Annotated in this window: 97 protein-coding genes (1 of these 97 cut by a window edge); 36 read left to right on the top strand and 61 right to left on the bottom strand. The window is 44.9% G+C overall.

What is annotated here, in order from left to right:
• Positions 1–114: 114 nt before the first annotated feature.
• The 4 genes from IHV80_RS17715 to IHV80_RS17700 all read right to left on the bottom strand — a co-directional run bounded on the left by IHV80_RS17715 (position 115) and on the right by IHV80_RS17700 (position 4357).
• A complete protein-coding gene (locus IHV80_RS17715) occupies positions 115–1227 on the bottom strand; it encodes an HDOD domain-containing protein (RefSeq protein ID WP_192891666.1) in 1113 nt (370 codons plus the stop codon).
• 234 nt (positions 1228–1461) lie between these two features.
• Entirely contained in the window at positions 1462–2517 is a 1056-nt protein-coding gene (locus IHV80_RS17710; RefSeq protein WP_192891665.1) for an alcohol dehydrogenase family protein, read from the bottom strand.
• Complete coding sequence (locus IHV80_RS17705) at positions 2514–3032, bottom strand: TetR/AcrR family transcriptional regulator (protein ID WP_192891664.1); 519 nt, start codon at positions 3030–3032, stop codon at positions 2514–2516. The genes IHV80_RS17710 and IHV80_RS17705 overlap by 4 nt, the downstream gene beginning before the upstream one ends.
• Before the next feature lie 203 nt (positions 3033–3235).
• Positions 3236–4357, bottom strand: coding sequence for a multidrug effflux MFS transporter (locus IHV80_RS17700; RefSeq protein WP_192892163.1), 1122 nt, complete (start codon positions 4355–4357; stop codon positions 3236–3238).
• A gap of 97 nt (positions 4358–4454) precedes the next feature.
• Here IHV80_RS17700 and IHV80_RS17695 point away from each other — a divergent pair, with 97 nt between their 5' ends.
• Positions 4455–5228 (top strand): AraC family transcriptional regulator, encoded by a 774-nt coding sequence (locus IHV80_RS17695; protein ID WP_192891663.1) that lies wholly within the window; start codon positions 4455–4457, stop codon positions 5226–5228.
• 98 nt (positions 5229–5326) lie between these two features.
• On the opposite strand, the gene uxuA is transcribed toward IHV80_RS17695, so the two are convergent.
• The 3 genes from uxuA to IHV80_RS17680 all read right to left on the bottom strand — a co-directional run bounded on the left by uxuA (position 5327) and on the right by IHV80_RS17680 (position 8596).
• Complete coding sequence (gene uxuA, locus IHV80_RS17690) at positions 5327–6514, bottom strand: mannonate dehydratase (protein ID WP_192891662.1); 1188 nt, start codon at positions 6512–6514, stop codon at positions 5327–5329.
• 208 nt (positions 6515–6722) lie between these two features.
• On the bottom strand, positions 6723–7505 hold the full coding sequence (locus tag IHV80_RS17685) for an FCD domain-containing protein (protein ID WP_192891661.1): 783 nt from the start codon (positions 7503–7505) through the stop codon (positions 6723–6725).
• 107 nt (positions 7506–7612) lie between these two features.
• Positions 7613–8596 (bottom strand): TRAP transporter substrate-binding protein, encoded by a 984-nt coding sequence (locus IHV80_RS17680; protein WP_192892162.1) that lies wholly within the window; start codon positions 8594–8596, stop codon positions 7613–7615.
• Between the two features lie 299 nt (positions 8597–8895).
• Here IHV80_RS17680 and IHV80_RS17675 point away from each other — a divergent pair, with 299 nt between their 5' ends.
• The 7 genes from IHV80_RS17675 to IHV80_RS17645 all read left to right on the top strand — a co-directional run bounded on the left by IHV80_RS17675 (position 8896) and on the right by IHV80_RS17645 (position 15983).
• Complete coding sequence (locus IHV80_RS17675; protein WP_192891660.1) at positions 8896–9408, top strand: TRAP transporter small permease; 513 nt, start codon at positions 8896–8898, stop codon at positions 9406–9408.
• Between the two features lie 15 nt (positions 9409–9423).
• Entirely contained in the window at positions 9424–10731 is a 1308-nt protein-coding gene (locus tag IHV80_RS17670) for a TRAP transporter large permease (RefSeq protein WP_192891659.1), read from the top strand.
• Between the two features lie 96 nt (positions 10732–10827).
• A complete protein-coding gene (locus IHV80_RS17665; protein WP_192891658.1) occupies positions 10828–12291 on the top strand; it encodes a fructuronate reductase in 1464 nt (487 codons plus the stop codon).
• Positions 12292–12303: 12 nt separating this feature from the next.
• Positions 12304–13716, top strand: coding sequence for a glucuronate isomerase (gene uxaC, locus IHV80_RS17660; RefSeq protein ID WP_192891657.1), 1413 nt, complete (start codon positions 12304–12306; stop codon positions 13714–13716).
• Between the two features lie 3 nt (positions 13717–13719).
• A complete protein-coding gene (locus tag IHV80_RS17655) occupies positions 13720–14712 on the top strand; it encodes a sugar kinase (RefSeq protein WP_192891656.1) in 993 nt (330 codons plus the stop codon).
• A gap of 9 nt (positions 14713–14721) precedes the next feature.
• Positions 14722–15354 carry a bifunctional 4-hydroxy-2-oxoglutarate aldolase/2-dehydro-3-deoxy-phosphogluconate aldolase gene (locus tag IHV80_RS17650; RefSeq protein WP_192891655.1) on the top strand — a complete coding sequence of 211 codons (633 nt, stop codon included), beginning with the start codon at positions 14722–14724 and terminating at the stop codon, positions 15352–15354.
• 125 nt (positions 15355–15479) lie between these two features.
• The gene (locus IHV80_RS17645) at positions 15480–15983 is read left to right on the top strand and encodes a YgjV family protein (protein ID WP_192891654.1); all 504 of its coding nucleotides are present in this window, start codon (positions 15480–15482) and stop codon (positions 15981–15983) included.
• Between the two features lie 91 nt (positions 15984–16074).
• On the opposite strand, the gene IHV80_RS17640 is transcribed toward IHV80_RS17645, so the two are convergent.
• Positions 16075–17526, bottom strand: coding sequence for a glutathione synthase (locus IHV80_RS17640; RefSeq protein WP_192891653.1), 1452 nt, complete (start codon positions 17524–17526; stop codon positions 16075–16077).
• A gap of 136 nt (positions 17527–17662) precedes the next feature.
• Entirely contained in the window at positions 17663–18598 is a 936-nt protein-coding gene (locus IHV80_RS17635; RefSeq protein ID WP_192891652.1) for a LysR family transcriptional regulator, read from the bottom strand.
• A 120-nt stretch (positions 18599–18718) separates the two neighbouring features.
• Between IHV80_RS17635 and add the strand changes: the two genes are divergently transcribed.
• Together add and IHV80_RS17625 are read left to right on the top strand one after the other, a co-directional pair.
• Positions 18719–19717 (top strand): adenosine deaminase, encoded by a 999-nt coding sequence (add, locus tag IHV80_RS17630; protein ID WP_192891651.1) that lies wholly within the window; start codon positions 18719–18721, stop codon positions 19715–19717.
• A 124-nt stretch (positions 19718–19841) separates the two neighbouring features.
• The gene (locus IHV80_RS17625; RefSeq protein WP_192891650.1) at positions 19842–20420 is read left to right on the top strand and encodes a sugar O-acetyltransferase; all 579 of its coding nucleotides are present in this window, start codon (positions 19842–19844) and stop codon (positions 20418–20420) included.
• Between the two features lie 81 nt (positions 20421–20501).
• Here IHV80_RS17625 and IHV80_RS17620 read toward each other — a convergent pair whose 3' ends face one another.
• The 4 genes from IHV80_RS17620 to IHV80_RS17605 form a co-directional block, all read right to left on the bottom strand.
• Positions 20502–21341: a hypothetical protein gene (locus IHV80_RS17620; RefSeq protein ID WP_192891649.1), complete on the bottom strand. Its 840-nt coding sequence runs from the start codon at positions 21339–21341 to the stop codon at positions 20502–20504.
• 39 nt (positions 21342–21380) lie between these two features.
• A complete protein-coding gene (locus IHV80_RS17615) occupies positions 21381–22004 on the bottom strand; it encodes an HAD family hydrolase (protein ID WP_192891648.1) in 624 nt (207 codons plus the stop codon).
• A gap of 177 nt (positions 22005–22181) precedes the next feature.
• Positions 22182–22664 (bottom strand): type II secretion system protein, encoded by a 483-nt coding sequence (locus IHV80_RS17610; protein WP_192891647.1) that lies wholly within the window; start codon positions 22662–22664, stop codon positions 22182–22184.
• A 47-nt stretch (positions 22665–22711) separates the two neighbouring features.
• The gene (locus IHV80_RS17605) at positions 22712–23668 is read right to left on the bottom strand and encodes a helix-turn-helix domain-containing protein (RefSeq protein WP_192891646.1); all 957 of its coding nucleotides are present in this window, start codon (positions 23666–23668) and stop codon (positions 22712–22714) included.
• Between the two features lie 328 nt (positions 23669–23996).
• Between IHV80_RS17605 and IHV80_RS17600 the strand changes: the two genes are divergently transcribed.
• The 3 genes from IHV80_RS17600 (at position 23997) to ygjK (ending at position 29603) form a co-directional block, all read left to right on the top strand.
• On the top strand, positions 23997–25241 hold the full coding sequence (locus IHV80_RS17600; protein WP_192891645.1) for a dipeptidase: 1245 nt from the start codon (positions 23997–23999) through the stop codon (positions 25239–25241).
• A gap of 643 nt (positions 25242–25884) precedes the next feature.
• Entirely contained in the window at positions 25885–26649 is a 765-nt protein-coding gene (locus IHV80_RS17595) for a transcriptional regulator (protein ID WP_086714731.1), read from the top strand.
• Between the two features lie 263 nt (positions 26650–26912).
• The gene (gene ygjK / locus IHV80_RS17590; protein ID WP_192891644.1) at positions 26913–29603 is read left to right on the top strand and encodes an alpha-glucosidase; all 2691 of its coding nucleotides are present in this window, start codon (positions 26913–26915) and stop codon (positions 29601–29603) included.
• A gap of 169 nt (positions 29604–29772) precedes the next feature.
• On the opposite strand, the gene melR is transcribed toward ygjK, so the two are convergent.
• Positions 29773–30777, bottom strand: a complete 1005-nt coding sequence (melR, locus tag IHV80_RS17585) for a transcriptional regulator MelR (protein ID WP_192891643.1) — start codon at positions 30775–30777, stop codon at positions 29773–29775.
• 327 nt (positions 30778–31104) lie between these two features.
• Here melR and melA point away from each other — a divergent pair, with 327 nt between their 5' ends.
• Both melA and melB read left to right on the top strand, forming a co-directional pair.
• Positions 31105–32457, top strand: coding sequence for an alpha-glucosidase/alpha-galactosidase (gene melA / locus IHV80_RS17580; RefSeq protein WP_192891642.1), 1353 nt, complete (start codon positions 31105–31107; stop codon positions 32455–32457).
• Between the two features lie 70 nt (positions 32458–32527).
• Positions 32528–33955, top strand: a complete 1428-nt coding sequence (gene melB / locus IHV80_RS17575) for a melibiose:sodium transporter MelB (RefSeq protein ID WP_192891641.1) — start codon at positions 32528–32530, stop codon at positions 33953–33955.
• Between the two features lie 135 nt (positions 33956–34090).
• Here melB and IHV80_RS17570 read toward each other — a convergent pair whose 3' ends face one another.
• From IHV80_RS17570 to IHV80_RS17560, 3 genes are all read right to left on the bottom strand, one after another.
• Positions 34091–34642: a disulfide bond formation protein B gene (locus tag IHV80_RS17570; protein ID WP_192891640.1), complete on the bottom strand. Its 552-nt coding sequence runs from the start codon at positions 34640–34642 to the stop codon at positions 34091–34093.
• Between the two features lie 9 nt (positions 34643–34651).
• Complete coding sequence (locus IHV80_RS17565) at positions 34652–34807, bottom strand: DUF5993 family protein (RefSeq protein WP_017061085.1); 156 nt, start codon at positions 34805–34807, stop codon at positions 34652–34654.
• 364 nt (positions 34808–35171) lie between these two features.
• On the bottom strand, positions 35172–35432 hold the full coding sequence (locus IHV80_RS17560; protein WP_054542576.1) for a DUF5062 family protein: 261 nt from the start codon (positions 35430–35432) through the stop codon (positions 35172–35174).
• Positions 35433–35880: 448 nt separating this feature from the next.
• On the opposite strand from IHV80_RS17560, the gene IHV80_RS17555 reads away from it, so the two are divergent.
• Positions 35881–36096, top strand: a complete 216-nt coding sequence (locus tag IHV80_RS17555) for a hypothetical protein (RefSeq protein WP_086714724.1) — start codon at positions 35881–35883, stop codon at positions 36094–36096.
• A 148-nt stretch (positions 36097–36244) separates the two neighbouring features.
• Here the strand turns inward: IHV80_RS17555 and IHV80_RS17550 are convergent, their stop codons facing one another.
• A complete protein-coding gene (locus tag IHV80_RS17550) occupies positions 36245–36676 on the bottom strand; it encodes a GNAT family N-acetyltransferase (protein ID WP_192891639.1) in 432 nt (143 codons plus the stop codon).
• A 119-nt stretch (positions 36677–36795) separates the two neighbouring features.
• A complete protein-coding gene (locus IHV80_RS17545; protein ID WP_192891638.1) occupies positions 36796–37452 on the bottom strand; it encodes a Qnr family pentapeptide repeat protein in 657 nt (218 codons plus the stop codon).
• A gap of 319 nt (positions 37453–37771) precedes the next feature.
• On the opposite strand from IHV80_RS17545, the gene IHV80_RS17540 reads away from it, so the two are divergent.
• Positions 37772–38350, top strand: coding sequence for a TetR/AcrR family transcriptional regulator (locus tag IHV80_RS17540; RefSeq protein WP_192891637.1), 579 nt, complete (start codon positions 37772–37774; stop codon positions 38348–38350).
• Positions 38351–38454: 104 nt separating this feature from the next.
• On the opposite strand, the gene IHV80_RS17535 is transcribed toward IHV80_RS17540, so the two are convergent.
• The 19 genes from IHV80_RS17535 to IHV80_RS17445 all read right to left on the bottom strand — a co-directional run bounded on the left by IHV80_RS17535 (position 38455) and on the right by IHV80_RS17445 (position 60879).
• Positions 38455–39702, bottom strand: coding sequence for an anaerobic sulfatase maturase (locus IHV80_RS17535; protein WP_192891636.1), 1248 nt, complete (start codon positions 39700–39702; stop codon positions 38455–38457).
• 119 nt (positions 39703–39821) lie between these two features.
• Complete coding sequence (locus tag IHV80_RS17530; RefSeq protein WP_192891635.1) at positions 39822–41531, bottom strand: arylsulfatase; 1710 nt, start codon at positions 41529–41531, stop codon at positions 39822–39824.
• A gap of 111 nt (positions 41532–41642) precedes the next feature.
• Complete coding sequence (locus IHV80_RS17525; protein WP_192891634.1) at positions 41643–42059, bottom strand: tetratricopeptide repeat protein; 417 nt, start codon at positions 42057–42059, stop codon at positions 41643–41645.
• Positions 42060–42219: 160 nt separating this feature from the next.
• Positions 42220–43413 (bottom strand): iron-containing alcohol dehydrogenase, encoded by a 1194-nt coding sequence (locus IHV80_RS17520; RefSeq protein WP_192891633.1) that lies wholly within the window; start codon positions 43411–43413, stop codon positions 42220–42222.
• A 176-nt stretch (positions 43414–43589) separates the two neighbouring features.
• Positions 43590–44033 carry a hypothetical protein gene (locus tag IHV80_RS17515; RefSeq protein ID WP_192891632.1) on the bottom strand — a complete coding sequence of 148 codons (444 nt, stop codon included), beginning with the start codon at positions 44031–44033 and terminating at the stop codon, positions 43590–43592.
• Between the two features lie 52 nt (positions 44034–44085).
• Positions 44086–45501: a coniferyl aldehyde dehydrogenase gene (locus tag IHV80_RS17510; protein ID WP_192891631.1), complete on the bottom strand. Its 1416-nt coding sequence runs from the start codon at positions 45499–45501 to the stop codon at positions 44086–44088.
• Between the two features lie 287 nt (positions 45502–45788).
• Entirely contained in the window at positions 45789–46271 is a 483-nt protein-coding gene (locus IHV80_RS17505; RefSeq protein WP_017111207.1) for a MarR family winged helix-turn-helix transcriptional regulator, read from the bottom strand.
• A 362-nt stretch (positions 46272–46633) separates the two neighbouring features.
• Entirely contained in the window at positions 46634–47848 is a 1215-nt protein-coding gene (gene choV, locus IHV80_RS17500) for a choline ABC transporter ATP-binding protein (RefSeq protein ID WP_192891630.1), read from the bottom strand.
• A gap of 2 nt (positions 47849–47850) precedes the next feature.
• A complete protein-coding gene (gene choW, locus IHV80_RS17495; RefSeq protein ID WP_012600072.1) occupies positions 47851–48693 on the bottom strand; it encodes a choline ABC transporter permease subunit in 843 nt (280 codons plus the stop codon).
• A 108-nt stretch (positions 48694–48801) separates the two neighbouring features.
• Positions 48802–49773 carry a choline ABC transporter substrate-binding protein gene (locus tag IHV80_RS17490; protein ID WP_192891629.1) on the bottom strand — a complete coding sequence of 324 codons (972 nt, stop codon included), beginning with the start codon at positions 49771–49773 and terminating at the stop codon, positions 48802–48804.
• A 145-nt stretch (positions 49774–49918) separates the two neighbouring features.
• Positions 49919–51631, bottom strand: coding sequence for a choline dehydrogenase (gene betA / locus IHV80_RS17485; RefSeq protein ID WP_192891628.1), 1713 nt, complete (start codon positions 51629–51631; stop codon positions 49919–49921).
• A 72-nt stretch (positions 51632–51703) separates the two neighbouring features.
• Positions 51704–53164, bottom strand: coding sequence for a betaine-aldehyde dehydrogenase (gene betB, locus IHV80_RS17480; protein WP_192891627.1), 1461 nt, complete (start codon positions 53162–53164; stop codon positions 51704–51706).
• 116 nt (positions 53165–53280) lie between these two features.
• Complete coding sequence (betI, locus tag IHV80_RS17475) at positions 53281–53883, bottom strand: transcriptional regulator BetI (protein ID WP_192891626.1); 603 nt, start codon at positions 53881–53883, stop codon at positions 53281–53283.
• A 435-nt stretch (positions 53884–54318) separates the two neighbouring features.
• Positions 54319–55500, bottom strand: coding sequence for a M24 family metallopeptidase (locus tag IHV80_RS17470; RefSeq protein ID WP_192891625.1), 1182 nt, complete (start codon positions 55498–55500; stop codon positions 54319–54321).
• A gap of 37 nt (positions 55501–55537) precedes the next feature.
• Positions 55538–56881 carry a TRAP transporter large permease gene (locus IHV80_RS17465; protein WP_017111212.1) on the bottom strand — a complete coding sequence of 448 codons (1344 nt, stop codon included), beginning with the start codon at positions 56879–56881 and terminating at the stop codon, positions 55538–55540.
• On the bottom strand, positions 56878–57420 hold the full coding sequence (locus tag IHV80_RS17460) for a TRAP transporter small permease (protein ID WP_017111213.1): 543 nt from the start codon (positions 57418–57420) through the stop codon (positions 56878–56880). Before IHV80_RS17460 ends, IHV80_RS17465 begins: the two co-directional genes overlap by 4 nt.
• Before the next feature lie 121 nt (positions 57421–57541).
• Complete coding sequence (locus tag IHV80_RS17455) at positions 57542–58585, bottom strand: TRAP transporter substrate-binding protein (RefSeq protein ID WP_192891624.1); 1044 nt, start codon at positions 58583–58585, stop codon at positions 57542–57544.
• 186 nt (positions 58586–58771) lie between these two features.
• Entirely contained in the window at positions 58772–59983 is a 1212-nt protein-coding gene (locus IHV80_RS17450) for a M20 aminoacylase family protein (protein ID WP_192891623.1), read from the bottom strand.
• A gap of 110 nt (positions 59984–60093) precedes the next feature.
• Entirely contained in the window at positions 60094–60879 is a 786-nt protein-coding gene (locus IHV80_RS17445) for a maleate cis-trans isomerase family protein (protein ID WP_192891622.1), read from the bottom strand.
• A 295-nt stretch (positions 60880–61174) separates the two neighbouring features.
• On the opposite strand from IHV80_RS17445, the gene IHV80_RS17440 reads away from it, so the two are divergent.
• Positions 61175–61666 (top strand): Lrp/AsnC family transcriptional regulator, encoded by a 492-nt coding sequence (locus IHV80_RS17440; protein ID WP_192891621.1) that lies wholly within the window; start codon positions 61175–61177, stop codon positions 61664–61666.
• A gap of 147 nt (positions 61667–61813) precedes the next feature.
• Here the strand turns inward: IHV80_RS17440 and IHV80_RS17435 are convergent, their stop codons facing one another.
• Together IHV80_RS17435 and IHV80_RS17430 are read right to left on the bottom strand one after the other, a co-directional pair.
• Positions 61814–63013 (bottom strand): diaminopropionate ammonia-lyase, encoded by a 1200-nt coding sequence (locus tag IHV80_RS17435; protein WP_192891620.1) that lies wholly within the window; start codon positions 63011–63013, stop codon positions 61814–61816.
• A 315-nt stretch (positions 63014–63328) separates the two neighbouring features.
• Positions 63329–64426, bottom strand: a complete 1098-nt coding sequence (locus IHV80_RS17430) for an alpha/beta hydrolase (protein WP_192891619.1) — start codon at positions 64424–64426, stop codon at positions 63329–63331.
• Between the two features lie 288 nt (positions 64427–64714).
• Between IHV80_RS17430 and IHV80_RS17425 the strand changes: the two genes are divergently transcribed.
• The 5 genes from IHV80_RS17425 to IHV80_RS17405 all read left to right on the top strand — a co-directional run bounded on the left by IHV80_RS17425 (position 64715) and on the right by IHV80_RS17405 (position 71868).
• Positions 64715–65419 carry a response regulator gene (locus IHV80_RS17425; protein WP_192891618.1) on the top strand — a complete coding sequence of 235 codons (705 nt, stop codon included), beginning with the start codon at positions 64715–64717 and terminating at the stop codon, positions 65417–65419.
• Between the two features lie 36 nt (positions 65420–65455).
• Positions 65456–66775, top strand: coding sequence for a sensor histidine kinase (locus IHV80_RS17420; RefSeq protein WP_192891617.1), 1320 nt, complete (start codon positions 65456–65458; stop codon positions 66773–66775).
• Between the two features lie 135 nt (positions 66776–66910).
• Positions 66911–67186, top strand: a complete 276-nt coding sequence (locus IHV80_RS17415) for a hypothetical protein (RefSeq protein WP_017632032.1) — start codon at positions 66911–66913, stop codon at positions 67184–67186.
• A gap of 597 nt (positions 67187–67783) precedes the next feature.
• Positions 67784–70168, top strand: coding sequence for a M4 family metallopeptidase (locus IHV80_RS17410; protein ID WP_192891616.1), 2385 nt, complete (start codon positions 67784–67786; stop codon positions 70166–70168).
• A 143-nt stretch (positions 70169–70311) separates the two neighbouring features.
• On the top strand, positions 70312–71868 hold the full coding sequence (locus IHV80_RS17405; RefSeq protein ID WP_192891615.1) for a M28 family metallopeptidase: 1557 nt from the start codon (positions 70312–70314) through the stop codon (positions 71866–71868).
• 138 nt (positions 71869–72006) lie between these two features.
• Here IHV80_RS17405 and lhgO read toward each other — a convergent pair whose 3' ends face one another.
• From lhgO to IHV80_RS17385, 4 genes are all read right to left on the bottom strand, one after another.
• Complete coding sequence (gene lhgO / locus IHV80_RS17400; RefSeq protein WP_192891614.1) at positions 72007–73221, bottom strand: L-2-hydroxyglutarate oxidase; 1215 nt, start codon at positions 73219–73221, stop codon at positions 72007–72009.
• Between the two features lie 26 nt (positions 73222–73247).
• Complete coding sequence (locus IHV80_RS17395; protein WP_192891613.1) at positions 73248–75425, bottom strand: TRAP transporter permease; 2178 nt, start codon at positions 75423–75425, stop codon at positions 73248–73250.
• Between the two features lie 150 nt (positions 75426–75575).
• Entirely contained in the window at positions 75576–76589 is a 1014-nt protein-coding gene (locus tag IHV80_RS17390; RefSeq protein ID WP_048610053.1) for a TAXI family TRAP transporter solute-binding subunit, read from the bottom strand.
• A 321-nt stretch (positions 76590–76910) separates the two neighbouring features.
• Positions 76911–78251 carry a sigma-54-dependent transcriptional regulator gene (locus IHV80_RS17385; RefSeq protein ID WP_192891612.1) on the bottom strand — a complete coding sequence of 447 codons (1341 nt, stop codon included), beginning with the start codon at positions 78249–78251 and terminating at the stop codon, positions 76911–76913.
• Positions 78252–78480: 229 nt separating this feature from the next.
• On the opposite strand from IHV80_RS17385, the gene IHV80_RS17380 reads away from it, so the two are divergent.
• Positions 78481–80544: an ATP-binding protein gene (locus IHV80_RS17380; RefSeq protein ID WP_192891611.1), complete on the top strand. Its 2064-nt coding sequence runs from the start codon at positions 78481–78483 to the stop codon at positions 80542–80544.
• A 120-nt stretch (positions 80545–80664) separates the two neighbouring features.
• Here the strand turns inward: IHV80_RS17380 and IHV80_RS17375 are convergent, their stop codons facing one another.
• The 7 genes from IHV80_RS17375 to IHV80_RS17345 all read right to left on the bottom strand — a co-directional run bounded on the left by IHV80_RS17375 (position 80665) and on the right by IHV80_RS17345 (position 89451).
• Complete coding sequence (locus IHV80_RS17375) at positions 80665–83115, bottom strand: family 20 glycosylhydrolase (protein WP_192891610.1); 2451 nt, start codon at positions 83113–83115, stop codon at positions 80665–80667.
• Positions 83116–83192: 77 nt separating this feature from the next.
• Positions 83193–83888, bottom strand: coding sequence for an oligogalacturonate-specific porin KdgM family protein (locus IHV80_RS17370; RefSeq protein ID WP_017111229.1), 696 nt, complete (start codon positions 83886–83888; stop codon positions 83193–83195).
• Between the two features lie 174 nt (positions 83889–84062).
• Positions 84063–84692 (bottom strand): bifunctional 4-hydroxy-2-oxoglutarate aldolase/2-dehydro-3-deoxy-phosphogluconate aldolase, encoded by a 630-nt coding sequence (locus tag IHV80_RS17365; protein ID WP_017111230.1) that lies wholly within the window; start codon positions 84690–84692, stop codon positions 84063–84065.
• Positions 84693–84710: 18 nt separating this feature from the next.
• Positions 84711–85658 carry a sugar kinase gene (locus IHV80_RS17360; RefSeq protein WP_192891609.1) on the bottom strand — a complete coding sequence of 316 codons (948 nt, stop codon included), beginning with the start codon at positions 85656–85658 and terminating at the stop codon, positions 84711–84713.
• Positions 85659–85783: 125 nt separating this feature from the next.
• Positions 85784–87298, bottom strand: coding sequence for a sodium:solute symporter family protein (locus IHV80_RS17355; protein ID WP_102566989.1), 1515 nt, complete (start codon positions 87296–87298; stop codon positions 85784–85786).
• Positions 87299–87503: 205 nt separating this feature from the next.
• Positions 87504–87896, bottom strand: a complete 393-nt coding sequence (locus IHV80_RS17350) for a RidA family protein (protein WP_017065166.1) — start codon at positions 87894–87896, stop codon at positions 87504–87506.
• A gap of 121 nt (positions 87897–88017) precedes the next feature.
• Positions 88018–89451 carry an N-acyl-D-amino-acid deacylase family protein gene (locus tag IHV80_RS17345; RefSeq protein ID WP_192891608.1) on the bottom strand — a complete coding sequence of 478 codons (1434 nt, stop codon included), beginning with the start codon at positions 89449–89451 and terminating at the stop codon, positions 88018–88020.
• Between the two features lie 176 nt (positions 89452–89627).
• On the opposite strand from IHV80_RS17345, the gene IHV80_RS17340 reads away from it, so the two are divergent.
• Together IHV80_RS17340 and IHV80_RS17335 are read left to right on the top strand one after the other, a co-directional pair.
• Complete coding sequence (locus tag IHV80_RS17340) at positions 89628–90902, top strand: amino acid deaminase (RefSeq protein ID WP_192891607.1); 1275 nt, start codon at positions 89628–89630, stop codon at positions 90900–90902.
• A gap of 177 nt (positions 90903–91079) precedes the next feature.
• Positions 91080–91943, top strand: coding sequence for a MurR/RpiR family transcriptional regulator (locus tag IHV80_RS17335; protein WP_017062019.1), 864 nt, complete (start codon positions 91080–91082; stop codon positions 91941–91943).
• A 126-nt stretch (positions 91944–92069) separates the two neighbouring features.
• On the opposite strand, the gene IHV80_RS17330 is transcribed toward IHV80_RS17335, so the two are convergent.
• Together IHV80_RS17330 and IHV80_RS17325 are read right to left on the bottom strand one after the other, a co-directional pair.
• Positions 92070–92612 (bottom strand): AAA family ATPase, encoded by a 543-nt coding sequence (locus IHV80_RS17330; protein WP_192891606.1) that lies wholly within the window; start codon positions 92610–92612, stop codon positions 92070–92072.
• Positions 92613–92649: 37 nt separating this feature from the next.
• A complete protein-coding gene (locus IHV80_RS17325; protein WP_192891605.1) occupies positions 92650–93189 on the bottom strand; it encodes a hydrolase in 540 nt (179 codons plus the stop codon).
• A 192-nt stretch (positions 93190–93381) separates the two neighbouring features.
• Between IHV80_RS17325 and IHV80_RS17320 the strand changes: the two genes are divergently transcribed.
• From IHV80_RS17320 to IHV80_RS17300, 5 genes are all read left to right on the top strand, one after another.
• Positions 93382–93966: a porin family protein gene (locus tag IHV80_RS17320; protein WP_192891604.1), complete on the top strand. Its 585-nt coding sequence runs from the start codon at positions 93382–93384 to the stop codon at positions 93964–93966.
• A gap of 233 nt (positions 93967–94199) precedes the next feature.
• A complete protein-coding gene (locus tag IHV80_RS17315) occupies positions 94200–95822 on the top strand; it encodes a phosphoethanolamine transferase (RefSeq protein WP_192891603.1) in 1623 nt (540 codons plus the stop codon).
• A gap of 139 nt (positions 95823–95961) precedes the next feature.
• Entirely contained in the window at positions 95962–96789 is an 828-nt protein-coding gene (locus tag IHV80_RS17310; RefSeq protein ID WP_192891602.1) for a GNAT family N-acetyltransferase, read from the top strand.
• A 197-nt stretch (positions 96790–96986) separates the two neighbouring features.
• On the top strand, positions 96987–97826 hold the full coding sequence (locus IHV80_RS17305; RefSeq protein WP_192891601.1) for a helix-turn-helix domain-containing protein: 840 nt from the start codon (positions 96987–96989) through the stop codon (positions 97824–97826).
• A gap of 115 nt (positions 97827–97941) precedes the next feature.
• Positions 97942–98574: an esterase/lipase family protein gene (locus IHV80_RS17300; protein WP_192891600.1), complete on the top strand. Its 633-nt coding sequence runs from the start codon at positions 97942–97944 to the stop codon at positions 98572–98574.
• A gap of 149 nt (positions 98575–98723) precedes the next feature.
• Here IHV80_RS17300 and IHV80_RS17295 read toward each other — a convergent pair whose 3' ends face one another.
• A complete protein-coding gene (locus tag IHV80_RS17295; RefSeq protein WP_017106242.1) occupies positions 98724–99698 on the bottom strand; it encodes an arginine deiminase-related protein in 975 nt (324 codons plus the stop codon).
• 613 nt (positions 99699–100311) lie between these two features.
• Here IHV80_RS17295 and IHV80_RS17290 point away from each other — a divergent pair.
• Together IHV80_RS17290 and IHV80_RS17285 are read left to right on the top strand one after the other, a co-directional pair.
• Positions 100312–102162 (top strand): ABC transporter ATP-binding protein, encoded by a 1851-nt coding sequence (locus IHV80_RS17290; RefSeq protein ID WP_192891599.1) that lies wholly within the window; start codon positions 100312–100314, stop codon positions 102160–102162.
• Positions 102163–102461: 299 nt separating this feature from the next.
• Entirely contained in the window at positions 102462–103166 is a 705-nt protein-coding gene (locus tag IHV80_RS17285) for a DUF445 family protein (protein ID WP_017100472.1), read from the top strand.
• Positions 103167–103261: 95 nt separating this feature from the next.
• Here the strand turns inward: IHV80_RS17285 and IHV80_RS17280 are convergent, their stop codons facing one another.
• Positions 103262–103750 carry an Lrp/AsnC family transcriptional regulator gene (locus tag IHV80_RS17280; RefSeq protein ID WP_017106073.1) on the bottom strand — a complete coding sequence of 163 codons (489 nt, stop codon included), beginning with the start codon at positions 103748–103750 and terminating at the stop codon, positions 103262–103264.
• A 279-nt stretch (positions 103751–104029) separates the two neighbouring features.
• Here IHV80_RS17280 and IHV80_RS17275 point away from each other — a divergent pair, with 279 nt between their 5' ends.
• Positions 104030–104200: a hypothetical protein gene (locus IHV80_RS17275; protein WP_192891598.1), complete on the top strand. Its 171-nt coding sequence runs from the start codon at positions 104030–104032 to the stop codon at positions 104198–104200.
• A gap of 614 nt (positions 104201–104814) precedes the next feature.
• Here IHV80_RS17275 and IHV80_RS17270 read toward each other — a convergent pair.
• Together IHV80_RS17270 and IHV80_RS17265 are read right to left on the bottom strand one after the other, a co-directional pair.
• Positions 104815–105669, bottom strand: a complete 855-nt coding sequence (locus IHV80_RS17270) for a nuclear transport factor 2 family protein (RefSeq protein ID WP_192891597.1) — start codon at positions 105667–105669, stop codon at positions 104815–104817.
• Between the two features lie 114 nt (positions 105670–105783).
• Positions 105784–106677, bottom strand: coding sequence for a helix-turn-helix domain-containing protein (locus IHV80_RS17265; RefSeq protein WP_192891596.1), 894 nt, complete (start codon positions 106675–106677; stop codon positions 105784–105786).
• Positions 106678–106902: 225 nt separating this feature from the next.
• On the opposite strand from IHV80_RS17265, the gene IHV80_RS17260 reads away from it, so the two are divergent.
• Entirely contained in the window at positions 106903–107424 is a 522-nt protein-coding gene (locus IHV80_RS17260; RefSeq protein WP_192891595.1) for a MerR family transcriptional regulator, read from the top strand.
• Between the two features lie 119 nt (positions 107425–107543).
• Here the strand turns inward: IHV80_RS17260 and putP are convergent, their stop codons facing one another.
• The 4 genes from putP to IHV80_RS17240 form a co-directional block, all read right to left on the bottom strand.
• The gene (gene putP, locus IHV80_RS17255) at positions 107544–109034 is read right to left on the bottom strand and encodes a sodium/proline symporter PutP (RefSeq protein WP_192892161.1); all 1491 of its coding nucleotides are present in this window, start codon (positions 109032–109034) and stop codon (positions 107544–107546) included.
• A gap of 169 nt (positions 109035–109203) precedes the next feature.
• The gene (locus tag IHV80_RS17250; RefSeq protein ID WP_192891594.1) at positions 109204–109908 is read right to left on the bottom strand and encodes a 1-pyrroline-5-carboxylate dehydrogenase; all 705 of its coding nucleotides are present in this window, start codon (positions 109906–109908) and stop codon (positions 109204–109206) included.
• A gap of 11 nt (positions 109909–109919) precedes the next feature.
• On the bottom strand, positions 109920–113057 hold the full coding sequence (gene putA, locus IHV80_RS17245; protein WP_192891593.1) for a bifunctional proline dehydrogenase/L-glutamate gamma-semialdehyde dehydrogenase PutA: 3138 nt from the start codon (positions 113055–113057) through the stop codon (positions 109920–109922).
• A gap of 181 nt (positions 113058–113238) precedes the next feature.
• Positions 113239–114063 carry a helix-turn-helix domain-containing protein gene (locus IHV80_RS17240; protein WP_192891592.1) on the bottom strand — a complete coding sequence of 275 codons (825 nt, stop codon included), beginning with the start codon at positions 114061–114063 and terminating at the stop codon, positions 113239–113241.
• Between the two features lie 493 nt (positions 114064–114556).
• Between IHV80_RS17240 and IHV80_RS17235 the strand changes: the two genes are divergently transcribed.
• On the top strand, positions 114557–115343 hold the 5' portion of the coding sequence (locus IHV80_RS17235) for a PEGA domain-containing protein (protein ID WP_102434498.1). It continues 317 nt past the right edge of the window; the window shows 787 of its 1104 coding nt (coding positions 1–787); its start codon is at positions 114557–114559; the stop codon falls past the right edge of the window.

Raw genomic sequence — 115343 nt, 5'->3', positions numbered from 1 at the left:
AGCTACCAATGATGTATCAAAACTAGAAACAAAAATGGCCTTACATATTAATAAGGCCATTTAAAGCATGCTGATTTAAACAACATCCACAATTAACAAAGCAAATTCGACAGCTTATCCCACCAACGCCAATTCAGACTCTTTATAGATGCGATTAGCTACCTTGTACGCTGTCGGTGACGTCAGCCTCTCTTTGCATCGACTCTTAAACTGCTCGATGTCGATCGCCTGTTCTTCCAATAAGTACGTCAGCTCACTCAAAGAGTTAGCCTCAAACACCGCTTGGCCAAGTGGAGTGCATGCGTATCTGCTCGACTCTTGATAGCCAATCACAGTCAATACCGATTCAGGCAGATCCCAGAACTTTGCAATCGTGTAAGTCAGGCGAATAGAATAACTATGAATCAAGCGCTTCAACGCCAATGAGTTAGGCGGGACAGAAGGGTCAACATGCTTGAAAGCTTCCACCATCATTTGGAAAATGATCATCTTGCCTAGATTACGGATCAACCCAACAAAATATGCGGTAGCTTGGTCTTCTTGAGATGGTGACTCTTTCATTAACTCCTTAGAAAAAGAAGCCGTCTGGATGCTGTGATTCCAAATTTTCTCACCGAAATGACGCCAGTAAATATTATTACCCGGCGTAAAGTTCTTCATATAAGAATTCACCACCCCCTCAACAAGACCTTGAGAGCCCATATTTAAGAATGCGGTTTTTAGATCCGTCACCTGCTTTTCATTACGTTTGTAGAACGCACTATTAGCCAGTTTAATCACATCGGCCGCCATGCTTGGCTCTCGCTCAATCACCTTTAGCAGGGCATCGACATCAAACTCATCACTTTGTAGTTCACCCATTAATGTCGTGACAGAAGCAGGCATCACGGGCAATTCATTCAGCAGCGCTTTAGGAGAACGAATCAAGCGTTCAACTTGGCACGCCACAAAGTCGCTAAATGGGTCCGATTCTGTTCGTAGACGTGACTCTCCAAACAGATAATCAAGAAACTCTTCATCGTGAAGGCTCATCGCTTTATCGACGATTAATGATGACGGTTGATTTGACGAAGGCGGCACAAAGATTGAAGGCTTAACAGCCGTTTGCCCTTGAGAGCAGACCTCATCTGAGGCGGTTTTCTGAGAGGCACTTTGTAAGGAATTTAGTTGCTTACCTTGCTTGGAAGCGAAAGGGGAAAATAGTGCCTGCAATACCCTTTTAAACATCAATACGGCTCCTAGATGAATACAAAACAGAACGGGATATATAACGGCGGCGATTATTACACAGCAGACTCATAAACCATACAATGATAAATGAATCATTAATTTTTCAGCTGTATAGGATCTGTTACTCAACAGACGGCGAGACCAAGATCGCTTGTATTCACCGAAACAAAAAAAGCGAGCTAATCACGCTTGCTCGCTCTTTCATACATTGGAACTGTGATGCTAACGAAACTAGCGCTCAGCAACTTTCAATACGATCTTACCGACGTGCTTTTTCTTTAAAAACTCATCTTGTGCGGTATGGATATCTACAAGCGGATAAGACTCTGCGACAATGGCGCCGATCTGCTGCTTCTCAATACGATTAATCAAGTTTTGGAACACTTGTGGTTCTAAAACCGTGCAACCAAAAAAGCTCAGGTCTTTTAGATACAGAGTACGAACATCAAGCTCGACCATCGCACCACCAATCGCCCCGGACACGGCATAACGACCGTGCGGCTTTAGGACGTCAAGAAACTCTGGCCACTTGTCACCCGCCACTAAATCAATCACAACGTTAACGCTGCTTTCGCCCAACGTTTCGACTAAATCAGCATCGCGAGCAATCACCTCATCGGCGCCGAGCTCAAGCAACTGTTCATTTTTGCTTGGGCTAGTAATCGCAATAACATAAGCGCCACGAGCTTTTGCCAGTTGAATCGCCGCCGAGCCCACACCACCCGACGCACCAGAGATAAGTACGCGGTCGGCCTCTGTCGCATTAGATCGCGTCAGCATGTTTTCCGCAGTCGAGTACGAACACGGGAAAGACGCCAGCTCAACATCCGACATCGCACTGTCCACTGCATACGCGTGTTTTGCCGCTACCTTAGTGTATTCAGCAAAGCCACCATCGCACTCAGAACCGAAATACCATGGTTGTGGCAGTTCTCGATCGTAAACTTCTGTCAAACATGGCTCGATAAGAACACGCTCACCAATACGATCCGCAGAGACTTCATTGCCGACCGCCACGATAAAACCACACACATCAGCACCTTGGATACGAGGGAACTTTAACGCTTCACCCGACCAACTGGCGTCGTCTGAGTCATCACTTTTTGAGTACCACCCGATTCGTGTGTTGATGTCCGTGTTGTTGACGCCTGCTGCCATCACTTTGATAAGCACTTCATTAGGTTCAATTTCAGGAACAGCGATATCTTCACGGTAACCAAGCATTTCCGCTCCGCCGTGACCTAACATCTCTGCGCCTTTCATTGTTTTGGGGATCTCGAAATTCATCGTGTTTCCTTAAGTAATTTTGTCACCATATTCTGTGCTGATGCCACCGCTTCTTCGCCTAATATCGGCCATGCACTAGAAACACCTTCATGAAGTAAAAACAGTGGTGTTGCGAGATCGTCTCGGAGGCTCTGCTTGCCAATAAGCACACGAACTTGTTCTTTGTGTTGCGTAACCGCTTGGTTAATAAGCTCGTTATCTGGGAACGCAGCAATGGCATTCATCGACATACAACCATGCGGCGCATACTCTTCTAACCACTGTTGAAGCTTGTTGAAAATATGAACGACAGCTTCCAAGCTAGCCTCCGGAGATGCTTCTAACAGGAAGTTAAGGTAGCGCTGATGTCGGTATTCCAATGCACCAACGATCATCGCTTCTTTTGAAGGGAAGTGTTTATACAAGGTTCTTAAGCTGACATTACACGCCGTTTTCAGTTGTGCAACGCTCGGTTCCGCAAAGCCCTGTTGGCTAAATGCCACTTCAAGGCTTGCTGCAATCTGCTCTCTCAACATAATTCTCTCTTAATACTGAATACCGATCCTAGTTAATAACCGTGACAGGCATAACAACAGGTAGAATGATTGTTCTACTTACAGGGTAGAACGATCACTCTACCCATGTCAATATCCAAATATTACGAACGAAGAAGTGAAAAATTCCGCTCCAAAATAGAGTGCGGAATTTATCGATATAGATGAGAGACTTACCGTTTAGGCTAGAGTCGACTGCGTATCGTCACCAACACAGATAACGCACCACAAAGTACCAACACCACACCTAGATCTTGAATCATTCCCGCTAGAGCGAGCCCAGACCCGATCAAGATGTAATACATCAAACCAAACAATGCCCCTGCACTTCCGGCTTGAGATTGGTAACGCACCAATGCTCGGCTCAATACATTAGGAATCGCAATACCAAACGCCATCACCACTAGCATCATCGGAAGCAAGAACCAGATTGAATGTTGTGAAAAATACACACCCACCGCACCAACCGTTTGAAGCCCTGCGGCTAGACCAATCAAAGAGATAGAGGAAACTTGTCGCTTCAATAGCGCCTTGTTAACCAAGCTTCCTAGCAAGGTTCCGAACCCAAGAACGACACCACTATAACCAAACTGCTCGATACTAAATCCAAGCTGTAAGAAGGTGAATGAACCTAGTTGGTAATACGAAAACAGCGCAATATTGAACGATGCGACAAGCAGTGCTGAAATCCAAATGCTGCCGTCTTTGACCATGCGAATACCGAGCGATTTTAGCTGCAACGGCTGCTTAGATTGCTGTGTTTCCGGCAAAGACCACAAACTGTGTGCTATTAGTGCCAACACCATAATAAGTAAGGCAGTAAATACGTATTGGTGTCCACCAGCCTCACTCAATTGGCCACCAAGCAGCAGCCCGATAATTGGGCTAATCGACAGCCCCATCCCCATGTAACCAAACACCTTGGCCAACTCTGGGCCACTAAAAGCATCTCGCAACATGGTTTGAGTAACAACCGAGCCAACCGCAAGCCCAAAAGCGCCCATCGCTCTTGCTATCATCAACCAAGTAAAGCTATTGGTTTGTATGGCAATGACTGCCGAACAGGCAAATAACCCCAACCCCAATAACATGGTTGGTCGACGTCCCCATTTATCAGCGAGTACACCCCAGACCACCACACCCAACGCAAATGCCGAGAAATAGATAGAGAGGGTTTGTGCCGCTTGTGTATAACTAACATCGAAGGATTTCGATATTGAATCCAGAGTCGGGCTATAGATGGTTTCTGCGATTTGAGGGAACATCAACAACAGCACCATTTGCCATAAAGAAGGTTTTGTTTTCATCATTTTTCCAAGACCAGTGAACTTGACGCGAAGTCTAGAGGAAACTAATCTTGACCCGTTAACAACATTAAGACCAAAAACAACAAGATTAGGACAAATGGCATTAATTAGTGAGACGAGTGAGTTTGATGCCGACGGCTTACCCGCACCTGTAATCGGCATTGCTGCAGAACTAGGTCAGCACGACTCAGGCATCCACCACCACGTGAAAGGTCAGCTATTGTATGCTCCACAAGGCTGCATCACCTTGACCTTGGAAAACGCCCTTTGCATTTTACCGCCGACCAAAGCCGTGTGGATCCCACCCTATACTAAGCACCGAGCACAGATGACCAATGTGGTTGCCTATCGCTCGCTCTATTTCGATAGTGGTATTTACACATGCCCAGAAAACATAGAAATTGTAGAAGTAAATGAGCTACTAAAGGCTCTGATCAACAAAATGGCTTTTTGGGATTGGGACATTGCGTCCGAGCAAACCACCAATACTGCCAACCTGTTTTGGGAAGAATTCTATAGCGCCAATCAGCACTCATTCATCTTACCACTCCCGACAGATCGCCGATTCAAACGCTTTTGTGAACAAGTTAGAAGCGATTCATTCTTAGCCCCCGGGTTATCGACATTAGCTGATTCAGTTGGGGCAAGCACTAAAACTATCACTCGATTGTTCAAGGCAGAAACAGGCATGACTTATCAAGATTGGCGGCAACAGTGGCGCTTATTTAAAGCGATTGAACTGCTCTCAGAGAACCGACAAGTCGGCGATGTAGCACACCAATTGGAGTTCTCTTCCAACAGTGCTTTTATTTCCTTTTTCAAACAGCAAACCGGACAAACGCCACTGGCCTTTACTAAGGTAGGAACGTGACCTTTTTACCCAATGCATCAATTTTACTTAGCTCAGAAACGAAAAAACCAGAGCATAAGCTCTGGTTTTTAAGAGTATTTTAAAGCTAGGTGCAATCGTTACTTGGTGTAGAAAGCGCGTTTCAATGCCATCTCTAAACCGCGCACTTCAGCCAAGCCTTTCAATCGACCAATTGCAGAGTAACCTGGATTGGTCGTTTTCTTCAGATCATCCAGCATTTGATGACCGTGATCCGGACGCATTGGAATTAGGCGGTGATCGCCCACTTCTGCACGACGATTCTCTTCATCCAAGATAGCCATTACAACGTTGTACATGTCCACGTCGCCATCAAGGTGAGCCGCTTCGTGGAATGTCATTGGGTTGCTCTCTTCCCGCTTGGTAGAACGTAAGTGCGTAAAGTAAATTCGGTCACCGTGCTTTTTGATCATGTTAACCAGATCATTGTCGCCACGCACACCGTATGAACCTGTACACATCGTCAAACCGTTCATTTTGCTCGGAACATGCTCGGTCAGCCAGTCAATATCTTCAATCGTTGAGACGATACGAGGCAAACCTAGAATTGGACGCGGTGGATCGTCTGGGTGAACCGCCATCTTCAAACCACTCGCATCACAAATGGGCATCAGCTCAGCGAGGAAGTAAGACATGTGCTCACGTAGTTTATCTTTATCGATGCCCGCATAACGGTCTAGCTGTGCTTGAAAGGCTTCAAGCGTATAGCCTTCTTCAGCGCCCGGCAGACCCGCGATGATGTTGTTGGTCAGCTGTTGGATTTGGTCTGGCGTCATGTTGTTGAAGTAATCCAACGCCTGTACTTGCTCTGACTCTGAATAATCCGACTCTGCACCCGGACGCTTCAAAATATGCAGTTCAAATGCCGCAAACGCAATTTGGTCAAAACGCAGTGCGCGAGAACCATCAGGCATTTCAAATTCTAAATCGGTACGCGTCCAGTCCAACACTGGCATGAAGTTATAACAAACCGTATCGATGCCACACTCAGCAAGGTTAGCCAGAGTTTGCTTATAGTTATCAATCCACTGCTGGTAGTTGCCAGTTTGAGTTTTGATCTCTTCGTGCACCGGCACACTTTCTACGACCGACCACGTTAAACCTTTATCTTCGATAATGGCTTTACGCTTAAGGATTTCTTCTTTTGTCCAAACTTCACCATTTGGAATATGGTGCAGTGCATTCACAATACCAGTTGCGCCCGCTTGACGAATGTCATCTAGCGAAACTTGATCATTAGGGCCGTACCAACGCCACGTTTGTTCCATGAGACTTACCTTTCTTTAAGACGCACTTAGCCGGCTCGAATTAATCAAGCTAAATGCAATAACGACTTCTTAATGGCAGTAATGATAATTACTGCCCGAGATAGCACCGGTCTACGCCGGTCTAAAGATGATTGCCTATTAATAACCTAGTGAATGAATCAGCCTTCAAGTGAAATCTCGTGGCTGAATTCAACGCTAGCTTTCAGAACTAACTTTCTGTGCTAAGCAGCACCACTGGGTTGGAACTAAATAAGTAGCCATCAAAGTTTGGGTCATCAATGTCTGACAGCGCTAACAAACGCTGTTTAACATTCTCAAGGTGTTGCCACATTGCGTTCTTAGCAGCGACAGGGTCTTTACGCTGTAAGGCGGCGAGGATACGGGCATGATCATCTAACCATTCTTCACGGTAATCTTGACCACTGATGTGAGAGTGGAGTTTATTCCACATTGGACTCTTTTCGCGTCGATCCCAGGATTGTTTCAACATATCGACTAACACAGAGTTTTGCGTAGCCTCTGCAATGCACATGTGAAACTTTTCATCTCCGCTGCAATCGGTAGTGCCGCTTGCAAGCTCTTCGCGCTCAAGCTCGAGTGCAGAGCGCATCTTAATGATGTCGCCCGGAGTGACCTGAGTTGCCGCAAACTCCGCGATATTACTTTCCAGTAATTGACGGGCCTGCAGCATCTCGAATGGACCAGCATCATCGCTGATCACATTCTCGCGAGAATGAGTAGGAATGTTCAGGACATAAACACCTGACCCTTTTTTTACCTCGACTAAGTTTTCAAGCTCCAGCATGATGATCGCTTCACGCACCACAGTGCGGCTTACATCTAAACGGTCAGCAATATCGCGTTCTGGAGGTAACCTATCTCCGACCTTGTATAGGCCTTCAATCAGTTCTCTTCTTAGTACTAACCCTATCTCCTGATAAGGTCTTTTCGGCTCGAAAGGCATCATGATGATATTGTCACTTTTTTCCATTATATATCTCTCGCCATCATAATGACCAAATATAATTGGTCAACCTCTATATCCTAAAATGCAGTAACACCTTGTTTTTGTATTACAATTTTTTCTATATTTGTTAGTTATTCAACAGCCTGGATACGATCAATAAGAGCACTCAACTCGGGATTTGTTTTCTCTAGATCGTCATACATTGGTTGAACCGCTAGTGCGAACGCAGCTTTGTCTGGCTCAACGAACGTTACGCCCATTTTCTCAGCTTTAGCACGCTCTTTTGCTTCCGATTCAGCCCATAGTGTTTTCATCAACTCAGATGAATCACTCGCCGCTTTCATTAATGCATCTTGTTGTTCTTTAGTCAGTTTATCGTAGGCTCTGGTTGAGATAACCAACACATCAGGAACCATTGTGTGCTCATCTAGGCTGAAGTATTTAGACACTTCGCTGTGACGGCTCAAACTGAAAGAAGGGATGTTATTTTCCGCTGCATCCACCACACCTTGTTGCAACGCTGTGTACAACTCTCCATAAGCCAATGGCGTTGGGTTGCCCCCTAGCGCTTTCACCATTGCAATTGCTGATGGGCTTGGCTGAACTCGAACTTTCAAACCTTTTAGATCTTCTGGCGTATTAATTGGCTTATTGGTGTAGAAACTGCGCGCACCAGCGTCGTAATACGTCACACCAATAAAGCCGCTATCACGAGAAGAGTTCAGAATGTCACGGCCTACTTCACCATCAGTCACACTGTAGTAGTGCGCCTGATCGCGGAATAAGTAAGGCATGTTGAATGATGAATAAGCAGGAGAAAAAGCTTCTAATTCAGCGGCATTACTTTTCACCATATCTAAAGCGCCGTTCTGCATTAGCTCCATAGATTCGCGTTGTGTACCCAATTGAGCATCAGGGTAAATACGAATACGCACTTCGCCATCAGTCAATTCACGTACTTCTTTCGCCATAAACGTCATCGCTTCATGCACCGCATGGTCACGAGGGTGGTTATGACTCAGTTTCAATGTTGTCGCTGCATAAGCAGAGGCTGTTGCACCAAAAGTGAAAGCAGCACCGACAACAGCACTAATCAGAGTTTTACGCGTCATCATCATTCTTGTTCTCCGTGGATTGGTTATCCAATGTGTAGGGTGTTTTTTGTTATGGGCTCATATTGGCGCTCAAAAAAGGAACCGTCAAAGCCGAATTGGAAATTGATTGACCAATATCACAATAAAAACCCACAAATTGGTCAACCAAAATCATTTGTGAAGTCGCTCACGCTACATTTAAATTGGATCGCTTATGATTCAACCAGAATTTTGAGCGTACCTACCCTACAAAGAAACAGTTTTTTACATTGGTAAACCAATTGTTATGAGATACGCAATTTTGTTGAAAGGAAATAAAAATGAATAAATTGGTCAGTTATATAAATAAAGGGTTGGCCGCCTTTACCGTGTCTCTTTCGTCCTTCTTAGTGCTGTGCGTGATATGGCAGGTTTTGTCTCGATACGTCTTAGGTAAGCCAAGTACCGTTACCGACGAACTGGCTCGTTATCTCTTTATGTGGGTAGCCCTTATCGGTGCTGCTTATACAACCGGCCTAAAACGCCACCTAGCCATAGACCTTCTGACGATGAAATTGACGGGTAAACGTAAACTCATCAACGAAATCGTTATTCAAATCGCCATTGCAACCTTCTCTTATATTGTTCTGGTTCACGGTGGAAGTCAGTTAGCAGCTAAAACACTCGCTATGGGACAACTGACACCCGCACTAGGTTTAGAAATGGGTTACATCTACTTCTGCTTGCCGATTAGTGGTGCGCTGATGATTTTTTACTCCGTCGTATTTACCTACGAACGCGTTCAAAAACTAATATCTGGCGACGACCTAGTCACCGAATCTCAACTTGATTGATAGAAGGATTTCACAATGGAATGGCAAGTAATACTGACCTTATTCGGTAGTTTCGCTGTACTGCTTACAATCGGCGTACCGGTCTCTTTTGCTATCGGTTTATCATCATTAGCAACAATTTTAATGAGCTTACCGCTTGAGCCTGCAATAGCCGTTGTCGCTCAACGTATGGCTGCAGGCCTTGATAACTTTGCTCTATTAGCAATCCCGTTCTTCATTTTGGCGGGTAACATCATGAACCAAGGCGGCATCGCGCTGCGTTTGATCAACTTCGCGAAAGTGTTGGGTGGTCGTCTACCGGGTTCATTGGCACACGTAAACGTGATGGCAAATATGATGTTTGGTTCTATCTCAGGCTCAGCGGTAGCATCAGCAGCTGCGGTTGGCGGCACCATGTCTCCTCTGCAAAAGAAAGACGGCTATGACGAAAACTTCTCTGCTGCGGTAAACATTACTTCGTGCCCTACCGGCCTATTGATTCCGCCAAGTAATACCTTGATCGTTTTCTCTTTGGTTTCAGGTGGTACTTCAATCGCGGCATTGTTCTTAGCGGGTTACATCCCAGGTCTCATCATGGGGCTAAGTATCATGATTGTGGCGGGTATCATTGCGAAACGTCGCGGCTACCCAATAGCAGCGCGTCCTTCATTATCAATGGTTTGGGATACCTTCTTAAAAGCAGCGCCTTCTTTGGCTCTGATCGGCATCATCATGGGTGGCATCATTGGCGGTATCTTTACTGCGACTGAGGCTTCCGCAATTGCTGTGGTATACACCTTTGTTCTCGCGGTACTGATCTACGGTGAAGTGAAATGGCGTGATATTCCAAAGATCATCCTTGAGTCTGCAGTAACAACATCTATCGTTCTATTGCTTGTTGGCGCATCTATGGGTATGTCTTGGGCAATGGCAAACGCCGATGTGCCTTACATGATCGCTGATGCATTACTGGCGGTTTCTGATAACCCACTGATGATTCTACTGATTATCAACGTGATTCTGCTGATTGTGGGTATCTTCATGGATATGACGCCAGCGGTACTGATCTTCACTCCAATCTTCTTACCAATCGCATTGGATCTAGGCATCGACCCTGTTCACTTCGGCATCATGATGACCTTCAACCTTGCTATCGGTATCTGTACACCGCCGGTAGGTAGCGCTCTATTCATCGGTTGTTCGGTTGCCAACATCGCCATCGACAAAGTCATCAAGCCTTTGTTGCCATTCTATGCAGCACTGATTGCAGCCCTAATGGCCGTTACTTTTATCCCTGAGCTGAGCTTGTTCCTACCTGAATTGGTACTGGGTTACGGTTCGTAATTTCGTCACAGATACATTTTAAGACCGCTAAACATTCAAACGTATTATCAAATAATAAAATCCCGCTGGCTCGCTAGCGGGAGAAGGAAATAAATAATGAAGACTGTTGCTAACTCGACGCTGCCAAACACTGTATTACGACCTGACTACGACCGTTCAGCACTCAAAAGCCGTATTGTGCACCTTGGTTTCGGAGCCTTCCATCGCGCGCACCAAGCTCTATTCACCAATGAGATGCTCAGCAAGACCAACACTGATTGGGGTATTTGCGAAATTAACCTATTCGGCGGAGAAGATTTGATTGAATCACTTCGTACGCAAGACCACCTTTACACCGTTGCTGAAAAAGGTGCGGAATCTACCGATATAAAATTAATCGGTTCAGTGACTGAATCACTGCATCCAAAGCTAGACGGCATCGAAACTGTTTTAGAAGAAATGGCTGAGCCTCAAGTGGCGATCGTGTCTATGACGATCACAGAGAAAGGTTACTGCGCCGATCCTGCAACTGGCAAGCTTGATAGAAATAATGCCCTAGTCATCGCTGATTTAGCGAACCCAACCCAGCCAAAATCGGCACTTGGTTACATTGTCCAAGCCCTAAAAATTCGACGTGAACGTGGCTTACCACCATTCACGGTCATGTCTTGCGATAACGTGCAAGAGAACGGTCATGTAGCAAAAGCAGCGATCATTGAATTCGCTCAACTGCTCGACCCAGAATTGCGTGATTGGATTGAAACCCATGTCACCTTCCCTTGCACCATGGTTGACCGCATCGTACCCGCAGCAACAGAAGAAACACTGACAGAAATTGCAGAGCTACTTGGTTGTGAAGACCCGTGTGGCATCGCCTGTGAACCCTTCCGTCAATGGGTGATTGAAGATAACTTTGTGGCAGGTCGTCCAGACTGGAATGTTGCCGGTGCAGAGTTCGTAGAAGATGTGGTGCCTTACGAAGAAATGAAACTGCGCATGCTCAATGGCAGTCACTCTTTCCTTGCTTATCTTGGATACCTTGGTGGCTACGCCCATATTTCCGACACCATGACAGACGCTGGTTACCGCAAAGCCGCTTTTGACATGATGATGAAATCCCAAGCACCTTCGTTAACGATGCCTGAAGGGACTGATTTGGAAGGTTACGCAACCTTGCTGATCAACCGCTTCACAAACCCAAGCTTGAAACATAAGACATGGCAGATTGCGATGGATGGCAGCCAGAAGATCCCTCAACGTATGGGTGGCAGCTTACGATTCCATTTAGACCAAGGCTCAGATTTCTCGTGGCTTGCAACCGCCATCGCTGGATGGATGCGTTATGTATCTGGCGTTGATGAGCAAGGCAACGAAATTGATGTTCGCGATCCAATGGCAGATACACTGCGCCAGATCTGCGACGAGCATGGGTTCAATGTTTCTGTCGTTCCTGCGTTACTTGCTGTTGAAGCGATTTTCCCTGCCGAGCTAGGCCAAAACCCACTGGTCACTGATGCGGTGAGCTCAGCGTACCAATCATTAATTGAACATGGTGCCGTGGCTACCGTCGCTGCGTTATAAGGAGTATAAGCAATGAAAAATTTCTTATGTGAAGACTTTTTACTGTCCAATGAAACAGCGCGCCGCTTGTACCACGAACACGCAAGCCACCAGCCGATTTATGATTATCATTGCCACCTAAATCCAGCAGAGGTCGCTCAAGATCGTCAATTCGAAAATATGTCGAAGATCTGGCTTGAAGGTGACCACTACAAATGGCGAGGCATGCGTTCAGCAGGCATCGACGAGCGCCTGATTACCGGAGGTGCAAGTGATTATCACAAGTTCATGGCGTGGGCTAAAACCGTCCCTCAAACCTTAGGTAATCCTCTTTACCACTGGACGCACTTAGAGCTACGCCGCCCATTTGGTGTTACTGGCACTCTATTTGGCCCAGAAACCGCTGACCAAATTTGGCATGAATGTAATGAACTATTAGCGACACCGGAATTTAGTGCTCGCGGAATAATGCAACAAATGAATGTTGTGATGGCCGGCACGACGGATGACCCTATTGATTCTCTTGAACACCATAAAGCGATCGCCGAAGACAACACATTCGATGTGAAAGTTCTACCAAGTTGGCGCCCTGATAAAGCGTTCAAAATTGAACTTGATGGCTTTGCTGATTATATGCAAAAACTCAGCATGGTATCTAATGTGGAAATCACTCGTTTCCACCATCTACTAAGTGCATTAGATAATCGCTTAGAACATTTCAACGACCATGGTTGCCGTGCAGCGGACCACGGTATTGAAATAGTTCGCTACGCGCCTATTCCTGCAGAATCCGATCTGGATGCATTGTTGAATCGACGCCTCAATGGCGAAACGCTCACTGATTTAGAATGTGCACAGTTCTCAACAGCCGTTCAAGTATGGTTAGGAAAACGCTACGCAGCAATGGGTTGGGTAATGCAACTTCACATTGGTGCTCAGCGCAATAACAACACGCGTATGTTCCAACTGTTAGGGGCAGATGCCGGGGTTGATTCAATTGGCGATAAGACGTTTGCCTTCGAATTGGCTCATCTGTTGGACGAGATGGATAAGAGTAATGAGTTACCTCGCACCATCCTCTACTGCTTGAACCCTCGCGATAACGAGATGATGGCCACCATGATTGGTAACTTCCAAGGTGGCGGTATCGCGGGCAAAGTCCAGTTTGGTTCTGGTTGGTGGTTCAACGATCAGAAAGACGGCATGCAACGTCAAATGGAGCAGTTATCTCAACTTGGTCTACTCAGCCAGTTTGTCGGAATGCTGACTGACTCTCGCAGCTTCTTATCGTACACACGCCACGAATACTTCCGTCGAATTTTGTGCGACATGCTTGGTCGCTGGGCTGAAAACGGTGAAGTGCCAAACGACATGTCGCTGCTTGGCCCTATGGTCGAAGACATCTGTTTTGGTAACGCAAAGCGCTACTTCGAAGAGAGGGCGTAACCCATGAAACATATCGCCATTATTGGTGAGTGCATGATCGAGCTGAACGGAAAACCGTTCGGCTCAATGCATCAAACGTTTGGCGGAGACACACTCAATGCTGCGGTATACCTAAGCCGCGGCTGCGAGGCGAACCTCAAGCAAGATGACATCAAAGTGTCTTACATCACAGCTTTAGGCGCAGACCCGATTAGCAAGGGAATGTTAGAACGCTGGCAACAAGAGGGTGTGTCGACTGAACTCGTTTTACAAGACAGTCAACGGACTCCAGGCCTATACCTGATTCAGCTTGATGACGCAGGTGAGCGTACCTTTCTGTATTGGAGAAATCAGTCGGCTGCGCGCTACCTACTGCAAAACCCAGATTTCAATCAGATAAAGCAGGCACTGCGCAATGTCGATATGGTCTTTCTCAGTGGCATCACATTAGCGATTCTGCCCGAGCAAGATCGTATCGAACTATTAAATATCTTGGTTGAATTGAAGACGCAAGGCGTTGAGATCGCCTTCGACAGTAACTTCCGCCCTGCACTTTGGCCACAGGACGAAAACCAAACCGTTAAGAACAGCTACCAAGCCATGTATACGCTGACAGATTTAGCTTTAGTAACGTTCGATGATGAACAGTTGATCTGGGGAGATACTTCACCAGAACAAACCATCGAACGTCTAACGGCGCTAGGTGTTAAGCGATGCGTCGTTAAACTGGGTGCTGATGGCTGTCTTATTCAAGGTGACACAAGTCAAGGTAACAGAGAGCAAGACTCAGGTACGGGTTCGGCTCCACGAGCGGTACCTACTCACCCCGTTGAAAACGTTGTTGATACAACCTCAGCGGGAGACTCATTCAATGGCGGATTTTTATCTGCTTACCTTGCCGGCGAAAACTTAATAACGTCATGTCAACGCGGCAACACCATGGCAGGCGTCGTTATCCAACATCGCGGTGCCATTATTGCAAAAGAACTAACTCAAGCGGCCATCACAGCCATTTAAGGAATACCAATGTCTAACATCAAACAACAACTGAAAACACTGAAAGTTATCCCTGTGATCGCTATCGACAACGCTGAAGACATCATCCCTCTGGGTAAAGTCTTAGCCGAAAACGGCCTACCTGCAGCAGAGATTACGTTCCGTTCTGACGCTGCTGTCGAAGCTATTCGTCTACTTCGTGAATCACAACCAGATATGTTAATCGGCGCTGGCACTGTACTCAATCGTGAGCAAGCTATCGCGGCTAAAGAGGCGGGCGCAACGTTCGTAGTTTCCCCTGGCTTTAACCCAAACACGGTAAGAGCCTGTCAAGAGATTGGTATTGATATCATTCCTGGGGTCAACAACCCGAGCACAGTAGAAGCAGCGCTTGAAATGGGCTTAACCACATTGAAATTCTTCCCAGCTGAAGCATCGGGTGGCATCAACATGGTGAAGTCATTGCTTGCGCCATACACCGACGTAGAGCTGATGCCTACAGGTGGTATTAACCCAGCTAACATCAAAGACTACCTTGCGATACCACGAGTACTGGCGTGTGGCGGTACATGGATGGTCGACAAAAAGCTCATTGAAGCAGGAGATTGGGAAGAGCTTGCTAAGCTCACTCGCGAAGCCGTTACTTTAGTTAATAAAGATTAGTTAATAAAGATTAGTTTTAGTTAATCAATAGCAGCTTGAGTAAGACAAATATAATAAGTAACAGCCCTCTCTTCAGAGGGCTGAATTTTTGATAGAAAACCTCAATCAGTACTGATGGAACAAATATGGAAAACTGGCTAGCGCAGGGGATTGGCGGAATTGCATTTTTCGTTGGCGTAATGGCTTTTTGGCAAAAAGATGACACACGTTTCCGCTATCAGATGATGACATTCTGTTTCATCATGAGTGCTCATTTCGCACTTATGGGGGCAACCGTGGCTGCTATTGGTGTAATCATCAACGCCATCCGAAGTTTTGCTTCAATAAAAACTCAGTCCCGCAAAGTGATGTGGTTCTTTATTAGCCTAATGTGGCTGATGACACTCCCCAATATTACCCACTTCTTCGAACTGCTCACCGTAATCGGCTCATCTGTCGCCACATGGGCGCTGTTTTCAAAACAAGGCATTCCTCTTCGCAGTCTAATTTTGTTCAATTCCTTCTGTTGGGCTAGCCACAATATTTGGATTGGTTCGATTGGCGGGTCATTGGTCGAGAGTACTTTTATCATCACTAATTTGATAACCATATATCAGTTGTATCAAACAAAGAAAAGTTGTCGACGTTAGCTAACTCCGTTGGAGCAAGTACCAAAACAATTACTTGTCTCCGAAACGAAAACCAGAACATATGTTCTGGTTTTCGTTTAGATATATTGAATTAATCAATCAACACCAAAGAATCTAGAATCCCTTTGCCACTGTGGATCCCACCTTCGTTTTCACTGGCAGGTTTACTGCGAATCAAGTATCCCGCATAACCATCAAGCTGAGTTACTGGCTCACCTTGGTAATAGGCGGTGAACAGCCCAACCTCACTCACAAGATCATCAACCAACGTTTGTTGAGTATCTCGCACCGCAATAGTTGGTACATCACGTTCATGTGGATACAAACGTTGCATCAGAGCCCAAGCGTCGTACTCTTCCGGTTTAAGCTGGTTCAGTTGTTCACTGATGTCATCGCCAAATACGCAGTGACCGCCACCTTCACCTTGGTTTTTTAACACCCACTCTTGTTTAATCGCTACGCTATTGAACCACTCGATAGTATCGGTAGTAATTGGCTTCATATCAGCCAGTACACTCTTAACTAGCTCTGCTTCTTCTAGCGTTAAACCCCAGCGCGCGTATTCCGATGCAGGCATCATGGTCAGCAGCATTTGCATGGTTTTACTAGTGGCGAGCTGTTGGCTAATCGTGGCATTCATCGCCACATAGTGCTGCTCCATAAATAGACGAGTTTGACTCAGTGTTTGGCAACAAACAGACTCATTCAGCTCCGGTGCCCAGTAATCAGAATACTGATAGCCAGCACGCAAATACACGACATCAATGGCGCCAATGCCCTCAAGGAGTAAGCGCTGGTTCTCTCCGCTTGAAAGCTGCTTACTCAGCTGTTCAAAGGTACGGCGAACCGTACGTACTCCCTGCTTTTGCAATTCAACTTCAAGTAGATGTTGGTCGTATACGTTATCTTCGTTCTTCTGCACCACCATCAAAAATGTAGGTTTAGCGGAATCATCAAAGTGCTCTCTTACCTTTCTTGCCGAGGTAGCAATACCGAAAGCCAATTGTTCAAGACCTTGGTTTTCTGCCGGAGTCGCTGACTTATCTTCTAACCAGTTTTGATAAGTCTCTGGCCATTGGTTGTGCATAAAAGCATGAAACTCTGTCGCTTTTTGTCCAAACGGTGCCATACCTGCGGCAATACCATTGAACTCGATGACTTTGGCTCCGTGTTTACGATCATCCATAGAATCAGTTCGCATCAACAATAACGGTTGTCGAGCAGGACGTAATCTTTGAGATTCACTGCCATGAGCCTGTTGATGCAATTCCATCAAACGGCCAAAAAACGGGTCCGCTTTCGCCATATCACTCAGCGACGATTGCAAGAAGTCGTGATCTTCTGAAACGTTGCTCACCAGCTTGGTCGCCAAAGGCGTGACTTTAAGAAGATGCTCATAAACTCTACGTTCCATCGTCATCGGCGCGATACTAAAAGGACAATGTCTTGCCGTGTTATCAGATTGACGGAACGCGACGCCATGCATAATTGCCCACTCAGCAGCATCTTCGATGGTTTGTTGTGGTAACAGTGGAATTGTCATATCTCATCTTCCAAATAAAAATAGCACCCTGAATAAGACGAAGCTTAATTACAAAAGACGAAATAAAGCTGGTTTTTTTATCAAATATTTACGTTTGTCTTATCTTTCAATGATTTGTATAGCTTACATATCCAGCTTAACGAGTCTGTTCTATGATCAGATCGCGCAACCATTTGTGGCTCGGCTCTGAATCGAAGTATTTATGCCAAAGCAAGAACAAGCCTCCTGGCACCAAATCGACCGGGACGGGCTTCATCACTAACTCTCCACTATCAATGTAATCACGTACCGAGTTGTACGGATAACACATCAACAAATCACTCTGCTTACACAGCTTAATTGCACTGGTGATGTCTGAAACATTAGCGGCTTTGTTGATTTCAAGCTGCTTGGAATTTAGCACTTCCATCAATAGCCAATCACCCGCCCCCCCTGTAACCAACTGGATATGGCGATATTTCAGGAACGTTTGTAGGTCCCACTCCTCTTCAAGTGCAGGGTGATCATTACGCATCAAACAAACCGAATAATCTTGCAGTAATTCAACGTAATTTAATTCCGAAGGGATATTTTGAATATGCGTACTAGCACGCTCATCAAGCTCAAAAATGCCGATACCAAAATCAACCTCTCGCTTTAACAAACGCTTGAAGGTTTCGCTGCTCCAAGTTTTGCTATTTACCGTAATGTTCGGCGCATCTGACAGCGCGTTAGGCATAAATTTAGGATAAATTGCGGTATAAGCGGTTTCAACAAGATCAATATTAAACGTTCTCTCACTGCCCTTGGCATCGAAAACATCAGGGACAGTTAACTGCTCGACTTGTAGAAGAATTTGGTGAATTTTAGGTGCTAACGAAGAGGCCTTAGGTGTAGGAAAAAGCCCTTTCGATTCGCGCTCAAATAGAGGGTCATCAAACAAAGCTCGTAGTTTAGTTAACTGCTTACTGACCGCAGATTGGCTAAGGAACAACCTCTCGGCAGTTTTGCTCACACTGCGCTCTTCCAATAAAACGTGTAAACAAAGCAGTAAGTTCATGTCGCACTTGAGTAAGCTCTTAACATCTACCATGATATTCCTAAGATTCAGATTAATGATGATTATTAGTCACTTTTAATCATATCATGTTCTTGATAAATTGAGACCATGTGAGTTAACACACTCAAATAATAATAGAACTAAGGAATACTCATGGATTTTCTAGCACTGCCAAAGATTGATTTACACTGCCACTTAGACGGAAGCGTTCGTCCAGACACGATCATTGAATTAGCAAAACAATACGATATCGAGCTACCAGAAGACCGCGATGCGGTTGTTAAATCTCTTACTGTGCCTGAAGATTGTAAAGACCTAGACGAGTACCTAGCTTGTTTCGCGCTACCATTAAAAGTAATGCAAACTGAAGAAGCGATTGAACGTATCTCTTTTGAGCTTTACGAAGATGCGGCACTAGAAAACGTTAAGTACCTAGAAGTTCGCTTTGCCCCAATCCTGCACGTAAACAAGGGCTTGTCTCTTGATGCGATCATTGCAAGTGCTGTGAAAGGCATGAAGCGTGCTGAAGAGAAATACGACATCAAGGGCAACTACATCATGTCTGTGCTGCGTATGTTCCCTAAAGACTCTATCAAAGACGTGATTGACGCAGGCAAACCATACCTAGGTAAAGGCGTGGTAGCATTTGATATTGCAGGCGGTGAAAAGCCAGGTTTCTGTGCTGAATTCCCTGAGTACACGCAGTACGCTATCGAACAAGGCTACCGTGTAACAGTACACGCTGGCGAACAATGGCACGGCCAAAACGTTTATGATGCCGTAACACTGCTTGATGCTGAACGTATCGGCCACGGTGTTCACATCCAAGGCAACGAAGACGCATACAACATCGTGAAAGAGAAGCAAGTCGCGCTTGAAACTTGCCCAACAAGTAACGTGCAAACAAAGTGTATCCATAAGTTTGGTGACCACCCAATTGCTAAATTCCAAAAAGATGGCATCGTTGTAACCATCAACACAGACAACCGTACTGTGTCGAACACAACCATGACTAACGAAGTTAAGCGTGTATGTGAAACTTTCGGCCTAACTAAAGAAGATTACGTAGAAATCTACAAGTACTCTGTCGACAGCGCTTTTGCTTCAGATGAAGTGAAACAGCACCTAATGGGTTTCGTAGAGCAAATCTAATTAGTTCTGTAAGCTGAGCTCACTTGAAGTTACAAAACAGGAAGAGAAAGGCTGAGGCTTTTCTCTTTTTTTATGTCCGTTTATCCGTATTCTAATATCAATGTTGACGAGTAAGATGCAAACAATGAAAACGAAAACAGAACTCGAGAAAATGCTATCCGGCGAGGTTTTTGATGGCGCAGACCATGAAATAGACCAAATGCGCACTCATGCTAGCAAGGCACTGTCAGATTTCAATCACTGTACAGATGCGTCTCAGCAGCCAAGCCTGCAAGCCAACCTGTTTGGTAAGGTAGGAAGCAGCATTGTCCGCCCTCCCTTTCACTGTGAGTTTGGTAAAACCATCGAGATTGGTGACGACACCTTCATCAACATGAATGTGGTGATGCTTGACGGCTCCAACATCAAAATTGGCAACAATGTATTGGTTGGGCCAAGTGTCCAGTTTTACACGGCCTCTCACTCGCTGAACCACCTCAGTCGTCGTAAGTGGGAAACGTTTTGTCTGCCTATCACAATCGAAGATGATGTCTGGATTGGTGGAAACTCGGTGATTAACCAAGGCGTGACGATTGGCGCTCGCTCTGTTATCGCAGCGAGCTCTGTGGTCAACAGTGATGTGCCTCCAGACTGCTTATACGGCGGCACACCAGCAAAGCTGATTCGACACTTGAATACTGAACAGACAAACGACAACAGCTAGCGTCAGACTCGTGGCAACAAGCGAAATAATAGACAATAGATAGTAAAAAAGGCGATGTTTATGATTAAACATCGCCTTTTTTTAATCGCTCTCTTCCCGGCTTTCAAATAGACTTTGATCCATGGCTTTTTCATACTCACTTTGCGGGGCATTCAAATACGTCGTTTTAACGAACTTCTCCCAATCAGAAAACAGGGACTCTAGCGGCTGGTCAGTAAGTTTTGAAACATCACCGTTGCTCTTAATAAGGTCTACAAACGCCCTGTTCCCCCATGAATGCTCAATAAACTCCCCTATCGTATAACCAACCTCATAAATCGCCGAACTGGTGTTAGGGTTAATGTATAGCTCCTGAATCAGCCCATCGAAACGGCGATTGATGGCATTTCTGTTACTCAGGTGAAACCAATAGTCTTCAGACTTGTAGATAGCGATAGCCTCCCACAGCCAGCGCGGATTATTCGCAAAGTTGGGATTTACTTGCAACGTCAGCAAATGTACAAACTCATGCAAAGCGGTTTTATGAATTTCACCGCCAAAATAGAGCAGCCTGATTTCATTACTTTTAGGCTCGATATACCCGGTAGAAAACGCATATCGGTATCCAATACTTCGTTCTTGCTCGTCTAAATAAGCCTTTTGATCACGCCACACTCTAATGGTCACTGTCGGCATAGAATCAAGTTCGAACGTTTTCATCAAAGGAACTCGATTGAGCAACAGGGTGTTATGAATGCTTGGAATAACAGAGGGCGACGTTCCATTGTAAAGGACGTATTTAAACTGCCCTTTGTCTGATTCGTAGCAATCATCACACGTCTGCTCACCACGAATTTGAAGTACGGCAGCAACCACTAAAACCAACACCGACAATGTTAAAAACAAGAATGTAACGATGGATTTAGATGGGTATCTTTTCATTTTCTACATCCTCAAATTAAGAGATATTTCACCCAGTAGTCAGAGGTTCAAATTGACGCCAAGCGCTCGTAAACTATTTTCACACTGAACGGCATCTACAAACTGAATACCAGCCATACCCACGGCTTTCGCCCCTTCTACGTTATAAGGCATATCATCAATGAAGACCGTTTCTGAAGCCTCAAGATCATTGTTAGACAACAGCGCACGGTAGATTTCGGGTTGTGGCTTGAGCATGCCAAGTTCAGCAGAAACCGCCGCACCATCAAATAGCGGCCAAAATTCGTAGGTATTTTTTAGGAACTCAACAATCTCGACCACATTGTCGGTCAGAGCGTAAACACCATAACCTGCAGACTTTACTCGTTTGATGAGGTCGACAGAGCCATGCAGTAAGATCTGCGTTTTCTTAACGTAATAAAACAAGCGGTCACACTCTAATGGAGATAAGTCGAGTTCTTGTTGATAACGAAGCTTAGCCTCATTTTCGGTCAAAAACCCTTTATTCAAATCCAACCAAATAGCGCTTTGAAAGATTGAACGCGCGCGAGTTTCCAGGTCGGCGATGCCTCCAAACGTAAGGTGAGTAATTTCTAAAGGCGACCAATGCACAATGACATTACCCACATCAAACACGACGTTTTTGATTTGATTCGAACTCATACCTTACTCCTGAAATAGCCACACAAAATAGCAACAACACAAACATTAAGTGCCGCACGTTAAAGTTCATAATATTGATTTACAAAATGAGGAGTGAAATCACAATATGTCACCGAGTAAACACAAAAAAGGCCATCATACAGATGGCCTTTCTCAGTATTTTGTAAGCTTAAGTCATTAACACAAGTCAGCTTCAGACGACAAAATGGTGGGGGCGCCCGCAGAAGCATTCGAACGATAGATCACAACGCAAGTTTCGTTTTCTTGCGCATTTTCAAACGAATAGACAATGACTTCATTTGGAACAGCCTCAGTATGAGCACCTAGCTGCTTCCAATCGCTATTATCACCACTAAGCCCTTGAACCGCAGTTCCAATACCGCTTTCTGAAGCAGTTGGATAACCAAAATCGATTTCAACGCCATCCACTGTTGTGACTTGTCCACTTGAAGCGGGTAAATTTTCAACACCGGCTACAGCAGCTTTACCGTAAACAATTGCTGCAGCGCCTTCCATCGAACCTCTAAGCCCTTTTAACGCTGCCGCTCTGGCATCGGATTGAAGCCCTAAAAATTTTGGTGCTGCTACCACAGATAAAATACCAAGGATCACAATAGCTACGACTAGCTCAATCAGAGTAAATCCACTTATTCTTTTCATAGTCAACATCTGAAGTTATAGAATGAGAGACAGTATATATTGAAGGATTATGAATTTATACCATCAACCATACCTTTATTGCTCTTTCTCCACCGATGCGGAGTTATTCCATTCACTCGCTTAAACGCTCTTATAAATTGTGAGGCATCTGCGTATCCCAAGTGAAGCGCAATATCTGAGATCGAATAATCTTGCTCAGTCATAACGCGCTTGGCGAATTCAAAAGACAGAGTCTCTTTGATGGTTCGGAAGGTCGTCCCCTCTTCACTAAGCGCCCTTTGGATTGTTCGCTTACCAATTCGGTTTATCTGACCAAACATCACCAAATCTACATCTACTCGCCCGATATAAGGAAGTAATGCTTGTGTCACCTTGAAGGCAGAAGTCGTAGCCGTTGACAGCGCTTTGATAGAGCAATCTAGAGCAATTGGGTTATACGAAATGCACGTCTCAGTTTGACCTAAGTACTGTGGCGTTTCCGTTTGTATTCTCAACTCACTTAACGTGCTCGCCGACACTGAAACTAAGTCGTAACGAATCGGCTTATCAATATCCGCCTGCTGGGCTTTAAAATAAGCGTGGCTATAAACGATCAAAAACAGTTCGGCTTCAATACTATTAAGCGAGCTATTAGATACTAGAAATGAAAGCTTTAATGACTGTGAAGACGATTCGACTGACCATTGTTCACACGGAAAAAGGGAGAGAAAACCTTGATTTGATAGGTTGGAAAAATCGAGTTCAAGAGCAGTTCGTTGAGCGCTCTCCAATAACGAAGAAACAAACACATCAGATGGCAATACCTTCCTCAAACCCTCTAAAAACTGAGTAAACACATTGAACGAGACATATTGAGCAGGTGAGGTATCCATTGAGAATGGCATGCTCACTTGAACAGCGAGTGCTTCAATTGCGGCATGATATGGTTCTAATGCCTTACGTTCTCGCACGCACTGCAGAAAATGACTCACTACACTCTTCGCAATCAACGGTAACTCAAGCATCAGTTCAAAATTCCTTTGTCTTGTTCAAACAGGTTAAATCCACAACTCAACCCCATATCGACATCAATTTCTTCATCAATACTAGCTCTAAGCTCTGTGGCACAAAATGCACATTTTACTTTTCTAGCTTAGCTACTATTACCTCAAGTTAACAAGAGGCGCTTTAAGTTTTTAGCATTAAGGCGAAATCACAATTCAGGACGTAACGCTTTGATTACAAAGTATGACAGGGTTATCAATTTTAAATAACTCGACGATACCGTCAGGGTCTACTATTAAATCTAGGCATAAATATAAATGGACTTAAGCCCGTAATTGAGAGGTTTTCATGTTTAAAAAGATAACGTTAGTAGCAGCAAGCATTGCAATGAGTGTTGGTGTTGTACAGGCAAGTGTTGAGAGTAAGACCTGGCCTGCATCAGACAAGGCTAAAACATTTGTCCAAGACACCATTGTCATTGGTATGCTCGCGAGCCCTTATGGTGCAGGCTGGCAAGATGAGCAACAACTGTTGGATTACTTCCAAGGTGCTCGTGACGCAGGTATTACAGGGCATGAATACACTATTACCGCTGCTGACCACAACTTTGATGACTTCTTGTTTCACCATCATAAACACCGCTCTGCGATGGCAAAACAACCTGACAATTTCATCATCGCTCATTCTAATAATGACATTGAAAAAGCGCACACTGAAGGCAAAACCGCCGTGCTTTGGAACAGCCAAACTGCAACGATTTTGGAAGAAGATGTTACTAAGATGGCGATTCTAAAAGACATGGGCTTAAAAAGCATGATCTTGGCGTATAACGACATTTTCAGAACAGGTTCAGGCCAGTTAGCAGCATTTAACGGTAGAGATATTGGCCTAACACCTTGGGGAGAGTCTGTTATTGATTCGATGGTCGAGTATCAGGTCATTCTCGATCTCAGCCATACAGGCTCAAAGACAGCAAATGACGCAATGGATTACATGGAAGAGAAGTATCCTGGGACCCCTTTTGTTTACACACACTCAGTGCCTGCTGGGCTTTATAAGAGTGAACCCGATGCAACGCCACAAGGTTGCTACCGTGCTATTCCCGATGATGAAGCGATACGCGCGGCTAAATCTGGTGGTTACGTTGCTCCAACCTTCACTGAATGGATGGTGGATGGCGTGTGGCCTGAAGATATATCTCCTGTTCAAGCTGCGGATATGATCGATTACTACGTGAAATTGGTAGGCGTTGACCACGTAGGTATCGCTACAGATGATATGTTCTCTACAGCAATGGTTGTAGATTTCGCAACCAAGAACGCGAAAATGTACGACGATGGCGGCTACATGATTGAAGCGTTCAACAAAGGTGCTACCGGTAATGGTGAGTTATCGAAGATCCTAGCGGCGATTACTGATGAACTGTGGAAACGTGGTTACAGCAACGATGATCTTGCTAAGATCTACGGCGGTAACAAAATGCGAGTTTATGCTCAGGTATCTGAAGGCGCAGACCCTGACGAATTCCAAAAAGAGTATGCAAAACGCCTTAAAGAACTAACCCAGTTAAGAAATGAAAACTTAGCCATGTAGCTCGCAACTAAGAAAGCTCAAACACTCAAAGCACGTCCTATTGGATGTGCTTTTTTCTTATCTGCTTGCAGACAATTTTGCCCTTCCCCCCTTCCGCCTATCAAGCCAAGAGAGAGCAAGGTGAGATACCAAGTAAATTAAAGATCGAGTAATAAATAGGACAAATATATAGGAAGTTTAGGAAATAACTATATAATATGATTACGCTTCAATAATTACACTCTCCATTTAACCAACCTCCTTACTCCTTATAACAATATTTTTACTGGTCACCTCCTCAATAAAATACCAGTCAATCACGAATACTTTGTGATATCAATCTAGACTAAATTCCCAAGTACAACTTATTGATACTGCCCACCCAACAAATTAATCTCTCGTAAGAAAATTTTTACTCAAAACCACCATGAACTTAATTTTACGCATCAAAACAATTATACTCACACCCATACTGATAATGAGTTAAACGTTAGTTACATTGAGTAAAACTTGTTCAATCAACAACAAGTAAAATTCTCAAATTTGCAAAACTCAACTCAACTCATAGTTAATATTGAAAATATTTGGAACCAAAATCACAAGAGTAGGATTCTCTTGAATTTATTATCAGGGATGCTGACAAAAATAGAACAGGCATTGTTAGATGAATAATTCTGCAACGTATTTACTTGCTGCTTTACGAGAAAAAATCAAAGAGAAAGGGATTTGTTATTCCGATCTCTCTGCTGGGATGGGAATTCCTCTCTCAACCATTAAAAGACAACTACACAACACGTCTTTAGGGCTGGATAAAATACTCTCGTACGCGACTCATTTAGATACTGACTTAGTAGAATTATCTATGCGAGGCAAACAGTTACAGCAAGAGAACGAACAGTTTATTACTGATATAAATAGTGAAATATTCCATCAATATCCGTACTTGTTTGATTTTTTGTATCTATTACGACGAAAAAAATGGTCGCCACAAGATATTGCCAATAAATATCAACTGAGTCATACGTCAGTAGCCATATATTTTCGAGCATTAGAAATGATGGACTACGTTGAATTAAAAGGCGAAGACCAATACCGCTTCAAAGATCAAGGCCGTTTTATTTTTGAAGAAGGATCTAAGCTTGATACGTTGTTCGCTAAGCGCTTTCGAGATGAAGTATTCAGCCATGATGTACGCCCTCCGATCTGTATAGGACGTATTGCTATTACTGAAGAACAAGAAGAGAAGCTGGCGAACGAGGTGTACAACAAACTGATTGAGTTTGATGTACAAAACAAGAATGGAGAAGGCAGTGAACGGCTCAGAAATGTGTTAATGACCTACACACCAGGCAATCAGATATTTCTTTCTGATACGATTCCAAATATTGACGGTGAATTATTAAAAGCCATATCGATGGCAAACGAATAATGATTAACACGCACTAATAACAAATTATATTTGATTGAGAAAGAATCTAGTCGTAATCCATCAAGGCTACAATATTATTCAATAATTAATAACTTGTTATTTAAACAAGTTGAATAAAGAAAGAATAGACGCAAATAGCGCTCTTTTATCATACCAATAAGTGAAATAAATAAGGCTGAATCTTCTTCACGAAACTCGGCAGGACATGTCTCGACCTTTTTTCGCCTGATCAGATTCAAAAACCAATAAATGAAGGATATAACATGCAGTTTAAAACGTCTTTATGTGCGATTGCTGTCGGGGTTGCTCTAACACTAAGCGGATGCAACAGTAGTGATAATAGCTCGAATGTGGATGCTCCACTTAAAGCAACCGAATTCCACAACACCATCGATCGTGCAGGTGTACCTGTGGCATTACGTGATTTACACGGCGGCCACCTGCGCTACATTCCAATGTTCGATAACGGCTCATGGCATGGCCACACGTTAGACACCAAAGGTGGTGAAATCACGCTAGGTGGTACAGCGCTATTGACCGAAGAATACGTATCATTCATGGCTGCACGTTTCGACCGTTTGGCTCTGACTGTCGACGGCCAGCCAATGCCGCTAGAACTGACAAACGCATACTCACAACCAGGTGCGTTGATTCAAACGTATACAGGCGATAACGGTATCGAAGCCGAGCTAGAAATGCGTTTTGTGACTAATCGTACTTCTCTTGTAAAAACCACCATCAAAAACCCAAATAAGCTAGATATTCAAGGTGAATGGGATGGTGAGTTGATGCAAAACTATCGTGCGGATGATGGCACGGCATACAAGAATGAAGACAGCACAGTCCGTAGTGTTGAAGAAGCTTACCCAACTTACTCTCGTGAAATTACAGCGACAGACAGTGGAGTAGAAGTCTCTTTTGGCGCAGTTCGTGATTCATGGTCATTGTTAACGTCTGGCGATTCAAAGTTCGAAGTGACGCGTTCTATCAAACCAGAAACTTCTACCATCAATGATGACAAGAAAGGTTTCGTGCAAACGGCCTCTCTAGGTGATGGCGAAGAGATCACGTTATACACGGCTTACACTCACGTTCAAAACACCAAAGAACAAGCGTCTGAGTTTGCAAAACTGGATAAAGTGATGGCCGATCCAAAAGGTTACATGCACGATTCAGCAATGCGTTGGGAAGAATACCTAGAAAACGGTCTCACCAATGATACGGCTTCAAAAGAGCATGAGTTTGTTGCAGTAAAAGCAATGGAAACATTGAACGCGAACTGGCGTGGAGCTGCGGGTGCGATTGACCACGACACGGTAACCCCTTCCGTTACTGCTCCTTACTTCTCGGGCAACATGACATGGCCGTGGGATACGTGGAAGCAAGCTTACGCAATGTCACACTTCAACCCAGATGTAGCGATGGAAAATATTCGTACTGTATTCCAATACCAAGTGCAGTCTGATGATCCAGTCCGCTCTTGGGATGAAGGCTATCTACTTGATGTCGTGACTTACAACCTACCAGCAGAACGTTGGGAAGGCATGTCTGCGGAATACAAAAAAGTGTTCCCTCAAGCGACCGATGGCCTGAACTGGAACGAGCGTAATACTAAGCCATCACTGGCTGCATGGGCTGTTTGGGAAGTGTATACGACACTGAAAGACGAACATAACCGTCCCGAAGAAGCACAGAAGTGGCTAGAAGAAATGTATCCGAAGCTAGTGGCATTCCACGATTGGTGGTTACGCGCTCGTGATACCAACAAGAACGGAATACCGGAATATGGCGCAGCGAAAGATCCAATTCATACCGTTTTCGAAGATGATGTGAATAACGGTTCTTGGGGACCAGATGCGTCTGTGGACGACATGAAGTTCCAATATAAAGACGAAGCGAATGGCGATACGTGGATCAAAGAAACGAGTATTGAGAAGTACAATGAATTGCTGACTTCTGGTGATTACACAGCAATGAGTATCCCAGCGAAAGTGGCAGCGGGTTGGGAATCAGGGCGTGATAACGCAGGCGTATTCGGCTTTATCGACACCATCGACAACCTACAAGGATTATCTGAACAACCGACACAAGAAAAAGCGGAAGAGATAGACCAAATGGGTCGCTACGCGCACGACACCAATAGCTTTGACAACACGTACAATATTGCGATGGGCGCAGACGGTTCGGTGGTGACCTACCTTGATAATTCGGTTGTGAACATGAACAAACTGGCTCTGGCGAAGAAAGACTGGGAGGTGAAGTTCAACGAAAACACGGATGATTCAAACAGCTTATCTGGTTACTCATTGATGCAAGAATCGGTAGACCAAGCGTCTTACTGGTATTCAGACAACCTATACCTATCGCAAATTGCCGACGTATTGGGTAAAGCAGACAAAGCCGCTGAGTTTGCAGAAAAAGCAGCGGACACCAAAGAGTACATCAACCGTTGTATGTACGATGAGTCAACGGGCTTCTACTATGATATCGAAGTGGTGCCAAATGGACTCCCTAACCAATGTGCCGGTCCGGTATTGGTGAAACGCGGTATGGGCCCGGAAGGTTGGTCACCGCTATTCAACAATGCAGCGACGCAAGAACACGCAGACAAAGTCGTGGAGAACATGCTAAATACCAGCAAGTTTAACTCACCTAAGATTCCGCTAGGTACGGCATCAATGGACAACCCAGCTTACGGCCCAGACATTTACTGGCGCGGTCGCGTGTGGTTGGATCAGTTCTACTTTGGTGTACGCGGTATGGACAACTATGGGTACGGTGTAGAAGCGCGTCAAATGGTCGACAAGCTATTCCAAAATGCGCAAGGCCTAACAGAAGCTACCCCGATTCAGGAGAACTATAACCCAGAAACGGGCGAGGTTCAGGGCGCAAATAACTTCTCTTGGAGTGCCGCGCACCTTTACATGCTGTACAACGGTTTCGTGGGCAAATAACAGCGACTAATACACTAAGGTTGGGCGTTGCAGGTAACCCCCCTAGCACCTGCAATCGCTTAATCCACTTCATATTAGGCTCAATAAAATCAAGCCTACAGTGATCACTCCAATCAAAAAGCCACAGCAAATGCTGTGGCTTTTCTTTTATCGGGTTGAATCAATACCGCTAACTGTCCGTCGTCGTTAATGGCCTTTTCCCATCACACGCCCCTTTCTCAAGATCGTATAGCGGACTGGCTCCATGGCTGCTCCATCGGTGGTCTTCCCTAGCCAGTTTTCTATATTGAGTCGGCGTGACACCAATGTATGTTTGGAAGGTTTCATAGAATCGGCTACTTGAATTGAAGCCCACTGTGAGTGAGATATCGAGAATGGTTCTATCCGTATCGCTCAGCAAAGCACGTGCATGATTGATACGCATCGCAGTAATGTACTGCTTGATGGTCATCTGCATCGTTCTCTGAAACACATTCATCGCATAGTTGCTATGTAATCCAATATGTTCAGCGATATCTTTAACGGTCAATGGTTGGTTATGGTGAGTGGCTATGTATTCCAACATTTGGCTTACATAGAATTGGGAATGTTTCGACACCCCTTTCTTGGTCGACTTATCCTGTCGATTTACCAGCAATTGTTGCCAGCCATCAAGGCAAATCCGTTTAAGCATTAGGCCAATTTCATCCATAGCCAATTGTTGGCGACTTTCTAACGAATGCTTTATCTCTTGTTCCCAGCGTGAGATTTCAAATTCACTGATCAATGAACAAGAATTCGATTGCAACACACTACCGTGAGTTATCTGATTCACTAAATCTCGACTGAGAGCCCATGACATAAAATGGTGAATCGGGATATTGATGATCCCCATATTATGGCATTGACCCGGATTCGTGAGTCGATGAGGCACAGATGCCCAAAACAAGCCAATCGATCCGCTTTTAACCACGACGGGGCTTCCGTTAATGATGTACTCCACATCATCGCCAAAAGGAATATTCACCTCAATTTGACCATGCCAATGATAACCAGGCATGGAATGAGGCGCTCTCAGTTCGATATCGATTTTCTCATAGGAAGAATAGAGAGAGAGCGGGCTTACCGATACGGTCTCGGACGAGTACTTGTCTAAAGTGATGATTCTCACCGTATCTGGGGCTGATTGGGGCATGTCTCGCTCCTTAGGAAATCGTATACCAGACTTTTATCAGCTCCTCGATAATAAAACTCAGAAGGCGATCATAGAGCCGTAATAGCCCATTTCATAAGATCAGAACTCTGTGATTAGAGTTCAAACCTTGAGTGTAAAACTGACTTCATTGCACAACACCTCTCCTTAAAACCCAAGAAATTATCCCATTTTCTAAGATTTCCATTCACTAATTTAAAAATATTAGAAAACAGGAGAGCTATTAAGTTATCTGAGACGAATCGACATGGGTTCTAGGTGTAATTTATCAGCATCAACAAAGAACTCAGATAGATAAAGGATTCCACTATGCAAAGCCCTAAAATCACATTCATTGGTGCAGGCTCCACCATTTTTGTAAAAAACATTCTTGGTGATGTTTTCCACCGTCCAGCTTTAAAAAACGCTCATGTTGCGTTGATGGACATTGATGAGGTTCGATTGGAAGAGTCTCACCTTGTCGTCAGTAAATTGATGGAATCATCCGGTGCGACTGGCTCTATTTCATGCCATTTAAATCAAAAAGAGGCACTGCAAGGCGCAAATTTTGTTGTCATTGCCTTTCAAATCGGTGGCTACGAGCCATGTACTGTCACAGATTTTGAAGTGTGTAAACGCCACGGTCTTGAACAAACAATTGCTGACACACTTGGCCCAGGTGGCATTATGCGTTCGCTTCGCACGATCCCGCACCTTTGGAGTGTCTGTGAAGACATGACTGAGGTGTGCCCTAACGCCACCATGCTCAACTATGTTAACCCTATGGCAATGAACACGTGGGCAATGTACGAGAAGTATCCGCACATTAAACAAGTCGGTTTATGTCACTCTGTACAAGGCACAGCAGAAGAGCTCGCACGAGACCTAGACTTAGATTACGCGGACCTTCGCTATACCTGCGCAGGCATTAACCACATGGCTTACTACCTAACCCTTGAGAAGAAGACAAAAAGCGGTGAGTACGTCGACATTTATCCAGACCTACTCGAAGCCTTTGAGAGTGGCAAAGCGCCTAAACCGGGCATCTATCACAATGGTCGCTGCACCAACTTAGTTCGCTATGAGATGTTTAAGAAGCTTGGTTACTTCGTGACGGAGTCTTCTGAACATTTTTCTGAATACACCCCCTACTTTATCAAACCAAATCGTCCAGATTTAATCGAACGTTATAAAGTGCCACTTGATGAATACCCTAAACGTTGTGTCGAACAAATTGCAGATTGGAAGCGCGACCTTCAAGAGTTTAAAACAGCGGACAAGATCACCGTTGAGGAGTCTCATGAATACGCCAGCACCATCATGAACTCTATCTGGACAGGTATACCGAGCGTCATTTATGGAAACGTTAAAAACGAAGCCTTAATCGACAATTTACCTCAAGGTTGCTGTGTTGAAGTCGCCTGTTTAGTTGATGCTAATGGTGTTCAACCAATCAAAGCAGGGCGTCTACCAAACCACTTAGCTGCATTGATGCAAACCAACATTAATGTTCAGACTCTACTCACAGAAGCGATTCTCACCGAAAACCGTGACCGTATCTATCATGCTGCAATGCTTGACCCTCATACCGCAGCAGTACTTGGAATAGAAGAAATATACGCACTGGTTGATGACTTGATTGAGGCACATGAAGGCTGGTTACCAGAGTGGGTCAATCAATAATTTCATACTAATTAAAATACAATAACGTGAATATTAACGCCTTCTCAAAGAGGAGGCGTAAGGAGTGGCAATGAGTATCTCTATGAATACCAAGCTAAGTTATGGCTTTGGCGCGTTTGGTAAAGACTTCGCAATCACCATCGTCTATATGTACCTTATGTTTTACTACACGGATGTTGTCGGTATTTCTGCCGCAACAGTCGGAACCATTTTCCTCGTCGCTCGTATTTGGGACGCGGTCAATGACCCCATCATGGGCTGGCTGGTCAACAATACGCGTACCCGCTGGGGTAAGTTCAAACCTTGGATCTTGATTGGCACACTCGCTAACTCTGTGGTTCTACTGATGGTGTTCAGTGCACACTACATCGAAGGTCCGTGGCTCATCGTATACGCCACTGTGACTTACATTCTTTGGGGCATGACTTACACATTAATGGATATTCCTTTTTGGTCACTGGTTCCCACACTCACCTTAGACAAACGTGAACGTGAAGAGCTTGTGCCATACCCTCGATTTTTCGCGAGTCTTGCGTGGATAGTAACCGCCGCCATTGCAATGCCTTTTGTGAACTACGTAGGTGGGGACGATAAAGGATTCGGATTCCAGATTTTCACCCTCTTGTTGATCGCTTGTTTCTTGGTCTCTACTTTCATTACTTTGCGCAATGTAAAAGAGCGCTATTCAACGGCTAACCTCGACACAACACAACCGGAAGAAAAGGTTTCACTGAAAAAACTTCTGTCGCTTATCTACAAAAACGACCAGTTAACTAGCGTTTTGTGTATGGCGTTGTCTTATAACCTCGCGACCAACATTATTACCGCCTTTGCTGTTTACTACTTCACTTATGTTGTTGGTAATGAAGAACTCTTCCCTTACTACATGGCTTATGCGGGTATTGCCAACCTCATCACACTGGTGTTGTTCCCTAAACTTGCCCAGATGTTTTCACGCCGAGTTCTGTGGGCATGTGCATCCACTTTCCCTATCTTAGGCAGTGCTGTACTTATCTACGTTGGCATGTATGACACACAAAGCATTCTGCTGATATCAACGGCAGGCGTATTCTTACAAATCGGTACTGCTCTGTTCTGGGTACTTAACGTCATCATGGTTGCAGATACGGTTGATTACGGTGAGTTTAAGCTAGGTGCTCGTTGTGAAAGTATCGCCTACTCCGTGCAAACTTTGGTCGTAAAAGCAGGCTCGGCATTTGCTGCGTTCTTTATCGGTATCGCGCTCACTGCCGTTGACTATGTGCCTAACGTAACGCAAAGCCCTGAAACAGTATTCGGAATGCAATGCATCATGGTCGGCCTACCTGCTTTCTTCTTTGCCATTGCGTTAATCATCTACTTCCGCTTCTACAAGCTCAACGGCGCTTATCACCAAAAGATTCAAGATCACTTAACCGAGAAATACGACCACATTACAAACGACACCTCAAATAAAGGCGAAAACCACAAACCAACAGAACCGGCACAAGTCGTTTAGCATGAAGTCACATCGAACGGTTCGCCTATACAATTAAAGCGCAAACACAAACAACAAAGCCACAGCACATGCTGTGGCTTGTCTTGTTAGTTAGTTAGTTAGTTAGTTAGTTAGTTAGTTAGTTAGTTAGTCAGCTTAACCAGTCCCCTGATTAAACAACCAATAACTCACGGGGTTATCAGGGCATTGATAAGGCCCACACTCAACGAACGTAGCAAGGGCATTGAGCGCAACGACGACGATTGCCAATAAGCACGCAATACGCCCTAGATTACTCATTTTGTATGATTCTTGAGACTCTGACTTATTGGTCAGTATCAAAATAACAGCGACAGCAAATATAGTCGCAATGAACAACACAAAAGCCCAAGTGTAGTAATGCATCCCAAAGATAGGGCTACCGTAACCAGGAGTTCCGGGAATAACATGAAGGGAGACCTGCCTTAGCGATGTAGCAACACCGTACAGGGCACCAATCAGAATAACACCATAGTGGCGAGATTGAGGCCCATAAACCACATTCAACATGAAGCCAAATGCGACCATCACAAAGCCAATACGTTGCAATAAGCATAACGGGCAAGGCAACTCATTAAGAACAAACTGAAGAATAAAGCCTATCAACAGCACAGCTGTCATCCCTAGCAGCCCAAGAGTATTCAAGAGAGTTAACTGATTTCGATTCATGTTAACTCCTTACAATAAAATCGATAGTGGGTCGGTGGCATGGTGGTTAAACCAATACAAACCAAGGATCACTGAGCTAGCAAAAAAGCCATAAGCAGCAGTCTTCTTGTCGAAAAAGGCGCATAGCATCGCCACAAGTAACAACAAAAACAGTAAAGACATCATAAGAGGTATTTCCTTTCTATTTATCCTGTTCATTCAGATTGAACGTCATAATGAATATCCACACCGATGCTCTTAGTCATTCAACTTCGGTAAATCTATGGATTACGAATTGAAAATCATCAACTTAATAGTTGTAAGTAAGACCCAAGCTGTCAAGTTTGAAGCCACGCACTAAGTGCGTACCAGCACGTTAAGGCAACTAACAGGCCGATGAAGTTCGTTGATGTTGATGTCAGGCAAGATTGGCGAATATATGAATGAAGTTAAGCTTGGGGAATACTAGCGGCTATTTTTACTGCACCCAAAAGCAAAAAACCTAGCGAAAAGTCGCTAGGTTTCAAATATAAAATGAGGTAATACAAGCTTACTTCAGCGGATCATTATCAGGCAAAGCTTTGTGTATCCATAACGCCAAACGCTTTTTAATGTTCGCACCGTCAAGCTTACTTTCAGGTAGAGGCGTAATCTGATTCACTTCGACCAAAAATAAGTACACTGATTTAATCTTTATTGGTTGGGATGAGTGTGGCAAATCAAAACCTTGTAATTTCGCCATTTTAAAACCGACTTCCAGCGCCTTCTTGACCAATTTATCTTCATTAATGATCTTCGCGGTTTTCGACATATCATCTCCATCATATTTATCGAACGAACATTGAGTATACCAAACAGAATCGCGGACAAGATTACCGCGATCTCAATTCGAAAACTCTATTTGATAAATACAATAAAACGAATCACCTATCTAAAGTCAATTACAATCTAATTAATATTTTCCAGATGAATAGTAATAAGCAAACGATTTCTTAATAGAATACTCAATAAATGAGATCCTCAGTCAAGAAACTAAAAACCGAACAATTTTTGACTTATCATTCCAAAGGATACGGAATACTATGATTACCATTAAAATGATACACATTCTATAAAAGAGCAATAAGCTTCTGTTATTTAATCAGTTTTATACTAAAACGACTCAGATCATATTTACAGAAACCTGTAACAAAATATTATTTACAAAATACTCACTAAGAAAATAGAATAAACCCACTAATATTATACTGGTGTTAAAAATGCGTTACCTATGGGCTTCATTCTGTCATAAAAACCCAATTCCCGGACGAATCGTTCATATCTTTGTTATGTTGGTAGCGTTAGCTTCTATCGTTGTTCCATTGATTTCAAAAGACGCGACTACGATCTTAGTTTCACTATGTATCGCTTTAGTCTGTTTCGTGCTGTTTGTCTTCTTTGCTCTTGCCGACAAAATGCGTTCAGGTATGCACTAATTCGCTATACATCTGCCAAGCATTCTCTTTTCTAAACTTCATTATAAAATGCTGGTTATCAGATACGGAAAAGCCCAAAGTTATTAGCTTTGGGCTTTTCTTCTAGCGACTGTGGTTGATTACAACCGAGTGATACAACAACCGAGTCTTACAGCGTCATATGCAGAATTGGAAATGGTTTTCCCATATCATCAAGCGGTGAGCGTAATTCAATTTTGAACCCTATGTGCTGATAGAAACCTACCGCTTGGGGATTCTGTTCATTCACGTCAACTTTGGTGGCAGCTAACTGCTCAATCGCATGTTGCAACAACACCGTGCCTATTCCCTGTCCTCGAACTTCATTCAAAACAAAAAGCATTTCAACCTTTGCTTCATGGACACCCACGAAACCAACAATCGAACCACTTTCATTTTTCACGCATTTCAAAGAAACTGCAGGGAACGCATGTTCCATGATGATTGGTTTAAAAAACTCAATATCTTCTTCTGTAATAAAGTCATGAGTTGCTCGGACTGAATTCTCCCAAACCTTAAGCATTTCTGCATAATCTTCAGGAAGCACATTTTCTATAGTCATAATTTTCTCTAGATTGAACTGAATATAAACATGTGCAGCCGCGAGCCCGTAGTTTAGCAGTGGTTAGAAAAACAAAACAACCGCCTTCCCTATACGATTTACTGATTTCACAAGTTCTATCAATCAGGCATTACCACAATACCCATGCTTTCAAGCAGTTGCTCTTGTTGCCAAGCGACAATTTTAATCCCCGATGTGTCAACCTTACGAGGATCTAACCCCTCCAATTCAGCGTGGCACAAGTTTGCTCCCTGCATACTGAACTGCCCCCATACATCTTCAGAGAATACACCGCGGCTCAGATCAGACTCTTTTAGCGATGCTCCTACAAGGTGAGTCCCTATCCACCGGTTCTCAAACAGCTCACATTTTTCTAAACAAGCCTGTTCAAAGTTAGCATAGGACAAGTTACAGCCTGTGATATACGCTGAACAAAAGTACATACGGTTACTCACCTGATTGGCAAAGTTTGTTCGCGTAAAGTTAGCACCTTTCAAATCACATTCACGTAGCTCAATCCCATAACAATTGGCGTTGCTAAAATTCGCCATGGCGAGCTGACAGTTCTGAAAACTTGCATCACGTAAGTCTGCGATGCCAAAGTGGCACCCTTCGATATCGCCTTGTTCAATGAACTTACAATTGATAAACGTCGTGTCACGTAGGTTGCAACGCCTAAAGTCACAGCGAATGAAAGTGCATGCTGTAAAGGTCATCTCAGAAAGATCTTGCTGAGCAAAACTGTGTTGATGATAAGTACTGTTATTAGTATCCATTTAGCCCCCTAAAGAAATTAAGCTAAGACTACCACTGCGATCTTCAGAAAACACCAAATTAAAAACCAACAAAAACAGCAACTTAAAACACCCCGTTTTAGCCATTTTAAGGCACCCCAGAAGCCCTCTAAGGCTGCCATTTCCGATTTACAGCATGCGCTTATCTTGAAAAAAGTTTTATCGCTTAGAGGTAACAATAAGAGAAAAAGTCACTTTGACGAAATGAGTCAATTATTGACAACGTCCTAACGCGCTAGACTGGACGGTTGGTATGTTGCTCGTTACACTATTCCTCATTCTCAGCATAAGAGTAAGAACAATGAAAGACATGCGACAAGCTATGCTCGATGCAGGGTTTAGCCTTATTAATGAACACGGGTTTGCTGGCGTTGGCTTGATGAAAATCATCAACCAAGCCGAAGGAACTAAAGGTTCTTTTTACCACTACTTCAAATCCAAAGAGCACTTTGGCGAGATCCTTCTAGCCGACTACTTTGATGAGCACCTAGGTAAGCTTAATTACTTTTTAAGTGATGAGTCGCTTTCTCGCCGTGACCGCGTAAAAGCCTATTTTGACTTTTGGTGCGCATCGAAACTGACTGAAGACTTCAATATCCAGTGTCTTGTAGTCAAACTGGCGGGGGAAGTATCAGGCTCAGCAAACCCATTGCAATCAACCATGGCAGAGGGTGCTGAGAAGATAATCCTACGTATGGCAAAGCTGTTTGAAGAAGGCAATGCAGCAGGTGATTTCAATATCGCAGAACCTGAAACGCTTTCTCGAACGCTTTATGGCTTATGGCTAGGCTCTACGTTAATGGCAGCGATGCAAAGAAACCGTTCAATTCTAAGTAATGCGATGGAAGAGACATTGCTTGCGATGAGTTCAAAAGATTAACCAGCTCCTACACACTAAGAGGCTCGCTTTATATAGCGAGCCTTTTGTTTTTCAGGTTTGTTCGTTTTCTACAGAAGCTTTTGCTTATCACGTGAGCGATTCGATTATCCCATCCGTGACGCTATACCATTGGCTTTTAGCAAAGCATTGAGCACCGGGTCGATATGTTGAAAGAACTTAAGCCACCCTTCACACAAGTAATTTAACCCAGCCTCACCGTCACGACTGGTGATGATTCGGTTCTTAGGGCACTCGCCATGGCAAGCAAACTTAAACTCACAGGTTTGGCACTGTTTAGGTAATGACTTTTGCTTAGAGAACCCAAAGGTTTGTTGAGTAGGTGAAAACGCTAACTTTGATAATGGCTTGTCGTGGATATTACCCAACTTAAATTCTGGGTAAACATAATGGTCGCATGAATACACATCACCATTAGGTTCGACCGCTAGCCCCTTTCCACAGATTTCACTCAAGGTACACATGGTGCTGTCTCTTCCCATCCACACGCCCACAAAGTTTTCAAAGTAAGGCACAAGCACTCTGCCAAAATCGTGTTCGAACCACTCATCAAAAACCGTCGAAAGAAACTCTCCCCATTGCGCAGAACCAACACTCCAAGACTCGACCTCTCCCGAAACAGGAATGATCGCTTGTTGATGGGTGAGCCATTGATTGTTGGTATGAGCCTCGCGCTTATCCACCACAGGGATGAACTGAAGCTGTTTGGAGCCCACTTCGTCACGTAGAAAGCGATAAACTTCTAACGGGTATTTCCCTGTCACATCATTCACGCAGCTTAGGGTCGCGAACTCGACGTTATGCTGTTTCAAGTAGCGAATACCACGCATTGTTTGAGAAAAAGTGCCCTTGCCTGCACGATTGGTTCGGTAATGATTATGTAAATGCTCGGGGCCATCAATGCTCACACCAATGATAAAGTGATTCTTCTTGAAGAACTCACACCACGCATCATTCAACAAGGTGCCATTGGTTTGGAGGTCGTTGCTGATATTGCTGTGGCTAGGGCAGTATTTTTTCTGTAATGATACGACCCTTTCAAAGTACTCAATCCCTAGCAAGGTAGGCTCTCCACCATGCCAAGAAAAGATAATCTCCGGCGTATTCTGTCCCTCAATGTACTGCTTGATATAGAGTTCTAGCAGCGCTTCACCCATCACATATTGAGATCCTTTTGGGTATTCAAGCAGCTGCTGTTTCTCTAAGTAATAACAGTAAGTACAACTGATATTACACACCGCACCAATGGGTTTTGCCAACGCTTGAAGCTTGCTGTGCGCCTTGCCGTTAAACTGCGGAACCGAACTCAGGTTTGATAGTGATAATGTCGTCATGAAGAATTCCTCGATGTAAAAGTTATTGTATTAGCCAAAACAATTCGTAATTCCTTTACACGGTGTTCATCGGCCAACCAAGCTTGATGGCACTAGGTTAGCCGAGTGGTTCATTTCCTCTATTTCACGTTTTCAAACGGGTTCCACGCTTCGTCTACTGGAACAATATTTTGCGCTTTCTCGTATTCTTGATATTCAGCGACCATTTCAAGGAACAGATCCGGCATTTGGTTTCTTAAGTCATGTTGCTCAGCCGGATCCTGTTTGGTGTTGTACAGGTGCCATTCACTGTCACCGCCCATACCGGTAGAAATTCGGATGATCTTGTAATCCCCTTTCAGCAAAATGCCACTACCAAACAGTTCAAATGGAATCGCATTATCGGCACTGTGCACCTCTGCCGTTTCACCTTTGAAATAAGGCAACAAGCTCACACCACTCATCGGCGCCACTTCTCTGCCCTGATACTCCGTTCCTGGGTGTTGTACGTCGGCGATTTCAAGAATGGTGGCCGCGATGTCTTTTACTTGTGACAAGTCATCAGTTTGGGTGCCGGGTTGCAACGCATCTTCATCTTCTAAAAGCGCTTTTGCTGGTTTAACGATAAACGGCACACGGATACCGCCCTCTGCTGTGTACGCTTTGTACCAAGATAGGCCTCCGGTTGAAGCACTTGCCCACTCAGGACCAAGTGACACACTGGAGTTTGCCTTACCCAAGTTTTCAGTCGAATTATCGAAGTGATGAGCGGTCCAGGTTCGGATCAAATCACTGATATTTTCGCCGGTAATATCCGCAGCTTCTGGGCCGTTATCCGCGAGATACATAATGTAGGTATTGTCGTATTCCCCAATTTCTTTTAGGTAATCGACTATCTGACCGACTTGTTGGTCCTGCATTTCCATCATGCCCATCGCAACAGCCATTTTCTTGCCGTACCATTTTTGTTCTTTCTCAGAGAGCGAGTCCCAAGGTCGACTTAATGAATTACGGCCAGAAATGTCAGCGTCTTTTGGAATCACGCCCATCTCTTTCATGCGTTGAAAACGGTCTTCGCGAATCGAATCCCAACCATGCTCAACATAGTAGTCAACCTTGTCTTGATATGCCGACTCTGGCGCTTGCAACGGCAGGTGTATGGCAGTGAAAGGAAGATAAGCGAAGAAAGGCTTACCGTCGTCTTTCTTGCCATCGATCATCTTGATGAGTTCGTTAGTGTAAACTTGGTCGGAGTACTCGCCTTTGTATTTATCCTCAACCACCTCGCCGTTGCGATAAGTTGGCTCAACTTCAACACCGGGAATGTCACCTTTTTGAAGCGCTTCAGCGGTAGCCGCGTTTTTGGCTGGGAACATCATGTCGCGATTAAAGTGATTCGAACCACCCGCTAGAATACCGTAACTTTCAGAAAACCCTCGATCATCGGGTAAAAAGCCATCTTCGTGGCCTAAGTGCCACTTGCCTGATAGGTATGTGTTATATCCATTTTCTTTAAGTAGCGTAGCTACCGTGACGCCCTTCTTAGTGAGGTAACCTTCATAGCCCGGTTTACCAATCGCACCCGGATAGACAGCATAATCAAAGGTACCTAGCCCAACCTCGTGGCTATTCGCTCCGGTTAACATCATTGACCGAGTTACTGATGAAGTCGGTGATGCATGGAAGTTAGTGAATTTAACCCCCTCTTCAGCTAACGCCATCAAGTTCGGAGTTTCGACTTCTGAACCATAAGGCTGGGTATCAGCAAAGCCAACATCATCGCCGACAATAACAACGATGTTCGGCTTGTCTGATTCGGCGGCGAAGGCTGCGCTACTTGCGGCGGCCATCGCTGTGAATAGTAGGGATTTCTTGAATGTCTACATAAGACGTCTCCAATAGCTGTGATTAATTTTTTCTGTGATTAACTTTTCTGCAATTAACACGGAGTAGAATCTGAATTAGTGCGCGGCTTGGGACATCCAATGTAATAAGTCGAGCGCAGGGTCATAATCTTGAGCTGCTGCCATACCGATCCAGGTGACAGCCTCCGCTTGGCTAACCTGAACGCCACTTCCAGAGAAGTACATTAGGCCAAGCTGTGTTTGAGCTTCAGGACTACCGGCACTGGCTGCGGTCTCAAACCATTCCGCCGCTTTCTCGTCATTCTGCTCAACACCATTACCGCTCAAATACCGATAAGCGAGAGCAAGTTGTGCCTCAGACTGTCCTTCATAGGCTTCATCCAACAGCTGCACGGCATCTTGATGCTGTTCAGATAAAGCCGTGGAGCTTTCGCTTCCAACGCTTACTTTGGCAAAAAGCAGGACAGCCAAAGCACCAATCAGAGTCACGGTAGTTAAACGTTTATTGAACATTTATTTCCTCCTCGGGAATAAAGATCACAACGTCCCTGTCGAGTGAATTAGGCGAAAAGTAGGAATGGCGCGATGATGCACAAGCTTGATAGCAAGACGTTTTCGATCTTCATAATTTGCCCTCGATTTACAGTGAGTTTTTGAATACTTAATGAGACGACTAAATCGCTTTTTCTATAATCTGTTCAATCGTTTGTTTTGAGATTGGGTAGAACTGGAAGCAGATGTCTTTCTCAATTGCTTGAGCAATATTGCGCTTCTCTTGGTCATCAAATTCCCAGCTACTGAAACGCTTCATCGCACCAACTTGGGTTTGAAAGTTATGTAAGAAATCCAAAACTCGTTGGTAAATCATTTCGTCCGTTCCTGTGCTATCAAGCGAGAATGCTTGAGCCAGTTTAATTGCGTTCGGCATGTAGAACTCGGGTAGCGCCTCAATCACAACTGGCATCAATACCGTGTTGGCGTCGCCATGCGGGATATGGCTAATCGCACCAAAGGCATGAGCACAGTTATGAATTGGAATGCCACCTAGCGATGAATAAAATGCCGAGATCGCCATCGTGCTCGCTTGAAGAAGATTGCCGCGTGCCGTGAGGTTTTCAGGTTCCTCAAGTGCCACGGGTAAATTTTCAACAATCAGTTTTGCAGCTTGAATACCGTAAGCATTGGTAAAAGAATTGCTCATTGGCGAGACAATCGCTTCAACCGCATGTGTGAGTGCATCCATCGCAGTGGAACGAGTAAGGTGAGCAGGTAATTTGGTCGTAACTGTAGGATCCAGGATCGCGATGTCAGCTTCTAAACCAGACGCGACTAAACTTGCCTTAATGTTTTCATGCTCGTTGTAAAAAACAGCAATCGGAGAGGCTTCCGCGCCAGTTCCCGCGGTTGTCGGTACGGCAATATGAGGAACTCGAATGTCTTCGTTGTTTGGCCACACTTCCATAAAGCCACCACCTGCAATCACAGTGCGGATATCATCGATCTGTTTATGAAGTGCGTATTTCACGCCTTTAGAAGCATCAATCACGCTGCCCCCACCCACAGATAAAATAGCGTCTGCATTCAAGTTGTTCGCAAACTCAATCGCAGCGTTAATGTTGTCGCACGTCGCATCTGGTGCAATATCGGTATACACACCGACGAGCTGCGCCGCATCTTGGCTAGCTTCCGGATTAACAAACAGTGCCGAGAATTGCTCAACGAAGCCCAATGATTCCAATCCTTTATCAGAAAAAAGCACAACGCGTTTTGCGCCTAATCGAGAGAATAAAGATGGAATATTTTCGATACCGTTATCTTGAGCGTGAACAATGGTTTTCAGTTGAAAGTTAAAGTTATTGGTAGTCATGGTGTTTACCTCATTTCTATTTGATGACTAAACAATAACCAATACAAACCGGTCGGTCTAGAGTGTGAATGTCAAAGATATGTCAATTAAGATCGTTGAAGATCATTTCGCTCATACAAAAAAGCCCGCAGATGCGGGCTTAGGAATATTAGATTCAGCGAGCTAAACAACAGAGGTTAACGCAAGTGAGCGGGCACCTTGGTTTTATCTCGATTGAGGTAGTAGTAGAGATAAACCAAAGAGTAGATGGTTACAAACGCGTCAAGCGCAAACACACCACTCCAACCGTAGAACCACTCATAGTCATTAATACAAACGTTGTATAAGAAGATGCCAACAAACATCGACTTCTCAAACGCGCTGTAAATCATGGTCGAAGTACGTAGGGACTTGTACTTGGCAGAGAACATCAATAGCACGCCAATACAACCAACCATTACACCCCAGTGCTGATAAGTACCTAACAGATACTCTTTGTTTTCCATCATGGTCTCGTTGTAGGAAAACAGTGTCTGCATACTCCAGTCCGGTGCCAAAAAAGTGGAAAAAGCAGTGGCGGTCAACAACCCGGTGATCATCAAATACGACTTCATGGTGCTTTCAAAAAAACGTTCTAGCATAAGTAACCTCTTAAATAATTTCTAAAATGAATAGCGTAATGTCAGGTGTGATTTACTTGCCTAACATGTTCATCACAGCCGTCTTTAATTCGTTGTCTTCTTTTGAAAACAGATACTTAACTCGATGATCTAAGCCCGTTTCCAAGACTGTTTTGGCATGGGAGAAAGTAAGAAAACCTTCTTTACCGTGATAATTGCCCTGCCCTGATTCACCAATGCCACCAAAGGGCGCGTCATCAACTGCTAAATGGAAAACACAGTCATTGATACACATTCCACCGGAATGAACTTGGTGCTTAACCTGAGACTGTAAACTCAAATCAAAGCTCATCAGATAGAGCGCTAAAGGCCTTGGTTTGCTATTGATGATTTGGAACGCCTCTTCGATATTGCGATACGTAATCAACGGTAATAGCGGGCCGAAAATCTCTTCGTTCATCACCTTGGATGACAGGCTTGGTTCAACAATCAGATGTGTCACCAGTCGTTGGTAATCTAAGTCCATCGCGTCGTCATGACAGGCCACAGTTCGAGTTCCCGCTTGTTGTTCTTCATTCAACAAACCCACTATGCGGTCGCATTGGCGAGGGTTGATTAGGGACGTCAAATTCTCGGAATAGACCCCTTCATCAAACAGCAGTTGGTATTGTTTTTTATATTCCTCAATAAAAGCGTCGAGTTTATCTTCAGGCAGCAATACGTAATCAGGCGCGACACACACTTGGCCGTTATTGAGGCTCTTGCCGTAAATGATTCGCTCGACAGCAATATCGATCGGCATATCTTCGGCCACGATAACCGGAGACTTGCCACCAAGTTCAAGAGTGACGGGAGTTAACGTGTCAGCCGCTGACTTCATCACTTGACGACCCACTTGGGTTGAACCCGTAAACAGAAGGTGATCAAACGGCAACGCAGAAAACGCAGCAGCAATTTCAACCTCACCTTCAACTAAGCACACCTCATCGGCATTGAAGACTTCATCCAATAACTGTCTTAAAACGTGATTGGTTGCTGGCGTAAATTCACTCATCTTGATCATGGCGCGATTGCCCGCTGCCAAGGCTGAAATGAGCGGGCCGACTGATAGCATGATAGGGAAATTCCATGGAGCAATGATTCCCACTACGCCTTTAGGCTGATAAACCACTTCAACGCGAGAAGTTGAAAGCAAAGGACCAGAGTGGCGAATTGAAGATGTTGACCAATGCGGCAAACACTCAATGGTGTGATCGATGTTTCCTAAACAAGGAAGTATGTCGGCCATCAAGGTGTCTTGTCGGCTGCGGTGGCCATAGTCCTCACTTACCGCTGCACACAAACGGTCTGTATAATCGATCAGAGCAGATTTCAGCGCAAGTAACTGTTCTATTCTCACCGGCACAGTTGGCATCGGATCATCTGCAAAAGCTTCCTGCATACTCTTCAACGTCGCTGTCATTTGTGTTGCCATCAATTCATGTTTCATACATCACCTCGTGGTTAGGAGATGCACACAATAATACAAAACAAACCGGTCGGTCTAGGCATTTATTGTCAGAGAATCGTCAATGCTTTTGTGAAACAAGTGAATAAATGTTGGACACATTAGAAGTGGGAAAGCTGAGGAGTTTATAATCGAAAGGGGTAATTAGAAGACCGTTTGGACAAATATGGACGAAGGAATGGGGACAGCAAGATCAAAAATGGCCGCTCAAAGCGACCATTAAAAATATTCTAATACATTGTTTTTAAACAATTAAATCCGTCAGCTAATTAGCTTTTAGCAACGTTGGCAATGCCTTCAAGCTGTAGAACTGGGGCAGCGTCGATGTCTTCTGCGTTCATCATTGCAGACACACGTTGCATCGAAGAAAGCAGCAGGCTTTGCTCCCATGCTTCTAGATTTTGGAATTTTTTAACGAAGTTATCTTGTAGCGGTGGGGGCGCATTGTTAAGTAGCTCTTGGCCTTTCTCCGTCAAATTCGCATGAACTTTACGTCGATCAGCAACACTACGGATACGCTGCACATAGCCATTAAGCTCTAGACGATCGATGATCGTCGTTGTCGTCGCTTGACTCACATTAGTTTGATTAGACAATTCTTTGATCGTCACATTACCCATCTCTTGGATTGCGCGCATTAAAATCAATTGAGGGCCCGTCAAACCATACTCTTTACTCAGCTTTTTCGAGTGTAAATCGATAGCGCGAATAATTTGGCGAATAGCGACCAAGATTTCGTCATGTTTATCCAAGATGCAGACCTTTGTACTAATATACTGTGAGTGACTTTACAGTGCCGTGGCGATGAGATTTTCCAAACTGAACAGCTTGGGTTCGCCCGAATTACACTGTAAATTGATAATTTACTTCATTGATTTTTCCGCATTGTACTGATGTTAATACTATTCTCAATCTTTTCTATACCACTAAACTTGCGTGGTACGGCACTTTTGCTTAATGAAGGGGGAATGAAAGCTTCAATGAAGGCAAAAATAATGAGTCAGAGAATACAAACTCAAAGAATAATATATTTTAATAATCATAGTGGTAGAGAGACTTGACCCTCTCCACCCAATAAAAAACAGCCCCAATAGCTAAGCTGAAAAACGAAATTTTACGCGGCTGTATTCATCTGAAAGTTACCAGTAAGCGCATTATAAAATTCACTGTTATCCAAAATACCGACCAGTTTATTGTCTTCCACCAGCAAAATTGGGTGATTACTTAGCTGTTTCAGTTTAATCGCATCGCGCATGCCGATCTCTGGACTTGCCACTACAACACTTGACGCGCTGATAGCCGTTAAATCGTCAGATTCGTTCCACTCAACAAGCGCTAAAGTCGATTCACCTTTTACAGACAAAGTACCTTCATTCTGCTCAATCCATAAGTCTTTAGAGTCACAGATCTTCCAACTTTCATCTTCTTGTTTCAAAGAATCCAGAGGCTGCATCAACGAACGACCTTTGAGTACGTTCAACGGGTTAGTGTGTGCGACAAAATCTTTCACGTATTCCGTTTTTGGCGTAAGTACGATCTCTTCAGGCTTACCGTGTTGAATCAGTTTGCCCGATTCCATGATAGCAATGTTATTACCTATCTTTAGTGCTTCATCTAAATCATGACTCACGAACAGAATCGTTTTGTTAAGCTTGTTTTGCAATAGGATTAGCTCATCTTGCAACTGTGCACGAATCAGTGGATCAAGCGCTGAAAACGGTTCATCCATAAGAAGAATGTCAGTATCCATCGCGAATGCACGCGCCAAACCAACACGTTGCTGCATACCGCCAGAGAGCTCATGAGGATACTTGGTTTCCCACTCTGCCAAACCCACCATTTCAAGCTGTTCACGCGCTTTAGCACGACGAACATCTTTGGCTACACCTTGCATTTCAAGACCAAACGCCACGTTATCTAACACGTTTAACCAAGGCATGAGGGCAAATTTTTGGAACACCATCGAAACACGGTGAGTACGAAGATGACGTAAGGTCGCTTCGTCGCACTGTTCTCCTAAATCAACCAGCTTGTCTCCATCTTTGATCGCCAATGAACCACGGCTGATCTCATTCAAGCCATTCACCGCACGCAATAAAGAAGATTTACCTGAGCCTGACAGGCCCATCAGCACACAAATCTCGCCTTCTTCAACGGTCAGCGACACATTATCTACGCCAACGACTTGGCCAGTTTCATCGATGATCTCTTGGCGAGTTTTACCTTGGTCGAGCAGCTCAAGCGCTTGCTTCGGCTTATCACCAAACACAACATCGAGGTTTTTAATGGTAATCGCATCCATAGACTTTTGTTCCTGAGAGATAGACATGATTAAGCTTCCTTCTGGTTTGGTGTTTTGCACAAGCGATCCAGAATGATAGCGACTAATACGATCGCCAATCCTGCTTCAAAACCTTGTGAGATGTTCACTGTGTTCAATGCGCGAACAACAGGTTTACCAAGTCCGTCAGCACCGACAAGAGCGGCGATAACCACCATCGAAAGCGACAACATAATACATTGGGTTACACCCGCCATAATGCTTGGTAAAGCGGCCGGTAATTCCACCTTCATCAGCAATTTCATGCGGCTCGCACCAAAAGCTTTACCCGCTTCAATCAACTCTTCAGGCACTTTGGTGACGCCTAAGTAGGTCAAACGAATTGGCGCGGCAATGGCGAATATGATGGTCGAGATTAAGCCAGGAACGATACCTAAACCGAATAAAACCAAAGTCGGAATCAGATACACAAACGTTGGAACCGTCTGCATTAAATCAAGGATGGGTCTAAGCACTGTATATAACCAAGGGCGATGCGCGGCCATAATGCCAACTGGAACTCCAATTAATACGGAAATCGTTGTCGCTGCAAACACGAGGACAAAGGTTTCCAGCATTTCTTGCCAGTAGCCAAGGTTTAAAATGGTTAGCAAGGCTGCAACCACGAAAATCACAAGCGAGGGTTTACGGTGTAAATACCATGCAATCGCCGCAGTAATAACGATTGGTAAAGCCGGCGGCATCCACTTAAATACATCGACTAAAAACATAATGACGGTTTCTAAAAAAATCGAAATAGCGTCAAAGAATCCTGCTGCATTGATCGTTAACCAATCAACACCCGCTTCCATCCATTGACCAACAGGGATTTTGTTTTCCGTAATAAAATTCACAATATTGCCTTTTATTATGGGTGGGCTACTTCAAACCAATCGATAAATTGGCAAGCCCACCTTTTTTATTTATAGAGCTTTGATAAATAGATCGATAGCTAGGTAAAACTAAGCTTTAACTTGTTTTAGGTATTCAGTAACCGCTTGCGTCGCTGATTCACCTTTATGCGTTTTTACGTTGTCTAACCAAGCTTCAACTTGTTGTGGGTTAGCGTTTAACCACTGTTGCGCCGCTTTTTCTGGCTTCACTTTTTGGTTAAGAATCTCTTCCATCAACTTGTTTTCCATCTCTAGAGTGAACTCTAGGTTTTGCAGAAGTTGACCGACGTTTGCACACTCAGACACGTAGTTTGAACGAACATTGGTGTAAACATTTGCTCCGCCGTAGTTCGGGCCGAAGAAGTCGTCACCACCTGAGAGGTATTCCATCTCAACGTTGCTGTTCATTGGGTGCGGTGCCCAACCTAGATAAACGATCCACTGGCTACGACGAGCAGCGCGAGATACTTGCGATACCATGCCCGCTTCACTTGATTCAACTAAGCTGAAATCTTTCAAGCCAAAAGCGTCCGAGTCGATCATTGACTGGATTAGACGGTTGCCATCGTTGCCCGGCTCAATACCGTAGATGCGGTCTTTAAATTTGTCGGCATTTTTTGCAAGGTCAGCGAAGGTTTTTACGCCTGCGTCATACACGTATTTAGGAACAGCAAGCGTGTATTTTGCGCCTTCAAGGTTGGCACGCACAGTGTCAACCGTTCCTGCTTCACGGTACTTAGCGATATCGCCTTCCATTGTTGGCATCCAGTTACCTAGGAAGACATCAATGTCGCCATTGGCCATCGAAGAGTAAGTGACCGGAACTGAAAGTAGGTCTGTTTTGGTTTTGTAGCCTAGGCCTTTCAGTAGCTCTGAAGTGACAGCCGTTGTCGCTGTGATGTCTGTCCAACCTACATCAGCGAAGCGGACGTTTTCACATTGTTGTGGTTCAACAGAAGCGTTAGCACCCAATGCAAATGAACTGATGGCTAGTGCTGTTAACGTTTTCGTGGTCACGTTCTGAATATTTAGAGTCGTCATAATGGTTCCTTTTTATCTTTCCTTTTGCTGCTCGATATCAATACCGATAGAGAGCAGTTTTTCTGACTTTTGACTAATTAGTTTTGTTATTTGTTGCTTGTTACTTGTTACTTGTTGTTTTTATTCTTTGCTCAGCAAGAGAGGCTTACGCTTCTCGTACTGGCTTATTGATTCTTTGCGTCTCTTCCCATTCCGGGGCTATCCATACTGGAACGTTTTGCTCTTTTAGAACGGGCTTGCCCAGAATCAGATCCGAGGCACGCTCAGCGACCATGATGGTGGGTGCGTTCAGATTGCCGTTTGGAATAACAGGGAAAACAGACGAGTCGACAACGCGCAGGCTATCAATGCCGCGAACACGACACTCTTCATCAAGTACCGCCATTGGGTCATCATCAGCGCCCATTTTGCAGCCGCAAGAAGGGTGATACGCACTTTCAACATTTTGCTTAACCCATTCGTCGATCGCTTCATCGGAAGTTACGCTCAGACCTGGCTGAATCTCTTCGCCACGGTAAGCATCCATCGCAGGTTGAGATAAGATCTCACGCGTCAGACGAATGCAATCGCGCCAATCTTGGCGGTCTTGCTCGGTCGAGATGTAATTGAAAATAATCTCTGGCTTGGCATGGGGATCCGCCGAAGTGATCGCCACCGTACCGCGACTTTCTGGCTTGTTAGGCCCAACGTGAACTTGGAATCCGTGGCCATCAAAGGCCGCTTGACCGTCGTAACGCATTGCTGCTGGTAGGAAGTGGTATTGAATATTCGGCCACTTCAATCCTTTGCGAGAACGAATGAACGCACACGATTCAAAGTGGTTAGTGGCACCCAAACCTTTACGAGTCAGAATCCACTCTGCGCCAATCATGCCCTTGCTGACTAAACCAAGCTTGCTGTTAAGCGTGATGGGTTCGTTACAGTGATATTGAAAGTAGACTTCTAAGTGGTCTTGCAGGTTTTCACCGACACCACTGAGTTCGTGTTTAAGCTCAACACCCGCCTTTTCAAGCACCGCTTTCGGGCCGATACCAGAAAGTTGCAGCAGTTGAACAGAACCGATAGAACCCGCAGAAGAGATCACTTCTTTGTTCGCTACCGCGACTTGGGTATTGCCTGACTTTTCAAACTCGACACCAACGGCTTTCAAGCCTGATTGACCTGTTGAGTCTTGTGTCTCAAGTAAGAAACGACGTGCCACGATGCCTTTTTTCAAGGTAAGGTTTGAACGCTTCAATGCGCGGCGTAGATAAGCGTTAGAGGTTGAGGCTCTAACACCTTTGTCTACGGTCATGTGCATAGTGCCGAAGCCTTCTTGCTGGTAACCGTTGTAATCTTGTGTTTCTGGGTAACCTGCGTCTTTACCTGCATCGATGAACGCTTGGTAAAGGGGGTTGAGCTCCATATCGTTACCGTTACAAGTGCCTACAGGGCCATTGTCGCCACGATATTCATCACCACCTTTATTCCATGATTCAGCACGGCGGAAGTAAGGCAAGCAAGCTTGGTAATTCCAACCAGCAGCGCCCTCTTCTTCCCATTGGTCGAAGTCACAAGCATGGCCACGAACATAAACCATGCCGTTGATCGATGAGCTGCCACCCAACACCTTGCCACGTGGGCAATGCAGTTCACGTCCATCAAGACCCGGTTCTTGTTGAGTCTCAAATTGCCAAGCGTACTTTTCAGTATTCATCGGGTAAGAAAGCGCAGTCGGCATTTGGATAAAAATGCTCTTATCCGTACCACCCGCTTCCAGTAATAAAACGCTATGTTCACCGCTTTCCGTTAGCCTATCCGCTAACACACAGCCGGCCGAACCCGCGCCGACGATAATATAATCGTAGCGTTGTTCCATGTTTTGGTTTCCCTGAGATGAGTCAGTGGGACTAGCTCTGTTAAGCTAGCCCATTAAATTGATTGTTACGCGTTAGGCATAAGGGCTGGCGTAGTCACCAAGTTCAATAAGAATGCTCTTAGTCTGCGTATAGTGAAGTAGAGTCTCTGGTCCGTTTTCACGGCCAACACCTGAAAGTTTGTAGCCACCAACAGGCATTTCTGCAGGTGAGTCACCCCATGTATTAACCCAACAAATACCCGCCTGCATTTGATGAATAACACGGTGAGCGCGAGAAAGGTTTTGCGTGAATACGCCAGCAGCAAGGCCGTATTTAGTATCGTTAGCACGACGAATCACATCGTCCTCATCAGTGAACTTCAACACTGACATAACCGGGCCGAAAATTTCTTGCTGAACGTGAGGCATGTTGTCTTCGCAATCTACAAACACGGTTGGAATAACAAAGTTGCCGTTCGCCAATCCGTTGTCCGTCACTTGATAACCGCCAGTCAGCAGAGTTGCACCCGACTGTTTTGCCAGCTCAATCGCTTCAAGGACTTTTGAAAGGTGTTCTTTAGAGATCAACGCACCGATCTGAGTATCCATATCCATCGGGTTACCAATGATGAGCTTTTCAGTGCGTGTTTTAAGTTGGTCGATGAAATCGTTGTAGATATTTTCATGAACGTAAACGCGAGTACCATTAGTGCACACTTCGCCTTGGGTGTAGAAGTTAGCGACCATTGAAGCTGACACAGCATCGTCCAATTTTGCGTCATCAAAGATGATCATTGGTGATTTACCACCGAGCTCCATCGTTACAGACTTGAGTGTTTTTGCACTGTCTGACATTACCGCTTTGCCTGTACCAGTTTCACCCGTGAACGACACTTTAGCGATGTCAGGATGAGCCGTTAGCATTTGACCCACTCGGTAGTCACCTTGAACTACGTTGAATACGCCATCAGGAAGGCCAGCTTCTGTGAAGATCTCTGCAAGTTTGATCGCTGTTAGCGGCGTTTCTTCTGAAGGCTTGAAAATCATCGCGTTACCCGCAGCGAGTGCTGGAGCCGATTTCCACATTGCGATTTGGATTGGGTAGTTCCACGCGCCAATGCCCGCACAAATACCTAACGGTTCACGGCGTGTGTAGAAAAACTGGCTGTCACTAAGAGGTTGTTGATCGCCTTGCAACGTAGGTGCTAGCCCTGCGAAATACTCAATAACGTCAGCGCCAGAAGCCACATCGACTTCGATCGCTTCTTGTAACGGCTTGCCCGTATCGACAACCTCAAGGTTCGCAAGGTCATTATTTCGAGCTCTAAGTATCTCTACTGCCTTTAAAAGAATGCGACTGCGCTCTACGGCTGTCATTGCTGACCATACCGCAAATCCGCGCTTCGCCGATTCAATCGCATTTTCAACGTCAGCTGAAGAAGCTTGGCCAAGCGTTGCGATAGGTTCGCCGTTTGCAGGGTTAATGCTGACGAAAGTTTCGCCTGAGGTAGCGTCAACCGCTTTACCATCGATGTATAACGAGTTCATTTCCATTTGATCTTCTGACTTAATTATTGTTGTTAGACTCTATCGGTCTATGTATTTGTGAATGCATATCGTTGTTGAGAGCGAGCCTTTTGAGCTCACGCACTAGAATTTTTAACGAATCATTAATCGCGCTGACACGAGTAAAACGTAAGCTGCTTGTCTAAGTAGTCATTGATGATTGCACGTGCTTTATCAGCGTTAATGCCTTCAGGATTGAGCGTCCCTCTTAACCAGATCCCATCAATTAATGATGCAATGCCGTGTGCGATCAATTCCGCTTGTTCAGGTTGAAAAATCGATTTTAATTCAATAAGTAAATGAGAAATCAAACGCTTTTCATTAACCCTTTGCAGGCGCTTTAGTTGAGCGTCATGCATCGAATAAGACCAGAATGCCAGCCATGTTTTCGACACTTGATTTTCCGCTTGATAACCTTCGAAATTACCGTTGATGATAGCGTTGATCCTTTGCTGGTGAGCATCAGCAGGGAGCGCTTTTAATTCTGTTGTTACGGTATTCGAAAGTTGACGCAGTATTTCTCGCATGGTCTCTTCGAGCAGCCCATGCTTTCCACCAAAATAGTGATTAATAATGCCAGTGGAGACTCCCGCTTCTTTGCTGATCAACGCAATACTCGCGGCATGTAAACCTACTCTATCAATCACCGTCATGGTGGCTTGAACAAGCTGTGGTTTACGTATGTCAGGCATCCCAACCTTGGGCATTTCTTAGTCCTTCTATTTTATATTGAACGTTCAGTTAAGTATAAAATGACAGAAATTTAATTAGGGTTCAAATGATTATTTAAAACAAAATCGCAACAACACACCATTCAAAATCAAATAAATCATTTTAAAACAATGCCTTAGATATCATTTAGACCACTAAATAAAATCATTAAAGATTTGAGGTGTGATGGTTACGGGTCAAAAGTTTTTAGTCAATAAGCACAAGATTTAAACAAGGGAAGAGAATCGCATAAGAAGAGTCAAACGTCGTTTGAGATAGCTTGAACGTAATAATCGGAGTAGCAGAATGGGGAACATAGAATGAAAAGCAGAGCACCTTGTAACGAATGGATGCTCTACTTGGTGACGCCTCAATTTCAGAGCCAAATAGTAGATCTAGGACTCGATCTAGAAACTGGGATCAATGATTAACTAACCGATAATCGGCATAGATTGCCAGGCTCTTTGGTGCAACATCTCGCAGCCAGATTCAGTGATAACGATGTTTTCCTCGTGCACCATCATACGATTTTTAGCAAATGCCATGCCCGGCTCAAGCGTTAGCACCATACCGGGTTTTAAGATCACATCACCGTTAGGGACATGTGATGGCCATTCGGTTAACTGCATACCCAAGCCGTGCCCCATGCGACCCACATCGTTGCCGAGTGCGCCGTTCTTTTCGAGCACCGACCACATGGCTTGCCATACGTCTCCGGTTGTTCGTCCCGGCTCAGCAATCGCTAACCCTGCTTCTGTCGACTGATATACCGCGTCATAAGCCGCTATTGTATCTAGCTGCGCATGTCCAAACGCATAGTTCCGGTCAAAGTCACTGAAGTAGCCATCAAAGTTAGCCCCCGTGTCGATGATCAATACGTCTCCTTCATTGAGCACACGATCGGTTGGCCCCATGATGATGTTGTCATAACCACCTTGGCCGGATGCCGAGATCAGATAGGGACATGCATCAGCGCCCAAGCGTAGCATCTCTAAATGCATTGCTTTACATGCCTGTCGCTCTGTCATACCTATTGCTAAATTTTGGCGAAGATACTCAAAACCCGCCGCCGTGACTTGGCACGCAAAGCGTACTTTATCGATTTCGGCTTGAGACTTAACACTGCGCATATCGCGAATCATCAACGATACATCAACCACACTATGTTGGCTTAGCTTCTGCTGTAACAATGCATAGTTAGTGGCCGGCATACGCAGATGTGTTTCTGGGCCGACCATCGAACCGACTCGGCGAGATCCTCTCGATACTTCAGACAACGTAGCCGCTAACAAAGAGATACCATCATCTTCTGGCCTTGGTGATGGCCAACTGCGCACATCGTCAATCCATGTATCGTCAAAGCCAGCCACACCGATCTCTGGCACCACAGCGATAGGCTTGCCAACTGCTGGTACCACCAAGAACCAAGGTCGAGTTGGGCTTTCCCAAAACTGCGATTTAAAGCCACTGAAATAGCGGAATTCAGGTTCGGTAGTAAAAAATGCAGCATCGATGTTTTGAGCGCGAAGCCGTTTTTGCAACTCAACGGTGCGTTGCTCTAGTTCTGCTGATTCAAACCCTCTCTGTGGAGGTGTTAGCGGCAATATACTCATATATCTATCCTTGATTGAATAAGGGTAACTCGACGAATTAATTGAATAAAATGTCTCTTGGTAACAGAGCAATGCTTGGGAAGAAAATCAGCAACGCAGACATTAATATCAAGATGAGGAAAAACGGCAGTGTTCCGCGGATGACTTCCATATAAGGACGCTCGAAAATCGCAATTGCGGTAAAGATGTCACAACCGAATGGCGGCGTTGCCGACCCAATGGCCATTTGTAACGTCACCATCACACCGACCAAGATTGGGTCGATACCTGCTGCATCAACAATCGGCATAAAGATCGGCGTTAAAATTAGCAAAACCACCAAGGAATCCACAAACATGCAGCCGACAAAGAAAGTCAGTGCGATAACAAACAGGATGAACTCAGGCGAAGCGTCTTCTAGATTGAGAGGAGCCAGCAATTCTTGTGGGATTTGCTCAAACGAGATGTACCAAGAGAACGCCTGACCAACACCCACCAGCACAAACACCACCGCCGTAATCAAGCCGGTATTTAACGCCGCATCACAGATATCTTTTACGCCAAGTTTGCGATAGAAAATGCACTCAACGATGATTGCATACAACACTGCAAATGAAGCCGCCTCGGTTGGCGTGACAATGCCCGAATAGATACCACCGATAATCAAAGCAGGGAAACCAAGAGGAAGAATCGCTTTCTTAATCGCTTCAATGCGTTCTGCGGTGTTGGCTTTTTCAACCAAAGTGATGGTGTCGCTGTGTTTTACGCTATAGGCATAGCTGTATAACGAGAACAGGCTCGCGAGCACTAAACCTGGGCCGATACCTGCAATGAATAGCTCACCCACACTGGCATTGGCTAAGGTGCCGTAAAGAATCAGACCGATACTCGGTGGGATAAGAAACGCGATGTCACTGGCATTGATGATCAGCGCCATCACGAAGCTGTCTTTATAGCCTGCCTGAAGTAATTTCGGGCGCATGATTTGACCAACCGACACCACGGTCGCTTGGGTCGAGCCAGAAACAGAACCAAACAAGGTACAGCTGATACACGTGGTAATAGGTAACCCGCCACGCAAGTGACCTACAAAAGCTTGAATTAGACCCAGTAGGTTATAGGCCGTGTGACCACGCGTCATAATATCCGCAGCTAAGATGAACATCGGCACCGCAATCAATGCGTTCGGCGAGATACCTGTCACCATTTGCTGAATCAGCACTCCCGGCTCAACCTGAGAGAAATGAATCAAGCCAATCAAAGCCCCAACCGCTAACGGCACTATCATAGGGAAGCTCAAAAACAGCAGAATCACCATCACAGAGACAAGAGTAAATGTGATGACATAAATATCTAATTCGCCGGCAATAATGTCCGAGAAAAACTGTGCTACATCGCTCATTCGAACTCACCTACTTTTGTATTTCTATTTTCAATCACGTCAAATGACACGTAGATCTCTTTGTGCAGCAGGTTCATCAAGAAACTCATGCTGTATTGCAATCCGGCAATGAAAAATCCAATCGGAATGATCGCGTATACCCAATACACGGGGAACTGCAGGGCTGGGCTTAATCGATTGATATCTTTCAGCTCTTTAACGTAGAAGAACGCATGGTAAGTGAGGTAAAACATCAACATGGCAGTGAGTAGCGCAATGATGGTGGTTAGAACTTTTTGAGCTTTCGTGCTTAATGAATCGTAGACCGCAGTCATGCGTATATTTCGGCCTTGGCGCACCGCATAAGCGAAGCCAATAAAGGTCACAGACACAATCAGAAACTGGTTGAGCTCTTCCGAAAAAAATAGGCTTTTATTGAAGGCGTAACGACCAATCGCATTGGCAGTAGAGTTGATCATCATCGCGAGAATAGCGGTCATGATCAGAAAGCGCTCAAGCTTTTCTGTCGCGACACTTATTTTATGTAGCAGTTCTTTCATAGCAGGCAGTGCTCCATACTTCGTTCAGTGACACGAGTCCATTGCCACAATTTGGAGAAGGTGGGGATAAGCTATCCACTGCCAATGAACAGCGGATAGCATTCATCCTTACTAACGCTTTTTATTGCGTCGCTGAAGCAGCCTTCACTTCATCTAGGATTTCTTCGAGAATGGTTTTCGCACCCTCACGCGCTTCACTTTGCTCACCAGAAGGGTAAGCATTTGCTACCACGTCATAGTAAGTCGTGTGCAGCTTTTGACTGAGGACCTTGAAGCGTTCACGCTCTTCCTCGGTTAACACGACCACTTGCATGTTTGGACGCTCTTTCAAGATCTTGTCCATGTTCTCTTTGTTGATGCGGATTTGGTAGTCATACGCAGCTTGGTCAGCGGCTGTGATCGCTTTGTCGACCATCGCTTGCTTCTCTTCCGACAGGCCGTTGTACCACTTGCTGTTGGTCGAAACGGTGCTCACATAAGGTTGTTGACCTGGGAACATTAGGTAATCTTGAACCTCATGCCACTTCGCGTTGTAGATGAAGTAGATAGGGTTAACCATGCTATCAATGGTCTTAAGTTGCAGTGAACCGTACACTTCACCCCAAGAAAGAGGGGTGGGTGTTGCACCAAACGCTTTGTAGGTTTCAACAGGAACGGTTGAAGTGAAAGTACGGATTTTCTGGTTCGCAAAATCTTCAGGCGTGCGGATAGGTTTGTTGCCACCCCACACCATTTCGCCTTCAGACATCATCGACAACAGCTTTAAGTTCACGCTCTCAAACTTGGGTGCCAGCTTGTTGTAGATGGTTGGGCTTTCCGTTAAGACCTTATGCGTGATCGCTTCGTTAGTACCCAGAACATACGGTAAGCTCACCGCTTGTACTTCAGGAACATAAGACCCTAAGTGACCCGCACCTACAGACACAAATTGAATCGTACCTTTAGCAGCCAGTTCTACGATGTCGTTTTCTGTACCCAGTTGACCGTAGTAATAGATGCGAACACGGATGTCACCATCAGATTCCTTCTTAATCACTTCCGCAAATTTTTGCGCATAGATATCTTGAACGTCTGTTTTGTCCTCTTCTGAAGCAAACTTCCATGTTTCGGCATGAACGCCAAAAACCATGCTAAAACTTAGCAGTGCTACGCCTAATCGTTTCATCCTGTCTTTCCTTTTATTATCCTAATTACACGTTGATGACCTTGGTCACTTCACGCGCTTCAGTTTTGGCTGTGTCGACAATAAACTCCGTTTAAAGTCAGCCATCTTGCAGTGCCAAATTCGCCACTGCTGAATCTGTTTCTCTACTTGTTGCTTCTCATTGACTTGCTTCTCATTGAGCCGTTTCTAAATTGATCTTGCTAAACGGTCGTTCACCAACTGAATCCAGTAGCTCGCACCGAGCTTTAAGATGCCGTCGTTAAAATCGTATTCGGGGTTATGCAATGCACAGCCACCGACCGATTCCGTGCCATTACCCAACAACACATAACAGCCCGGTTTAACACGCAACATGCTTGAGAAATCTTCCGAAATTGTCAGTGGGTCGCAGGCGTCATTAACGTTCTCGACACCAAGCACCTTCTGCGCGGCGGCAACCGAATATTGGGTTTGTTGCTCACTATTGATGGTTGGGTAGAAGGTATTGATAAACTCAAATTCGTAAGTCGCACCTGCCGCCTGACAAATGCCCGCCACGATTCGCTCCATACTTTGCTTGATTAGGGCGAGAGAAGATTCAGTAAAACAACGGCAATCTCCCTTAATAATCACTTGGGTTGGGATAACGTTAACCGTACCGTCTGTAATAAACTCGGTTGCTGAAACCACAGCAGTATCGTGAATCGCGCTAAGATTGCGAGACACGATGGTTTGCAGACCAAGGATTACTTGCGAGCCAACGACTAGAGGATCGACCCCTTGATGCGGCAGAGCGGCATGCCCACCCACACCGTTGATCGTGATCTCAAAGCTGCTCTCACTGGCCATTAATGATCCAGGACGAACCATCAATTCACCTTCCGCTAAACCGGGAAAGTTATGTACGCCATACACTTCATCAATCGAGAATCGCTCAAACAAGCCATCATCAATCATCGCTTGCGCGCCGCAGCCATGCTCTTCATCGGGTTGAAAAATGAAATACGCCGTGCCATCGAAGGTTGGGTTCCCTGCCAATAGGTTTTCGGCTAAATAACTTGCTGCGCCAAGCAGCATTGCAGAGTGTCCATCGTGGCCACAAGCGTGCATCTTTCCATCGTGTTGTGAGCAATGTACGAAGCTGTTTTGTTCATGAATATGCAGAGCATCCATATCAGCTCTTAGGCCAATACTCGCTTCACTTGATCCTGAACGAAGTATCCCTACCAATCCCGTTTTGCCAATATTGCGCACCACTTCGATACCAAAGCTGTGTAATTGATTGGCGATGAAATCAGAGGTGAGATTCACGTCAAAGCCGCATTCAGGAAAACGATGTAAGTGTTGACGCCATTCCGTCATGCTTTGAATAAGCTGCGAAGACAGTTGGTCTGGTTTTACCGAGAAAGTAGACGACATAGTAGTGATCCCAAAGTGTAATTCTTTGTATTAACGTTAAATGTAGAGTTAGCTTGGCGGCTTGATGTAAACGCAAAACGAGCAGCCTTAATCAGAAATCATTAAAACGGCTACGACCTTCGGTCATTACCTGAAGCTGGTTGAAGGTGATGCTCTAACAGCGTACCGAAGCCTTTGATAGGCGTGGGGTAATTCATCAACTGAAGCGAGTGCCAAGCCAGCACCTGATTGCTGCTAACAACGGGCTTATCTAATTCCGCTTCAATGGATTCAACAACGGATGCTGCACGCAATGCCGTGCAAGAGATAAACAGAAGATCCGCTTCAGGGTCGCAAACTTGTAGTGCGGTGTGTTTAATGTCCATTGGATCAATGAACGTCATCGCGGTGTCATCTTCAAAACCAAAACCATGAATGCTCAGCACTTCAATTCCCTGTGAGGTAAAGAACTCGGCAACACCCTTGTTCACCGCTTCGGTATAAGGGGTCAATATTGAGATGCGCTTAGCTTTAAAGCTGTCGAAAGCCGCTAAGGCAGCGGTCACAGGGTTCGTTACCGCAGCGTTTGGGCGAGACTGATGAATGAGCTGGGTAATTCGCTCGCTTCCGATAGCCACCGTGCCAGAGGTACATGCGTAAATCACAACATCCAACTCTGTGCCCGGTAAGATAGTATCGGCACAAGCGGCAATTCCCGGCTCCATTCTGCGTAAGTTATCAATGGTCAAAGGATTGTAATTTCGAACACGGCTAGTAAAAGATTGCACATCACTTGGGTACAGTAGGGCGAGATCTCGCTCAATATTAAAGTCGGTTGCTAACGCGATCACACCGACGCGTCCTGCTGGTGCTAATGCTTCTAATTCAGACTGTAAAGTAGCGATTCCAGATCTCATACTTACCGATTCCTTGAACTCATTAAGTGTTAATAAAATGTGCACTCACAACTAACATCTTTGCCAATTGACTCTTTACATTTTGTTTACAAGGTTAATAATGCCTCGATAAGTTTAAGGATTATCATCAAATAACGTATTTATTGTGCAGAAATTCCGCATTTTTATTACGTTATAGCGATTTTTTGTTCTCATCGGTGGCTCACTCATTGCTAAGGAAAAATACCTTAATCTTGATCACACAATGACTTAAAAGTAACAATTCACTTACAAGCAAATATTGGGAAGCGTTGGTATGGCACAGCAACCGGAAATGATGGTCGACAGTTTTGACAGAAAGATCCTCAACATCGTACAAGACTCAAATCGAGCAACTTCGGACAACATCGCAGAAAAAGTGGGGCTCTCTCCCGCCGCCGTTCAACGGCGTTTAAAACGCATGCGAACTCAAGGGGTCATTCAAGCGGATGTCTCGGTCATCAATCCAAAAGCGGTGGGTCATGCGATGACTTTTATCGTCCAAGTAACCTTGGAGCGTGAGCGTGTTGATTTGATGCATAACTTCAAAAAAGAGATGAGTGCCAATCGATCTGTACAGCAGTGCTATTACGTGACGGGCAGTTCTGACTTTATCTTGATCGTCACTGCGGCAGATATGGAGGGGTACGACAATTTTACGCGTGAGGCTTTCTTCGATAATGCCAATATCAAGAGCTTTCAAACCAATGTGGTGATGGATAACGTCAAGGTAGGTCTAACCATTCCAATTGATGAGCAGCGTGATTAGATAACGCAACACGTCGGAAAACGAAACAGGAATACAGGAATAAAAAAGACGGTATGAAGAAACCTTACATACCGCCAACTTTGGGGCTTACTTTATTATTCGTTGTTCGTGATTAGCTATTAACTGCTAACTATGTACTTTTCGTTATTAGATTTTGTTGTCGATGATTTGTTGGTATAGCTCAGGGTCAGTCGCCCCTTCGGTACCAATAACCAGCACTCGGCTGTCTTCAGTTAAATTCAATTTTTCAGCGAATTTCGGTTCTTGTTTGGCGATGATAGCAGCAGAAAAACCCGGAACCGCAGACTCACCACCTTCAATCGCCACTTCCGTGTGTTCGCCACTCGCCAACATACGCATCGCTTGCGGAATGGCCTCTTCGCTCAGCGTCATAAAGTCATCCGCGCCATTTTGTAGAATTGTCCACGCCAAGCTTGAAACCTCACCACAAGCAAGGCCAGCCATCAGTGTCTCTAGATCACCTGTAACTACTACGGGCTTGCCCGCTTGAGCACTCTTCTGAAGACAGTTTGCCAGCTCAGGTTCGACGATTACAAAGCGTGGACGCTCAGCGCCCCACAGATCCCAGAAGTAACCACAAACAGCGGATGCCAAACCGCCCACACCGCCTTGTACGAAAACATGAGTGGGGATTTCACCATCAAGTTGCTCGACAATTTCAGCCAACATCACGGTATAACCCAGAGCAACGTCTTTAGGGATTTCCATGTAGCCTTCGTAAGAGGTGTCCGACACGATCACACGATTTTTCGCTTTGGCTTCAGAGTCAGCCAAGCGAACAGATTCATCGTAGTTACCGGTGATGCGAACCACTTCTGCGCCAAACGCTTCCATCGCTTGCTTACGCCCTTCCGACACATCGCGATGAATGTAGATAACACAACCACAACCAAACATTTGTGCGCCCCACGCGACCGAGCGGCCATGGTTTCCGTCTGTCGCACAGCTGACAACAATTTCAGCAACTTCTGATTTCCATTCCCCGTTGAGCAGCTCACTGATGGTTGGATTCTTCCCATAACGGTTGGCGATCTCAATCTGAAGCTGACGGGCAACAGCATACGCGCCACCGAGTGCTTTAAAACTCTTTAGGCCAAAACGCTGCGATTCATCTTTGTACCAAAACTTGTTTACACCGATCTCAGCAGAAATACTATTCAATTCATGCAAAGGAGTGATGGAATAACCCGGCCATTGTGAAATGTCCTTAATTGCCTGCTCAGAACTCGCAACACTCAGAATATCAAGTTGCTCACTTGAGTACTCCAATTCAGGGCGTGCTTGAGGGTTAGCATAGTGTGTCAGAGTGCCAGCCAGTAACTGCATAAATGATCGTCCTTATTAGTCATTCACATTGCTCCTTACATCACCAAACATAATCGTCTTCGGCTTGTAAGGCTTGCGGATATTAAAGTTTATCGGCATCAAAGTGCTGTGATTGTGCTTTCTAAAAACCAAATCTGCAGAAATTAGTCGTTACTTAGCGAATAAATGCGGTTTTTACTCACATCCATGTTCTCTCGTTGAATTCATGAGCATTACAAGCGGTACCACCTTCAATTCCAGAACAAAAAAGGTTGGTAATGACAAAGCACAACCAACCTTTCAGCATACACACCTAATTTTTAATGCTAGTCAAAGCTACTCAATACGAGTGATGAAACCATATTTATCTGAATCGGCCTTAGTCACCCAGTGTTCACCAGAAGCAGGAGCAGAGTCTAAAGTGAAGATATAGAAATCGATTCCTTTGTCTCCCATCACCTTTTTAAAGTAGGTCGCTTGCTTACGATGGCTTTCGTTGGTGTATGGGAATTCTTTGGCTGTTTTATCACCCTCAGCCCAACTGTGCACACCAACCTGCTTATTAAGCTCAATAACTTTAGTGGTATCAGCGCGTTGCAAAACTCGTGGATTACCTGCAGCAAACAGGTCCGTGCCGCCAGAGAACACCGAGCCTGTAGGCGTTACGATCGTCGTCATGTTGTTATTGTGGATCATGCGACCGGTGTACATATTGATATCATCGTCGGCACTGCCACCAATATGGTTGGTAAACTTCAGCGTCATCTCACTGCCTTGATACAATTTCACGATATCAAACAACTGAGAATAAGTTGATGCCCCCAGAGTCGACTGAATTCGCTCAACAGCGCCAGTCTCGTTGAGCACATCGCGGTAAAAAGCATTGAAAGCAAACGACGTGGTGATCGTTACCTTGTTCCCACTTTTGGTTTTACTCAGGATTGTAGACCCTAGGCTAGTCACGTATTGGACCAGTTCATTGTGATACTCAAGCTCGACTTGTTTATTCGTATTCGTCGTCGTGTTAATTAAGGTGGTGTCATTCCCAATTGAACGTTGAGCCGTACCACAATCAAATGAATCAAAAAAATTACCCTCGCGGTAAATCGCACAGTCATCGGTTCCAGCATCAGGGAGGTACAGATCCACACTTTGACCTAAACTATCCGCAAGCCTTACTACTTTTTGCTTATCACTGATGTCTTCAGCAAATTGAATTTTGTCGTACTGCACACCGTCATAGGTTAGTTTCATTGCCTCTTGAAGCTCTTCTCGCTCTTGATACAACTTACCTAATTTCACTGATGAAAATACGTAATCCGCCTTAGGTTTTACTTGTGCTTTAGTCCCCGCTTTACCTGAGTTAGAGCTTGAGTTGCACCCAGCTAAAATAATCAAAGGCAGTGCCAGTAACGTTTTTCTATAGTTATTCATGCGTCATTCCCAAAGTGTTTGATAGGGAAATTCTATTGTTTAGTGCTAAATTTATCTGTCGTGAAAATGTATTAGAATGTCGAACCTATTTGAACAATGTTTTTTATTTTCCTATAAATGCCAATTCATCATTGAACTAACTTATAAAGTGTTTAATCATTCGCGTTAGGTATTTAGTGAAGCATGTGAACTCAATATGCAACAGAGCGTAATCGAAATGGCTCATCACGACGAAGACTCGCTCACGTAATCTCAATGATTGAAACGCACGACAAGGCTGATAATGGAATGACAAAACCTAAAATGATCATCGTGGAAGACGATTTGAAACTTCAGAAAATGTTGCAGGACTACTTTGTCGCGCAAGATTTTGATGTCACGGTATTGGACGATGGCAGTGATGCCGCACAGACTATCCTCGCGGAGCAACCTGACATCGTACTGCTAGATTTGATGCTTCCTGTAACTGATGGACTTACAATCTGCCGACAGACGCGTACGCACTATAAAGGTAAAATCTTGATGCTCACCGCCAGCGATGACGACTTTGATCACGTCGCTGGTTTAGAGACAGGGGCTGATGACTATGTCACCAAGCCAATCAAACCAAGAGTTCTGCTGGCCAGAGTTCGTTCGCTATTACGCCGCCAAGACGCCAATACGGCTTCAGTCGCTGACTCAGACAACCTTCAGTTTGATCAACTCGTTCTGAAAAACACTTATAAGAAGTGTGAACTTTCAGGCGCCGTCTTATCACTCACTGACAGCGAGTTCGACCTACTTTGGTTATTAGCGAGCAACCCTGATACTCCGTTATCACGTGACTATTTGACGCAAACACTGCGCGGCATTGAGTACGATGGGATCGACCGCACAATAGATAACAAAGTCGTGCGTCTAAGAAAGATATTGGGCGACGACCACACACCAGCAGAGAAAATTCAGACCATTCGCGGTAAAGGCTACTTGTTTGTTTCAACCGCCTGGCATTAACTTCGCTCACGACGAGCGTAATGAAAGAGAGCGATTATGCGACGTATCTTTTTGGAGTCCCTATTAGGGCTGTTAGTTTGCTTTATGGGCGGCCTTGTCGCCTACGAAATCTGTGTCTATCAGCTCAATACCGACTACGAATATGTTCTGCAAGATTATGAAGCGACAGCCCACCAGCAACTCATAGAAAACATCGCAAAAAATCAGGGGCTTGAAGCGGCTCAACAAGCAATGAACCAGTTTGTCGAAACCACTCGAAATAAACTGGTGACGTTCAACCCAAAAGATGAAATACCAAGCCCTGTTTCAGAGTTCTTCTCGACCAACCCAAATACCTTTATCTTTCACGATGATGAACGTGATCTATGGTTTCGCTTAGCAAGCAGTGACAATACCTATCATTATCTCCCCAACAGTGAAGCGTTCGTTAGACAAAAGATAGAATTGGAAGATGACCTCATTTGGTTGTTCTTCCTAGCAAGCTTTATCTTATACGGCGTATGCCACCTATTTATCATCTTCCGCCGAGTTAAGAAGCTGGAATCGGCGACTCTAGCCTTTGCAGAAGGGGATCTCTCCTCGCGAGCCGAGACCTCAAGCGGCATTGCAATCGGCTCATTGAACAAGTCTTTCAACCTAATGGCCGACCGAATTCACCGCTTGATTGAGAGTAATCGCTCGCTCACTAATGCCGTCGCTCATGAACTGCGCACGCCGATATTCCGTATCCAATGGCAAGCTGAAATGCTCAAAGACACGCCACTCAACGAAGCTCAACAAGAGACTGTAGAAAGTATTGTTGAAGATACCGAAGAGATGGAGAAAATGGTCGACGAGCTATTGTGTTACGCCAAACTGGATAGCTGCGACCTCGAAAATCTACAACAGCCATTAGAGATAAGAGACCTTCTCGACAACGCAATGACGCGTTGGAACAAGGATACTCAGCTCAACATCGACCTATCACTGCCAAAGCAACCTAGCTCGATACTGGCGGATGAGATACTGCTGAACCGCGCCCTAGATAACCTCGTACGTAACGCCATGAAATTCGCACGCTCTCAAGTGTTGATTGAAGCCAGTGTGCATCAAGAACAACTACAGATTGCGGTGCATGATGATGGTGATGGTGTGGCTCAAGAACATCAGGCTCGCCTGTTTGAACCGTTTTACGTTGGCGACAAAGCGCGTAACAAAGCCAAGAGCGGCCATGGTTTAGGACTGTCTATCGTCGAGAAGATCTGCGCTCAACACAACGCAACCGTGGTAGTTGGTCAGAGCCAAGCCTTAAAGGGTGCAGTATTCACCATAACCATTCAGCTATGTAATGATTCAGCTGACAAACCCATACAGTAACGACAAAACACCTCTGGAATAATGTTCAACATCGGTCGGGAGATGCTGTCTCCCATGAACTTATTGAATCTAAATAATCATGACACTGCCTTTGTGGCTTGCCATCTAGATTCCAATCATTCTTAAGGTATTTTTATGAAAAAGTTATTAGTTGTTTTAGGCATTGTCTCTCTAGCAGGTTGTTCAGGTATCAGCCACAACGAAGAAGTTTACACAGCGCACGCTGAGAGCTTCAACATCGTCGGTTTCCAGGTTCCGGGCAATACTCAAGACCGCGCAATGGAATTAGTACCTGAAGGCGCTACGGTTGAGACTATTCGCTCAACAAACTCTGATACAAGCTCTGTTCTGGGTATCATCAACCGTATTATCGGTATCGACTACGTTCAAGTTGGCGGTAAGAAGCAATAATTCGTTAGAAAGCAATAACTCGTTAAAAAGCAATAATTCCCTATCGTTGCATACTTAAGGTACCTATCTTAATTGCACACGTAAGTTACGCACCTTTAATCAGTAGCCTGTAAGCCAGTGACCTCGTCACTGGCTTTTTTCATCCAGCAGATTTTGTGCTCTGTGCCAAAAAAATTCCTAAGTACCCTGCCCTCTTATAAGTAACAATTCGAAAAATAAGCCTAAAAACCTTCAATTTCTTATCAAAATGGCCCTTAAATTCGCTTAATTACCTTCCGCTTAAACTGACACGCCTAAATCGTTGATCCTTCTATCAACCCAGAATCCGTTAATTGAGGCGCAGATCAATTTACCCAGAAATCTTAATTTCCATAAAAAAATAACACTTAATAAAAGTGTCATGATTTTATAAACAAAATCTATGGGTGCATTCAAAAATAAACAGAAACGATAACTATCTGTAAATACGAGAAATATAAGTTTCATGAATAAAAGAGATCATTGCCATGCTACTAATTAATCAGATCGAATGATGTAAATTCGCTGTGAGAATTTTGTTACGTTTTCTTTGATTTTACATGGAAAGAGAAAATAACAATGAAAATAAGAAAGCGTTTAGTTGCCGTTGCTATAGCCAGTGCTATGTCTTTGTCAGTGCATGCAAATGAATCGGTTCAGATTGATCAACCCATCAACTTTACTAACTTTTCTGGGTTGAATACCCAGTTAGGTGTTAGCAATGCTTCTAGCTTCAAGATGGTTAAAGAAGTGAACCTGAAAAAGCGTGGTATCTACAAAGTTAAGATCCAGCAAAACATCTGGGGAACGCCAGTATGGGGGCACTACCTGAATGCAACCCAAAGTGTACAAGGTGGCGCGCTTAAGTCCGTTCAAGGCCGCTACCTCAAAACAACAACCCTAGAGCGTTCTTTTGTTAAACCATCAATCAACAGCTCCCAAGCCGTTGAGCTTGCGAGTAAAGATCTCAAGGTTCAGGGCTTAACCAGCAAATCTCTAGACAACGTACAACATGAGCTGTTTATTTATCAGGGCGCATCTAACCAAGGAGCCGATAAACAAGGCATTGGTACACAAGGTGCAAATAAAACACGCCTAGTTTACGTTATCTCTTATCTTGTCGAAGGCAGCGAACAGCCGACTCGACCATTCACCATGCTAGACGCGCACAGCGGCGAAGTTATCGACCGTTGGGAAGGTATTGCTCACGCACAGATCGGTACAGGCCCGGGTGGTAACGAAAAAACGGGCATGTACGAATACGGTACCGACTACCACTACCTTGATGTGGTAGAAAATGGTACAGAGTGTGTGATGGAATCGGAGAATGTTGTCACTGTTGACCTAAATGGTGCTACCGATGGCGACACCACTTACAGCTACGAATGTCCTCGTAACGAACATAAAGAAGTGAACGGAGCCTTCTCTCCACTCAACGATGCGCACTACTTCGGTAACATCGTGTTCGACATGTATAAGAACTGGTTCGACACTGCGCCACTCTCTTTTAAACTCATGATGCGAGTTCATTACGGTAACAACTACGAGAATGCATTTTGGGACGGCAAGGCAATGACATTCGGAGATGGTGAAAGCTTCTTCTACCCACTTGTAAGCCTAGATGTATCAGCGCACGAAGTGAGCCACGGTTTCACTGAGCAAAACTCAGGTTTGGTTTACGCGAATCAATCCGGTGGTATGAACGAAGCTTTCTCTGATATGGCAGGTGAAGCGGCAGAATACTACATGAAAGGCACCAACGACTGGATGGTCGGCCGTAATATCTTTAAAGGCGACGGCGCTCTGCGTTACATGGACGATCCATCACGCGATGGTTCTTCAATCAACAATGCATCCGAGTACTACGATGGCTTGAACGTGCACTACAGCTCGGGCGTGTTCAACAAAGCCTTCTACCACCTTGCAACCACGCAAGGCTGGGATACTAAAAAAGCGTTCGAGCTTTTCGTGCTATCCAACCAAATCTACTGGTCAGAAAACAGTGACTTCTGGCAGGGTGCTTGTGGCGTGAAAAACTCAGCAACCGACCTTGGCTACAATGCCGATGACGTTGTTTCTGCGTTCGCTCTTGTGGGTGTCACCCCATGTGCAGAGCCACCACTGCCGCCAGAACCGGAATATCAACGCCTTGAAAACGGTGTTGAAGCTGCGGTTGCTGGTGAAACAGGCTCAAAAACTTACTTCGATATCGATGTACCAGAAGGCCAAGACAAGCTGACGATTGATCTTGCAGTGTCTACTGGTGACCCGGATATGTATGTCGGCCTAGATTACGCGCCAAGCTCTCAACAGAATATCTGTAAGAGTGAAAGCGTAACCGATGAAGTGTGTGTAATTGAAAACCCAACAGCTGGTCGCTACACGGTGAACATTCTGGGTTACTCAGATTACGCAGGTGCAAATCTGAAAGCATCGTACGAATCAGGCAATGCTAACGTACCGCCAGTTTCTTCTTTCGAGCACACGGTCGTAGGCAAAGAAGTAGAGCTACGCAGCACAAGTTCGGATAGCGACGGTCAGATCGTTTCTTACCAATGGAACCTAGGCGATGGCAACACGCAAACCGGTGAAGTGACTCGTTATACCTACGCTGAAGCTGGAGACTACGTGGTTACCCTAACCGTGACTGACGATGTAGGCGTTGCAACATCGACAAGCAAGTCGATCACGATTGAAGGTGACTCAGCAGAAGGCTTCCCGCTAAAACTGAAGTTTGGTAACAAAAACCCGAACGGTAAGGCTCGCGTTAAGCTGGCATGGGATTACGACACCAATGACTACTTCGTGATTAAGCGTAATGGCAAAAATGTTGGTGCTACAGACTTCAACTCATACGTCGATAAGTTCCGTCACAACGGCACGGTGGATGTGGAGTACCAAGTGTGTACCTCAAGCGATATCTGTTCTGAAACCAAGCACTACCGTTTCATTAAAGCACAATAATCGAAAGTGAATTCAGGGCTCCGTAAGGGGCCCTTTTCGCGATTATCTGTTCAGGAAATGAAACATCTACACAAAAACATCCGCACATTACACAAAAATCACACTCATCAACATAACAATACTCACCATAAAAAGGACGACAAATGGCTATTCAAAAAAGCATGCTAGCTTTGGCTGTACTCGGAGGCTCTTTAGCATTAATCCACAGTACTTCGGCTTACGCATCCCTTGGCATCACACCACCAGCGAACGAAGAAGTTTGGATCACCACCGATGCTGACGCACAGCATATAATGACTCAGCATGGCGCAACGGTTTACCCAAGCGTGACTGGAAACAAGCATCCCATCGTCGCGAAAATCAACGCAAAACAGCTGGCTAAACTCTCTAGCCACATGCACGAAGAAACCCACCGTTGTGGTGGCTACATGGTACACGAAGACAAAGCAAGTGCGCTCAAAGCCGCAGCGATGCCACTGACAATGAGCACCTTCGAAAAACCGGTGATCAGCCATCAAGACACGGTTAATGACCTACTCGCTCAGGTCGAGCCGAACAACATGGTCACGACCATTGAAAATCTAACCAACTTCACCAACCGTTTTTATACTACTTCTACTGGTGTCGCTGCTTCAGATTGGCTTTTAGAGCGTTGGAAAACGGAAATTAAGGATGTATCGTATGCGTCAGCACGACAGATCACGCATGCCGAATATCCGCAAAAATCCGTTGAAGTGACACTGCTTGGCGCTAAGTATCCTGAAGAGATCGTCGTTGTTGGCGGACATCTTGATTCGACCGTTGGGTCTTGGACAAGCGAAGGCACCATCTCACCGGGAGCCGATGACGATGCATCTGGTATTGCAACCGTTACTGAATCACTGCGTCTGATGATCGCCAGCGGTATTCAGCCAGATAAAACCATTAAGTTCTATGGGTATGCTGCGGAAGAAGTGGGGCTGCGCGGTTCACAAGATGTCGCCAACGCTTTAAGAGATGAGCAAGCCAACGTTGTATCGGTGCTGCAATTAGACATGACCAACTACAACGGTTCAGCGCACGATATCACCTTCATCACGGACTATACCGACAGTAACTTAACCACCTACTTAAGCGAGCTGATCGACACCTATGCCAGCGATATCAGTTACGGTTTCGATGATTGTGGCTATGCCTGTTCTGACCACGCCTCTTGGCACAATGTTGGCTACCCAGCAGCCATGCCATTCGAAAGCATGTTCAATGATTACAACCCAAGTATTCATACCCAGCACGACACGCTTGAAAACTCTGATCCAACCGCGACACACGCGACCAAGTTCGCCAAACTGGCGATTGCCTACCTTGTCGAAACCAGCCTTGATTCGCCCGTTGCAGGCTCTAAAGAGCTGCAAAATGACGTGCCTGTTGAAGGGCTTGCTGCAGGATATGGTGAAGAGCAGTTCTTCACCTTTACGACGGAAAGTGCGGGTCAATTAACGATAACATTAACAGGCCCTCGTAGTGGCGATGCCGACTTGTATGTGAAGCACAATGGCACCGTATCAAAAGCAAGCTACGATTGCCGTCCATACCAGAACAGCAGCAACGAACAGTGTGTATTGAATAAACCTGCGGGTGAATTCAACATCATGGTACGCGGCTACCGCAACTTTAGCGATGTCACCATTGTCGCTAACTTTGTGCCTGATGGGCTATAAGGTTAGTTGTTTACGAACATTAACCCCAGCAAATACGGCTAAAACTAAAAATCCGCTAGCTCGATCCTAAATAGAATTGAGCTAGCGGATTTTTTATTGTCTTCGGAGAAAAGTTCGATCAATAGCCTTCAGTTATCATCAAGCCGTCTTTTTCATCACCTTACTACAAATATACTCACCAATCGGCATCGCAGAAGTCGCCGCCGGTGATGGCGCATTGCACACATGCAAGCTTCTTGGGCTTTCGGCAAACAGAAAATCATGAACCAAGGTGCCATCTTTGAGTACCGCTTGGGCACGAATACCTGCTGGGTAAGGTTTGAAATCTGACACCGTAATGCTCGGGCAATATTTGTTAACTAATTTTAGGTAACCCGGTTTCCACCACGAGTTCTTAAACTCGATCAAACCGGTTTTCAGATTATTCGCAGTCACTTTCCAAAAGCCCGCAAAGCTCAGCATCTGCCAAGTGTCCTTGAAACTAAAATTAAGCTTGCCATAACCTTCTCGCTTCCAGCCTTGAACTGCATTTGGCCCTACTGTTACGGAGCCATCAATCATACGTGTTAAATGCACACCCAAGAATGGCAGTTCAGGGTCAGGGATCGGGTAGATAAGATGATTCACCACTTGGTTGTGTTTGGCGTCCAACTGATAATACTCACCGCGATAAGGCACGATTTGGAAGTCGGTTTCGATGCCAAGCATGCTAGTCATTCTATCGGCCATCAAACCAGAACAAGTGATCAAGAATCGGCTGTTCAGTTGTAGAGTTTGACCATCCACTTTGCAGGTCAGTTGCACCTCATCGTCTTGCTCATCTGCCATGATTACTTCTGCGCCTAAGCTCAACTCGCCACCCGCCTCAACAAACTGCTGAGCCATCACTTCGGTGACTTTTTTGTAGTCGACAATACTAGTGGTTTTGACATAAATCGCGCCCAAACCGGTGATGTTAGGCTCTGCAAGTTTCAGTTGCGCTTGATCCAAGAGATCGACATCAATGTCGTTATCATGACAACGTTGATAGAGAGCATTCATTCGCTCAACTTCCTGCTCATTGGTCGCGACCAACAGCTTGCCACAGTTTTCGACAGGGATATCGTGTTGGCTACAAAAGGCGATGGTGCGCTCGACGCCACGCTTACAAAAATCCGCCTTTAAACTGCCCGGAGCGTAGTAAACGCCAGCGTGAATCACACCACTGTTATGGCCAGTTTGGTGCTGCGCGAAGCCACGCTCCTTTTCGACTAAAAGGATACTTTTATCAGGGTGAGCTTGCTGTAATTGCCATGCCGTCGACACGCCAACAATGCCACCACCAACGATAATATAGTCGTATGTTGAGTTCATAATATTCCTACATTCAATCCTTTTAATTATAGGGAAGACGCGACAGTGTCAGGTTCGGTTTGAGGCAACGATTCTTGCTCATCTTCCGATTCCTTTTTCACTTGATTCGCATCGTATTGACGAGCCGTGTGAATAAAGAGGCCAACGAAAAGTGCTACGCACACTAGACGAATCACGACTGAAATATCAGGCCAAACCAATGCCACACCCAGCACGATTAACACAACACGAGTCAGCAGATTAATTTTACTTTCTAAATAGCCTTCAATCGCAGCAACAAACGCGTAAGTACCAATAATAGCAAAACCACCTGTGACCAAAACGGAGGTCACATCCCAACTTACCAAGTTGGTGTAAGCAATCAGCAATGGCACCAAATACAAGCCTTTTGCTATCTTCCATGCCATTAAACCGGTTCTCATCGGTGGGGTTTTCGCAATGGTCGCAGCCGCAAATGCAGTTAAACAAACAGGTGGCGTCACGTTGCTGTCTTGCGACAGCCAAAAAATAATCAAGTGTGCAGAAAGCAGTGCAAGGCTAATCGCTTCTAAGCCTAAGCTTTGCTCAAGCAGGGTTTCCACAAAATCAGCAGGTACTAACGCAATCATCTCTTTGGCTGTTTCGAGAGCCATTGGCGCATTCAGTAAATCTAATTTTTCTGGTGCCGCCAACATGAAGATAGCTTTCGCCTGTTCAGGTAACTGACCCGAAACCAACAAGTCGAGCAACTGGCTTTCAGCAATCAGTTTGTACAAGGCTGGAGCAGACAGAGTACCCAACACGATATAAGCCGCGGTTACTGGTAAGCCCATACCCAAAATCAAAGATGCCAGCGCGATTAAAGCTATCATCACCAACAAGTCGCCGTTCGCCCAGCTGTTGATCATCAATGAGAAGGTGTTACCAATACCAGTCGTGCTGATCACGTTGATAACTAATCCAATACCCACCAACAACACCGCCGTGGTCGCCATGTTCTTTGCGCCTTGAGAAAGCGCTTCAATGATCGCCTTTGGTCCCATTTTGTGATTTTTAGAGAACCATGAAGCCACTACGACAGACAGAATCGAGATACCCGCAGCGTAAGTCGGTGTGAAGCCCTTCACCAACAGAGTCACCAACACCGCTAGTGGGATTAGGTTGTGCCAACCCGACAGCAATACCTTCAATAGAGGTTCACAGCCAGAAGTGACTTTTTGCACGCCACTGCGTTTTGCTTCAATACGTACGAAAAATGCCACAGACAAAAAGTAGATAAGCGCAGGTAAGAAGGAAACCGCAATGATGTCGACATAAGGGATCTGCGTGTACGACGCCATGATAAACGCACCCGCACCCATCACCGGTGGCATCAACTGCCCGCCCGTCGATGCAGCCGCTTCAACACCTGCCGCGAAACGCGAAGGGAAGCCTGCCTTTTGCATTAAGGGAATACTGATCACGCCCGTCGATACGGTGTTTGCTACGCTCGAACCAGACACTGACCCCATTAAGCCTGAGCCAATTACCGCGATGAAACCAGGGCCACCAATCACCTTGCCAGCCGCTGCGCGAGACACATCAATGATGTAATCACCGACACCCGAACGCACTAAGAATGCACCAAATAGGATGAACATAAACACGAAGGTCCAGCTGATTCTTGAGATAGAACCAAACATCCCTTCTGATGAGTAAAAGCTTCGATAAAGCAGAGTTTCAAGGCTCAAACCCGGGAAATGGAAGATGCCGCTGGTCCATTGCCCCCACAGCACCACATAACTCAAACACACCAAGATAAGCACCGGAATAAACCAACCCATGGTGCGACGAATCAGCTCAATAACAATGGCAATTGCCAAGATAGAGAAGAACCAATCACTGGCGATAAACTTCACGCCTCGCTCATAAAGTGCATCTTCTGCAAAGGGAATGTAGATAAGACAAGCCAGAGCCGCCAAGGCAATTCCGATATCGACAGCCAAAGCAATTTTGCTTCTTTTCAATGAGATATGGGCGGGATACCAAAGTGCACAAATGATCGCAAAGCCAGCAAAGTGGGTCGCCGAGATCCAAAGCTCTGGCAAGGTAGATAAGGTGTTAAACCAAATGTGTAACAGCGAGAGGATTACTCCCATGGTTGTTATCACTTTGCCTACCCACGGAAAATCCGTTCGGGTCGGCAGTTCAAATTTTTTCAGTTCCTGCTGCAGCGAATCGCTCATAGAAAACTCCTGCTCTCCGCAGCAAACACGAAGAGAAAATCCATAAAGTGAGGAGGTGCACGAACACATTCACAATATGAACGCGCACCTAGCAATTTAGTTACGAAGGGTGTTTTTTGAATTGACGAAGACGGTTAGTTGTCGAAACCGTTAGTTGACGATCAACTCAGAAGGGACATCGATGCCCACTTCTTGGTAGTAACGTGCAGCGCCCGGGTGAAGTGGAACAGGCAGACCTGCGATCCCTTTCTCGAGAGCCATTGCTTTGGTTGCTTTGTGGATACCTTGTAGGAAAGGTAGGTTTTCATAGATAGCTTTAGTCAGCTGATAAACATCTTCTTCAGAGATGTCTTCACGAACCGCTAGGAAGTTAGGTTGAGCGATAGTGGTGATCGGCTTATCAACACCAGGGTAAGTGTTAGCTGGGATCTCGTACTTGGTCCAGATATTGTAATCGCCGTTCGCTTGTTTGATTTGCGCATCGGTAAATGACAGGATTTGAATGTCTTCACCCAAGGCTGCAAAGGCTTGAGTTACCGCACCAACAGGCACACCAGCAGGCGTATTCATGCCATCAATGGTGCCATTTTGTAGTGCACTTGCACTGCCGCCGTAACCCATAAAGGCGAGTTTAAATTGTTCTGGGTTAACCGACAGGCCTTGCATGATCTGGCGTCCTGAATTCTCTGTACCTGAGTTCTTCTTACCGATAGAGAATTTTTTGCCGTTTAGATTTTCTAAATCACTCATGGTGCCCGTTTCTGTCAGATCAGAGCGCACAATAAAGTGTTCAACGTTTTGCCATAGCATAGAGACTGAACGCAGTTGTTTTTGACTGCCTGACTTCTCATATGGACCAAGCCCTTGCCACGCCCATGCACCATACAAACCTTGCAAAATGGCAAACTGTGCTTCGTTCTCATTGAGAAGTTTCACGTTCTCGCCCGATCCCGCAGAGCTGATAGCCGCTAAAGAAAAGTGCTGCTTTGGCGCAAGCTTAACTTTACTCAATGTCGCTAAAGCCACCCCCACTGGATAGTAAGTACCACCCGTTGAGGCCGTCGCTAAAATGTAGCTGCGATCTTCTTGAGCTGAGGCGTTGCTGATAAGGCCAATAGAGGCCATTGCGATTGCTAAAGTTTTAACTAGCTTGTTGTATTTCATTGTTACTCTCCATGTAGAGTTATTCACGTTATATTTTTGTTAACAACAATCGTTAGATAGCAAGCGCAATGCCAGTTTTTAAATCACTGTTTTAATTGAATTTAATTCCAAATCTCATTTGAAGTGAGCTATTTCTTGCTTATTTGACCACGAATCAATGAGCTATTTTTTGCTTATTCAAAGTAAGCTTTAACATCTATTTAAAGATAGATAAGTCACACTGCGTCGTATTTATGTGATCAATGTTTATAAAGTAACAAATATGAGGTGAGCCATTTTTTGCTCATTGATTTATGACAGCACCTCTCATCTCCTCATCACTTACGAATCGACATAATCGCTTCGGTTCAACGCATAGCGCACCATTTTTTGATTCAATGTTCGGCGGGGTAAATCCAAGTCTTGCATCACATCATTGATGCGCCCTTGATAACGCACTAGCGCATCATGAATCACTTTTCGCTCAAAGCTCTGAACCTGAACCGCCAATGGGATGCCTGCCGTGGTTGATTCTGTTACTGAGTTAGGTCGACACGCCAAAATATCCCCGACGGTCAGGCTTTCATCCAGCGCAAAACGAATCGCCACGTTACGCAGTTCGCGCACATTACCCGGCCATGCATACGACAACAAGGCATAACGATCGGCCTCACTGGCAACTCGGGTTTCACTGTTCGCTTCTTGGGTAAAGTGTTCAAACAAAAGCAAGGCATCTTCTTCGCGATCACTGAGTGGAGGTAAATGCAGTTGGGCAACGTTCAAACGATAGAAAAGATCTTGGCGAAAATCAGGATGATTAAGTAGATCGCTTTTCGAAGCAGAGACCACTCGTAGATCAACATGTTGTTGCTGATTACCACCCACGCGTTCTACAACATTATCTTGCAAGGTTCGCAGCACTTTTACCTGCATCGACAGCGGCATACTCTCTATTTCATCAAGAAACACCGTGCCTTTGTCGGCAAATTCAAGCTTACCAATGCGTCGCTTGGCGGCACCAGTAAACGCACCAGCTTCATGCCCAAACAACTCGCTTTCAAAGAGATTTTCTGGAATCGCACCACAGTTGAGCGGCACAAATGGATGGGTTTTACGCTGGCTAAACTCATGCAGACAAGAAGCGACCAGCTCTTTACCACAGCCGGTTTCACCATAAATGATCACATTGGTATCAATCGAGGCGACTTTTTGTATTTGCTCGCGTAATTCACACATCACCTTGCTGCGACCAATCAGCACCTGTTCAATGCCCTTAAGGTTATCCAGATAGTTCTGACGACGGTTTCTGTCTTGGCCACTTTGATGCTTGTCGACCGCTTCCGATACCGTTTGAGATAGGCGCTCTGGGTCGAACGGCTTTTCAATGAAATCATAGGCACCTTGCTGTAGCGATTTCACCGCCATATCGACATCACCGTGACCTGTAATCAAGATAACGGGCACATCTGGCACAAGGCTTTTAAAGCGTCTTAGCAGTTCAACACCATCAATATCAGGTAAGCGAACATCGGTGATGATGGTCTGAAAATCACTCAGCTCTACAGCATCTAACGCATCTTGCCCCACTTCAAATGCGGTGACATCAAAGCCAGCCAACTGTAACCATTGGCTGGTTGCTTGACGCACAATCGCGTCATCTTCAATTAAAGCAATACGCTGCATAGTTTGGTTCCGTCGCTTACATCTGGATAATGTCGCCCACGGTATGTAAAAAAGGCGCAGACGAAAAGGAGCTAGCTCCCACTTTGAATAACACTCCTTTAACAGTTTAATAATGTTTGTTAGCTTCGATTTGTCCCACACTCCACCTTCCAAGCAATAAAACAGTGAAGCTTCGTATCTCATTAATCTAGATAGGTAAATCACTAATTTTAAAAGGATTTAATCAAGAATGGTTAACAACAATCGATATTGGTTATTCCTATGTGCCTGTTTATTGATTGGATTGGTGCAGGTCACCACCAAAAATGGAATTAGCCAGTGGAAACTCGAGCAAGCCCAACGCTACGCCGAACAACGCTTCCTTGGTTACATTGCAGAAGCGAGGCGAACCCTTAAGCGTTTCTATTATCTGCCCTACCTGGTAACCAATGATGAAACCACGGTTCGTTTTATCGATGGTGAAGACCGCCTTGAAAAACGTATCAAGAAACAACTGATTCAATTGGATAAAGCCGCCAATACCAAGGGCTGGTATCTGCTTTCTGGCGAAGGTGATTTGTTGGTATCGAGTGTCGAAAGAAGCAAACTGAGCAAAAACAACGCCAGCACGATTGTTTCTAAGATCCACCTTCAAGGTGGCGCGATTTCAGTGGTGACAAAAAACAAGGGTGTCACTCCCGATTACTTTATTGCTGCACCCGTTTACAGAGCATCCGATGTAGTGGGAATTGTGGCGGTGCAAATCGACTTATCGTTACTAACCGATCAATGGTTTGCCGATGGTGAAGCGATACTATTCCAAAACCCTCGAGATCAGTTCTTTCTCTCCAGTGATCACCGACTGAGTGCCGATTGGTTCAATGACACCTTCAACTCTCAGCCGACAGCCACAAAACGCGAGTTGTATGACCAAACCCATATACGCGTGTGGCGACTGCAAGATAAAGATTACCTGATTCAGTCAATCAAGTTAGATGACCTTAATTGGCGTTTAACCTACCTCACCCCATTAACTAGCCTCAACCAAACCACTAACTGGATCAGCTGGAGTGTCGCGGTGGGCTGTCTTTTCGTCCTGTTATTACTGGTTATTCTTTATCAAAGACGCCAGAAAAAACTCAGCAATCTGCGAATCCAAAAGCTTATCGAAGAGTCTGAGAAACGACTGTCTGGGATGATCAATAAAACCCATGTTGGGTTGATACTGATCGATAAACACGGTCGCATCCACGATATCAACCTGATGGCGAAGAACTACTTTTCCCTATCTGATTCAATGATCAGCAATATCAAGGCGTGGCAGTTATTTGAAGCCGGCAACCCGAATTCAACCAGCTTACAATTGCTCAAGAACTTGGAACAACACCAAGAACTGGCTGAGATCACCAGCGTCGAAACTATGGCGAGGCGCAGCGATGGCAGTTACTTCCCGGTGTTGTTCTCTATTAGCGCCTTTCCTTGGCATGCCACGACTTATTACCTGTGTACCGTAATTGATATCAGTAAACGTAAGAAAGCGGAGATCGCAGTTCAGGAAGCCAATAAAACGCTGCAACTGCGCGTCGAAGAGCGAACACAAGACCTCAAAGATGCGCAGCAAGAACTGGTGGAATCAAGCAAACTTGCCGCATTAGGGCGGATGTCGAGTGCGATCACTCATGAGCTTAACCAACCGCTTACTGGTCTAAAAACCCTGCTTTCAAGTAATCAATTACTGATGGAAAGAGGCGAGACCAAGATGTTGAAAGCGAACATGGATCTCGTGATGAGCCTCATCGACCGAATGGCCAACATGACCAGCCAGTTGAAGTCGTTCGCCTTTAAAAGGCTTGAAAAGCCTTACCCAGTATCACTGACAGACGCACTGCAAGAAACCCTGCGTATTCATCAAGCCGAATTGGAAAACGTCGATATGCGCGTGCGTGTCGCTTCAAATATTTCGATGGTGATGGGAGAAGAGGCGCGACTCAGACAAGTGCTTGGCAACCTACTTAAAAATGCCGTCGATGCCACGAAAAATCAGACGCCAGCGACCATTATTATCAGCGCTCATACCGAGCAACAACGCGTGATCATCAAGGTTAAAGATAACGGTTGTGGTGTATCTGAAGATCAACTCGAAACCATTTTCGAACCGTTTCATACCAACAAGAAGATGGGTGAAGGTTTGGGGTTAGGGCTAGCGATTACAGCCAACAATGTACGGGATATGCAAGGCACCTTGATAGCCAAGAACAACCCAGATCAAGGTATGACATTCACGTTAACGCTACAGAACATTGATAGTAAGTAGTCGCTTACATAGAGTTTAGAATTCAAATCCGATTGAGAAGCTAAAACTAAAAAACCGCCCACAGAGGACGGTTTTGATTCACTTATTGGCGTGTGACTTATTCGCTAATCAGTTAACGACTTACTCAGCCAACTGCTTCAACAATAACTCTGTCGGGCGAACAATCGCGATGATCGATTCATCATAGATTTTCGCTGATTCAGACAGTATTGCTTGGTAGGCATTCGCATCTGATGCTCGAACTTTTTCGCCCGCTTGTGCTTTAGCAATCAAGGTTAACGCCAAGTCTGCTACTTCCGCGGTTTTCTCTGCAACCACCACAGTCTCTACCGAAGACACATTACCTGCGAAGACAGTCTCAGCGGCAAGAGCAGCCGATTTTGCTTGCTGATAATGCTCAGCGAGTTGCTCTAGTGCTTGTTGATTGCCTGTCGCCACTTCATTAACCAAGTCTTGCATCTCATACACGGCGTAGCTTTCCACTGGCAAAGCATCAACGAAGCGGTTTAGACGCTCGTATTGGCTGTATAAAGTGCCCTTAGGTTCAGTAGAATTCCACTTCTCCCAGTTGCGCGCATAGTACTGTGCTGGTTCAGTATATTTCGCAAGCACGCGCAGGTCGTGGATATCCTGCCCTTTGGCAATACGTTTTAACAGCATGTCAGCGTCCGCATGATGACGAAGTCCAACCGACACTTCAGACCATGTATCCATCGCCTTCATACGCTTATACATGCTGCGTTCGTCCGTCAATTCTGCATCAGACCAGAAGCGCTCTGCAATCGCGTAGCTGCGCGGCCATAGGTAGTTTTCAACCGTGAGGCTGTCTTTGTTCTCTAGCCACATAGTGATCTCGCCGCCCAAGATAAGCTCTTTTTCTTTATCGGTTAATTCCGCAGGGTAACCACCATTCGGTTCAGGAATCACGCTGCCTTCAACATCACTGCTCGCAATCACGTCACCTGTAGTTGGCCAACGTACATTACCGACCAATTGGTAACTGCCTTCGGCAAAACCATTTGAATTCAGATTTAGGTTGAATTCGGTGTACGACATGAAGTTATCGAAGTGGCCAACAAAGGTTTTACCCGGCACATAATCAAGGATGAAGATCTCTTCGCGAGACTTGCCGTTGTAATCACTAAATGCGCGGAAAGTGCCGTCTTTCGCTTCAATGATAGTCAGTGTTCCCTTACGTGGGCCGCCTTTTGAACGAGGCTTCTGCCATTGGTACGTCACGAATTTTTCGCCGCTGTGCAGCTTATCGTCAACTGTGATGCCACTTGGCATTGGATCATTGCGATAGTGGTAGCTAGTCGGCTGAGGTTGATCTAGGTAATAACCCGTAGAAAGAATACCTGGGTAGCCCTCTTTCGCAGCACGACCAATGCTGTCGTGTCCTTGCCAGCTTTGAATCACGATTGAAGTCGGCAGATCTTTATGCCAAATCTCATCCCAACCGGTCATCTTCTTACCGCGCTCTTCGAGCATCTTCTCAACTTTTACATTGAGGTAAGACTGCAGACCACGCTCGCCATCGATATTGTTCTCTTCAATGAACCGTTGGTGCTTTTCGCTGTTTTTCCATTGCGCGTAATTCGGCTCATCGCCGCCGATATGGAAATACTCATCAGGGAACAGTTCGGTCACTTCGTCAAATACATCACCTAGCATGTCATAAAGCTCTGGATTCAACGGATCCATCAATGGTTCAAACACGCCCCAGCCACGCTCTTGATCATAGCTTTGACCTTCTGCACCAGACATCAGGCGTGGGTAAGCATGAGCCACGGCAGAAGAGTGACCCGGTAGAGAGACCTCAGGGATAACACGAATACCAAGATTACGTGCATACTCAACTAGGTAACGAACTTGGTCTTTGGTGTAGTAATTACCATCAGCGGTTTCAGACCACAGACGCGGCCATGATTCGGTTTGAATGCGAATGCCTTGGTCGTCCCAGAAGTGCCAATGGAACACATTCATCTTCGCCGAAGCCATCGCATCTAACTGACGAATTAGCACATCGAATTCAATAAAGTGACGTGAAGTATCGTAAGAAACACCACGCCAGCGGAAGCGAGGCTCATCGACAATTGTTACGGCAGGAATATGGTAGCCAGTCGCTGTGGTTTCAACGAGCTGTAAAAGGGTTTCGATGCCGTGAATTGCGCCGTATGGGCTTGGTGCGCTCAACGTGATTTGCTCACCCTGAGTGGTAATTTTGTAGGACTCTTCGGAGTCGATATTTTGTACTTCAGATTTTGGCGCCGCGTCGATATCAATGATCAGGTTCGCTTCGTCTTCACTATCAACCTGCCAATTTAGAATCGGCACACCCGTCTGACGCTCAAGGCGATCAATAAAGCGTTTCGCCGTATATTCGACACGGTCAGAGTTAAAGCCTTTGATATAAACTTTAAAATTACCATCTACTTTCACTTGGCCTGATTTTAATTCCACAGTTTGTGGATAAGGCATTAAATTCAAGTCTGTATTTGGAGCCATTGCTAAAGCCATTGGAGAAACTACTGAACCGGATATCAATAGTGACAATATAGTTTTTTTCATTATTAATTTTCCTATATAACTTTCATTGTATTTTATTTATCAGAGCCTATTCACAAAAATAATGTGGCTCTGTTGTATTAAAATGAGAAATTAACACCAACTCGGAAACGCCAATCCGTTTTATCGTTTTCTGATTGCACCGTATCCGCATCAACCACTTCAGCGTATGGCCTCACTGTTGGTTTCCATTTGTAGACTGCTTTGACGGTATGCTCGCGGGCATTTAGATCGCCGGTTGCGAGCTCTGTCGTATGATGCGTAATCTGATCGAAATACGTAAAGGCATACGAAATCATGTATTTGTCTGTATTGTATCCCGTCCAAATATCATAACGGTTTCGCTTTGCTGTCTCTTCATTGCCATAGTCATTCACTAAAGCTTCGGTCGAAAAGTCATAACGATAACGGCCATGTACAAAGAGCCCATTGTCAAAGTTGTAATTAAGCTTTAGATAAGGCATCAAGAAGGTATTTGAGCCTTGAAAATTCATCACTACGCCAGGGTTCAGCATAAAATTGTCATTGATGGCATAGGTGTAATAATGGGTAAACTCGGTATTAATCACCTTCGTTTCGTCATACGCTCCCGCTGCATGTCGAACATTTGTCAGTGTTTCTAAACCATACCCATTATCAAAATGGTGACCAACAATAAAACGACTTCGATACTGATCTGTCGTACTTCGATACTCTGCCCTTAAATCGACATAACCCCCGGCAGTTGAGGTCATTGGTAATAATGCTAGTAGTGTTAAAGGAAGTAATTTTTTCATAGTTCACCGATATTATGATTATAAAAACCCACCGCACATTGATATATGCAGAAAAGTGTAAATTCGGAGACTACCTTTTTATTTCTTATTAATTATTTTGATTGTATGAAATGTATTTATAGCTACTGCTCATATTCAGTAGCTATTATTTATTTTAATAAAATCTAAATTTAACTATTTCACCAACTCAACGGCTTCACGAACCAACACTGCAATCTCATCCCACTGCTCGTTCTCAATCATCTTTGGAGAGACCATCCAAGTACCACCACAGCACACCACGCGATCGACTGCTAGGTAGTCATTGACGTTGTGTTTACCGATACCGCCCGTTGGCATCAAAGACACATCAACGTATGGCGCTAGCAGAGACTTCACCATGTTGATGCCACCAGACGCTTCTGCAGGGAAGAACTTCAAGAAGTTAAGGCCCAGTTCCAGCGCTTGCTCAACTTGGCTTGGGTTGTTTACGCCCGGAACGATTGGCATGCCGATTTCTTGGCAACGTTTTACGGTGTTTGGATTCAGGCCCGGAGCTACGATGAATTCGCTGCCCGACTCTTTCGCAAGGTCAATTTGCGCTGGCGTTAATACTGTGCCAGCACCGATACACATCTCTGGGTAGGCGTCACGCATCGCACGAATCGCGTCTGCTGCCGCTTCAGTGCGAAATGTCACTTCAGCAACTGGTAGGCCGTTTTCTACCAACACTTTTGCCAGTGGAATCGCGTGTTCAACCTTGTTGATTTGGATAACAGGGATAACTTTGAATTGCTTAAGTTTGTTGATCATTTCTTGAGACATAATAATTCCGCTTTTATTTTATTTTTTAATCAGTTGGCTCATAGCGCTCACGGGGATGATTGCGCCAGAGTATTGAATAACGATGGAAGCCAGTTGGTGGCCAAGTTCGGCTGCGTCGGTAGCGCTCTCGCCAGTAAGGCGCGCAGCTAAATAACCCGCGGCGAATGAATCGCCCGCCGCGCAGGTGTCGACCACGTTAGAAACACGAGTCGCTGAGACATAATTCTCAACAATGTTGCCCTGTTCAACTTGAACAATCTTGCATGGCTCGCAGCCTCGCTTGATAACGATCTCTTGGCAACCCAAACGGAGGCAGCGTTGTTGAACGCTCTCTGAGTTCCCCCATACAAGCAGGTCGTCATCTTCGGTAATCAAGGCGATGTCCACCAGCGGCAGTAACTTGGCGTACCAATGTTGAGCTTGCTCAGTGCTCCAAAGCTGCGGGCGATAGTTGTTATCAAAAATCACCTTGCCGCCTTGGTTTGAGAACACGCTAATAGCTTTGAATAAACGCTCACGAGAGGTGTCATCCAAAATCGCGATACTGATACCGCTGATATAAACTGCGTCGACTTGTTTCTCTGTCAGGGCAATTTCAAGCTTGTTTAAGTTATCGATTTGAAAATAGAACTTTACCGCCGCATCGTTGCGCCAGTAGTGAAAATGTCGCTCGCCTGTCTCGTCGGTTTCGACCATGTACAAGCCGGGCAGCTTGCTTGGGATGCGTTCAACGAAATTGGTTTGAATACCCTCTAACTGCCAGTTATCAACCATGTTCTGAGACAGTTCATCGCTACCCAGACCCGTCGCGTAATGAACAGAGAGCTTTTGATGTTGGGTTAAGCGAGAAAGGTAAAGTGCGGTATTGAGCGTGTCACCGCCGAATTTTTTGGTTAATGGAGAGCCGCTGATTTCGACCATGCACTCGCCAAAGAAAGCAATATTGAAGTTAGAAGATGCAGGCATAGCAGATCCTAAAATAGAGAGATAAATGGGGAAGAAGGCCCTACCAAAAAGCAGAGCCTGAGCTAACCACTCCACAACTTGTTGTACTGAGTTTGTTGTACTAACTAGCTGCGGAGCGTTTGAGATTAGCTTGTTTGATTAGCAGGACGTTGAGAAGACGCTTCTTCTTCAAGCACACCTGAGTCTGACAATTCCATTTCCATCAGAGCACGCTCGTCATCAAGAATTGCTTTTGCCATTTCTGGTGTCACTTGGTTAGCCGGAGTACATAAGCTTACAACCACACCAGCCGTTAGAGCCACTAGACAAGAAGGAATCACAGGGTTACCCCAGAAAGCCGTGTAGTCTGCGTTTAGCATTACGACAAATGAAGCCACAGATGCACCCGCTAGCGTAGCAAGAGCACCCTGCCAGTTGTAACGTTTCCAGAATCGACCCAACATACCGCACACAAACATGCCCGACATTACGGTTGAAATCATTTTCGTGATGTAGCCAATGATGTCGTTTGACGTTAGTGCGAACAACAGTGCAAAACCAATCACCACAATCAATGCCAAGCGAGAATAGTTCACCATTGACTCTTTGTTTGGTACGCGGCCAGTGAACATCACGTAAACATCACGAAGTAGGATAGAAACACCTGCTATCGCATCTGAACTTGCGCTCGACATAGTTGCGGAAAGACCCGCGATAAGAACAATCATGCCAACGCCAACCGGGAGCACCGTTGCAGCAACATAAGGGAACGAGTAGTTCGCGTTATCCAATGATGGGTCAATGGCATGCGCAGCCATACCAATGATTGCAGGGATGATAGAGAAGAAAAGATACAACACACCCGATGCAACAAATGAGCGACGAACGGTTGATACATCTTTACCCGAGTAGATACGCTGACGGAATGAAGGCGTCGCCAGTACACCCACACCAATAACCACAGCCAGAGACACAGCAGGCAGAAGACCCAGTTTATCGATTGCTAAAAAGCTCGTAGCAGCAGGGTCCATCGCAGCGTAAAGGTTATCCATGCCGCCGATGTAATCAACTGACATTACCGCCATCAAGATGAAGCCAGCAAAAAGAATAATAGCTTGAATGGTATCGGTCCATACAACCGCTGTGTAACCACCGATCACCACGTAAATAGTGAATGCCGCTGCAATAATGATTTTCGCTAGGTTGAGATCGATGTCTGCAATCCACGCTAAATACATGCCGCCACCTAGAATGTGTGCGCCTAACCAACCAATTGAAGCAACAAAGATCAGTACACCTACAACGTTTTTCACGATGCGGTTAGCGCCAACATAGTAAGCCAGTTCTTCACTCATGGTCATGAAGTTCAGTTTACGAACCGGAGCAAACCAAAGTGCAAGTAATAGGATGCCTATCGCACCACCAATGCCGTACAGAGCACCTGCCCAGCCATTTGCGTAGCCGAAGCCAACCGCACCCATACTTGAACCCGTACCAACCATCGTCGCTACTGTTGTACCAAGTACTAAGAACATAGGTAGGCCACGGCCACCTAATAAGAAATCTTCGCCAGATTTTTGATTACGCGAGACAAACCAGCCTAACCAAATTAAAAATAATACGTACACGCCGAAGCCTGTAAGAAAAAGTGTGCTGTTCATTTGACACCTCTCAGTGAAATATTAAGCTCATTCCTGAACTTTATTTATGATTCATTCATTTTATATTTCATATAATTACTTTATTTGTTTTGTATATTCTAATTAAAGTAATTTTTATAAATGTAGGGTGAGAGTATTAAAAGATAATAACAGGGATGACTACCCTCTAATACTCTCTAATTAGGTTATTGTGATTAGGTTATAATTAAACGCGATCTGCGCGGTAGCAAGTCACATCTACTTCAACTTTCACGTCTACGACTAGATCACAGACCATGCAGATACGAGCCGGTGGGTTAGCACCGAAGAACTCTTTGAATACCTTATTAAAAGATTGGAAGTAACGAGAATCCGTTAGCACAACCTTTACGTGCATTACGTCTTCTAGGCCGTAGCCCGCTTCAGTCATGATATCGACACAGTTTTGGATCGCTAGGCGAGACTGGTCAACAATGCCACCCTCAACCACTTCACCATCTGTCATCGGTGTCTGGCCAGAAACGTATAGGAAACCACCTGCTTCAGTTGCACGTGCAAATGGTAAATGTTGTCCGCCTGTACCTGTACCGCCTTCAACACCGTAACGTTTAATAGTCATTTTTTAACTCCACTTATTTATAGATAACATTGGATTTATAGATAAAACAAATTCTATTCCAATATATTTAATTTAATTCGCCGTTTTTATAATCACCTGAATTTAATAAATAATTCAAATTCTAGTTTCGGTAAATAAAAACACCTGAACGATTATTTTTTACTTTTCCTTGCTGGTAAGTTAACTCACCATTTACAAATACGCATTCTATTCCCTCAGCAACTGAAATAGGATTTTCAAATGTTGCTGTGTCTTTAATATTCTTTGGATCAAATAAAACTAAATCAGCACAGGCACCACAGCGAACTTCGCCTCGGCCAGCTAAGTTGTAACGCTGAGCCGACATTCCAGTCATCTTGTGAATCGCTTCTGGCAACGAGAACAGTTTTTCATCTCGGCAGTAGTGACCTAGAACTTTCGGGAAGGTACCCCACAATCTTGGGTGTGGATGCGGGTCATTAGGTAAACCGTCTGAACCGACCATGGTCAGTTTATATTTCAATACACGCTTTACGTCGTTCTCATCCATGCAGTGGTAAACCGCACCCGCAGGTTGAAGCGCTTTTGCTGCGTCCATCAGGGGTAGGGTCATTTCATCAGCAATCTGCTTCAGCGTTTTGCCTGCATGTTCTGGTTTTGCTTCAGACCAAGTAATGAAGATGTCGAAATCGTCGGTCACTTGTTTCAAATCTAATGTCGAAGAGCTCGCAGAGTATGGGTAGCAGTCGCAAGACACATCTTGGTGCTCAGAAACCTTGTCCATTAAGTCGAGTACTTCAACGGTTCTACCCCAGTTACCCGCACCAGCACATTTAAGGTGGGAGATAACAACAGGCACTTTCGCGTATTGTCCTGTCTCAAACGCTTCTTCCATCGCGCTTAAGATCTCTTCAAATTCGGTACGCATATGCGTGGTATAGATGCCGCCATGGCTAGACAGCACTTTCGCTAACTGCATCACTTCGTTAGCGTTCGCTTGTTTAGCACTTGCGTAAGCCAGGCCAGAGCTCAAACCTAATGCGCCTTGCTCCATCGCTAAATCAAGGTTGGTTTGCATCGCTGCGATGTCGTCTTCGCTTGCAGTGCGTTGCAGGTCGTCCATCACTTGGTTACGTAATGTCGTATGACCGACTAATGCTGCTACGTTTACAGCCGGTTGAGCTTGCTCTACCGCTTGTGCGTACGCCGCAAAGGTTGGGTATTTAAAGTCAGCTTGTGCGCCTAAAAGATTCATTGGGTCAGGTGGATCACCAGCCAAAACGGTTGGTGATGCACTGATACCACAGTTACCAACAATCACGGTTGTGACACCTTGGCTGATCTTAGGCAGGCAATCTGGGTAACGAATTACATTGGTATCGTCATGTGTGTGTACATCAATAAAACCAGGAGCCAATGCTAAGCCTGCTCCCTCTACTAGTTGGCCACAATCTTCATGATCGATTTGACCAATTTCGGCGATTTTTCCATCACGGATTGCTACATCGGCACAAAACGATTGTTCGCCGGTGCCGTCAAACACCTCTACATTTTTGATTATCGTATCGAACAACATTTTTCACTCTCTCAATCCACTGTGTTGATGGAGCTATATTAAGAATCCAGCCGATTATTTTCAGTGACAAAACACACATAATATTTTAATTTGTGTGATAGTTTCTACCAAAAATCAGATTGTAGATATATTAATACATTACATAACAACAACTTAAATCATGTTAGGAATCAGTAATGAAACATAGCCCAGCACAAGAAAATGTTAGAAAGTATCAAAAAGAAGGTTTTGTCTTAACTGAAAGAGGCCAAAAAGGGAGAGCGATATCACAACCTGAGAACGGTGTTTATCGATTGATTAACGAAGATATCTCGCTTCCTGTTGCAGCTATTAAGCAATCGGCCTTGACCAATAACTTGAATTGGATGCAGTCATTCGCCGATCACCATCAAGTTAAATTGTCGCCACACGGCAAAACATCCATGACACCTGCTTTTTTCCGCCAACAACTCGAAAATGGCGCTTGGGGTATCACGGTAGCAACCCCTGCACAGGCTGAAATTGCAGCCATGGCTGGTGCGAAAAGAATCATTATGGCCAACCAATTGGTAGGTAAAACCAACATGGCAATCGTTGAACAACTTATTCGCGAGTTCGATATCGATTTCTATTGTTGCGTGGATTCATCAGTCAACGTGCAGCAACTTAACCAATATTTCGCCAACAAAAAACAGACGCTAAAGGTACTGATCGAGTTTGGCGTACCGGGTGGTCGCTGTGGTTGTCGTTCACCGCAAGAGGTTCTAGAACTGGCTCAAACCATCCAGAACTCACCATCTCTTTCGCTAGCAGGAATTGAGGTGTATGAGGGGGTAATTCACGGTGATAACGCAGAGCAAGATATTCGTACCTTCTTAAATCAGGCACTAGCATCTGTCGAAAGCCTCACATCAGATGGACTGATTGCAGGGCAACCGATTATCACGGGTGCAGGTTCCGCTTGGTATGACGTAGTTGCGGAATGTTTGGCGAATTTAACCGATTATTTGGCGATCATTCGTCCAGGTTGTTACGCCATTCACGATACTGGGATCTACCTAGATGCCCAAAGCAAGGTGTTGCAACGCGCCCAAGTTAATCAAGGCTATGCGTGTGAATTGGGTGGTGATTTAGAATCGGCGCTTGAGGTGTGGGCGTATGTAATCTCTCGCCCAGAGCCTACCAAGCTAGTGGTTGGGCTAGGCAAGCGTGATGTGGCCTTTGATGCGGGTTTACCGATTGCAGAGCGCGGCTATCGCAACGGCGAAGCTATATCAGTGAAAGGCTTAACCTCTACTGCCGTGATGGATCAACATACCTTTGTTGAAACCGACGGTTCTTCTGAAATTGAAGTGGGCGACATGATTGCGTTCTCGACCTCACACCCGTGTTTAACCTTCGACAAATGGCGCTACATTGCCATCAGCGATGACGAACATCAGGTTACCCACTGGGTAGAAACCTGCTTCTAGTTCAATTTTTCGATAAGCTAGAATCAACGAAACAATAAGATATACTAACGGGGCTAAGGCTTAGTTTTAAATGGCTTAATGCCAAATAGCCTAGTTCTAAATAGCTTTGTTCTTACGAGCTAAGCTATTAAAAACTAAGCCATAACGGTTAGCCCCATCAACAAAGGATCAGGATTCTTGAGTTTAGAAGTAGATATCATTTCACAGATAACAGAGCGTTTTCCCGCTCTTCGTGATGCAGAGAAGAAAGTTGCTAAGCTAATCATGGACGACATTGATTTTGCTGCCAATGCCAGCATCACAGAGCTTGCTGAAAGTGCTCAAGTGAGTGAAGCCACCATTACGCGTTTTGCTAAGGCTATCGGCTGCAGCAACGTACGTGATATGAAGATTAAGTTGGCTCAGACACTGACAGTCGGCCAGCGTTTTATTCTCGAACCTGTTGACCAAACTGGCTATCAAGGTATCTACGAATCGATCAAGCAGAGCCTAGACATCAACCGCACTCTATTCAAAGAACAAGACGTTGAAACTGCGGTGAGCTGGCTGCATAACGCCAGACAGATCATTGCTATCGGTATGGGTGGTGGTTCGACTATCGCTTCTCAAGAGCTGCAACATCGACTGTTCCGACTGGGCTACCCGGTGGTCTCTTATAACGATGGCTTAATGTCACGCATGGTTGCCGCTACAGCAGATGCCAATGATGTGATGGTGATGATCTCAGCAACCGGTTTTACGCCAGTAATCACTGAAACTGCCGAATTAGCCAAGCAGTACGGACTTAAGATCATCGCAATTACCCCACAAGACACACCGCTGGCAAAGATTGCCGATATCTTGTTACCCATCAAGCATATGGAAACTGACTTCATCTACAAGCCGTCGGCGTCTCGCTACGCCATGTTGGCGTTGGTGGATGTGCTTTCTATGGGAATCGCAGTCAACCATAAGAACCGTTCGCGCGACAAACTGCGCCGCTTGAAGGTCGCGCTAGACTCTTACCGAGGCGGAGGCGACCGACAACCTCTTGGTGACTAAACGTTCCTGAGACTAAGCGTTATACGACTAGGAAAGTAACGAATCAGTATCAATAGAAAAGCCCCACAGCAACCACTCAAGCGAGTCGATGCTGTGGGGCTTTTTTAGTTGTGGTTTTTCTGGAAATCACTCGCCTGAGTCAATTGAAGCTAAGATAAACTCGACTCTTTCCTCAACAGATAACTTGGGCACTTCCACCAGCTGATAGCCGAATTGATTATAGGCTGTCACCATATTTTCATAAGTGGCGATCGCTTCGTCGAAATCTTGTTTACGTTCTTGATCATTGATGAAAATCGAATCCCATGGCGGGAAGATAAATACCTTACTGTTGTATTCAAGTTCATTACAGCTATTCAACAAGAATTGAGGAATAGGCAGCGTTTCTAACAAGCTGTAACCATATGAATCCACGATACTTCTATCAAAGAAAACCAGCTGCTCACTCAATTCGAAAACTTGGTAATTAGCTAACTCTTCTCGCACCATCTCATCACGAAAGGCCACTTTATCTAACCATGGCAAAGCATTCCCTTGTTGCTCGACTTGTTGTTGAATCACTTTACGCCCAACCTCGGGTGCGCAGCGATATCCCTGACTTTTCAAAGCGTCGATGACTGAGGTTTTGCCAGATCCCGGTCCACCAGTAAATACGATTAGATTATTCAAATGAACCTCTTCAAGGGGAAATTTAACGAAGCTCAAGTTAACGAATAAGGGATAGGATGTGTTTAAACTCTGAGGCTCGGCAATCTTTCACCAGTTCGTATAAGCTCATTTCCAACCCTGTGATTTGGATACCAGCATCCGTTAGTCTACGGATTGCCAGATCCTTGTTGAGTGCCGTTCGCGAGCTAATACAGTCGCCAACTACCTGAACCTTGTACCCAAGGTCTAACAACCCCATTGCGGTTTGATAGACACAAATATGAGCCTCAATGCCACACACCAACCACGTATCCACACCCTTGGCTTGCACAGCCTCAACAAATTTAGGTTCATCACACGCGTTGAACGTAAATTTCGGTATCGGCTTAATATCGTTCAATAAGTCATTAAGTTCGTCGACTGTATCACCTAGCTTTTCTGGATTCTGCTCCAAACGAACGATTGGTAGCCCCAAAACCTGCGCTCCTTGAATTAACTTCCCACAATTAGCAATCAGCGCATCGCTGTCATCAACGAGGCGTGCAAGCTTGCCTTGTACGTCCACAATCACCAACCCTGTGTTTTGTCTCATTAGCATGTGTATTCCTTGTTTTTGGCAGCCTAACTCACTACGCAATCTAATGAGTATGTTTTCTACTATGTAACGATTTAGCTTACAAAGCCATACAGTAATAGGTATAAGACTACGGAATAATACTCACCAACGGTCGAAAGATCGCAAAACAAAAATTATTGATACTGGCATGACATTTAAGAGTGAGTAAGAAAGATGAACAAGATAACGAAATCAGCATTAGCACTGGGCTTAATCAGCGCAGTTTCTCTTCCAGCTTTAGCAGCAGGTACTGACGGCGGCGCTTACATTGGTGGCGGACTTAGTGTCTACCAAGATTCTGATACCGATGGTCAAGGTAGTTTAGATTCAGATGGCATGGGCTACAACCTATATGGCGGCTACCAATTCAACCGTATCGTAGGTGTGGAACTTGGCTACAACGATTACGCAGACTACAAAAAGGGTGCTGCGAAACTGTCTCCGACGTCTATTTCTTTGTCAGCAAACCTAGGTTATACGTTCGACAACACGATCCGTCCATTCGTGCTAGCAGGTTTAAGCTCTGTTGACCTAAACGCAAACAAGAGCGCTGGTTACGATGATGATAGCGGTACTGGTTTCCACTTTGGTGTCGGTGTTGAATACACGCCAATCGAACATCTAACACTACGCCTAATCTCACAAGCAGACGCTGTTAGTGTTGAAAACTACTACATTGGAAACAACAGTGCATTGAAAACTGAAGACAAAACGCTTGCCTTCAACAGCATTAGCTTCGGTGGTTCATACAACTTCTAATGTGATTGAGTCGCATAGAATAAGCTGAACATACTAATTCACTTTGCTGTTCCACCTTGTCATGAAGGTCACTCAGTAAAGTGAATTTTTTGTTTCTACACGCCCTATCGCGTCATTTCACTTTAGTTGGTTTATCGCTCGCCATCACTTATTGAGCTTTATGCGTTGATATTAGAGCTTTCTTGGTAGCGAGACTAAAATAAAGGGATAAGAGACGCAGGAAAACAAAATCTATGAACCTTCCAAGCTTAAACATGTCGATAAACAAGCTGCCTTTTGTGTTGGCTGTGTATTATCTGCTTATCATCAACATCCCTCTCTCCCTCGAACTGTTTAGTATTGTTCAGGCATCAAAGTCTGAAAGTATCGCGTTTCTTATATCCATCCCTATCTTCTTCCTTGCTGCCTTCAATTTCATCTTCCAAGTCTTTAATTGGCCGATATTCTCTAAGCCGTTTTTCATCTTATTGCTAGTTACTTCAACACTCGTCAGCTACAGCATGTTTAACTACGGCATATTCGTCGATTACGGCATGATAGAGAACGTCTTCGAAACCAATAGCGGTGAAGCTGCAAGCTATATCAGTGGTCACTCGATCTTATGGTTACTTGCGATGGGCGGCATTCCATCAATCATCTTGTTGGTTACCAAACTTGAAAAAGAGTCTTGGAAAGATTTCTTTGTCTGGAAATCGATTGGACTACTCTCTTCCTTGATCGTTATTGCGATTATTGCCGGACTTTTCTATAAGGATTACGTATCGATTGGTCGTAATAACTCGCACATCAAAAAGATGATTATTCCGACCGAGTACGTGGCATCAACGGTCAAATACATCAATAATACCTACATCAAAGAGCCTATCCCCTATCAAGAATTAGGGTTAGATGCGAAGCAAACAACACAAGCCCAAGCGGCAACCAAGCCGACCTTACTGGTGTTTGTGCTTGGCGAAACCGCTCGCGTGTACAACTACCAATATCATGGCTATGAGCGTGAAACCAATGCTTATACCAAGCCTTACAACCCGATATTTTTCTCTGATGTTCAGTCGTGCGGAACAGCCACCGCCGTTTCTGTACCATGCATGTTCTCTAACATGAACCGCAGCAACTACGACCGCGACAAAGCCTACAACCAAGACAACGTGGTCGATATTATGAATCGTGCGGGAATTCACTCTATCTGGCGAGAGCACGATGGTGGAGACAAGGCGGTCGCACACCGAATCAAAGAGATGACTCTCGTCGCCAAAGACAGTGACCCCCTATGTAACAACGATGTGTGCTACGACACAGCAATGCTAGAGAACTTCGAACAAGATACTCAAGATCTCACGCAAAATAGCATCATTTTCTATCATATTTCGGGATCTCACGGGCCAACTTACTTTGAACGTTACCCTGAAGAGCACAAGAAATTCACACCTGATTGCGCTCGCGCCGACATTGAAAACTGCACCAAAGCAGAAGTGGTTAACACCTACGACAACACCATCTTGTACACGGACTTCTTTCTTTCACAAGCGATGCAAAAGCTTGAGAAACTGACCGACAAATACAACGTCGCGTTGATGTACGTGTCCGATCATGGCGAATCACTAGGAGAAAATGGCGTCTATTTACATGGCATGCCTTATTCGCTGGCACCGAAAGAGCAAACCCACGTTCCTATGATCATGTGGATGTCGGATGGCTTCGCGGCCGAGAAAGGAATCAGTGATACGTGTTTGCGTAAAGCAGGAAAGGAGCAGAGCTTTTCTCACGATAACCTGTTCGACTCCTTGCTTGGCTTGATGGACGTGCAAACCAAAGAATACCGAGCGAGCCAAGACATCTTCGCACCGTGTCGTTAGTTCTCTTCAAATGCTGATTTTAAAGGGGCTCATTGTATGAGCCCCTTTTACGTTCCATCTAAAACTGTCGGTTTTGTTCAATACCTGCCTAAAGCACTCGCCTACACTTGCTGCCATTGAAACAACAGGAATTAACACGATGTTAGACATCAAAAAAATCACAACACTTAGCGACTTAAGCGAACTTAAAACGGCTTACTTTTCTGATTCAACAACCCCACTTGATGGCATGTGGCACTTCGGCTTTGTACCAGTGTCAGACCATTACGGCTTTTACGAAGACGACACGCTTATGGGCTATTGCGTGTTGAATGGTGAAGGCTACTTGCTTCAGTTTTTCCTAGCACCAACAGCCAGCGCGAATATTGCCGACTTGTTCACCTTAATCATCGAAAACAACAGCTCTGTGATTGGTGATGTTAAAGGCGCATTCGTGAGCACGGCAGAGCCGCAATACTTGTCACTATGCATGGATAACACCGGTTCATTTAAAGTGAACTCATTGATGTATCGCCAAGACCAAGAAGCTAACTCTAGTCGTAATTCGGGTCGTATTGAAGACATCGAGATGACTCTCGCGACGGAAGAGCAACTCGATAAGCTAGTGGAATTTGCTTCATCAGCGATTGGCGCACCAAAAGAGTGGCTCACTGGTTACTACGGTAATTTGATTGCCCGCCAGGAGCTATGGGGCTACTGGGAAAGCGACAGTATTCTTGCTACAGGAGAGTGCCGTAAATTCGATGAACACCAAACGCAGTTTGCAGACTTGGGTATGATTGTCGCGCAAGCAGAACGTGGAAAAGGCTTAGCAACACGCGTGCTGAACTTTCTAACACAACACGCCAACAGCCAAGGTTTGGAAGCGATGTGTTCTACAGAAAGCAGCAACATTGGTGCGCAGAAAGCGATCGCTCGTGCTGGTTTGTCATCGAAAAACCGAATCCTACAGTTCGATTTTAGCTAGGATTCGACTTTAACGACTTACTCTTCGCCCGAGCGAAGCCAACATAAATAACTCCCATAACTATGACTCTATACATACAACGGTTATGGGCTTTATTGTTGTTGGTTAGTCATTACGTGTTCAGCAAAGAGAAAACTATCTTCCCCAACGATAGACACATATAGTTATTACAACGCTAACCTCAAATAGAATGCCGAATGATCAATTGGTTACAGTCTCCGAAATCCTCAGTTGTTGCTCAATACATTGATTGCTATTGGTTGATCGAGAAGACGCCTGATGCTCAAACTCATCAGTATCCCAAGCTTAACCCTGATCCTTCAGCACATTTGATTCTATCTCCAAACGAGCAGTCTTATCACTACACAATAGAGCAACAAGTCGATCAAGGGATTGGCAGCCATTTGCTGTTGCCGCACCATAAAGCGATTGAACTGGACCACTCGAAGCCGTTTATTCATTTGGGTATCAAGTTTCATGTTGGCGCCTTGTACTCGTTAAATATTCCGGACTGCCCGCACTCCAGCCTAGACTGTGTTAACCCTATCGATCTCGCCAATTTGTTAGGTAATCCAAAGGCTGATGCCATGTCGCTGATCAAGCTCGCTCAAACTAACTTTGAAGCCTGTTGTCAGCAATTGGATAGTTTGCTGCTGCCTTGGCTATCGACAGGTAAAACAGACAGACACAGCGAACTCACCCACAAGGTGTTAGAAGTGCTTAGCACAACACCGATTGCAGAGCTCGGCGACAAACTGTTTTGCTCGCAACGAACTTTAGAGAGAAGCTTCAACAAGGTGACAGGACTGACATTGAAACAGTGCCAATCGATGAACAACCTCGAGGCGATGCTCGAATACTTGTATAAACGAAATTGTGAAGACATTGATTGGATAGACGTCGCCTACCAGTTTGGATTTAGCGACCAGCCACACCTAATTCGCTACCTTAAGAAAACCATCGGATTAACGCCGAATACCTATGCCAAAGAAGGTGGCTTAACGATTGATGTGTATGGTGGAGTAAGATCGGAGTAACCCACTCTTTATCTATAACGAGCGCTCTGTCTTTTGTGTCCCATTAGCAGCAAGTTTTATTGAGTTTAGATTTGCGACTAAATATACTGGAAACACCATCAGACGGAGGACAAAAATGAATAATAAAAACAAACATATAGTTTTGATTCATGGTCTATATATGCCTGCGTTGATCATGCAATATCTGGATAGAAATTTCAAAAAACGTGGCTTTACAACGCACAAGTTTGCCTACAACTCGCTGCGTTTTCCTTCTGCAGCCAAACGTCTCAATCGCTTCGTGAATGCTCGTTTTAATGAGTATGATGAGGTCTATTTCTTCGGCCACTCTCTTGGTGGCTTGCTCATTCGTCACTACTTTAAGTTCTACCAACCCGACTTTGCAGACACCTGCATCATTACCGCTGGCACGCCACACAATGGCGCGACTATCGCTAAAACACTGTCGAATCATGGCCTTGGCTTTATATTTGGTTCGAGCAAAATGATCTTAAGCGATGGCTTGGGTGACTACGATATTGATGTGCCAATTGGCGTAATTACGGGTACCTACGACGCTGGTGTTGGACGTATCGTATTGGGCCGAAACCCAGGTGATGGCACAGTCACTCTCGAAGACGCCAACCTGAGAGGTGCGACAGATACTTGCGCCCTCAAGCTTAATCACACCGCGCTTGTGTACTCTAAGGAAGTGGTCGCACTCTCAACTCAGTTCATCGAACACAGGGCTTTTAAGAGCGCTTCATAGCTTTTTTCCGTTAGCTCCTGTATCTAGCTCTGGTTTTGTTTCTGTCTTCTTACTTCTGATAGACCAATACAAAAATACCACTCTGCTATGAGAGTGGTATTCAGAAATTCATGACTGAAGTCAGTCGCTTGCTACACTTTCTATACTTGCTACAGGAGATTAACTCGCGTTGGCAAGAACACCTCACCCAACATGCATCGCACCGAACCACCACCGATGTCTTCGATCGTTTTCACGTTAAATGGTAGTAGCTTTCCGTGTGTCGAAAGCTGAGCTAACTGAGCGGGAGAGAATGCATCGTAAGCCGATTGAGACATCGCGATTACCTTATCGCCATTCACTGTTTCCAGTTGCAGAATGTTGCCGCAGAATCGGTTCATCTGATCGATCGAGATAGAGATAACCTGCTTGTCTTTAGCAAGGGATTTCACCACAAAGCGGCGCTCAAATTCTGGAATCACTTCATCACAAATCACGCAGAAGTTATCGCCAATCGCCATCATCACATTGGTGTGGTAAATCGGCTGACCCGACGGTAATGCCGTTTGGAAAGAAACCACGCGTGAATAACCAATACGCTTCGCATAGTCTTCTAACACTTCACGATCACAACGCTGAGAAAGCGCAGCATAGATCGTCTTATTGATATGGTCTATCACCATCACACCAGTGCTCTCTAGATAAGAACCTTGAGCAACGTACGACTCCATAGACTCACTATGGTTTACAATACGACCAGACGCCTCTAGCGCTTCAATAAGAGCATGTGGCTTAACTTCATGTTGACGGTTTTCACAGGCCATAGGGAAAGTGAATAAACTGCCATCACCACAAGTACTGAACCAGTTGTTTGGGAATACGGCATCGGGCGTTTCTACGCCTAATTCTGGATAATCAAACTCTACAACTTGCACACCTTCTTTACGCAACGAAGCGACCATAGTCTTAAACTCGGCCATCGTTTCTAGCTTAACCTCAGCTTCGGTCAGATTGACTCTGTTTTGAAACTCGTTATCACGTGCAGTTTCTTCGTTAAATTTAAATTCTTTTGGCGGCACCATAACAACGCAATTGGCGTTTTGAACATTAGTAATATGAAGTGATTTTTTGTGTAGGTTTAACATCTCAACCGTCCCTATCTTTTATTTACCTCAGAATTGTAAACAAGTTGTTACGACAATATTCACTGAAAATAATAATGATTTGAATATTTATCCCAAACAATTACTGCAAAACTCAGTTTATTCGGTAATTTTTACTGCAAGATAACAGCACATCAGAAAGAACCAACAGTTTGCATATCAGTTTAAGAACTTGCTGAATAAATATCCGAATTTCATTATCTAGCTTGCCACGAGTTTAGGTTACAATTTAATCCATTTAACGTTAGGATTATCATCGTTGCATAGCCATCAATTACGTTTGAAATAAGCTTAACTTTTCCTGTCTACTTCAATCTAAAATAAGCGTCATGAAAGACACTCTTTGGGCCTTTCCTGCGTCGCTTAAACAAAGCGTTTAGTCTTAAAACCAAGTGATTAAAGCTAAGTGCTTAAACCAAAGTTAAAAATAAAGCTAAAAACCAAAATTCATCGAATGACTTAATGCTTATAAGAACGCATTGGCACTTATATAATTTCAAACTAAGACTGAAAAATTCAAATCAAGACTATAAAAACAAAGCTGCACATCAAGATGCTCTAGCTCAAAGATGCAGTAGCTTATAAAGGGAAAACTATGTACAAGAAATTTGAAGGCTTTACTGAAGCCTTTCCAAAAGGAGAGCCGATACAACCTCCTACTGGAATACTGGCATTCTGCCGCCATTACACACGAGGTTTTGAAAAGCCGTTGATCTTGCTCGGCTTGATGAGCATGACCATCGCGATCATCGAAGTCGCGCTGTTCGGTTACATGGGACAACTGGTTGACTGGCTATCAACAAGCAACCCAGACACCTTCTTAGCAGACAACCAATCTACTCTGATGGGGCTCGGTATCCTGTTACTGGTCGTGATGCCAATCTTGATCAGTGTTTATTCGCTATTGCTTCACCAAACTTTGCTAGGCAACTATCCAATGTCGATTCGTTGGTTGGCGCACCGCTATCTTTTGAAGCAGAGCTTGTCGTTCTATCAAGATGATTTTGCCGGACGCGTTGCGACTAAAGTGATGCAAACATCGCTCGCAGTGCGTGAAACCGTGACCAAAATGGTTGATGTGTTTGTTTACGTGACGGTTTACTTTACAGCGATGCTGTTCATGCTTGCCGAGTCGGATTGGCGCTTAATGGCTCCAATGTTGATTTGGTTATTCATTTACGTCGGTATTCAACTGCACTTCGTGCCAAAGCTGAAAGATGTCTCTTCAGAGCAAGCGGATGCACGCTCACTGATGACAGGACGTATTGTTGATAGCTACACCAACATCGCAACGGTCAAATTGTTCTCGCACAGTAAAAGAGAAACCGAATACGCCGAAGAAGGCATGGAAGGCTTCCTTGACACAGTCCATCGCCAAATGCGTTTGGTAACAGGCTTCAACATCTGTGTTGAATTCGCGAACTACCTGTTGGTGTTCAGTATTGCCGGTATCTCTATCTACCTATGGCTAGATAACGCAATCACGGTCGGTGCGATAGCCATTGCAGTCAGCTTGGCTCTGCGCATTAACGGCATGTCGAAATGGATCATGTGGGAAATCGGCGGCCTGTTTGAAAACCTAGGCACCGTGATTGATGGCATTAAAACCCTGTCTAAGCCAATCGCTATCGAAGACAAGAAAGGCGCTGAACCACTAAAAGTGCCACAAGGTGGCATCAACTTCGACAACGTGAGCTTCAACTACGGTGAGAATAAGGGCGTGATTAACAACCTGAACCTCAATATCAAGCCAGGCGAAAAAGTGGGCTTGGTTGGCCGTTCAGGGGCAGGTAAATCGACATTAGTTAACTTGCTATTGCGCTTCCACGATGTAGAAAATGGTCGAATTTTAATTGATGGCCAAGAGATCTCAGCGGTGACACAAGACTCACTGCGCAGCAATATCGGCATGGTGACTCAAGATACCTCACTGCTGCACCGTTCGATCAAAGAAAACATTCTTTACGGTCGTCCTGATGCATCAGATGAAGAAGTGTATGCCGCAACCAAACAGGCACACGCTCATGAGTTTATCGAAACGCTAACCGACCCGTTTGGCAACATTGGTTACGATGCTCAAGTAGGTGAGCGAGGCGTTAAGCTTTCTGGTGGTCAACGTCAACGTGTGGCTATCTCGCGGGTACTTCTGAAGAATGCACCGCTGTTGGTGCTGGATGAAGCAACATCAGCACTCGATTCAGAGGTTGAAGCTGCGATTCAAGAGAGTTTAATTGAGTTGATGGAAGGCAAGACAGTAATCGCGATTGCACACCGTCTATCGACCATTGCAGCAATGGACCGTTTGATCGTACTTGACCAAGGTAATATCGTTGAAGAAGGCACGCACCAAGAGCTCATTAGCCAAAACGGTATCTACGCTCAATTGTGGAATCATCAAACCGGCGGCTTCATCGCTGACGACCTTGAACACAAAACGAGTGCTTAATTTATGTGCTATTTTAAATAGTGCGGCGTGTTTCACACCAAATTGTTAACTGCTGGTAAATTACACGTGGCAGAATGTTATGTCGTAATTATATAATAGCGATAACAGATCAAGACGCTTCGCTTGCGCGTTCTGGAATAAGGCTAGACTTCGGGGGGAGGCTAGCCTTTTTTATGCCTGTCAATCTTCGCCCCTTTCTCATCTGTTTTCGTCTGTCCCATAAACTTCATCGATCCTTTTGTTTTTTTCTTGGCGTTTTTTTCTTAAAATGCGCGCAGTATTCTTTCTAGAGATCAACCATGAACAAAAGTGTCTTAACTAACGTTATTGCGTTAGCACTGCTTGCTGGCGGCTATGCGACAGCAAACCAATACTTGCTTTATGCAGGCCTATTCGCCTTTTCAGGTGCCATCACCAACTGGCTTGCGATTCACATGTTGTTCGAAAAAGTACCCGGCTTATACGGTTCTGGTGTCATTCCAGCTCGTTTTGAAGAGTTCAAGGCCGCTATTAAGCAACTAATGATGGAACAGTTCTTTACTGAAAGTAACATCGACCGCTTCCTTAGTAGTGAGATGACCGGAAAATCGCTCAATCTAGAGCCCGTGATTAAGAAGATTGACTTTAACCCTGCATTCGATTCACTGGTTCATGTTATCGAGAACTCTCAGTTTGGTGGCATGTTGGCAATGGTTGGCGGAACAGAAGCACTACAGCCGATGAAAGCGCCCTTTGTGGAGAAGATGCAAGAGTCTGTGATTGAAATCAGCAAGAGTGATTCGGTAAAAAATGCCATCAAGGATGAACTTGAATCGCCTGCCATGATGGATGAAATCAAAGAGAACATTGAAGCGATCATCGACCAGCGTTTGAATGAGTTAACACCAAAACTCGTGAAAGAGATGGTTCAGACCATGATCAAGAAGCACCTTGGTTGGCTAGTGGTTTGGGGCGGTGTATTCGGTGGTGTGATTGGCTTAATCTCTGCGGCAATTACGCTGTAAACTGGACAAGTTTATCGGATTGCTCTTTATCTAACGTTCAACAAAAATGGAAGCTTATTAGCTTCCATTTTTTATGTCCAACATAAGAGGCAGCCCTACTTTAAGGTTGCCAGCAACTCAGGATTCACGCCAAAGCCCTTCTTGTGCTCTTCAATCACCACTTCGCTGCGAGTCTGGATCACGCCCGGTAATGTACCCAGCTTGGTTGCCATAAACGCTTGGTATGCCTTCATGTCTTTCACTCGAACCTTGATCATGGTGTCAAAGTCACCCGAGAGGGAGTAACACTCCTCCACTTCCGGCATCAACTCAACAGCCTGTGCAAACTTATCAAAAATAGAGAAGCTCGTTTGGTCGAGTCGAATATGGATAAAGACTTGAACATCGAGCCCTAACTTCTCTGAACACAGCTCAGCATGATAGCCGGTGATGTAGCCATCTTTTTCCAATCGTTTGAGCCGATCGGAACATGGAGAAGTGGTTAAGTTGACTTGTTTTGCCAACTCAACAACGGGCAAACGCCCTTTCATATGCAGAATTCTTAGTATCTCTTTATCGATACGATCGAGTTGATGCTGAGACATAACATTCCTTAAACATTCTAAATTCGGCTCAGTATATTCCATAGTGATCAAAATGGAGCAAAACCCCGCTCACACATTTAAAAAACTAAATGCGCAGTCAACATTCATATGGAATATAAATCAACACAAACTGATAACATGCCTTATAAATCATCTTCTAGTTATTAACAAATTATTATAAAATTGACCCAAATAACAAATAAGTTGAGCCAGAAACGAAAGAAAGGATATAGACCAAAGTGAATAATAGAATTATCAAAGAGAAAGGATGACTCTATTATGAAAACGCAGGAACTCGCATACAAGCCGTATAGCATTGGCTCATGGACACACGTAACCGTATCAAAAGACGTCGCTCAAGCACTGGCAAATGAGTACTCCAACTACGGATGGGACGTGAAAATTGATGGTAACTCCATTGAAGCAGAGCTAGCGTTACAAGCCGCATAAAAATGAAAAAACCTCCAAGGCGGAGGTTTTTTTTGATCTAAATAAGTAAGTACTTACTATTGGCTAAGCTAAGCCCACTTGTGGGACGATACTCCCAGCTTCGCAACGGCAATTACACGTTCGGCAAAAATGTTGTGTTTCCATATCGTAGTACTGGTTGCCACTAAAAAGCTTAGATGTCCATTGCAACATGCGGCCAGAAGTCGTCCCAGGCTCTGATTCACAACGTTTCATTATAGACTTATGTAGTGTTGTTTTTTTACATCCTTTGCAATAGAGATCAGGCATACCTTTGTCCTATAGGTCTTTAGTGGTTACTGACAATTGACACATCATGTCCAATTCGGTTCCACAATTCACCGAGCTAATCACAAAAGTGAGCGCCAAGTTCAAAAAACAACCATTTTTCTCTTCCATTTTTTGACATCAAACGTCATCGATCTCACTCAGTTTTACTTTATTGCCCTCCATCACTCGGTTTCGATTTACATTGTAAAACCCCTTAACGACAGTACTTCGCCCGAAACTGTCATCAAATTCACACATAAAAAAGCGGCACTTCACCTAAGAAAGCACCGCTTTAATCGTTATTTTAGGTTCAATTTAGCTCAAACTTAAAAGCCAAATTTGCCGTTGTCGTTTTTCCACTCTGAACGTGCAGGAATGGTTTCGATGGTGTCCCAGTGCTCAACAATTTTTCCGTCATCAATACGGAATAGATCATAAAAAGCAACGTGGTTATTCATGAACTGGCCTTCACTGATCGATAACACAAAGTTACCTTGGCCTAAAATCTTATGGTTGGCGGTATAAACCATTGGCATGCCTGCTTCTGCTAGCGCACCCAATGCCTCACCCAACCCGCTCAAACCGTCGGCTACGCCTGGGTTGTGCTGTAAGTAAGCACTGTCTTCGTTGTCGATATATTGATTAATTTTAGACATATCGCCGCTAATCAAAATGTCTTTGACGAAACCACTGATTAGCTGTTTGTTTTGACCCGTTTTCTCAAGGTCTACGACTTTAGTCGTGCCATCTAATTGAGTGCGTCCACTTGCGTTTGGTTTAGCAATGTCTTGTAGGTTATCCCAGTGTTCAACGATCAACCCATCTTCAAAACGAAACACATCGAAGCCGACTTTAGGGCCAAAAAAGTTATATTCGGTGTGCGTTACGACGAAGTCACCATCTTGAAATGAGCGCTTAACTTGTGCTTTCGCTGAGCCTTCTGGCAGCATTTGTAGCACTTCACCAAATCCCGCTAAGCCATCGCCGACCGCCAGATTATGTTGAATGTATTTTTCAGGGTTGATGTAGCTCACTGCTTTCGCATCTCCCGTCTCAATACTTGAAATCACCGCAACGCCTTTCTCTTTAATAGAAAGCTCTTGAGCAGTAGCAGCGGTTGCGTAAGTAGAAGCACTCAATACGCTTGCCGCTAGTAATGTAGATTTAGTTATTGTTTTCATTTTTAAGTCCTCTCGTTGGCTTGGAAACTATATTAGTCAACGAGGGCGACTCACGGCAGAGTGTATTTAGGCGGAAAAATGGTAGATATCGAACCTTAGATGATTGGTGTCGACTCACGATTCAGAGAGCGACGGCTTTGAATATTTCTTTTGAAACTCACTAGGGGTCATTTGGGTATGATTTTTAAAGTACTTAACGAAATTACTCGCGTCTTCAAATCCAAAATCTGATGCCATTTTTTGTGAGGTAATATTGCTAACAACCAGCTGACGCTTCATCTCTAACACGGTAAATGAATCGATGATCTGCTTTGCCGTTAATCCAGTCGCGACCTTACACACTTGATTCAGCGTCTTGTAGGTGGTGTTAATTTGATTCGCATACCAGTTAGCATCACGAACGCGCAGGTAGTTGTCTTGAAGCAACTCGAAGTAGCGAGCAAACTTGATATTCTGCTGCAAGCTCAAGGCATCTTGCTTCACTTCCGGTCGCAGACGATGAAGAATCAACGCCAATGCCGAGAACAGATACATCACGATCAAGGGATCAGATTCGGGTTGATTCAGTTCCATCGTAATTTGCTGTAACAGGCTCTGCGTTCTATCTTGATGAGATTCGTCCAATGACAACAGCGCAGAGTGCGCCTTGTTCAAGTGGGTTGGCGTATAGTTAGGCAAGCGCATATTAGCGTGAACACTGTCGAGGAAAGCCTGAGTAAACAAAACCGCAGTACCTTGAGGCTGGTTACTAAAATCAAAGGCGTGTACTTGCTCCCTTTGAATGAACACGACGCTTCCTTGGCTAAACGGGTAGTCTTCAAAGTCGACCATATGCGTGCCTGAGCCTTGCTCAATAAACAGAATTAAGAAGAAACGGACACGATGTGGCAATTGAGGATCGTGGTCGATGTTGCTATCAGAATAAAGCCTAGACAGCGGAATCAGTTCTAACTCAGCCTGTGCCGTTTTTTCGTGATTAAATCCAACATTGGGGATCGCTTGTGACACTTCGATATTCCTTTAGCTTCCTACATCGCCATTTATCACTGTAATGTATCTCAACGAAAACTAAAATGTTCTCAGTACCAGAAACACGACTCAAGCATGGTCAGGAGTTAGAGGGGCAGGTATCAACCTCAACCAGATTACTTGCTATACACCTTAACTAGGCGCGATTAGAATACGCCACTCCTTGATGTTTCTATTCATCTAAGACGACCAAAGAGGCCGAAGATGCTCACTGTTACTCAAATTGCCAAGGCTTATAACATCTCTCGCACCACCATTCTTTACTACGAACGTGCAGGACTGCTTCTCCCTCACTGTCGTTCCGACAATGGCTACCGCTGGTATGGTGAAAAGGAACAGGCTCGTTTGGAGAGCATCATTTCCTACCGCTCTTTCGGTTTATCTATCCAAGAAATCACAGCGCTGCTTGATCGCAAAGACGACGTAAAACAAGAGCAAACCTTAGTAAACCAGTTCAATGCACTAGAGAAAGAAATTCAGAACCTTCGCCAGCAACAAAAAGCGATTGTGATGCTGTTGGAACAGCCAGAATTGTTAGAGCAAAAATTACTGACGAAAGAACGTTGGGTTCGTGTGATGGAGAATGCAGGGTTCAGCGAAGAGGACATGAAAAACTGGCACAAGCAGTTTGAGAAGATGGAGCCGACGGCCCACCAAGAGTTCTTGGAGTCATTGAATATCGACCAGAAAGAGGTCGAAAGCATTAGGGAATGGTCAAAAAAATAGAGCCACCGAAGTGACTCTATTACTTTTTGCAATTATTTTCACTGATGTTCTTTACTACATCATCAGAGTTTTACAATGTAAATTCGCCTAGTTTTTCACCTAGACGAATAACAATAAAACTAATCTAGTTCTACCAGATTCTTCTCGAATTCAGCGTGTTGCTTCTTCACTTCGTCTTCTGGCTCGCCCGTAATTAGGCTCACGATAACGATAGAAAGAGTCGATAGGATGATTCCTGGTACGATTTCGTACACATCGAACCAACCGCCTGTGAACTGCTTCCAAAGTACAATCGTAACACCACCAACCACGATACCCGCTAGAGCGCCGTTACGGTTCATACGAGACCAGTAAAGGCTCAACACGATAGCTGGACCAAACGCAGCACCAAAACCAGCCCATGCGTAAGATACAAGGCCAAGTACTGAGCTGTCTGGTGTCATCGCTAAGAATAGCGCGATAAGAGAGATTAGGATTACCGCAAAGCGACCCACACGAACAATCTCTTCTGACGTTGCGTCTTTCTTCAGAACTTGCTTGTACAGATCTTCTGCCATTGCAGATGAAGAAACAAGAAGTTGTGAATCCGCAGTACTCATGATTGCCGCTAGGATTGCAGCAAGTAGGATACCTGCGATTACTGGGTGGAACATCGCGTTAACAAGAAGCATGAAGATCTTCTCGCCATCGTCTAGCTTAGGTGCGCCAGAGTTAGTCACGTAAATTAGACCAACAAGACCCACTAGCATTGCACCAATCATAGAAAGAGCAGTCCAGATAACCGCAATGCGGCGTGCTGTCACAAGATCTTTGTTTGAACGAGTTGCTTTAAAACGAGCCAAGATGTGTGGTTGACCGAAGTAACCTAAACCCCATGCCGCTAGAGAGATGATCGCAATAGCAGAAAGCGGCTCACCCTTCGCATCATTCCATAGCGTTAATAGCTCTGGGTTGATGTTGTGTAAGTCAGTAGAAAGCTGACCTAGGCCACCGTCCATTGCAGCAATTGGTACAATCAATAGTGCTGCAGACATCAGTAGACCTTGAACCAAATCCGTCCAAGATACCGCTAAGAAGCCACCAAACAAGGTGTAAGAAACCACACATACAGTACCGATGATTACCGCTGTTGTGTAATCTAGGCCGAATACTGTTTCAAACAATTTACCACCTGCTACCAAGCCTGAACTTGTGTAGAAAAGGAAGAATAAAAGGATAAAGAAAGCAGAAATTGTTTGTATCAGCTTTGAATTGTCATTAAAGCGGCGAGATAAGAACTCAGGCAGAGTCAGTGATTCAGTCGTAATACTGTAAGTACGTAGACGTTTAGCACTGATTAACCAGTTTGCCCAAGTACCCACAAGTAGACCACCAGCAAGCCAGAATGCTTCAAAGCCAGCAGCGTAAGCGTAACCAGGCAGACCTAGTAGCAACCAGCCACTCATGTCTGATGCACCAGCAGAAAGTGCAGCAGGCCATGGGCCTAACGAACGACCACCTAGAAAGTAGTCAGTTGAGTTAGATGTACGTTTGTAAGCAATAACACCGATCGCTAGCATCATAATTAGATACGCAATGAACGTCGTCGTTATTGCAAAACTGTTTTCTATCATTTGATAGTCCTCATTTTGTAGAAAGCCTTCCATGCCTAATTCGATGCAATGCACTCACCGTAAAGGTAAGCGAATACATTGAATTAGGGATTATGGCCCCAAATACCAATGGATAACTCCCAAAATGGAAAAAACCAAAAGTCTTTAGAGCCAGATTTACTGAAGGTTAGTGAGCTTCGCTTCCAAGTTCGAGCAAGGTCGCATTACCGCCCACGGCTGTTATATTTATAGTTCGCGTACGCTCGGTAATGAAGCGCAGCGATAGGTGTGGATCATTAGCAACATTCATTGCGGTCAGATCCGTTTCAGCTACTAAACCGACGATTGCACCGTCACGCTTAGCAAGTTGTAAATTGATAGCTTGAGCCGTTTGTGAATTACCAACGTAACCTGCGCTTCGTACATCGCAAGACAGCAGCTGTTGAGCAGCGTCATACGAGGCAACTTGCACCAAGTTCGTTGGCAGATTCGCTTGTTTCGCGGCATCTGCAATTAATGTGTTGAACTGCACGTCATCACTGCACAATTGAACACTGTTACCAGCCAGTAGTGCAGCGGTAATCATTGCCATTGCGGTTTGCAGTGCGGGCACTTTCTCTTCACAATCATCAACAATCACTAAAGCCACACCACGACCAGCGGCATACAGCTCATTGGTTTCGCCCGTAGGGCCAGCCATTAGATGTTGTTCAGAAAGCAGTGCAGACGCTTGCTCTAGGTGATAAGTCGCCACCGCCGCCAAAGGCTTAGATTGACTCTCGATCTCTGATTTAAATGAAAGTACCTGAGCACTCTTATGATCAAAGTCGGTAAGATTCCATTGTTCCCACGCTAACAAAGCATCAGAAAAACCTGTCACTTGATGAACCATGATACTGCTCCTTATGCCTTGTCTTGTGATTGAGAAAAATGAACATCAGTAAAGCGATATAGGTAGTGAGGACCACCCGCTTTAGGGCCTGTACCCGACAAACCTTGACCGCCAAATGGTTGAACACCAACAACAGCGCCCACTTGGTCACGGTTGATGTAGCAGTTACCCACGCGCACGTGCTTTTCGATCCAACGGTAAGTTGTCTCGTTGCGGCTGTGAATACCCATGGTTAAGCCAAAGCCCGTTTGGTTAATTTGGTCTACCACTTGCGCCAACTCACTCGCTTTGAAGCGAACAATGTGCAGCACAGGGCCAAACTGCTCTTCTTTCAAACAGCTAATGTCATCTATTTCAAACGCACTTGGTGGAACAAAGTCACCATGTTCACAATCAGAACCTAAAGAAAGTTGCGCCACCTTCTTCTGGGTATTAGTCATGTTTTCTAAGTGAGCCAACAACTTCTGTTTCGCATTTTGGTCGATAACCGGACCAACATCCGTTTTATGAAGATGTGGGATACCTACACTCAGTTCATCCATTGCACCGTGAATCAATCCAACTACGCGATCTGCAATGTCTTCTTGGATGTAAAGCACACGCAGTGCAGAACAACGCTGGCCTGCAGAAGCAAACGCAGAACGAATCACATCACGAACCACCTGTTCAGGTAGTGCTGTACTGTCGACGATCATTGCGTTCTGACCACCAGTTTCCGCGATAAACGGAACAGGCTTAGCGTTACGGCTTGCCAGTGACACGTTGATACGTTGCGCTGTTGGTGTTGAGCCAGTAAAGGCAACGCCAGCAATCGCATCATGGCTGGTTAGTGCACTGCCGATCTCAGCACCACGACCTGGTAATAACTGAATAGTGCCAGCAGGGAAGCCCGCTTCATTCATCAGTTCAACCGCGCGAGCTGCAATCAAGCTTGTTTGCTCGGCAGGCTTCGCCACAACCGTGTTACCTGCAACCAATGCCGCTGTAATTTGGCCAAGGAAGATGGCTAAAGGGAAGTTCCAAGGGCTGATACAAACGAACACACCACGACCTTGTCGAGAAGCGATTCGTGTTTGGCCATCAAAACCTTTTAGTTCGAAACCTTGTAGGTTGTCAGCTTGTTTTGCGTAGTAACGACAGAAGTCGACCGCTTCACGTACTTCATCAACACTATCGTGAATTGTCTTACCCGCTTCTTGATGACAAATCGCCACCAGCTCAGCCAGGTTGTCTTCCATCAGGTCAGCCAGCTTATCAAGTGCAGCCGCTTTGGTTTCCACTGAAGTCGCGTTCCAATCAGCATATGCCGCGTCTGCGCCAGTGATCGCTGCGGAAACATGATCAAGGTTAGCGAAAGCCACCTGACCCACATTAATACGACGATCGTAAGGTGCGGTTACTTGCTCAACGTTCTGATCAGCCTTGATCATGCTTTCGGCAAGAGATTCACCGTTGATCACAGGGCCAGCAGTCCATTGATTGTTAAGGAATGTTTTTACCTGTGCTTCAAACTGATGCGCTTCACTCTCGATATCAATGTTCACACCGTAAGAGTTTTTACGCTCAGGGAATACAGCCGGTGGTAATGGAATCTTGGTGTTATGTAATGTATCGAATGCCAGAAGCATATCGACTGGGTGTTGAGTCAGTTCTGCCACAGGGCAACGTGCATCCACTAGACGGTGTACAAACGAACTGTTTGCGCCATTTTCTAGCAAGCGACGTACTAGGTATGGCAGAAGGTCTTTATGGCTGCCAACCGGTGCGTAGATACGTACTGACTGTTGGTACGCTTCCATCGCATGGTTGTAAAGAGAATCACCCATGCCGTGTAAGCGTTGGAATTCAAAGTCTTTGTGCTCAGTCATCACTGCAATAGCAGAAACCGTATGGGCATTGTGACTCGCAAACTGCGGGAAGATATTGCCACGAACACTTGGGCTCAACAGGTAACGCGCACATGCAAGGTAAGCTACGTCTGTCGCTTCTTTGCGTGTGTAAACTGGGTAATCAGTAAAGCCAGCTTGTTGCGACCATTTAATTTCGCTATCCCAGTAAGCGCCTTTCACCAAACGAAGCGGGATCAAATCACCCTGCTCTTTCGCTAAGCGGTTTAGCCATACTAGAACTGGTAGTGCACGCTTTGAGTAAGCTTGAATAACCAGACCAAATTTACCCCAACCTTTTACAAGATCGGTACGGTACAGTTTTTCGAATAATTTAAGAGAAAGCTCTAGGCGATCCGCTTCTTCAGCATCAATCGTAATTGCAACATCAAGCTCTACTGCTCGGCGCAATAGCTGCTCTAGCGTGTCGCACAGTTCCGTCAATACGCGTTCTTCATTCGCTACTTCGTAACGTGGGTGAAGCGCAGAAAGCTTAATAGAAACAGACGGTGCAGGGCTCGATGTTGAAGAAACATACGTGTCTCGACCTACGGCTTCAATCGCCATTAGGTAATCTTTGAAGTATTTGTTTGCGTCTGCAGTGGTCAGTGCCGCTTCACCTAGCATGTCATATGAGTAGGTAAAACCTTTGTCACGCATAGACTTACCGTTCTTTTGCGCTTCAGCAATGCTGCGGCCAAGAACAAATTGGTGACCCATCACCTTCATTGCTTGATGCATCGCTTTACGAATCACTGGCTCAGAAAGCTTGTTCACTAAGCGGTTAACTGCTTGACCTGCACTCTGCTCGTTAGATGAAAGTCCAACCACCTTGCCTGTTAGCATTAGGCCCCAAGTTGATGCGTTAACAAAAACCGAGTCAGAATTCTTCAGGTGAGATTTCCAATCCGCAACGCTAAGTTTGTCGCGAATCAGTGCATCAGCCGTTGCCGAATCAGGAATACGCATCAAGGCTTCCGCCAGACACATTAGCAAGATGCCTTCTTGAGTATCTAAACTGTATTCAAGCAACAAAGCGTCGATCATTTGAATAGATGTTTTATCCGCACGGATAGACTCAATCAACGACGTCGTTTTGTCTGTAATTTGCTGCTTTTCAGACTCAGAAGGGGTAGCTAGCGGCAGAAGTTGCTCTAGCCATTGGGTTTCATCCACCATATATAATGGTGAGATAAGCGTCCAAAGATCATCAAGCGACTGCTCGTTGAATTCTGGCTTTAACACATCAGTAGCTGTAAACATGCGTTTTCCTTAATCTCACACCCGAAAAGAGTTCGGGATCTCTACAATGGCTGCAGTGTATTTAGAGTATATAAGGATTACTTGTCAAAAACTCCGAGTTTTTTGCTAAAAACTCGCTTTATTAACAAAACAAACACAAGGTCACATATGAAACTTTAATATAATATGCCGTTTTGTTTTTTTATTTAACAGAAATTTGCTTTTTGTATTGAGATGGTGACATGCCTTGAAGGCGAGAAAAGGTGTGAGTAAAGGACGATTGACCGGAGAAACCAGCCAGTTCAGCGACCTGACCAAGGCTAAGATTCCCTTGTTCAATAAGGCGTCGAGAGCGGTCGATACGCTTTCCTAAAACATACTGGTGAGGGGTAATGCCCATTTGATCTTTGAAAAGCATGTGGAACTGGCTTTCACCCAAGAACACACTGCCCGCCAATTGTGCAACTGATATCTTGTTTGCTAAATGGAGCTCGATATAACGATCCAACGCTTCTAGATCAAAACGAGAGTCTTTAATCGAGGTTTCAAATGCCGAGATATGTCTCTGCAGCAGCGCAACCACCGTATCATTACACGCGCGACTCAATAACAGATCATCAGGGCTCGCCTGCATCTCTTGCACCAACATATGAATAAGCTTTTGAATTTGCGCATCTAATTGGAAGTAGATGTTGGATGATGCCAGTTGGTTTATCTTCTCTAACATCAAAGGGTCATCGTCACTTGGCATTGGCAGATTAAGCACCAAGATATCCGACTGACCGACTACACCACCGAAAGCATGATCAGAGCTAGCAGTAACCACACAACCCTGTCCGGGCCCAACCAGATTGCCTTTACCACTTACTTCAAATTCCGCCTGACCTTTTAAACCTATCACCACCTGAGAATAGTGGTGTTCATGACAATCCATATGCGATGGCAGCGTAATGATCTCTGCGGGGCGAGGGCCAGTAAGGCCTAGCGGGGACAGGTCTAGATTTGGAAAAAGTAAAGGTTTTGGCATAACAGCAAAATACTCAGGTCGACATACTAAGAATAATACTCTGAAATCTGCATAAGATGAATTTGTAAATGATCATGTGAGCTATTTCCCACCCCAGAGACATGATCATCGTTGCGATCCTCTTGATCATGCCTCCGGAAAGATGATCAAGAGTGTACAAACTACGGCCATTGTAAAACCAATCGTTCCGACGAATTTAGGGGCTTACAAGCACTCATACAAGCAAGCACACCAGCACGAAAAACCATGTCACCAATAAATACTTTATCGCCCCAACATAATGAATAAATTTTCTTATATAGCTCAAATAATTGGCGATAAACCTGCAAAAAGTGTATCCGAAGTACCGAAACTTGGCTTTTGAGTAGATTGGATAGCAATAAAACGGTATAAAGACGGGTACTGTGTTAATTGCTAATAACTAGTGACTCACAACTAGGAAGTAGACACTTTATTAACGAGCCAATTTTCAATCTACAAGTTGCAGGGACCTATGACTAACTTTCGAATTTCAGCGCTTTTACTCGCGCTATCCCCACTTTGGGTATCTGCATCGGTATCCGCTGAAGAACTGAATCAAGTCGATCCTGTTTCAGCTATCGATGCAAAGCTAACAGAGAAAAACTCAGATATTGAGCGTATTTCAGCAACCAAAGTATCGGCGACTGAAAACCTAAAACAACTACAAAACAAAAATAGTAAGTTGTTGCGCGAAGGTGAAGAACTTAAGGCAAAACGTAACAGAGCTAAGTCTGTACTAGACAAACAGTACAGTCGCTTACTTGAAGATCCAGAAACTGATTTGGTCTCTTTCCAGAAAAGCTACCAAGATGCTTGGGCGGCCGTTAAAGAGAATCAATCGTCTCAACTAGATAATCAACAAGCGATGAACGAGGGTGAAATTCACCTTTCTCAAATCAAGCAAAAGCAAGCGCGTCTTAATAATGAGCTGGCTAACTTGAGAGAGTCAAAAGTTGAAGCGCGCGTTAAGCGTATCGCAACAGAGCTTCGTGAAAGTGCGGTTCTTGAAACCAGCTACACCACTACTTGTGCATCAACAATGACACTCGGTGAATGTACATCTCAAGGCAAACACCTAACGAACCAAAAAGCCGTTCAAACGTTCAAGAGCCAATTACTTGAGCAGCTCACAGAAAGCACACTAGCGAAGCAAAACTTGCAGGGTGTTCAACTGAACATTCATGTTCAAGACAGCCAAGCAATTAAGAGTGGTTTCTCTGGCAACAACGCGTACTTCATGCAGATACAAGCTCAGCTTC

Origin of the sequence: Vibrio bathopelagicus, from assembly GCF_014879975.1 — a bacterium.
Classification (GTDB): domain Bacteria; phylum Pseudomonadota; class Gammaproteobacteria; order Enterobacterales; family Vibrionaceae; genus Vibrio; species Vibrio bathopelagicus.
Note: the sequence above shows the minus strand (reverse complement) of the source record. Positions and strands in the feature narration are given on the sequence as shown.

Bases quoted from the DNA above. Each gene is read 5' to 3' on its own strand.
- IHV80_RS17715 (WP_192891666.1), bottom strand. From the start codon at position 1,227: ATGTTTAAAAGGGTATTGCAGGCACTATTTTCCCCTTTCGCTTCCAAG.
- IHV80_RS17710 (WP_192891665.1), bottom strand. From the start codon at position 2,517: ATGAATTTCGAGATCCCCAAAACAATGAAAGGCGCAGAGATGTTAGGT.
- IHV80_RS17705 (WP_192891664.1), bottom strand. From the start codon at position 3,032: ATGTTGAGAGAGCAGATTGCAGCAAGCCTTGAAGTGGCATTTAGCCAA.
- IHV80_RS17700 (WP_192892163.1), bottom strand. From the start codon at position 4,357: ATGAAAACAAAACCTTCTTTATGGCAAATGGTGCTGTTGTTGATGTTC.
- IHV80_RS17695 (WP_192891663.1), top strand. From the start codon at position 4,455: ATGGCATTAATTAGTGAGACGAGTGAGTTTGATGCCGACGGCTTACCC.
- uxuA (WP_192891662.1), bottom strand. From the start codon at position 6,514: ATGGAACAAACGTGGCGTTGGTACGGCCCTAATGATCAAGTTTCGCTA.
- IHV80_RS17685 (WP_192891661.1), bottom strand. From the start codon at position 7,505: ATGGAAAAAAGTGACAATATCATCATGATGCCTTTCGAGCCGAAAAGA.
- IHV80_RS17680 (WP_192892162.1), bottom strand. From the start codon at position 8,596: ATGATGACGCGTAAAACTCTGATTAGTGCTGTTGTCGGTGCTGCTTTC.
- IHV80_RS17675 (WP_192891660.1), top strand. From the start codon at position 8,896: ATGAATAAATTGGTCAGTTATATAAATAAAGGGTTGGCCGCCTTTACC.
- IHV80_RS17670 (WP_192891659.1), top strand. From the start codon at position 9,424: ATGGAATGGCAAGTAATACTGACCTTATTCGGTAGTTTCGCTGTACTG.
- IHV80_RS17665 (WP_192891658.1), top strand. From the start codon at position 10,828: ATGAAGACTGTTGCTAACTCGACGCTGCCAAACACTGTATTACGACCT.
- uxaC (WP_192891657.1), top strand. From the start codon at position 12,304: ATGAAAAATTTCTTATGTGAAGACTTTTTACTGTCCAATGAAACAGCG.
- IHV80_RS17655 (WP_192891656.1), top strand. From the start codon at position 13,720: ATGAAACATATCGCCATTATTGGTGAGTGCATGATCGAGCTGAACGGA.
- IHV80_RS17650 (WP_192891655.1), top strand. From the start codon at position 14,722: ATGTCTAACATCAAACAACAACTGAAAACACTGAAAGTTATCCCTGTG.
- IHV80_RS17645 (WP_192891654.1), top strand. From the start codon at position 15,480: ATGGAAAACTGGCTAGCGCAGGGGATTGGCGGAATTGCATTTTTCGTT.
- IHV80_RS17640 (WP_192891653.1), bottom strand. From the start codon at position 17,526: ATGACAATTCCACTGTTACCACAACAAACCATCGAAGATGCTGCTGAG.
- IHV80_RS17635 (WP_192891652.1), bottom strand. From the start codon at position 18,598: ATGGTAGATGTTAAGAGCTTACTCAAGTGCGACATGAACTTACTGCTT.
- add (WP_192891651.1), top strand. From the start codon at position 18,719: ATGGATTTTCTAGCACTGCCAAAGATTGATTTACACTGCCACTTAGAC.
- IHV80_RS17625 (WP_192891650.1), top strand. From the start codon at position 19,842: ATGAAAACGAAAACAGAACTCGAGAAAATGCTATCCGGCGAGGTTTTT.
- IHV80_RS17620 (WP_192891649.1), bottom strand. From the start codon at position 21,341: ATGAAAAGATACCCATCTAAATCCATCGTTACATTCTTGTTTTTAACA.
- IHV80_RS17615 (WP_192891648.1), bottom strand. From the start codon at position 22,004: ATGAGTTCGAATCAAATCAAAAACGTCGTGTTTGATGTGGGTAATGTC.
- IHV80_RS17610 (WP_192891647.1), bottom strand. From the start codon at position 22,664: ATGAAAAGAATAAGTGGATTTACTCTGATTGAGCTAGTCGTAGCTATT.
- IHV80_RS17605 (WP_192891646.1), bottom strand. From the start codon at position 23,668: ATGCTTGAGTTACCGTTGATTGCGAAGAGTGTAGTGAGTCATTTTCTG.
- IHV80_RS17600 (WP_192891645.1), top strand. From the start codon at position 23,997: ATGTTTAAAAAGATAACGTTAGTAGCAGCAAGCATTGCAATGAGTGTT.
- IHV80_RS17595 (WP_086714731.1), top strand. From the start codon at position 25,885: ATGAATAATTCTGCAACGTATTTACTTGCTGCTTTACGAGAAAAAATC.
- ygjK (WP_192891644.1), top strand. From the start codon at position 26,913: ATGCAGTTTAAAACGTCTTTATGTGCGATTGCTGTCGGGGTTGCTCTA.
- melR (WP_192891643.1), bottom strand. From the start codon at position 30,777: ATGCCCCAATCAGCCCCAGATACGGTGAGAATCATCACTTTAGACAAG.
- melA (WP_192891642.1), top strand. From the start codon at position 31,105: ATGCAAAGCCCTAAAATCACATTCATTGGTGCAGGCTCCACCATTTTT.
- melB (WP_192891641.1), top strand. From the start codon at position 32,528: ATGAGTATCTCTATGAATACCAAGCTAAGTTATGGCTTTGGCGCGTTT.
- IHV80_RS17570 (WP_192891640.1), bottom strand. From the start codon at position 34,642: ATGAATCGAAATCAGTTAACTCTCTTGAATACTCTTGGGCTGCTAGGG.
- IHV80_RS17565 (WP_017061085.1), bottom strand. From the start codon at position 34,807: ATGATGTCTTTACTGTTTTTGTTGTTACTTGTGGCGATGCTATGCGCC.
- IHV80_RS17560 (WP_054542576.1), bottom strand. From the start codon at position 35,432: ATGTCGAAAACCGCGAAGATCATTAATGAAGATAAATTGGTCAAGAAG.
- IHV80_RS17555 (WP_086714724.1), top strand. From the start codon at position 35,881: ATGCGTTACCTATGGGCTTCATTCTGTCATAAAAACCCAATTCCCGGA.
- IHV80_RS17550 (WP_192891639.1), bottom strand. From the start codon at position 36,676: ATGACTATAGAAAATGTGCTTCCTGAAGATTATGCAGAAATGCTTAAG.
- IHV80_RS17545 (WP_192891638.1), bottom strand. From the start codon at position 37,452: ATGGATACTAATAACAGTACTTATCATCAACACAGTTTTGCTCAGCAA.
- IHV80_RS17540 (WP_192891637.1), top strand. From the start codon at position 37,772: ATGAAAGACATGCGACAAGCTATGCTCGATGCAGGGTTTAGCCTTATT.
- IHV80_RS17535 (WP_192891636.1), bottom strand. From the start codon at position 39,702: ATGACGACATTATCACTATCAAACCTGAGTTCGGTTCCGCAGTTTAAC.
- IHV80_RS17530 (WP_192891635.1), bottom strand. From the start codon at position 41,531: ATGGCCGCCGCAAGTAGCGCAGCCTTCGCCGCCGAATCAGACAAGCCG.
- IHV80_RS17525 (WP_192891634.1), bottom strand. From the start codon at position 42,059: ATGTTCAATAAACGTTTAACTACCGTGACTCTGATTGGTGCTTTGGCT.
- IHV80_RS17520 (WP_192891633.1), bottom strand. From the start codon at position 43,413: ATGACTACCAATAACTTTAACTTTCAACTGAAAACCATTGTTCACGCT.
- IHV80_RS17515 (WP_192891632.1), bottom strand. From the start codon at position 44,033: ATGCTAGAACGTTTTTTTGAAAGCACCATGAAGTCGTATTTGATGATC.
- IHV80_RS17510 (WP_192891631.1), bottom strand. From the start codon at position 45,501: ATGAAACATGAATTGATGGCAACACAAATGACAGCGACGTTGAAGAGT.
- choV (WP_192891630.1), bottom strand. From the start codon at position 47,848: ATGTCTATCTCTCAGGAACAAAAGTCTATGGATGCGATTACCATTAAA.
- IHV80_RS17490 (WP_192891629.1), bottom strand. From the start codon at position 49,773: ATGACGACTCTAAATATTCAGAACGTGACCACGAAAACGTTAACAGCA.
- betA (WP_192891628.1), bottom strand. From the start codon at position 51,631: ATGGAACAACGCTACGATTATATTATCGTCGGCGCGGGTTCGGCCGGC.
- betB (WP_192891627.1), bottom strand. From the start codon at position 53,164: ATGGAAATGAACTCGTTATACATCGATGGTAAAGCGGTTGACGCTACC.
- betI (WP_192891626.1), bottom strand. From the start codon at position 53,883: ATGCCCAAGGTTGGGATGCCTGACATACGTAAACCACAGCTTGTTCAA.
- IHV80_RS17470 (WP_192891625.1), bottom strand. From the start codon at position 55,500: ATGAGTATATTGCCGCTAACACCTCCACAGAGAGGGTTTGAATCAGCA.
- IHV80_RS17465 (WP_017111212.1), bottom strand. From the start codon at position 56,881: ATGAGCGATGTAGCACAGTTTTTCTCGGACATTATTGCCGGCGAATTA.
- IHV80_RS17460 (WP_017111213.1), bottom strand. From the start codon at position 57,420: ATGAAAGAACTGCTACATAAAATAAGTGTCGCGACAGAAAAGCTTGAG.
- IHV80_RS17455 (WP_192891624.1), bottom strand. From the start codon at position 58,585: ATGAAACGATTAGGCGTAGCACTGCTAAGTTTTAGCATGGTTTTTGGC.
- IHV80_RS17450 (WP_192891623.1), bottom strand. From the start codon at position 59,983: ATGTCGTCTACTTTCTCGGTAAAACCAGACCAACTGTCTTCGCAGCTT.
- IHV80_RS17445 (WP_192891622.1), bottom strand. From the start codon at position 60,879: ATGAGATCTGGAATCGCTACTTTACAGTCTGAATTAGAAGCATTAGCA.
- IHV80_RS17440 (WP_192891621.1), top strand. From the start codon at position 61,175: ATGGCACAGCAACCGGAAATGATGGTCGACAGTTTTGACAGAAAGATC.
- IHV80_RS17435 (WP_192891620.1), bottom strand. From the start codon at position 63,013: ATGCAGTTACTGGCTGGCACTCTGACACACTATGCTAACCCTCAAGCA.
- IHV80_RS17430 (WP_192891619.1), bottom strand. From the start codon at position 64,426: ATGAATAACTATAGAAAAACGTTACTGGCACTGCCTTTGATTATTTTA.
- IHV80_RS17425 (WP_192891618.1), top strand. From the start codon at position 64,715: ATGACAAAACCTAAAATGATCATCGTGGAAGACGATTTGAAACTTCAG.
- IHV80_RS17420 (WP_192891617.1), top strand. From the start codon at position 65,456: ATGCGACGTATCTTTTTGGAGTCCCTATTAGGGCTGTTAGTTTGCTTT.
- IHV80_RS17415 (WP_017632032.1), top strand. From the start codon at position 66,911: ATGAAAAAGTTATTAGTTGTTTTAGGCATTGTCTCTCTAGCAGGTTGT.
- IHV80_RS17410 (WP_192891616.1), top strand. From the start codon at position 67,784: ATGAAAATAAGAAAGCGTTTAGTTGCCGTTGCTATAGCCAGTGCTATG.
- IHV80_RS17405 (WP_192891615.1), top strand. From the start codon at position 70,312: ATGGCTATTCAAAAAAGCATGCTAGCTTTGGCTGTACTCGGAGGCTCT.
- lhgO (WP_192891614.1), bottom strand. From the start codon at position 73,221: ATGAACTCAACATACGACTATATTATCGTTGGTGGTGGCATTGTTGGC.
- IHV80_RS17395 (WP_192891613.1), bottom strand. From the start codon at position 75,425: ATGAGCGATTCGCTGCAGCAGGAACTGAAAAAATTTGAACTGCCGACC.
- IHV80_RS17390 (WP_048610053.1), bottom strand. From the start codon at position 76,589: ATGAAATACAACAAGCTAGTTAAAACTTTAGCAATCGCAATGGCCTCT.
- IHV80_RS17385 (WP_192891612.1), bottom strand. From the start codon at position 78,251: ATGCAGCGTATTGCTTTAATTGAAGATGACGCGATTGTGCGTCAAGCA.
- IHV80_RS17380 (WP_192891611.1), top strand. From the start codon at position 78,481: ATGGTTAACAACAATCGATATTGGTTATTCCTATGTGCCTGTTTATTG.
- IHV80_RS17375 (WP_192891610.1), bottom strand. From the start codon at position 83,115: ATGAAAAAAACTATATTGTCACTATTGATATCCGGTTCAGTAGTTTCT.
- IHV80_RS17370 (WP_017111229.1), bottom strand. From the start codon at position 83,888: ATGAAAAAATTACTTCCTTTAACACTACTAGCATTATTACCAATGACC.
- IHV80_RS17365 (WP_017111230.1), bottom strand. From the start codon at position 84,692: ATGTCTCAAGAAATGATCAACAAACTTAAGCAATTCAAAGTTATCCCT.
- IHV80_RS17360 (WP_192891609.1), bottom strand. From the start codon at position 85,658: ATGCCTGCATCTTCTAACTTCAATATTGCTTTCTTTGGCGAGTGCATG.
- IHV80_RS17355 (WP_102566989.1), bottom strand. From the start codon at position 87,298: ATGAACAGCACACTTTTTCTTACAGGCTTCGGCGTGTACGTATTATTT.
- IHV80_RS17350 (WP_017065166.1), bottom strand. From the start codon at position 87,896: ATGACTATTAAACGTTACGGTGTTGAAGGCGGTACAGGTACAGGCGGA.
- IHV80_RS17345 (WP_192891608.1), bottom strand. From the start codon at position 89,451: ATGTTGTTCGATACGATAATCAAAAATGTAGAGGTGTTTGACGGCACC.
- IHV80_RS17340 (WP_192891607.1), top strand. From the start codon at position 89,628: ATGAAACATAGCCCAGCACAAGAAAATGTTAGAAAGTATCAAAAAGAA.
- IHV80_RS17325 (WP_192891605.1), bottom strand. From the start codon at position 93,189: ATGCTAATGAGACAAAACACAGGGTTGGTGATTGTGGACGTACAAGGC.
- IHV80_RS17320 (WP_192891604.1), top strand. From the start codon at position 93,382: ATGAACAAGATAACGAAATCAGCATTAGCACTGGGCTTAATCAGCGCA.
- IHV80_RS17315 (WP_192891603.1), top strand. From the start codon at position 94,200: ATGAACCTTCCAAGCTTAAACATGTCGATAAACAAGCTGCCTTTTGTG.
- IHV80_RS17310 (WP_192891602.1), top strand. From the start codon at position 95,962: ATGTTAGACATCAAAAAAATCACAACACTTAGCGACTTAAGCGAACTT.
- IHV80_RS17305 (WP_192891601.1), top strand. From the start codon at position 96,987: ATGATCAATTGGTTACAGTCTCCGAAATCCTCAGTTGTTGCTCAATAC.
- IHV80_RS17300 (WP_192891600.1), top strand. From the start codon at position 97,942: ATGAATAATAAAAACAAACATATAGTTTTGATTCATGGTCTATATATG.
- IHV80_RS17295 (WP_017106242.1), bottom strand. From the start codon at position 99,698: ATGTTAAACCTACACAAAAAATCACTTCATATTACTAATGTTCAAAAC.
- IHV80_RS17290 (WP_192891599.1), top strand. From the start codon at position 100,312: ATGTACAAGAAATTTGAAGGCTTTACTGAAGCCTTTCCAAAAGGAGAG.
- IHV80_RS17285 (WP_017100472.1), top strand. From the start codon at position 102,462: ATGAACAAAAGTGTCTTAACTAACGTTATTGCGTTAGCACTGCTTGCT.
- IHV80_RS17280 (WP_017106073.1), bottom strand. From the start codon at position 103,750: ATGTCTCAGCATCAACTCGATCGTATCGATAAAGAGATACTAAGAATT.
- IHV80_RS17275 (WP_192891598.1), top strand. From the start codon at position 104,030: ATGAAAACGCAGGAACTCGCATACAAGCCGTATAGCATTGGCTCATGG.
- IHV80_RS17270 (WP_192891597.1), bottom strand. From the start codon at position 105,669: ATGAAAACAATAACTAAATCTACATTACTAGCGGCAAGCGTATTGAGT.
- IHV80_RS17260 (WP_192891595.1), top strand. From the start codon at position 106,903: ATGCTCACTGTTACTCAAATTGCCAAGGCTTATAACATCTCTCGCACC.
- IHV80_RS17250 (WP_192891594.1), bottom strand. From the start codon at position 109,908: ATGGTTCATCAAGTGACAGGTTTTTCTGATGCTTTGTTAGCGTGGGAA.
- putA (WP_192891593.1), bottom strand. From the start codon at position 113,057: ATGTTTACAGCTACTGATGTGTTAAAGCCAGAATTCAACGAGCAGTCG.
- IHV80_RS17240 (WP_192891592.1), bottom strand. From the start codon at position 114,063: ATGCCAAAACCTTTACTTTTTCCAAATCTAGACCTGTCCCCGCTAGGC.